107 protein-coding genes, 3 tRNA genes, 2 rRNA genes, 1 pseudogene and 1 riboswitch are annotated in these 101,018 nt (G+C 38.9%); of the genes and pseudogenes, 104 read left to right on the forward strand and 9 right to left on the reverse strand.

Annotation, left to right across the window (positions count from 1 at the left end):
• The 3 genes from CRN97_RS12280 to CRN97_RS12290 form a co-directional block, all read left to right on the forward strand.
• Positions 1 to 103, forward strand: a 23S ribosomal RNA gene (locus CRN97_RS12280); the annotation flags it as partial.
• A gap of 74 nt (positions 104 to 177) precedes the next feature.
• Positions 178 to 250: transfer RNA gene (locus CRN97_RS12285), tRNA-Thr, on the forward strand.
• A 73-nt stretch (positions 251 to 323) separates the two neighbouring features.
• Positions 324 to 1,454 carry an SLC13 family permease gene (locus CRN97_RS12290; RefSeq protein ID WP_179670753.1) on the forward strand — a complete coding sequence of 377 codons (1,131 nt, stop codon included), beginning with the start codon at positions 324 to 326 and terminating at the stop codon, positions 1,452 to 1,454.
• Between the two features lie 36 nt (positions 1,455 to 1,490).
• Here CRN97_RS12290 and CRN97_RS12295 read toward each other — a convergent pair whose 3' ends face one another.
• Positions 1,491 to 1,796: a hypothetical protein gene (locus CRN97_RS12295; protein WP_097077087.1), complete on the reverse strand. Its 306-nt coding sequence runs from the start codon at positions 1,794 to 1,796 to the stop codon at positions 1,491 to 1,493.
• Between the two features lie 10 nt (positions 1,797 to 1,806).
• On the reverse strand, positions 1,807 to 2,184 hold the full coding sequence (locus CRN97_RS12300) for a hypothetical protein (protein ID WP_044938741.1): 378 nt from the start codon (positions 2,182 to 2,184) through the stop codon (positions 1,807 to 1,809).
• A 282-nt stretch (positions 2,185 to 2,466) separates the two neighbouring features.
• Here CRN97_RS12300 and CRN97_RS12305 point away from each other — a divergent pair, with 282 nt between their 5' ends.
• Both CRN97_RS12305 and rbr read left to right on the forward strand, forming a co-directional pair.
• Positions 2,467 to 2,769: a DUF3303 family protein gene (locus CRN97_RS12305; protein WP_049960421.1), complete on the forward strand. Its 303-nt coding sequence runs from the start codon at positions 2,467 to 2,469 to the stop codon at positions 2,767 to 2,769.
• Positions 2,770 to 2,867: 98 nt separating this feature from the next.
• Positions 2,868 to 3,410 (forward strand): rubrerythrin, encoded by a 543-nt coding sequence (rbr, locus tag CRN97_RS12310; protein ID WP_097077088.1) that lies wholly within the window; start codon positions 2,868 to 2,870, stop codon positions 3,408 to 3,410.
• Between the two features lie 40 nt (positions 3,411 to 3,450).
• On the opposite strand, the pseudogene CRN97_RS12315 reads toward rbr, so the two are convergent.
• Together CRN97_RS12315 and CRN97_RS12320 are read right to left on the reverse strand one after the other, a co-directional pair.
• Positions 3,451 to 3,642: pseudogene (locus CRN97_RS12315) on the reverse strand (hypothetical protein); the annotation flags it as partial.
• Positions 3,643 to 3,655: 13 nt separating this feature from the next.
• Positions 3,656 to 5,245 carry a Y-family DNA polymerase gene (locus tag CRN97_RS12320; protein ID WP_097077090.1) on the reverse strand — a complete coding sequence of 530 codons (1,590 nt, stop codon included), beginning with the start codon at positions 5,243 to 5,245 and terminating at the stop codon, positions 3,656 to 3,658.
• A gap of 172 nt (positions 5,246 to 5,417) precedes the next feature.
• Here CRN97_RS12320 and CRN97_RS12325 point away from each other — a divergent pair, with 172 nt between their 5' ends.
• Positions 5,418 to 6,920, forward strand: coding sequence for an NAD(P)H-hydrate dehydratase (locus CRN97_RS12325; protein ID WP_097077091.1), 1,503 nt, complete (start codon positions 5,418 to 5,420; stop codon positions 6,918 to 6,920).
• A 293-nt stretch (positions 6,921 to 7,213) separates the two neighbouring features.
• On the forward strand, positions 7,214 to 8,479 hold the full coding sequence (locus CRN97_RS12330) for a GGDEF domain-containing protein (protein ID WP_179670754.1): 1,266 nt from the start codon (positions 7,214 to 7,216) through the stop codon (positions 8,477 to 8,479).
• On the opposite strand, the gene CRN97_RS12335 is transcribed toward CRN97_RS12330, so the two are convergent.
• Together CRN97_RS12335 and CRN97_RS12340 are read right to left on the reverse strand one after the other, a co-directional pair.
• On the reverse strand, positions 8,465 to 9,427 hold the full coding sequence (locus CRN97_RS12335) for an ion transporter (RefSeq protein ID WP_330400140.1): 963 nt from the start codon (positions 9,425 to 9,427) through the stop codon (positions 8,465 to 8,467). The genes CRN97_RS12330 and CRN97_RS12335 overlap by 15 nt on opposite strands.
• 27 nt (positions 9,428 to 9,454) lie before the next feature.
• Positions 9,455 to 10,249, reverse strand: a complete 795-nt coding sequence (locus CRN97_RS12340) for an N-acetylmuramoyl-L-alanine amidase (RefSeq protein WP_097077094.1) — start codon at positions 10,247 to 10,249, stop codon at positions 9,455 to 9,457.
• A gap of 107 nt (positions 10,250 to 10,356) precedes the next feature.
• A riboswitch (Lysine riboswitch) is annotated at positions 10,357 to 10,547 on the forward strand.
• A gap of 86 nt (positions 10,548 to 10,633) precedes the next feature.
• Between CRN97_RS12340 and dapA the strand changes: the two genes are divergently transcribed.
• From dapA to CRN97_RS12380, 8 genes are all read left to right on the forward strand, one after another.
• Positions 10,634 to 11,518, forward strand: a complete 885-nt coding sequence (dapA, locus tag CRN97_RS12345) for a 4-hydroxy-tetrahydrodipicolinate synthase (RefSeq protein ID WP_074791639.1) — start codon at positions 10,634 to 10,636, stop codon at positions 11,516 to 11,518.
• Positions 11,505 to 13,040 (forward strand): Na+/H+ antiporter NhaC family protein, encoded by a 1,536-nt coding sequence (locus CRN97_RS12350; protein WP_097077095.1) that lies wholly within the window; start codon positions 11,505 to 11,507, stop codon positions 13,038 to 13,040. The genes dapA and CRN97_RS12350 overlap by 14 nt, the downstream gene beginning before the upstream one ends.
• Positions 13,041 to 13,083: 43 nt before the next feature.
• A complete protein-coding gene (locus CRN97_RS12355) occupies positions 13,084 to 13,560 on the forward strand; it encodes a KdsC family phosphatase (protein WP_097077096.1) in 477 nt (158 codons plus the stop codon).
• Positions 13,560 to 14,324, forward strand: coding sequence for a TraX family protein (locus tag CRN97_RS12360; RefSeq protein ID WP_097077097.1), 765 nt, complete (start codon positions 13,560 to 13,562; stop codon positions 14,322 to 14,324). The genes CRN97_RS12355 and CRN97_RS12360 overlap by 1 nt, the downstream gene beginning before the upstream one ends.
• A gap of 114 nt (positions 14,325 to 14,438) precedes the next feature.
• Complete coding sequence (locus CRN97_RS12365; protein WP_097077098.1) at positions 14,439 to 15,794, forward strand: uracil-xanthine permease family protein; 1,356 nt, start codon at positions 14,439 to 14,441, stop codon at positions 15,792 to 15,794.
• A 104-nt stretch (positions 15,795 to 15,898) separates the two neighbouring features.
• Positions 15,899 to 16,537 carry a uracil phosphoribosyltransferase gene (gene upp / locus CRN97_RS12370; protein WP_033153058.1) on the forward strand — a complete coding sequence of 213 codons (639 nt, stop codon included), beginning with the start codon at positions 15,899 to 15,901 and terminating at the stop codon, positions 16,535 to 16,537.
• Positions 16,538 to 16,548: 11 nt separating this feature from the next.
• A complete protein-coding gene (locus CRN97_RS12375) occupies positions 16,549 to 18,825 on the forward strand; it encodes a cyclic nucleotide-binding domain-containing protein (protein WP_097077099.1) in 2,277 nt (758 codons plus the stop codon).
• Between the two features lie 105 nt (positions 18,826 to 18,930).
• On the forward strand, positions 18,931 to 20,433 hold the full coding sequence (locus CRN97_RS12380) for a flotillin family protein (RefSeq protein WP_033153060.1): 1,503 nt from the start codon (positions 18,931 to 18,933) through the stop codon (positions 20,431 to 20,433).
• 48 nt (positions 20,434 to 20,481) lie between these two features.
• On the opposite strand, the gene CRN97_RS12385 is transcribed toward CRN97_RS12380, so the two are convergent.
• Both CRN97_RS12385 and CRN97_RS12390 read right to left on the reverse strand, forming a co-directional pair.
• Positions 20,482 to 21,852, reverse strand: coding sequence for an MATE family efflux transporter (locus tag CRN97_RS12385; protein ID WP_097077100.1), 1,371 nt, complete (start codon positions 21,850 to 21,852; stop codon positions 20,482 to 20,484).
• A 30-nt stretch (positions 21,853 to 21,882) separates the two neighbouring features.
• Positions 21,883 to 22,770, reverse strand: coding sequence for a class I SAM-dependent methyltransferase (locus tag CRN97_RS12390; RefSeq protein ID WP_074791625.1), 888 nt, complete (start codon positions 22,768 to 22,770; stop codon positions 21,883 to 21,885).
• 519 nt (positions 22,771 to 23,289) lie between these two features.
• Between CRN97_RS12390 and rpsJ the strand changes: the two genes are divergently transcribed.
• From rpsJ to CRN97_RS12630, 48 genes are all read left to right on the forward strand, one after another.
• On the forward strand, positions 23,290 to 23,601 hold the full coding sequence (gene rpsJ, locus CRN97_RS12395) for a 30S ribosomal protein S10 (protein WP_015548360.1): 312 nt from the start codon (positions 23,290 to 23,292) through the stop codon (positions 23,599 to 23,601).
• A 162-nt stretch (positions 23,602 to 23,763) separates the two neighbouring features.
• Positions 23,764 to 24,447 (forward strand): 50S ribosomal protein L3, encoded by a 684-nt coding sequence (gene rplC, locus CRN97_RS12400; RefSeq protein WP_033153065.1) that lies wholly within the window; start codon positions 23,764 to 23,766, stop codon positions 24,445 to 24,447.
• Between the two features lie 29 nt (positions 24,448 to 24,476).
• The gene (rplD, locus tag CRN97_RS12405; RefSeq protein ID WP_033153066.1) at positions 24,477 to 25,097 is read left to right on the forward strand and encodes a 50S ribosomal protein L4; all 621 of its coding nucleotides are present in this window, start codon (positions 24,477 to 24,479) and stop codon (positions 25,095 to 25,097) included.
• A complete protein-coding gene (gene rplW, locus CRN97_RS12410) occupies positions 25,097 to 25,396 on the forward strand; it encodes a 50S ribosomal protein L23 (RefSeq protein WP_015548357.1) in 300 nt (99 codons plus the stop codon). The genes rplD and rplW overlap by 1 nt, the downstream gene beginning before the upstream one ends.
• Before the next feature lie 81 nt (positions 25,397 to 25,477).
• Complete coding sequence (rplB, locus tag CRN97_RS12415) at positions 25,478 to 26,320, forward strand: 50S ribosomal protein L2 (RefSeq protein WP_044938688.1); 843 nt, start codon at positions 25,478 to 25,480, stop codon at positions 26,318 to 26,320.
• An 11-nt stretch (positions 26,321 to 26,331) separates the two neighbouring features.
• A complete protein-coding gene (gene rpsS / locus CRN97_RS12420; protein ID WP_028234427.1) occupies positions 26,332 to 26,613 on the forward strand; it encodes a 30S ribosomal protein S19 in 282 nt (93 codons plus the stop codon).
• 22 nt (positions 26,614 to 26,635) lie between these two features.
• Positions 26,636 to 27,025 carry a 50S ribosomal protein L22 gene (gene rplV, locus CRN97_RS12425; protein WP_033153070.1) on the forward strand — a complete coding sequence of 130 codons (390 nt, stop codon included), beginning with the start codon at positions 26,636 to 26,638 and terminating at the stop codon, positions 27,023 to 27,025.
• Between the two features lie 11 nt (positions 27,026 to 27,036).
• A complete protein-coding gene (gene rpsC / locus CRN97_RS12430) occupies positions 27,037 to 27,696 on the forward strand; it encodes a 30S ribosomal protein S3 (protein WP_044938686.1) in 660 nt (219 codons plus the stop codon).
• A gap of 1 nt (position 27,697) precedes the next feature.
• Complete coding sequence (gene rplP / locus CRN97_RS12435) at positions 27,698 to 28,126, forward strand: 50S ribosomal protein L16 (RefSeq protein WP_033153074.1); 429 nt, start codon at positions 27,698 to 27,700, stop codon at positions 28,124 to 28,126.
• Positions 28,126 to 28,332, forward strand: a complete 207-nt coding sequence (gene rpmC / locus CRN97_RS12440; RefSeq protein ID WP_015548351.1) for a 50S ribosomal protein L29 — start codon at positions 28,126 to 28,128, stop codon at positions 28,330 to 28,332. Before rplP ends, rpmC begins: the two co-directional genes overlap by 1 nt.
• A 39-nt stretch (positions 28,333 to 28,371) precedes the next feature.
• Complete coding sequence (gene rpsQ, locus CRN97_RS12445; RefSeq protein WP_028234423.1) at positions 28,372 to 28,626, forward strand: 30S ribosomal protein S17; 255 nt, start codon at positions 28,372 to 28,374, stop codon at positions 28,624 to 28,626.
• Between the two features lie 18 nt (positions 28,627 to 28,644).
• Positions 28,645 to 29,013 (forward strand): 50S ribosomal protein L14, encoded by a 369-nt coding sequence (gene rplN, locus CRN97_RS12450; protein ID WP_015548350.1) that lies wholly within the window; start codon positions 28,645 to 28,647, stop codon positions 29,011 to 29,013.
• Positions 29,014 to 29,026: 13 nt separating this feature from the next.
• Positions 29,027 to 29,338: a 50S ribosomal protein L24 gene (gene rplX, locus CRN97_RS12455; RefSeq protein WP_015548349.1), complete on the forward strand. Its 312-nt coding sequence runs from the start codon at positions 29,027 to 29,029 to the stop codon at positions 29,336 to 29,338.
• A gap of 22 nt (positions 29,339 to 29,360) precedes the next feature.
• On the forward strand, positions 29,361 to 29,906 hold the full coding sequence (gene rplE, locus CRN97_RS12460; protein WP_033153076.1) for a 50S ribosomal protein L5: 546 nt from the start codon (positions 29,361 to 29,363) through the stop codon (positions 29,904 to 29,906).
• Between the two features lie 10 nt (positions 29,907 to 29,916).
• Positions 29,917 to 30,102, forward strand: coding sequence for a type Z 30S ribosomal protein S14 (locus CRN97_RS12465; RefSeq protein WP_028234421.1), 186 nt, complete (start codon positions 29,917 to 29,919; stop codon positions 30,100 to 30,102).
• A gap of 40 nt (positions 30,103 to 30,142) precedes the next feature.
• A complete protein-coding gene (gene rpsH, locus CRN97_RS12470; RefSeq protein WP_028234420.1) occupies positions 30,143 to 30,544 on the forward strand; it encodes a 30S ribosomal protein S8 in 402 nt (133 codons plus the stop codon).
• A gap of 84 nt (positions 30,545 to 30,628) precedes the next feature.
• Positions 30,629 to 31,168 (forward strand): 50S ribosomal protein L6, encoded by a 540-nt coding sequence (rplF, locus tag CRN97_RS12475; RefSeq protein ID WP_033153082.1) that lies wholly within the window; start codon positions 30,629 to 30,631, stop codon positions 31,166 to 31,168.
• Positions 31,169 to 31,186: 18 nt separating this feature from the next.
• On the forward strand, positions 31,187 to 31,555 hold the full coding sequence (gene rplR, locus CRN97_RS12480; protein ID WP_044938681.1) for a 50S ribosomal protein L18: 369 nt from the start codon (positions 31,187 to 31,189) through the stop codon (positions 31,553 to 31,555).
• An 11-nt stretch (positions 31,556 to 31,566) separates the two neighbouring features.
• Positions 31,567 to 32,076: a 30S ribosomal protein S5 gene (rpsE, locus tag CRN97_RS12485; RefSeq protein ID WP_033153084.1), complete on the forward strand. Its 510-nt coding sequence runs from the start codon at positions 31,567 to 31,569 to the stop codon at positions 32,074 to 32,076.
• Between the two features lie 13 nt (positions 32,077 to 32,089).
• Positions 32,090 to 32,275, forward strand: a complete 186-nt coding sequence (rpmD, locus tag CRN97_RS12490; protein ID WP_015548343.1) for a 50S ribosomal protein L30 — start codon at positions 32,090 to 32,092, stop codon at positions 32,273 to 32,275.
• A gap of 17 nt (positions 32,276 to 32,292) precedes the next feature.
• Entirely contained in the window at positions 32,293 to 32,736 is a 444-nt protein-coding gene (rplO, locus tag CRN97_RS12495; RefSeq protein ID WP_033153085.1) for a 50S ribosomal protein L15, read from the forward strand.
• The gene (gene secY / locus CRN97_RS12500; protein WP_033153086.1) at positions 32,736 to 34,052 is read left to right on the forward strand and encodes a preprotein translocase subunit SecY; all 1,317 of its coding nucleotides are present in this window, start codon (positions 32,736 to 32,738) and stop codon (positions 34,050 to 34,052) included. The genes rplO and secY overlap by 1 nt, the downstream gene beginning before the upstream one ends.
• A 101-nt stretch (positions 34,053 to 34,153) precedes the next feature.
• On the forward strand, positions 34,154 to 34,798 hold the full coding sequence (locus CRN97_RS12505; protein ID WP_033153087.1) for an adenylate kinase: 645 nt from the start codon (positions 34,154 to 34,156) through the stop codon (positions 34,796 to 34,798).
• Between the two features lies 1 nt (position 34,799).
• Complete coding sequence (gene map, locus CRN97_RS12510; protein ID WP_097077101.1) at positions 34,800 to 35,600, forward strand: type I methionyl aminopeptidase; 801 nt, start codon at positions 34,800 to 34,802, stop codon at positions 35,598 to 35,600.
• Positions 35,591 to 35,857: a KOW domain-containing RNA-binding protein gene (locus CRN97_RS12515; RefSeq protein WP_044938672.1), complete on the forward strand. Its 267-nt coding sequence runs from the start codon at positions 35,591 to 35,593 to the stop codon at positions 35,855 to 35,857. Before map ends, CRN97_RS12515 begins: the two co-directional genes overlap by 10 nt.
• Positions 35,850 to 36,068, forward strand: a complete 219-nt coding sequence (gene infA / locus CRN97_RS12520; protein WP_015548337.1) for a translation initiation factor IF-1 — start codon at positions 35,850 to 35,852, stop codon at positions 36,066 to 36,068. The genes CRN97_RS12515 and infA overlap by 8 nt, the downstream gene beginning before the upstream one ends.
• Before the next feature lie 126 nt (positions 36,069 to 36,194).
• Positions 36,195 to 36,308: a 50S ribosomal protein L36 gene (gene rpmJ / locus CRN97_RS12525; protein WP_004604068.1), complete on the forward strand. Its 114-nt coding sequence runs from the start codon at positions 36,195 to 36,197 to the stop codon at positions 36,306 to 36,308.
• Positions 36,309 to 36,512: 204 nt separating this feature from the next.
• On the forward strand, positions 36,513 to 36,881 hold the full coding sequence (gene rpsM / locus CRN97_RS12530; RefSeq protein WP_044938667.1) for a 30S ribosomal protein S13: 369 nt from the start codon (positions 36,513 to 36,515) through the stop codon (positions 36,879 to 36,881).
• Positions 36,882 to 36,916: 35 nt separating this feature from the next.
• The gene (rpsK, locus tag CRN97_RS12535) at positions 36,917 to 37,309 is read left to right on the forward strand and encodes a 30S ribosomal protein S11 (RefSeq protein WP_015548335.1); all 393 of its coding nucleotides are present in this window, start codon (positions 36,917 to 36,919) and stop codon (positions 37,307 to 37,309) included.
• A 16-nt stretch (positions 37,310 to 37,325) separates the two neighbouring features.
• Entirely contained in the window at positions 37,326 to 37,919 is a 594-nt protein-coding gene (rpsD, locus tag CRN97_RS12540; RefSeq protein ID WP_033153092.1) for a 30S ribosomal protein S4, read from the forward strand.
• A gap of 174 nt (positions 37,920 to 38,093) precedes the next feature.
• Positions 38,094 to 39,053 carry a DNA-directed RNA polymerase subunit alpha gene (locus tag CRN97_RS12545; protein ID WP_033153098.1) on the forward strand — a complete coding sequence of 320 codons (960 nt, stop codon included), beginning with the start codon at positions 38,094 to 38,096 and terminating at the stop codon, positions 39,051 to 39,053.
• 136 nt (positions 39,054 to 39,189) lie between these two features.
• Positions 39,190 to 39,714, forward strand: a complete 525-nt coding sequence (locus tag CRN97_RS12550; protein WP_033153100.1) for a bL17 family ribosomal protein — start codon at positions 39,190 to 39,192, stop codon at positions 39,712 to 39,714.
• A 186-nt stretch (positions 39,715 to 39,900) separates the two neighbouring features.
• Positions 39,901 to 41,265 (forward strand): MATE family efflux transporter, encoded by a 1,365-nt coding sequence (locus tag CRN97_RS12555; RefSeq protein WP_097077102.1) that lies wholly within the window; start codon positions 39,901 to 39,903, stop codon positions 41,263 to 41,265.
• A gap of 124 nt (positions 41,266 to 41,389) precedes the next feature.
• Positions 41,390 to 42,169, forward strand: a complete 780-nt coding sequence (locus tag CRN97_RS12560; protein WP_097077103.1) for a glucose 1-dehydrogenase — start codon at positions 41,390 to 41,392, stop codon at positions 42,167 to 42,169.
• Between the two features lie 98 nt (positions 42,170 to 42,267).
• A complete protein-coding gene (locus CRN97_RS12565) occupies positions 42,268 to 43,305 on the forward strand; it encodes an ABC transporter substrate-binding protein (protein WP_044938655.1) in 1,038 nt (345 codons plus the stop codon).
• Positions 43,306 to 43,378: 73 nt separating this feature from the next.
• Positions 43,379 to 44,302 (forward strand): ABC transporter permease, encoded by a 924-nt coding sequence (locus CRN97_RS12570; RefSeq protein ID WP_044938652.1) that lies wholly within the window; start codon positions 43,379 to 43,381, stop codon positions 44,300 to 44,302.
• A complete protein-coding gene (locus CRN97_RS12575) occupies positions 44,302 to 45,099 on the forward strand; it encodes an ABC transporter ATP-binding protein (RefSeq protein WP_097077104.1) in 798 nt (265 codons plus the stop codon). Before CRN97_RS12570 ends, CRN97_RS12575 begins: the two co-directional genes overlap by 1 nt.
• Positions 45,100 to 45,232: 133 nt before the next feature.
• Positions 45,233 to 47,236: an ATP-dependent zinc metalloprotease FtsH gene (gene ftsH / locus CRN97_RS12580; protein ID WP_097077105.1), complete on the forward strand. Its 2,004-nt coding sequence runs from the start codon at positions 45,233 to 45,235 to the stop codon at positions 47,234 to 47,236.
• 5 nt (positions 47,237 to 47,241) lie between these two features.
• Positions 47,242 to 49,113 (forward strand): excinuclease ABC subunit UvrC, encoded by a 1,872-nt coding sequence (uvrC, locus tag CRN97_RS12585; protein WP_097077106.1) that lies wholly within the window; start codon positions 47,242 to 47,244, stop codon positions 49,111 to 49,113.
• A 31-nt stretch (positions 49,114 to 49,144) separates the two neighbouring features.
• A complete protein-coding gene (gene hprK, locus CRN97_RS12590) occupies positions 49,145 to 50,074 on the forward strand; it encodes an HPr(Ser) kinase/phosphatase (RefSeq protein WP_044938645.1) in 930 nt (309 codons plus the stop codon).
• 14 nt (positions 50,075 to 50,088) lie between these two features.
• Entirely contained in the window at positions 50,089 to 51,486 is a 1,398-nt protein-coding gene (locus tag CRN97_RS12595; protein ID WP_074791611.1) for an aminopeptidase, read from the forward strand.
• Positions 51,479 to 52,405: a UDP-N-acetylmuramate dehydrogenase gene (gene murB, locus CRN97_RS12600; RefSeq protein ID WP_097077108.1), complete on the forward strand. Its 927-nt coding sequence runs from the start codon at positions 51,479 to 51,481 to the stop codon at positions 52,403 to 52,405. Before CRN97_RS12595 ends, murB begins: the two co-directional genes overlap by 8 nt.
• Positions 52,402 to 53,274: an RNase adapter RapZ gene (rapZ, locus tag CRN97_RS12605; protein ID WP_033153122.1), complete on the forward strand. Its 873-nt coding sequence runs from the start codon at positions 52,402 to 52,404 to the stop codon at positions 53,272 to 53,274. Before murB ends, rapZ begins: the two co-directional genes overlap by 4 nt.
• Positions 53,275 to 54,117, forward strand: coding sequence for a DNA-binding protein WhiA (gene whiA / locus CRN97_RS12610; protein ID WP_044938636.1), 843 nt, complete (start codon positions 53,275 to 53,277; stop codon positions 54,115 to 54,117).
• A gap of 42 nt (positions 54,118 to 54,159) precedes the next feature.
• Entirely contained in the window at positions 54,160 to 54,408 is a 249-nt protein-coding gene (locus tag CRN97_RS12615; RefSeq protein ID WP_044938633.1) for an HPr family phosphocarrier protein, read from the forward strand.
• Between the two features lie 18 nt (positions 54,409 to 54,426).
• The gene (locus CRN97_RS12620) at positions 54,427 to 55,320 is read left to right on the forward strand and encodes a diacylglycerol/lipid kinase family protein (protein WP_097077109.1); all 894 of its coding nucleotides are present in this window, start codon (positions 54,427 to 54,429) and stop codon (positions 55,318 to 55,320) included.
• A 76-nt stretch (positions 55,321 to 55,396) separates the two neighbouring features.
• Positions 55,397 to 56,260 (forward strand): class II fructose-1,6-bisphosphate aldolase, encoded by an 864-nt coding sequence (gene fba / locus CRN97_RS12625; RefSeq protein ID WP_033153129.1) that lies wholly within the window; start codon positions 55,397 to 55,399, stop codon positions 56,258 to 56,260.
• 107 nt (positions 56,261 to 56,367) lie between these two features.
• Positions 56,368 to 58,488 (forward strand): glutamine synthetase III family protein, encoded by a 2,121-nt coding sequence (locus tag CRN97_RS12630; protein ID WP_074791605.1) that lies wholly within the window; start codon positions 56,368 to 56,370, stop codon positions 58,486 to 58,488.
• 59 nt (positions 58,489 to 58,547) lie between these two features.
• Here CRN97_RS12630 and CRN97_RS12635 read toward each other — a convergent pair whose 3' ends face one another.
• The gene (locus CRN97_RS12635; protein ID WP_097077110.1) at positions 58,548 to 61,139 is read right to left on the reverse strand and encodes a transglycosylase domain-containing protein; all 2,592 of its coding nucleotides are present in this window, start codon (positions 61,137 to 61,139) and stop codon (positions 58,548 to 58,550) included.
• A gap of 55 nt (positions 61,140 to 61,194) precedes the next feature.
• Between CRN97_RS12635 and CRN97_RS12640 the strand changes: the two genes are divergently transcribed.
• The 41 genes from CRN97_RS12640 to CRN97_RS12840 all read left to right on the forward strand — a co-directional run.
• On the forward strand, positions 61,195 to 61,848 hold the full coding sequence (locus CRN97_RS12640) for a YigZ family protein (RefSeq protein ID WP_044938622.1): 654 nt from the start codon (positions 61,195 to 61,197) through the stop codon (positions 61,846 to 61,848).
• Between the two features lie 101 nt (positions 61,849 to 61,949).
• Positions 61,950 to 62,021, forward strand: a tRNA-Gln gene (locus CRN97_RS12645).
• A 105-nt stretch (positions 62,022 to 62,126) separates the two neighbouring features.
• Positions 62,127 to 62,825 carry an acyl-[acyl-carrier-protein] thioesterase gene (locus CRN97_RS12650; protein ID WP_049960420.1) on the forward strand — a complete coding sequence of 233 codons (699 nt, stop codon included), beginning with the start codon at positions 62,127 to 62,129 and terminating at the stop codon, positions 62,823 to 62,825.
• Positions 62,825 to 63,649: a CvfB family protein gene (locus tag CRN97_RS12655; RefSeq protein ID WP_033153139.1), complete on the forward strand. Its 825-nt coding sequence runs from the start codon at positions 62,825 to 62,827 to the stop codon at positions 63,647 to 63,649. The genes CRN97_RS12650 and CRN97_RS12655 overlap by 1 nt, the downstream gene beginning before the upstream one ends.
• Before the next feature lie 13 nt (positions 63,650 to 63,662).
• Complete coding sequence (locus CRN97_RS12660; RefSeq protein ID WP_033153141.1) at positions 63,663 to 64,037, forward strand: RidA family protein; 375 nt, start codon at positions 63,663 to 63,665, stop codon at positions 64,035 to 64,037.
• 15 nt (positions 64,038 to 64,052) lie between these two features.
• Complete coding sequence (gene trxB / locus CRN97_RS12665) at positions 64,053 to 64,967, forward strand: thioredoxin-disulfide reductase (RefSeq protein WP_097077111.1); 915 nt, start codon at positions 64,053 to 64,055, stop codon at positions 64,965 to 64,967.
• Between the two features lie 143 nt (positions 64,968 to 65,110).
• Positions 65,111 to 66,331, forward strand: coding sequence for a C40 family peptidase (locus tag CRN97_RS12670; protein ID WP_074791597.1), 1,221 nt, complete (start codon positions 65,111 to 65,113; stop codon positions 66,329 to 66,331).
• A gap of 652 nt (positions 66,332 to 66,983) precedes the next feature.
• A complete protein-coding gene (locus CRN97_RS12675; RefSeq protein ID WP_033153146.1) occupies positions 66,984 to 68,072 on the forward strand; it encodes a PucR family transcriptional regulator in 1,089 nt (362 codons plus the stop codon).
• Between the two features lie 34 nt (positions 68,073 to 68,106).
• Positions 68,107 to 68,787, forward strand: coding sequence for a cell division ATP-binding protein FtsE (gene ftsE / locus CRN97_RS12680; protein WP_033153148.1), 681 nt, complete (start codon positions 68,107 to 68,109; stop codon positions 68,785 to 68,787).
• Positions 68,777 to 69,685 (forward strand): permease-like cell division protein FtsX, encoded by a 909-nt coding sequence (gene ftsX / locus CRN97_RS12685; protein WP_074791595.1) that lies wholly within the window; start codon positions 68,777 to 68,779, stop codon positions 69,683 to 69,685. Before ftsE ends, ftsX begins: the two co-directional genes overlap by 11 nt.
• 77 nt (positions 69,686 to 69,762) lie before the next feature.
• Positions 69,763 to 71,031: a S41 family peptidase gene (locus tag CRN97_RS12690; RefSeq protein WP_097077112.1), complete on the forward strand. Its 1,269-nt coding sequence runs from the start codon at positions 69,763 to 69,765 to the stop codon at positions 71,029 to 71,031.
• A gap of 38 nt (positions 71,032 to 71,069) precedes the next feature.
• Positions 71,070 to 72,207, forward strand: a protein-coding gene (prfB, locus tag CRN97_RS12695) for a peptide chain release factor 2 (protein WP_097077113.1) whose coding sequence is annotated in 2 segments (ribosomal slippage) — positions 71,070 to 71,144 and positions 71,146 to 72,207 — 1,137 coding nt in all. Because the reading frame shifts where the segments join, the coding sequence is not laid out codon by codon here.
• 83 nt (positions 72,208 to 72,290) lie between these two features.
• Positions 72,291 to 72,734, forward strand: coding sequence for an ACT domain-containing protein (locus CRN97_RS12700; protein WP_097077114.1), 444 nt, complete (start codon positions 72,291 to 72,293; stop codon positions 72,732 to 72,734).
• Between the two features lie 4 nt (positions 72,735 to 72,738).
• Entirely contained in the window at positions 72,739 to 73,935 is a 1,197-nt protein-coding gene (locus CRN97_RS12705) for a homoserine dehydrogenase (RefSeq protein ID WP_097077115.1), read from the forward strand.
• 17 nt (positions 73,936 to 73,952) lie between these two features.
• Positions 73,953 to 74,555, forward strand: coding sequence for a bifunctional phosphoserine phosphatase/homoserine phosphotransferase ThrH (gene thrH, locus CRN97_RS12710; RefSeq protein ID WP_044938597.1), 603 nt, complete (start codon positions 73,953 to 73,955; stop codon positions 74,553 to 74,555).
• A 107-nt stretch (positions 74,556 to 74,662) separates the two neighbouring features.
• Positions 74,663 to 76,678: an alpha-glucosidase gene (locus CRN97_RS12715; RefSeq protein ID WP_097077116.1), complete on the forward strand. Its 2,016-nt coding sequence runs from the start codon at positions 74,663 to 74,665 to the stop codon at positions 76,676 to 76,678.
• A 19-nt stretch (positions 76,679 to 76,697) separates the two neighbouring features.
• The gene (locus CRN97_RS12720; RefSeq protein WP_097077117.1) at positions 76,698 to 78,167 is read left to right on the forward strand and encodes an MFS transporter; all 1,470 of its coding nucleotides are present in this window, start codon (positions 76,698 to 76,700) and stop codon (positions 78,165 to 78,167) included.
• Positions 78,168 to 78,195: 28 nt separating this feature from the next.
• Positions 78,196 to 79,605: an SLC13 family permease gene (locus CRN97_RS12725; protein WP_097077118.1), complete on the forward strand. Its 1,410-nt coding sequence runs from the start codon at positions 78,196 to 78,198 to the stop codon at positions 79,603 to 79,605.
• Positions 79,606 to 79,674: 69 nt separating this feature from the next.
• A complete protein-coding gene (locus CRN97_RS12730) occupies positions 79,675 to 80,361 on the forward strand; it encodes a transaldolase family protein (RefSeq protein WP_097077119.1) in 687 nt (228 codons plus the stop codon).
• A 167-nt stretch (positions 80,362 to 80,528) separates the two neighbouring features.
• Positions 80,529 to 81,386 (forward strand): NAD(P)-dependent oxidoreductase, encoded by an 858-nt coding sequence (locus tag CRN97_RS12735; protein WP_097077120.1) that lies wholly within the window; start codon positions 80,529 to 80,531, stop codon positions 81,384 to 81,386.
• Between the two features lie 16 nt (positions 81,387 to 81,402).
• Positions 81,403 to 82,071, forward strand: a complete 669-nt coding sequence (locus CRN97_RS12740; RefSeq protein WP_097077121.1) for a DUF4867 family protein — start codon at positions 81,403 to 81,405, stop codon at positions 82,069 to 82,071.
• Entirely contained in the window at positions 82,071 to 83,411 is a 1,341-nt protein-coding gene (locus CRN97_RS12745) for a fucose isomerase (RefSeq protein ID WP_097077122.1), read from the forward strand. Before CRN97_RS12740 ends, CRN97_RS12745 begins: the two co-directional genes overlap by 1 nt.
• 23 nt (positions 83,412 to 83,434) lie before the next feature.
• Entirely contained in the window at positions 83,435 to 84,622 is a 1,188-nt protein-coding gene (locus tag CRN97_RS12750; protein ID WP_179670755.1) for an ROK family transcriptional regulator, read from the forward strand.
• 210 nt (positions 84,623 to 84,832) lie between these two features.
• Positions 84,833 to 85,411 (forward strand): glycerol-3-phosphate responsive antiterminator, encoded by a 579-nt coding sequence (locus CRN97_RS12755; RefSeq protein ID WP_044938573.1) that lies wholly within the window; start codon positions 84,833 to 84,835, stop codon positions 85,409 to 85,411.
• Between the two features lie 50 nt (positions 85,412 to 85,461).
• Positions 85,462 to 86,961: a glycerol kinase GlpK gene (glpK, locus tag CRN97_RS12760; protein WP_074791578.1), complete on the forward strand. Its 1,500-nt coding sequence runs from the start codon at positions 85,462 to 85,464 to the stop codon at positions 86,959 to 86,961.
• 126 nt (positions 86,962 to 87,087) lie between these two features.
• On the forward strand, positions 87,088 to 88,539 hold the full coding sequence (locus CRN97_RS12765; protein WP_097077124.1) for an NAD(P)/FAD-dependent oxidoreductase: 1,452 nt from the start codon (positions 87,088 to 87,090) through the stop codon (positions 88,537 to 88,539).
• Positions 88,539 to 89,804, forward strand: a complete 1,266-nt coding sequence (locus CRN97_RS12770) for an NAD(P)/FAD-dependent oxidoreductase (protein ID WP_090482690.1) — start codon at positions 88,539 to 88,541, stop codon at positions 89,802 to 89,804. The genes CRN97_RS12765 and CRN97_RS12770 overlap by 1 nt, the downstream gene beginning before the upstream one ends.
• A gap of 13 nt (positions 89,805 to 89,817) precedes the next feature.
• The gene (locus tag CRN97_RS12775) at positions 89,818 to 90,183 is read left to right on the forward strand and encodes a DUF1667 domain-containing protein (RefSeq protein ID WP_097077125.1); all 366 of its coding nucleotides are present in this window, start codon (positions 89,818 to 89,820) and stop codon (positions 90,181 to 90,183) included.
• A 102-nt stretch (positions 90,184 to 90,285) separates the two neighbouring features.
• Positions 90,286 to 91,350, forward strand: coding sequence for an acyltransferase family protein (locus tag CRN97_RS12780; protein WP_097077126.1), 1,065 nt, complete (start codon positions 90,286 to 90,288; stop codon positions 91,348 to 91,350).
• Between the two features lie 18 nt (positions 91,351 to 91,368).
• Positions 91,369 to 93,525 carry a Tex family protein gene (locus CRN97_RS12785; RefSeq protein ID WP_074791568.1) on the forward strand — a complete coding sequence of 719 codons (2,157 nt, stop codon included), beginning with the start codon at positions 91,369 to 91,371 and terminating at the stop codon, positions 93,523 to 93,525.
• A 260-nt stretch (positions 93,526 to 93,785) separates the two neighbouring features.
• Positions 93,786 to 94,292 (forward strand): YcxB family protein, encoded by a 507-nt coding sequence (locus tag CRN97_RS12790; RefSeq protein WP_097077127.1) that lies wholly within the window; start codon positions 93,786 to 93,788, stop codon positions 94,290 to 94,292.
• Positions 94,289 to 94,720: a tRNA (adenosine(37)-N6)-threonylcarbamoyltransferase complex ATPase subunit type 1 TsaE gene (gene tsaE, locus CRN97_RS12795; protein ID WP_033153220.1), complete on the forward strand. Its 432-nt coding sequence runs from the start codon at positions 94,289 to 94,291 to the stop codon at positions 94,718 to 94,720. The genes CRN97_RS12790 and tsaE overlap by 4 nt, the downstream gene beginning before the upstream one ends.
• Before the next feature lies 1 nt (position 94,721).
• A complete protein-coding gene (gene tsaB, locus CRN97_RS12800; protein WP_097077128.1) occupies positions 94,722 to 95,432 on the forward strand; it encodes a tRNA (adenosine(37)-N6)-threonylcarbamoyltransferase complex dimerization subunit type 1 TsaB in 711 nt (236 codons plus the stop codon).
• A complete protein-coding gene (gene rimI / locus CRN97_RS12805; protein ID WP_097077129.1) occupies positions 95,432 to 95,872 on the forward strand; it encodes a ribosomal protein S18-alanine N-acetyltransferase in 441 nt (146 codons plus the stop codon). Before tsaB ends, rimI begins: the two co-directional genes overlap by 1 nt.
• 23 nt (positions 95,873 to 95,895) lie before the next feature.
• Positions 95,896 to 96,807: a ribonuclease Z gene (locus CRN97_RS12810; RefSeq protein ID WP_097077130.1), complete on the forward strand. Its 912-nt coding sequence runs from the start codon at positions 95,896 to 95,898 to the stop codon at positions 96,805 to 96,807.
• A 1-nt stretch (position 96,808) separates the two neighbouring features.
• The gene (locus tag CRN97_RS12815; protein ID WP_044938542.1) at positions 96,809 to 97,393 is read left to right on the forward strand and encodes a DUF6715 family protein; all 585 of its coding nucleotides are present in this window, start codon (positions 96,809 to 96,811) and stop codon (positions 97,391 to 97,393) included.
• Positions 97,383 to 98,408, forward strand: a complete 1,026-nt coding sequence (tsaD, locus tag CRN97_RS12820; RefSeq protein ID WP_044938540.1) for a tRNA (adenosine(37)-N6)-threonylcarbamoyltransferase complex transferase subunit TsaD — start codon at positions 97,383 to 97,385, stop codon at positions 98,406 to 98,408. The genes CRN97_RS12815 and tsaD overlap by 11 nt, the downstream gene beginning before the upstream one ends.
• A gap of 2 nt (positions 98,409 to 98,410) precedes the next feature.
• Positions 98,411 to 99,100: a 2-C-methyl-D-erythritol 4-phosphate cytidylyltransferase gene (gene ispD, locus CRN97_RS12825; RefSeq protein WP_044938538.1), complete on the forward strand. Its 690-nt coding sequence runs from the start codon at positions 98,411 to 98,413 to the stop codon at positions 99,098 to 99,100.
• 137 nt (positions 99,101 to 99,237) lie between these two features.
• Positions 99,238 to 99,323: transfer RNA gene (locus tag CRN97_RS12830), tRNA-Ser, on the forward strand.
• A gap of 88 nt (positions 99,324 to 99,411) precedes the next feature.
• A complete protein-coding gene (locus tag CRN97_RS12835) occupies positions 99,412 to 100,434 on the forward strand; it encodes a threonine aldolase family protein (protein WP_097077131.1) in 1,023 nt (340 codons plus the stop codon).
• Between the two features lie 423 nt (positions 100,435 to 100,857).
• Positions 100,858 to 101,018 (forward strand): 16S ribosomal RNA (locus CRN97_RS12840); the annotation flags it as partial.

The raw sequence follows: 101,018 nt of genomic DNA on the forward strand, positions 1-101,018 counted from the left end.
AAGGAAATAAGATCCCTTATAGACGATAAGGTAGATAGGTTCAAGGTGTAAGTGCGGTAACGCATTCAGCTGATGAATACTAATAGATCGAAGGTTTATTCTAAAAGGAAGATGTGTAGCGAATTTTCGGACACTAAGTTTTACTGTGTGAAGTTTTGAGGTTGTTATTTATAACAAGCCGATGTGGCTCAATTGGCAGAGCAGCTGATTTGTAATCAGCAGGTTATCGGTTCGAGTCCGATCATCGGCTTTGACTTTAAATCGCATGCTTAATAGCTTGCGATTTTTTTTTATAATTTTTTATTATATGTGGGGATTGTATTGTGGAAGCTATAAAACATTTTATTAAAAATGAAATTGTACTGTGTGTAGCATTGGTTTTATCAATTATTTCTTGCTTTTTTGTCCATCCAAGTAGGGATTATTTTAACTATATTGATTATCGTACGCTTAGTATTCTTTTATCTTTGATGATAACAATGGCTGGCTTTCAGAGATTATCAGTATTTAGACAGATAGGTGAAATACTGGTTGGTAAGATGAATTCTATACGAGGTATAGTTTTGATCTTATTGGGATTGTGCTTTTTTTCAAGTATGTTTATTACAAATGATGTAGCACTGCTAACATTTGTACCATTTTCTATAATTACACTTTCAATCTCAAATAGAAAAGATTTGTTTATTATTGTTATCGTACTTGAAACGATTGCGGCAAATCTTGGAAGCATGCTAATTCCTTTGGGAAATCCACAAAATCTCTATTTATATTCATTATCAAATATGAATTTGTTAAGCTTTATTTCTATAATGTTACCTTATAGTATATGTGCATTCATCCTTTTAGTTTTAAGCACATATTTATTTGTGAAAGATGCTCCTGTATCTGGTTCAGGGGATTCAAAAAAGGTATATAACAGAACACCGTATGAAAAGAAATTGATTAGATTATATATATTTGCATTTTTAGCATCATTATTAGTAGTGGCAAGGATAATACCTTATTATGTTTCTTTGATAGTAGTAATTCTATTGGTTGTGATATTTGATAGAAGAGTGCTTAGAAAGCCTGATTATTCTTTACTGTTTACTTTTGTTTTTCTATTTGTATTCATTGGTAACATGAAGAATATATCAATTATTAGTACTTTTTTAGAAGCGTTGATTAAGAACAATGAAGTGATAGTTTCAGTTTTTCTGAGTCAGTTTATAAGCAATGTGCCTGCAGCTATACTTTGTTCAGGATTTACAAATGATATACCAAAACTGATTATAGGCACGAATCTAGGTGGATTAGGGACTCTTATTGCTTCAATGGCAAGCCTTATTTCATTTAAACAATATAGCTATATTGATGGAGCTGATAGCAAAAAATACATTAAAGTATTTTCTATATTTAATATTGTTTTTTTAATTATTATGCTTATAGAGTATACGATTATATATTTGGTATAAGAAAAGCCTCGTGCTCAGCACGAGGCTTTTAATCTTTTAGTTTGATAATGAATGTCTAATTACGCCTTTTGGATCTTTAATTAAGATAAAGACAATCCAAATAACAAGTGCTAATGCAATAACAGAAAAACCGAGGAATGTATCATTGATCATATCTTCCAAGGCTGGAGTAAAGTACTCGGCACGTAGTTCTGCATATTCGAAGATTGCATCTACGAACCACATAATTGATGCACCCCAAAACATAAACATTAACACATGAAGTTGCATATCATTATTTTTGCGATTATACCATAATACTGTACTAATAACCGCAGCGATAACTGTAATCAGTAATGTCATATTATCCCCCTTAATTAGTTGTTTTCATTGTAGAAATAGGTCTTTTTACAATCATATCAGCTGTAACGCACATGCCAATCCAAATAACTGTTACTAGAACTGCCATTGATACACCTACAGTTGCAATTTCATGAAGCATTTCCTGAGTATCTTCTGGATTAGACATTGCTGTTAAAAATGGGAAGAAAGGTTGTACTTCTCCGTGCCATACATGCTCAAATGCAAGTAAAGCAGAACCTCCCCATAAAAGATTTGAAAGCCATTTTAACTTTCTTGTCATAGGTACTGCCATGTTATCTTCATGTTTTTCTGTACCCTGTTTTTCCATTCTTTTCTTAATGATTGTTGTTACGACAGCTTCTCCAGCTGGAACAGTAAAGCAAGCCATAATTCCCCTCCTTAAATGTATTGGTTGATTCAATTTTGTAATGAATCTCAAATAATTATAGCAGCGTAAAACCAAGTATTATAGGGGATTGCACTAATTCGTGTATTCAAAAAAATATAGCTGTTATTCCGATGAGGAATATCTTACATATTAATGATTAAATAAAAATGCTTATAGTCAAATACAATCCGTATTTTATTTTGAATTTTGGAGTAAAAGCGCTATAATAGGCTTCGAGTTTGTTTTTTACTCAAAAGATATAATGTTAGAGAGAGAAAGAGAATGTTAAAACAGGTAGTTATTTGGACATTACAGGATAAATGTTTTGGCCCAAACCTTAGTGCTATTAAAGGCAATATTAAAACGAGATTCGAAGAGTTAAATGGACAGGTTCCAGGACTCAATAGAATTGAGGTACACAGTGAGTGCATGAGTTCATCTAATGGTGATGTTATTATGGTAGCAGAATTTGAAGATGAAGCATCATTAAAGCAAAGAGAGAATAATGAAATGTGGAGTGCAGCAATGAAAGAGACAGTAGTTCCATTTGTTGATGTTACAACACATGTTGAGTATGCATATTAATAATGCACTAAATTGCACTAATTAATTTTACACAATATAAACTTTAGATGTGTTACAATCTTCTTATAGATACTATTAATGTATAAGGAGGATTTGTGATGGCAGAAAACAAATATGCAGGTACTAAGACAGAGAAGAACCTTTGGGAAGCTTTTGCTGGCGAATCAATGGCAAGAAACAAATATACATATTTTGCATCAGTTGCAAAAAAGGCTGGTTATGAGCAGATCGCAGCGTTATTTTTAAAGACTGCTGATAACGAGAAAGAGCATGCAAAACTTTGGTTTAAAGCTCTTGGTGAAATAGGAGATACACCTGCCAATCTTTTACATGCTGCAGAAGGCGAAAATGCTGAATGGACAGATATGTATGACAGAATGGCTAGAGAAGCTGAGGAAGAAGGTTTCCCAGAGCTTGCAGCACAGTTTAGAGGTGTAGGAGCTATTGAAAAGGAACACGAGGAAAGATATCGTAAGCTTTTAAATAATGTGGAAGCTATGGAGGTCTTCAAAAAGAGTGGTGTAACAATGTGGGAATGCCGCAATTGCGGACATATAGTTGTTGGAGTAGAAGCCCCTGAGGTTTGCCCAGTCTGCAAGCATCCAAAGGCATATTTTGAAGTAAGATCTGAAAACTATTAAGATTAATAAAAGCTGGAGCAAATAAGCTCCAGCTTTTTTATTCGTGAGATTTTTGGGCCTCTTCGTTAATCATATCTTCGTAACCGGTAAGAGCTGCAAAGGGTGCAAACTGAGCAGCACGATCATACAAGCTCATATGTGGATGGGTGAGAGATTGGTGGTGAGGCATATCGATTATATCTTTGTATACGATTCGTGGGTCTGGTTCGTTTTTTCTATATTCTTTTGCCATAGTTTTACTCCTTTTATTCACCAGAAGAATGGCCACCAACTTGTTTATTGCGTTTCATGGTCATGGCACCATCTTGGAGATTCATACCTTTTAGTACCGAATTTTTTCCAAATTTATCATGCATTGCCAGGGTGGCTTTTTGAAGCTTACGTTCTTTTTCAGCAGCTTTATCAGCCGCTTCTTTTTCCTTTTCCAATGCATTATAGTTAGTGAAAAGATCCATTTGGTAAGGCACATCATCCGGTATTTTATTAATAGGAATCAGATCACAGGCTACAACATTAATTCTGCGAACTAATAGATCAGAATCGATGATACGGTCGTATAGCTCAACCATTGTCTCCATAATTCTTTGGGTGGAGCTGGTCCAACGGTCTAAGTTGCCTGTCCCATGTGCATGATAAGGGATGGGGCGACCGAAGTGATCAACAGAAACTTTTCCAGTATAGTATTTATTTGTGCCGGCTATTTTAAAAGTAGATCGTCCTATACTTGAACCTTCTTTTTCAAATTCCAAGCTTGTTCTATCGTATCCGATGGTTAATTCAATCTTTTTGGTAACCAAATCCTTTCTTACTAAATCAAGAACCAAAAGCTCTGTCATTTCTTTGACTATGAGCCTAGCCTTGTCTGTAGTGTAAGGTTCCATAAGAACTTGACCACTGGAAAGGCTGTTTGTTTGAGGTCTATAGCTTTTGATAGTGGCAATTTCGGTAGGCTCCCAACCCCATGCGTGGTCGATTAGTAGCTCGGCATTAATACCTAATGCTTTATATAGGACATCCTCGCTGTATACGCTGGTGCGTGCAATATCTCCCATAGTAAATATGCCCAGTTTTGCAAGGCGACGGGCAATACCACCACCTACGCGCCAAAAGTCTGTGATAGGCTGATGACACCAGAGAAGTTCACGATAGGTTCTTTCGTTCAGTTCAGCGATTCTAACACCCTGTTCATCCGCAGGAACGTGTTTGGCAACAATATCCATTGCTATTTTGGCAAGGTACATATTGGTCCCAATGCCAGCCGTTGCTGTGATGCCCGTTTCCTTAAGAACATCACGAATCATACGCATTGCAAGCTCGTGAGCGGTACAAGAATAGGTATTTAAATAGCCTGTAACATCGATGAAGCACTCATCAATGGAATAAACATGAATATCATCATCTGAAACATAACGAAGATAAATAGAAAAAATATAAGTGGATATTTCTTCATATCGTTTCATTCTAGGTGGAGCTGCAATATAAGCAAGCTCTAGCGAAGGATCTTTTTCCAACTCTACTGCATCAGAAGATGAACCTGTAAAGTGGTATTCTCCAGTTTCTGGATCCTTTGGAAGTAATCCTAAAGCAAGGGCACGACTAAAACGATCTGCATTTACCTCTTTTACTCTTTGGATGACTTCAAATAAACGGGCTCGACCTGAAATTCCATAGGCCTTCAGTGAAGGGCTGACAGCTAGACAAATTGTTTTTTCGGTACGGGAGGAATCAGCCACAACCAGATTAGTAGTAAGTGGATCCAAGCCCCTATCAGTAAGCTCACAAGAAGCATAAAAGGACTTTAAATCGATAGCTATAAAAGCTCGATCCTTTTCCATATGACTGACCTCCTTTCGTAATATTGCAACTTATATGTTATAACCGAACACGCATTCGTGTCAATCGAACATAGAAATATTTTGTAAAATACATAGATTTTGAGTAATGTAGTATACTGTTGTTAGATTTTTGAGTTTACAATCCAAATGAACATTCAAATGGGGGACAACAATGACAGAATTATTATCAGCTAAACAGATGCAGGCTTGTGATAAGAGAACCATTGAAAAACATGAAATACCATCTTTGGTTTTAATGGAAAGAGCGGCTCTTAAAGTAGTTGAAACTATAGAAAAAGAATGTGAGAATGCCAATAGTTTTTCAGTAGTTTGTGGTCCTGGAAATAACGGTGGTGATGGTGTTGCTATTGCAAGACTGTTGCGTCTAAAAGGTAAAACAGTAGACTGCATGGTGCTGGGAGACTCTGAAAAGTTTTCTGAGCAGTTAAAGCAGGAGATAAAAATTGCAGAAAGCTATGGGATGACAATTCACAATAAGCTAATTGAAGAATCTATAGAACAAGCTGATTTAACCATAGATGCTATGTTTGGCATAGGTCTGTCACGAGGATTGTCAGGAGAGTATGATTATGCAGCAGCAATGATCAATCAAGGTGCAAATAGAGTTTTAGCTGTGGATATTCCTTCGGGCTACAATGCAGATAGTGGAAAACTTTTAGGAGAAACTGGCGTAAGGGCGGACATAACTGTTACCTTTGCATATATGAAAAAAGGTATGCTGCTTGGTGATTGCAAAGCAGCTGTTGGAAAAATGGTTGTAGCAGATGTTGGAATCTACCTGGAAAGAGGAACAGACCAATATGAAATTTTAATAGATGATGATATTTTCAAATTTGTAAAGTCACGAGCTGTAGATGCTAATAAAGGTAGCTGTGGAAAGCTTCTTGTTATTGCAGGAAGTGAAAGCATATATGGGGCATGTTATCTTTCCGCCAAATCGGCTCTTACTACAGGTACAGGGCTGGTGAAAATTTATACTCACAAGAATAATATTGCAAGTATTCAGCAAAACTTACCTGAGGCAATGTATGCAGGATATGATGAATACAATGAAAAGGATTTGTCAGAGGAAATAAAATGGGCATCTACTGCTTTAATTGGCCCAGGTTTAGGAACATCTGGCATGTCAAAAAGAATTCTTAAGCAGATATTGAGGGAAGCAAATTATCCCCTAATAATTGATGCAGACGGAATAAATCTGTTAGCAGAAGAAGAGATGAAAGAACTATTCAAGGAAACTTCAGCAAGAGTACCTGTTGTTATTACTCCACATTTAAAAGAGATGGAGCGTTTGACGGGCGTTAAAGTGTCTGATATTAACTATAATATGGAGCAGGTAGCTATGGACTTTGCAAAAGAATATGGCTGCATAGTTGTGCTTAAAAATTTTACTTCGATTATCACAGATGGTACACAGGTCTCTTACGTAAATAGCGGTAATGAAGGCTTGGCAACCCCGGGTTCCGGAGATGTGTTGGCAGGAGTAATAGCATCATTAATATCTCAAAAGGTTAATCCACAGATAAGAGTGGCAGTTTGTGCGGCAACTCATCTTCATGGAAAGGCCGGTACTGAGGCATCAAAAAAATATGGGGTTAGAGGCGTGCTGGCTAGACATATAATTGATGAATTCGGGAATATTAAGGGGTTATAGGCAATAGTTTCACAGTTATTTCACAATGTGGGCAAATTATTATTAGATAAATATGCTAATGTTATACTATGTTTAAGTTTGTTGATTTATACAAAAGAACTCAACATAACGAGAATGCTCAAATTAGAACTTACTTTGCGGAATGCATTGAAAACATCAATAAGAGCAATCTTTACATGATGCGCAAGATCTGCATGTATACTTCGATTATATATTCGCTTCTCTTGATCTTGGCTCATTTTGTTGTGCCTAGTTTTAAATTACATGGCGTGCATTTCTTGATAATTCCCCTTATGGTTGTATATTTTTTTATTAATGTACACCTTAGAAAGCCAGGGGTTCATATAAGTACTCATATGACAGGAATAATATGTGGTATCTTCTATTTCTCGCTAGTAACAATAATAATGCTATTTGATGCAGTTGCAGTTCCAGATCGTCCTGCAGTATGGACGCCGTTAGTTATAGCACTGTTTCCAATGGTTTACATTGATAAAATGTACAAATACGGCATAGAAGAACTTATAGCTATAATAATTTATGCCATAATTGCGTTTTTTAATAAGGAGCCAGAGCTATATACCAGAGAATTGTATATGCTAGTGGCAGCATATGTTTTGTCTATGTTGTCAGCACATATTATTCTTGTAATGCGCAGTCGAGAAGGCTTGGCTATGATTGAATTAAGGCAGCTGAGTTCTTTGGATAAATTGACCCATGTTCTTAATAAAGATGCGCTGATGCAAAGAATGGAGTACCAGTACATTCAAAAGAAGCCAGAAGAGGCTTGCGCGATGCTTATGATTGATTTGGATAATTTCAAGGATGTAAATGATAATCTAGGGCATGATGCGGGGGATAGACTTTTGGAACGTGTGGGACAACTTCTCATTGACAATTTCAGAGCTTACGATATCATTGGACGATACGGCGGAGATGAGTTTGTTGTGCTTATGCCAAAGATGAATGATACAACTATTCTTGAAATGAGATGTAGAACGCTCCAAATGTTTATGACTGATATTAATTTGGGGAATGGACAACCATTTACAGCTAGTATAGGAGCGATAATAGACGATGGAAATCATACATGTAAAGAGATTTTTAGAATGGCAGATGATGCTTTATACAAATCGAAACTAACAGGTAAAAGCAAATGCACTGCTTGGAAAATTGATGGCTTAGATTATCCGATAAAGCCAGTATTAATTGCTTTGACTGATAGAGATGATGGCAAATTCTTAGGTTTAACTGGAGAGGATGCGGACAGATATGAAATTGTAAGGACACATAACGAGGATGAGGCTCTTAGATATATCAGCCAATATCACGAAAAGCTTGAACTTGTTGAAGTTGATATGTCATTAGTGGATGAGAGCGGAATAATAATCAAATATTTAAAGAAAAGGGAAAGCTTTATGAAGATACCTATTCTAGCTATGGCAAGCTCCCCAGAGGAGAGCTTCCAAGCAAAAGAATTAGGTGCAGATGAAGTTCTGCTGATAGATGCAACAGAAGAAATCTATCAGCAAACAATAAAAAGACTAATACGTATGTAAGAAATATACATCGGCGGCAAGGATTACTTTGTCGCCGGTTTTTAATTTGAGCTCCTGCAGAGGAATGAGAGCTTCATCATCTCGTATAACCACGGCTGGTAAAAAATGATCAGGAGCGCTTATTTCAGATATTCGCAATCCGTTCCAGCAATGAACATCGTTGATATTAACTGTGATTAAATCGATATGTTCATCCTTTGCAAAGTTTGAAAGAAGCTTGACCCTAGAATAGTGCTCAACGAAGCCTGCACTGATAATACCGGTTGGAATAGCAACCACTCCAACGCCCAAAAAAGCTGTTACAATAGCCATTATTCTGCCTGCAACAGTGATTGGATATATATCACCATACCCTACTGTCAATAAGGTAGATACAGACCACCATATTCCTGAAAATGCATTTCTGAATACATCAGGTTGAGCATCGTGCTCTGCGTAGTAAATACCAATTGAACTTGCTAACATAAGGATTAGTACTATCATTACGGATGATAGTATTTGATTCTTTTTTTCTTGTAATACTGATATGATTACGGCAAAAGAATCATATTGTCCGTTGATTCTAAACAGGTGAAAGATTCGTACGATTCTAAGGATTCTAAATGCGACAAACCCTGATAAATAGAAAAATGGCAAAATGGTAAATAAATCGACGATGCCATCGAATGAGACTAAAAATTTAAGAATGGCCCTAGGCTTTGAAAGGTTAGGATATAGTAAGTCTGCTGTCCATATTCTTAAAGCATATTCCAAGCAGAAAATAAAGATTGTGATATAGGCTATTTTGTCCATAAAACAAAAATAAGGCGATAATTCACTGTAGGTTTCAAGCACCATCACCAGTATATTAATACTGATGATGATAGTGATAAATATATCAAAAAGCCTACTTGGAATATCATCCTTATTTCCGATTTGAATAATATTAAAAATTCGTTGTTTGTTCAAAACAAAAATCTCCCCAATACATTCCTTCTACTTTAAAGTAAGTCCGTAATAGTTTGCGATACCAGTTGCATCTGCAATACCTAGCTGTTGATACTGCTCAGGTGTTGAAAGATGATTAACTCTATCAGAATAGTTTGTGCAGAAAGCATGCTCAACAATGACACATGGGAATCCTGCTGACTTGGACTGATTTATAAGAGCGTAGAAGTCTTTTGCAGAACCATCTGGATACTTACCAGACTCAGAATCTCTTGTAACAATTCCAGTGCCGTTTGGGCAAAGCTTCCAGTTGTTAACATTAAGACCAGTAGCTGTAAGCTGAGTCAGAATTGACTGGCCAAGTGTAGTACCAGCAACACAGATGTCTGGCTTGTAGTTTGCGTTTGGAACGATAACCTTAGAACCATTCTGAGATGCATCTAAATCTGGATCATAGTCATTGTGCAAGCTAACGATTACATCTGCTTTAACTGATTTTGCGTAGTTGACACGAGCTGACAAGCAAGAAGATTTTGAATCAGGGTCAGCACCGTAAGGACATTCGAAACCATAACGAGTCATATATACTGTAACGCCGGAATACTTCTCTAATTCAGCTTTGCAATAGTATGCAATGTAGAGATTGGCAATACCTTCTTCAAAGTTTTCATAATGACATCCTGTATGAGTAGTGTCATGTCCTGGGTCCAGGACTACAACTATATTTTTCTTAGCTGAAGATTTTGATTTTGCCTCAGAATAGAATGAGTTGCTTGTAAAAAGCAAAGATACAAGAGCAAGTCCAAGAACAAGACTTATCCCTTTTTTTAAAAACGATTTCATCTTATTTTTCCTCCATAAATTTGATTCAATTTTAACATAGATTTACGTTTGTTAGCAATTTATAGTTGACATGTAAAACATAGCGATGTAGTATATACACAAATTTAATAAGAGATAGAGGTTGCGAAAGACAAAAGTAATCTTGTTGATGGGGCAGGCCCATGTGATACAGGATGAAAGGGGATTTCGCCGAAGGAGAGTAGCACCTGATGCTGCTTGTCTTGGGCATATGGTTAATAGCCACATGACTGTCATCTAATGCAATGTTTGCAGTAATAGATGGGGAGCTATCATAAGATGTATTTGATTTATGTTGCCGACCATTTATTGGTCGGCTTTTTTATTGCATCAATTGGGATTTATTAGCTAAAAGGAGGATTTGTAATGAGTATTTTTACAGGTGCAGCAGTAGCGATTGTCACACCATTTAATGAGGATTGTTCAGTTAATTATGAAAAGCTCGATAAGTTGATTGAGTATCAAATTGAAAACAATACAGACGCTATTGTTATTTGTGGTACAACAGGTGAAGCTTCAACTCTTTCACATGAGGAACACTTAGATGTGGTTCGTCATTGTATAAAGACGGTTAATCATCGTGTGCCAGTTATTGCAGGTACTGGTTCAAATTCCACAGAGACAGCTATTTATTTGTCCAAGGAAGCAGAGGCTGCCGGTGCTGACGCTGTACTTTTGGTCACTCCTTATTACAATAAGGCAACCCAAAACGGACTCTATGTTCATTTTAAAGATACAGCTGATGCCATTAACATCCCATGTATTCTCTATAATGTACCAAGTCGTACGGGATGTAATATTCTTCCGGAGACAGCTGTGAGACTGGCAAAGGATGTAAAGAATATTGTTGCAATAAAAGAAGCATCAGGAAACATAAGTCAAATTGCAAAGCTTCTTCAGTTAGCTGATGGATGTATTGATGTATATTCTGGCAATGATGATCAAATCGTTCCAATCATGTCACTTGGGGGGATTGGAGTTATTTCAGTTCTTTCAAATGTTGCGCCTCAGCAGACTCATGATTTGTGCCAGGCATGCTTGGATGGAGATTATAAAAAGGCATCAAAAATGCAGTTAGAAGCATTACCTCTTATTGATTCGTTATTCTCTGAGGTTAACCCAATCCCAGTAAAGAAAGCTCTTAATCTTATGGGATTTGAAGTAGGACCTCTTAGAAAACCTCTTACAGAAATGGAAGATGGACATACAAATATTTTAAAGGAGAACATGAAGACATATGGAATTTACTAATACAATATGGTCGCTTTTGCCACCAATTATTGCTATCGCTCTTGCGTTAATCACAAAGGAAGTTTACTCTTCACTATTCATAGGAATTTTCGCAGGCGGATTATTGTATGCTGGATTTAATCTTACAGCAGCAATGGAACATATCTTTGTAGATGGAATGATAGGTCAGCTTTCAGATAGCTGGAATGTCGGTATTCTGATTTTCTTGGTTGTACTTGGAAGCATGGTCATGCTTATGAACAGAGCTGGTGGCTCGGCAGCTTTCGGTAAATGGGCTGTTACCCATGTTAAAACAAAAGCTGGTGCACAGGTCGCTACTATCGTTCTTGGTATGTTGATATTCATTGATGATTATTTCAACTGTTTAACAGTAGGTTCAGTTATGAGACCGGTTACAGATAAGCACGGCATTTCAAGAGAAAAGCTTGCATATTTAATAGATGCAACTGCCGCTCCAGTTTGTATTATTGCTCCTATTTCATCATGGGCAGCAGCTGTAACAGGATTTGTAGATGGTGCTAATGGTCTTTCATTATTTATTAAGGCTATCCCATACAACTTCTACGCATTATTGACACTTGTAATGATGTTTACAATCACATATATGAACTTTGATTATGGCTCAATGAATTTGGCTGAGCTTAATCACATGGCGCAGAACAAAATCAAAGTTAAAAAGGATGGAGCAGCATTAACAGGAGCGGAGGATCAGCCACATCCACCTGTTTCCCAGAAGGGTAAGGTCGTTCACCTTGTGCTTCCAATTGTTTCACTTATTATTTGTTGTGTAATCGGAATGATTTATACAGGCGGCTTTTTCTCAGGTGAGAATTTCATTGATGCATTTTCAAATTCTGATGCATCGGTTGGACTTGTATATGGTTCAGTTGTAGCACTTATAATTACAATTATTTTCTATCTTGCAACAAAGGTTCTTAGCTTTAATGAATGTATGAATGCTATCCCAGAGGGATTTAAGAGCATGGTTCCTGCAATCTTGGTACTTACATTTGCATGGACATTAAAGTCAATGACAGATTCACTTGGTGCAGCAGAGTACGTTGGTGGACTTGTTGCTGTAATCGCAGATAACAGAGCACTTATGAGTCTCTTACCAGCACTTGTATTTGTGGTAGGTATCTTCCTTGCATTTGCAACTGGTACATCATGGGGAACATTCGGTATTCTCATTCCTATCGTTGTAAATGTATTTGGTGGTGATGTAAATAACGAGCTTATGATTATTGCAATTTCAGCTTGTATGGCTGGCGCAGTTTGCGGAGACCATTGTTCTCCTATTTCTGATACTACAATCATGGCATCCGCTGGTGCAGAATGTAATCACATTAGCCATGTAAGTACACAGCTTCCATATGCGATGACAGTTGCTGTGGTATCATTTGTTTCATATATTATTTCAGGCTTTATTAGAAACTGGGCAATATGCTTGATAATAGGCGTCGCTCTTATGATTGGCACATTATTTGTTATTAAAAATATTTTTGTAAAGAAAACTGCATAAGAATATTGTATAATCTCCTTAGATTTTCTAAGGAGATTTTTTAATGAAGAATATAAAGTATTTAGTATTAGATGTTGATGGAACACTTACGGATGGCCATATTTATATGGGGCAGGAAGGGGAAATAATGAAAGCCTTTTCTGCCAAAGATGGATACGGAATCTGTCATATAGCAAAACCAAATGGAATCACACCTGTTATTATTACAGGCCGTGTTAGTAAGATAGTGGAGAATCGCGCAAAGGAGCTTAGCATCACAGAGATACATCAGGGAGTTGCAGACAAGCTGCCAAAGCTTATGGAGATTCTTGAAAAAAACGGCGATACTTTGGAACAATGTGCATATTGTGGTGATGATTTAAATGATTATGATTGCATGAAGCACATCAAAGACGCTGGTGGTATTGTTGGCTGCCCAGCAGATGCGGCAAAGGAAGTTAATGAACTTGCTGATTATGTTGCAAGTAAAGACGGCGGTAGAGGTGCAGTTAGAGAATTTATAGAATGGTTGGTTGAATAATGGAGAAAAAATCTTTTGAAATCACAGGAACAGGTCTTAAACTGATTGCGGTTATTACTATGTTTATAGACCATATTGGAGCAGGGCTGCTCGAAGTATGGCTTACTAATAATGCTGGTGTTATATCACAAGAACTTTATGGCAAAGTATTTCTTGTTGATGCTGTTTTGCGAAGCATCGGTCGTATGGCATTTCCTATATATTGCTATATGCTTGTGGAAGGTTTTATACACACTAGAAATCTTAAAAAATACGCCCTTCGCTTGCTTACTATAGCGGTGATTTCAGAAGTACCATTTGATTATCTATTTAGAAGAAGTTTCTTTGATTTAAACTACAACAATGTTCTTTGGACCTTATTATTAGGTTTAGGCGTTCTTTATGCTTACTCGTTTATTGATGAATTAGATATTAACGTATATGCGATATATGCTTGTAGGATTCTTGTAATGTTTGCGGGTATGGGAATAGCCTACTTTACTCATCTTGATTATAAGATGGCCGGCGTGACCTGCATATCAGTAATGTATTATTTGAATGGGCCAACTAAAAAACAAAGATTATTGTCCTTTGGAATGGGCGTGCTTATGCTGACACTTATGTCTAGTGTTTTAGAGGTATTTGCATTCCTAATGCTTATTCCTGTTTCATGCTATTATGGAAAACGTGGAGCTGATAGTGTGGCTTTACGTAGATTTTTCTACCTCTTTTATCCTGCCCACATAATTCTACTAGGATTGGTAGCATATGTGCTAAAAATATAGTAGTTATAAATAGTAATAAAAACTATTGTCAAACCTATATCAAAATGATAGAATACTGAAAGTTTAAGTTAATTTAAACTTTCAGTTTAGGTTAAACAAAAAAGGAGGATATGTATGAACACTCATGCACCAATTAAAGATGCCACTCAGCTTGGTATTCCGAAGATGTTAGTTTTGGGACTTCAGCATTTATTTGCAATGTTTGGAGCGACTATTTTAGTTCCAATTCTCGTCAACAACTATTTCGAAGGCGAAGGTCTTTCAATTCAAGTTACTTTATTTTTCGCAGGTCTCGGCACCTTATTTTTCCATTTATGTTCTAAATTCAAAGTTCCCGCATTTCTTGGTTCATCATTTGCTTTTTTAGGCGGATTTCACACAGTTGCTAATTTAAATACAGGTATTTTCAAAAACATGACAATGGGCGAAAAGCTTCCATACGCATGTGGCGGTATTGTTGTGGCTGGTTTATTATATTTGGTACTTGCACTTGTAATAAAACTTGTTGGAATTAAAAAGGTTATGAAATACCTTCCACCAGTTGTTACTGGACCAATCATCATTTGCATCGGATTGTCATTAGCGCCTTCAGCTATAAGCAATGCATCTCAGAACTGGTTGCTTGCAATCATTGCACTTGCTGTTGTTATTATTTTCAACATTTGGGGAAAGGGAATCTTTAGAATCCTTCCGATCCTTATGGGTGTAGTAATCTCATATGCTTGCGCACTTATTTTCAACGCACTTGGAATGACAAATGCAGATGGAAGTGCAATCCTTGATTTTGCAGCAGTTCATGAAGCGTCTTGGGTCGGCTTACCAGATTTCTTCATTTGCAAATTCAATATTTCTGCAATTCTTGTAATGGCTCCAATCGCCATTGCTACAATGATGGAGCATATCGGAGATATGTCTGCTATTTCAGCAACAGTAGGAGAGGATTTTGTTACTAATCCAGGTTTACATAGAACACTTGTAGGTGATGGTCTTGCAACAAGTATTTCAGCAATGTTCGGTGGTCCAGCTAATACAACATATGGAGAGAACACTGGCGTACTTGAGCTTTCAAAGGTTCACGATCCTAAGGTAATCAGAATTGCAGCTTGCTATGCAATCGTACTTTCATTCATCCCTAAGATGGCAGATATCATTGGTACAATGCCAAGTGCAATCGTAGGTGGAATAAGCTTCATGCTTTATGGTATGATAAGTGCAATAGGAATAAGAAACGTTGTAGAGAATCATGTTGATTTTACACACTCAAGAAACCTTATCATTGCAGCAGTTATTCTTGTATGCGGTCTTGGTTTTTCAGATGGTCTTACATTCACAGTAGGAAGCACAGACATTACACTTACAAGTCTTGCAATTGCAGCAATCGCAGGTGTAGTTCTCAATGCTATCATTCCTGGTAGAGATTACGAATACGGTGATCCTGAAAGATACAGATTTGATAAAGAAGGTATTTAATTCTATTTAAAAAAGTTACTGTAGCTGATAAAATAGAAATATAGATATCAACCCTTTCATATTATAAGAGGGATAAATAGATAAATTTTTTGGAGGCTAATTTAATGGAGAAATTAGATAACGTAGTAGAGCTTACACATCCTCTACTTCAGCACAAAATTACAATGCTTAGAGATAAGAACACAGGAACAGCAGAGTTCCGTGCTCTTGTAGAAGAAATAGCTATGCTTGAGGCTTTTGAAGCACTCAACGATTTACAGACAGTAGATATCGAGTGCGAGACACCAATCGAAAAGTGCATGGCACCAGTTATTGCTGGTCGTAAGATGGCAATCGTACCAATCCTTCGTGCAGGTCTTGGTATGGTTAACGGTATTCAGAAGCTTGTACCAACAGCAAAGATTGGTCACATTGGTATGTATCGTGATGAGGAAACACATATTCCACACGAGTATTACTGCAAGCTCCCAAGCCCAATCGAGGAGCGTCTTATCGTTGTAACAGATCCTATGCTTGCTACAGGTGGTTCAGCAATCGATGCTATCACACTTATTAAGCAGCATGGTGGAAAGAGAATCAAGTTCATGGCAATTATTGCAGCTCCAGAGGGAGTTAGAGCTCTTCATGAGGCTCATCCAGATGTTCAGATTTACATTGGTCATATTGATCGTGAACTCAATTCTGATGCTTATATTTGCCCTGGTTTAGGAGATGCTGGAGATAGAATCTTCGGAACTAAGTAAAGGAGTCGACTTTGGAACCTATCACTATTGAGGCAGGTAAAAAGTTAATAAATGAGAATGATCCGGTTGATAGCATGTATGTTGTTATAGCCGGAGAGATAGTACAACAATGGAGGGGCCAGATGTTAAGTCTAGGCCCTGGTACTGTTGTTGGGCTTTCTGATGCTCTCAACCATCAGTATGAAGCAGATTATACTGTAAAAGAAACAGCCACCGTCATTAAATGCAATTATAAGACGATGGCTGATTTTGATGTTATCTTTAATGAACAACCAGTATATATTTTTGGTTTTGCAAAAGGTGCATTCAGACAGTGTAGGGATGTATTTAAAATATATGATTCATACAAAAAGAAGGTAGAGGATTTTACAGATTACTGCAGAGGAATAAACGCTGAGTATCGCAAATTATGCCGCGCAGCTTCTATGACACCTGTAGAGATTCCTTTGTTGGAGGAAATGGAGCCTCTTGAGCTCAAAAATGAAATCCTCAAGTGGGAGCATGATTATATTGATAGCTTAAATTCTGTTGACAATAAAGAAATTGAAAATATATATGGTAAGCGCACTGAAATTGTAAATGGTGTTATTGGTATTAGCTGTGGCTATATGGCTAGAGCTATTGAGTGTGCAGAGACAATGGGCTTTTACATTGAAGAGTTTTCACCTATTCTCCTTTCTCAAGATAGAGGAGATATGTTTGAGTTGCTCTTTAATCTTAGAATATACATGGCAGAACGTGGCATGGAGCAGGATGGCATTATTAAGCTAATGAAGATGCTTTATAAGTATCTTTCAACCTGCGGAATCTACGATAAACAGCTTATCAAAGAAAGATGGGCTGAATACGATTCACACGATTTTGCAGCTTCTGCAGCGGCATTTGATGAAGCAAAGGTGCAAAAGCAAGCTGAATTTACTCAGACCTTCGAGCATATTTGTGAATTTGCTGAGGTGGATGAGGACAAGCAGGATGAGTACAGAAAACAGCTTGATGAATATTTAGCTCTTTCTGACCGAGAGGGCAAAGAAGACAATGAACGTCGTGTAAGAAAGAAAGCTGTAGATTTGTTTTATGATATTTATCGTAAAACATTCTTTAGAGCTTTGGAATTCGAAGCCATGGGTGGTGAGTTAGATACCATTATCCTTATGTTTTTGAATTTTGGTTATATAGACTACGAGGCTGTAGGTGAGGAGCTTACATATCAGCTTGCTGATTTGGTAGAACGCTTAGAAACTCTTTGCGAAAGCGAGCATCTTTTTACAATATACAAATGGCTTCGCAAGGTTTATCAGGCAGACAGAGAGCCAAGCAAGAACGAGCTTGACTTAGACTATAGAGGTTTTGTTCTTGAAGAAAGAAAATCTGGAAACATCCCTGAGTCTGAAATGCAGACTTGGATGAACGACCAGGAACAGAAAGTCATTTTTGAAATTGATAATTTCTTCAAGTCTGCTAATAGAACTACATCGGGAAAGATGACGGCATTCTGTCCAGTTCTTACAAAAGAAGACTTTGGAGCAGAGCCTATGAGATTATTATTGACTCAGGCAAAGCTCATGGAAGCTATGAATCGAATCGAAGAAGTGGATTATGGCATTTTCTTGCGCGAGGGTTATTTTACAGATATGGATACAGGCGTTAAGAGTGAGGCTTATTTAAAGCGAGTCGAGCCTGATATTATCCTTCTTCCAAATGTAGGAATGCGTGCTATGATGTGGCAGGAATGCGGCGGAATAAAGGTGGATTCACCGGGACGTTTCGTATTCCCTATGTTTACTCTTGATGATATCGACAAGATGATGATTTATTGCTGCGGAGCGTTCAGATGGGAAATCTGCAGAAAAGAGCAGGGTTCAAGATGGAATGATATTGGCTCTGAGTGTCTGACATCAGACTTTTATGATTACTTTACATTCTATCGAAAGAATAAAGATCTCTCTGCGGAAAACAAAGAAAAGGTTAAGACGCTTCTTAAATCTTCTCGAAACAATATGCGTGAGGCCTTTACAAAGCAGTACACAATCTGGATTAATTTTGAGGCCCAGGGAAGTATTCGTCTTAATAAGGCAGAAAGAAATATCCTTAATAAACACTGTACATTCTCAAAGGCCTATAGAGCAAAGGTTAGCTCTCATCCAATGTTTGAACAAGGCATATCTCGTCATGAGATTAAGCAGTCTCAAGCATTGCATCATTTGAAAACTATCATTGATAAGGTGGAGAAAAATGATGGTGTAGTTCCTGATGAGGTGAAGCAGGGAATGGAATATTTAAAGATGTAATAAATTCCAAAAAAGTATTTACATACTACTTAAGATGTGCTTTAATATAACTGTCCAAAATAATAGTTTTGGGCAGTTATTTTTTTGAAAGAGAGGGAAAATGTTATGGAACTAATACCTATTATCGCACTTATTATTGTAGTTCTGTTAGTAATTGTGGCAGGCTATGTAAAGGCACCACCAGACAGAGCCTACATCATTTCTGGTCTTCGCAAGACTCCTCGTATTCTTGTGGGAAGAGCTGGAATCAAGATTCCATTCTTTGAAAGAGTTGATAAGCTTTATTTGGGACAGATGACAGTTGATATCAAAACTGAACAGTCAGTGCCTACTAACGATTTTATCAATGTAAATGTTGATGCTGTAGCAAAAGTAAGAATTGGCACAGATGCTTCATCAATTCAGCTTGCAGCAAAGAACTTCTTAAATAAGAATCCAGACCAAATCACTATGGATTTACAGGATTCTTTACAAGGTAACATGCGTGAAATCATCGGCACATTGTCATTGAAGACAATCAATACTGATAGAGATAGCTTTTCTGATCAGGTTATGGAAAAAGCATCTAAGGATATGAACAAACTTGGTATCGAAATCCTTTCATGCAACATTCAGAATGTAACTGATGAGAATGGACTTATCAATGATCTTGGTATGGATAACACTGCTAAGATTAAGAAAGATGCCGCTATTGCAAAAGCACAGGCTGATAGAGATGTTGCTATTGCACAGGCTGAGGCTGATAAAGCTGCTAATGATGCAAGAGTTACTGCACAGACAGAAATTGCAGAAAAGAATAATGCCCTTGCTATTAAGCAGGCAGAGTTGAAGCAGCAGGCAGATACAGCTAACGCTGTCGCAGATGCAGCATATTCAATTCAGCAGCAGGAACAGCAGAAGACAATTGAGGCTGCTACAGTAAATGCACAGATTGCTAAGGCTGAGCGCGAAGCAGAATTGAAGCAGAAGGAAGTTGTTGTTAAACAGCAGGAACTTGCTGCTCAGATTGAAAAGCAGGCAGATGCTGAAAAGTATCAGGCTGAGAAAAAAGCGGAAGCTGAGTTAATTCAGAGACAGAAAAAAGCTGAGGCTGCCAAGTATGAGCAGGAGCGCGAAGCTGATGCAAAGAAAGCACAGGCAGAGGCTCAGAAGTATGCTGCAGAGCAGGAAGCAGCTGGTATTAAGGCAAAGTATGATGCAGAAGCAGCTGGTATTGCTGCAAAAGGTAAGGCGGAAGCTGAGGCAATAAAGGCAAAAGGTCTTGCAGAAGCTGAAGCAATGGAAAAGAAAGCTGAAGCATATCGCAAGTACAATGGTGCCGCTATGGCAGAGATGATGATTAAGGTTATGCCAGAAATCGCTGCTGAAATTGCAAAGCCACTTGCTGCAATTGATAAGATTAACATCTACGAAACAGGCGATGGAAGTGAAGGCGGAGCTGCTAAAATATCAGGTAACATGCCTGTAGTTTTAAAGCAGGTCTTTGATACAATGAGCGAGGCTACAGGAGTGGATCTTGCTGAAATCATGAAAGCTAACACATACGATGCTAAGGTTAACAAAAATGTTAATATTACAGGCGCCAATGTTGACGTGAAAACAGAATAATTGAAATAATAAAGAGCCAACCAGCACGTAACTGATTGGCTCTTTTTATTATAGGTTTCGGAATTCTGGACGAGAGAATTCTCTTCGAATAAGTATGAAACAGATTGTAAACGAAAGAACATCTGCAACTGGTCCTGCATATAATACGCCATTAAATCCAAAGAAAAATGGCAATAGAATAATAAGTGGGGTAAGGAATAAAACTTGTCTTGTAAGTGACATGAAAATTCCTTTGTAAGGTTTTCCAATTGCTGTAAAGAAATTGGAAGTAAGTGGCTGTAAGAAAGCAGTACAAATACCAAATAAGAATATTCTGAAATACTTAGTACAAAAATCAAAATACAACTGTGAACCTGAACCAAAAATTGAAACTATTTGGCGAGGGAAAAGCTGGAAACATAACCAACTTATAGTAGTGATGATTGCAGCTAATTTAATGGCCAGATGATAAGCATCTTTTACTCGCTTGTAGTTTTTAGCCCCATAGTTGAAACTGATGATTGGCTGTAAACCTTGAGAAATACCGATTACAAAAGAGAAGCATATGCCGTTAACCTTTGAAATAATTCCGGCGCAGGTAATAGGAATATCTGAACCGTAAATAGATTGAGCGCCATAGTGTCCCATTACATGATTCATTACAATCTGCACAAGCATCATAGCAATTTGATTAATGAATGGAGCTGTACCTAAGGATGCAATTGCTATGATAATTGAAAGCTGTGGAACAAAATGTTCCTTGTGAAGTTTTACTGTTTTGAATCTAGTCAAATAGAATAAAACCATAAATCCAGCGATATATTGCCCGATGATTGTTGCAATAGCTGCACCTGACATTCCCCATCCGAAGACTGCTACGAATAAATAATCAAGTATCGTATTTACGATAGCACCTACGAGGTTGATTGCCATAGTCATATTTGGGCTGCCATCAGCTCGTACAAGATGACTTCCGCCACCTGATAAGATAAAGAATGGAAATCCAAGCGCGCATATTCTTGAATATTCCATTGCGTATGGAAGAATGTTTTCTGTGGCTCCACATGCTAGCAAAATTGGCTCCAGAAAAAGCTCTGTTAAAGTGGTAAGAATCAAACCACCTATTAGCATTACTGTTACTGCGTTGCCAATGTAATGACCGGCCTTTTCTGTTTCGCCACGGCCCATCGCCAGGTTGAAAGTCGAAGCGGCACCTATGCCACATAACAGTGCAATTGATACATTCAAAATTGAAAGAGGAAACTGGATATTTGTTGCGCCATTACCAAGGGGTCCAACAAAGTTTCCAATGAATAATTGATCCACCATGTTGTAGAGAGAACCTACAAGCATGGCTATTATACTAGGAATAGCAAATTTCTTTAGTAGCTTTCCTACTGGCTCTATACCAAGTGGGTTTATTGTGTTTGTTTCAGTCATAAAATTGAGTTCCTTCTATATTATAGTGCGTTATTTTCTAACCCAACGTCCGCTGGCTCCACATGGTAATACTAATCCTGATTCTGTAACTGGAAGACCAATTTCGTCAGCGTTAACCTCCCCTGGATGTTTATCCAATAAAGCTGTGCTTATCATATAGTTTAATACAGCTGGTTGTAAGCCTGTAGTATATGAGTTTACTAAGAAGAAAAGAGCGTCATCTGAAAGGATTTGCTCGCAAAGCTGGATGAATGGGAAAATATCATCTTCGATTTTCCAAATCTCATTCTTTGAACCTCTTCCATATGAAGGAGGATCCATTATTATTCCGTCATATTTGTTGCCACGACGAATTTCTCGTTCTACAAACTTGCGGCAGTCATCTACAAGCCATCTGATTGGTGCTTCAGAAAGACCAGATGAAGCAGCGTTTTCTTTTGCCCACTGAACCATGCCCTTTGAGGCATCAACATGAGTAACCTGAGCTCCAGCAGCTGCTGCGGCAAGAGTTGCACCTCCTGTGTATGCAAAAAGATTAAGAACCTTTACAGGACGTTTCTTTTCAGTTACTTCCTTATTAATAATAGAAGAAAACCAATCCCAGTTAACAGCCTGCTCTGGGAAAAGACCTGTATGCTTGAAAGCGAAAGGCTTTAAGTTGAACTTTAAGTCGTGACCACAGATAGGATAGCTGATAGTCCACTGTTCTGGTAAGTCAAAGAATTCCCATTCGCCACCACCTTTATTTGAACGATGGTAATGTGCATTTAATTTCTTATAATAGGAAGATTTCTTTGGAGTGTTCCAAATAACCTGAGGGTCAGGCCTAAGAAGAACATAGTCGCCCCAACGTTCAAGCTTCTCGCCTGAGGAGCAATCGATTATTTCGTAATCTTTCCAATTTGATGCTGTATTCATATTTCACCAAGTTACTTATGGAAGTAACAATCCTTTCTATATTAAGTATATTGTTTACAATAATAATTACTTCCTATATTATAGGTAGTAATTTCTTATGCCTTGAATATTATACTTGAAGATTGTCAATGTTCAATGTCTAATAGTACAAACACTGTATAAAAAACACAATATTTAGTAGAAAACAGGATTGTACTAAAAAAAATACAATATTTTTCTTCTTTTTATTGCAGACTTCCCATTTCTCGTGTATATTATTACTTGCTGTGACATGATAGCAATGAAGCGTGAGGTTGCAACCCAGCTTGCTGAGGTTGGTTTTCCGTGGAGCGAATGTCAAGTTAGGAAACTGACGACAAGTCACTGTACAACAGAAAACCGTCCGCATCTGCGGAGACGACGTGTGAGAACTTGGTTCGAACTTTGAGTTTTGAAACATGAAACACACGGGTAAGTGTACAGTCGCCACTTGATCGCTTTTTCACAAAAAGAAAAACGAAAAAGGAGGAGACTTTTTTTATGGCAAATCAAGTTATGAGAATCACACTCAAGGCTTATGATCATGAGTTAGTAGATTCATCTGCCAAGAAAATCATCGAGACTGTTAAGAAGAACGGAGCACAGGTTAGTGGTCCAGTACCTCTTCCAACAAAGAAGGAAGTTGTTACAATTCTTAGAGCTGTACATAAGTACAAAGACTCTCGTGAGCAGTTCGAGCAGAGAACTCATAAGAGATTGATTGATGTCATCGACCCAACACAGAAGACTGTTGAGGCTCTTTCAAAGTTAGAGATGCCTGCAGGTGTTGAGATCAGCATCAAGAACAAGTAATTGAGTTCATTTAATTAAGAAAACATCCAAGATGGTTTTATATAGAAGCAATAAGTTCTTATCTTATTCCACTTATATGACACTGTTCTAGGATGAACGGTTCCGCTACCCCATAGTTTTGGGCAAGAAGCGTTCCGCTGTAGAAAATGGAGGTAAGAAAACATGAAGAAAGCTATTTTAGCTACAAAGGTCGGAATGACTCAGGTCTTCAATGAAGGCGGCGAGCTTATTCCTGTAACTGTACTTTCTGCAGGTCCATGTGTTGTTACACAGATTAAGACAGTAGAAAATGATGGTTACGATGCTGTTCAGGTTGGCTTTGTTGACAAGAAAGTAAAGCTTGTTAATAAGGATGCAAACGGACGCAAAGAAATTATTCATCGCAATGGCGTAAACAAGCCAGAGAAGGGTCACTTCGATAAGGCTGGTGTTGAGCCAAAGAGATTTGTTAGAGAGTTCAGATTTGATAATTGTGCAGATTATGCACTTGCTCAGGAAATCAAGGCTGATATCTTTGAAGCTGGTGACAAGGTTGATGCAACAGCTACTTCAAAGGGTAAGGGATTCCAGGGCGCTATCAAGAGATTAGGCCAGCACAGAGGTCCTATGGCTCACGGTTCTAAGTTCCACAGACACCAGGGTTCAAATGGTGCTTGTTCTTCACCTAGCCGTGTATTCAAGGGCAAGGGTATGCCAGGTCAGATGGGCGGAAACAAGGTAACAATCCAGAACCTTGAGATTGTACGTGTTGATGTTGAAAATAATCTGCTTTTAGTAAAGGGTGCTGTTCCAGGACCTAAGAAGTCTCTTGTAACAATTAAAGAGTCAGTTAAAGCAGGAAAGTAATCTTACGATAGGAAAGGAGGAACTTAGCGATGGCTAAAGTATCCGTATATAATATGGAAGGCAAAGAAGTTGGCACCATGGATCTTAACGACAGCATCTTCGCAGTTGAGATTAATGAGCACTTAGTTCACATGGCAGTTGTCCAGCAGCTTGCAAATAACCGTCAGGGAACACAGAAGGCTAAGACTCGTTCTGAGGTTTCTGGTGGTGGTAGAAAACCTTGGAGACAGAAGGGAACAGGTCATGCAAGACAGGGTTCTACAAGATCTCCACAGTGGACAGGTGGTGGCGTAGTATTCGCTCCAACACCAAGAGATTATTCATTTAAGCTCAACAAGAAGGAGAAGAGAGCAGCTCTTAAGTCTGTACTCACTTCTGCAGTTAACGAGAACAAGTTCATCGTTGTTGACGAGCTTAAGTTTGACGCTATTAAGACAAAGGATTTTGCAAAGGTATTAACAAACCTTAACGTTGAGAAGGCACTTGTTGTTCTTGATACAAATGACAAGAACGTAGTTATGTCTGCAAAGAACATTCCTACAGTTAAGACAGCTCTTACAAACACAATCAACGTTTATGACATCCTTAAGTACAACACAGTAGTTGTAACAAAGGCTGCTGTAGATCAGATTCAGGAGGTATATGCATAATGGCAAATGTACAGTATTATGACGTAATCCTTAAACCTGTAATCACAGAAAAGTCAATGAACGCTATGGCTGAGAAGAAGTACACATTCTTAGTTCATCCAGAAGCAAACAAGACAATGATTAAGGAAGCTGTTGAGAAGATGTTCGACGGAGTAAAGGTTGCTTCAGTTAACACAATGAACGCTGATGGCAAGACAAAGAGACGTGGAATGACATTCGGTAAGACAGCAAAGACAAAGAAAGCTATCGTTCAGCTTACAGCTGATAGCAAAGATATCGAGATTTTCTCAGGTCTTTAAGATATAGCTTAAGGCAAGAGTTAATTAATTTTATGCGCAGTCGAGCGCGATAATAAACGAGTAAACGAAAGGAGAAACAAAATGGGAATTAAGACATATAACCCATATACACCTTCTAGAAGAAATATGACTGGTTCAGATTTCGCTGAGATCACAAAGACATCTCCAGAGAAGTCACTTGTTGTTTCATTAAAGAAGCACGCTGGTCGTAACAATCAGGGTAAGATTACCGTTAGACATCACGGTGGCGGTAACAGACAGAAATATAGACTTATTGATTTCAAGAGAAATAAGGATGGAATTCCTGCAAAGGTTATTGGTATCGAGTACGATCCAAACAGAACAGCTAACATCGCTCTTATCTGCTACGCAGACGGCGAGAAGGCTTACATCCTTGCTCCAGCTGGTCTTACAGACGGCATGACAGTTATGAACGGTGCTGACGCTGAAGTTAGAGTTGGTAACTGCTTACCACTCGAGAAGATTCCAGTTGGTACACTTATTCACAATATCGAGCTTTATCCAGGACGTGGCGGACAGCTTGTTCGTTCAGCTGGTAACTCAGCTCAGCTCATGGCTAAAGAAGGTAAGTACGCTACACTTCGTCTTCCTTCAGGCGAAATGAGAATGGTACCTCTTAACTGCCGTGCATCAATCGGTGTAATCGGTAACGGTGATCACAACCTTGTTAAGATCGGTAAAGCTGGTCGTAAGAGACACATGGGTATCAGACCTACAGTTCGTGGTTCTGTTATGAACCCTAATGACCATCCACATGGTGGTGGTGAGGGCCGCGCTCCTATCGGACGTCCAGGTCCATGCACACCTTGGGGCAAGCCAGCTCTTGGTCTCAAGACAAGAAAGAAGCACAAGCAGTCTAACAAGCTCATCGTAAGAAGACGCGATGGTAGAGCAATCAAGTAAGGAGGATACACATGGCACGTTCATTAAAAAAAGGACCATTTGCTGATGCAAGCTTATTAAAGAAGGTTGATGCTATGAACGCAAGCGGCGACAAGTCAGTTATCAAGACATGGTCACGTCGTTCTACAATCTTCCCACAGATGGTTGGACATACAATTGCAGTACATGACGGTAGAAAGCATGTTCCAGTATATGTTACAGAAGACATGGTTGGACACAAGCTTGGTGAATTCGTTGCTACTAGAACCTACAGAGGTCATGGCAAAGACGAAAAGAAGTCAAAGGTACGCTAATTAACAGAAAGGAGTTTTTATCATGGCTAAGGGACATAGATCTCAAATTAAACGTGAGAGAAACGATGTAAAGGATACAAGACCTTCAGCAAAGTTATCTTATGCTAGAATGTCAGTTCAGAAGGCTTGTTTCGTACTTGATGCCATTCGTGGTAAGGATGTTGATACAGCTCTTGCTATCGTAATGTACAATCCAAGATACGCTTCAAGTGTTATAGAGAAATTACTTAAGTCTGCTATTGCAAACGCTGAGAACAATAACGGCTTAGATCGCAAGGACCTTGTAGTAGCTGAGTGCTATGCAAACAAGGGACCTACAATGAAGAGAATTAGACCAAGAGCACAGGGTAGAGCTTACAGAATCGAAAAGAGAATGAGCCACATCACAATCGTGCTTGATCAGAAAAATTAAGGAGGCAAAACATGGGACAGAAAGTTAATCCTCATGGCTTAAGAGTCGGTGTTATTAAGGACTGGGATTCTAAGTGGTACGCTGAGGGCGAGAACTTCTCAGACTACTTAGTTGAAGACTATAATATCAGAAAATTTCTTAAGAAGAAGCTTTACGCTGCAGGCGTTTCTAAGATTGAAATCGAGCGCGCTGCTGGTAGAGTAAAGGTTACTGTTTATACAGCAAAGCCAGGCGTTGTTATCGGTAAGGGCGGCGCTGAAATCGACAAGATTAAGACTGAGCTCCAGAAGCAGACAAGCGATAAGCTTGTTGTTGATATCAAGGAAATCAAGAGACCAGATCGTGATGCACAGCTCGTTGCTGAGAACATCGCTGGCCAGCTTGAGAACCGTGTATCATTCCGTAGAGCAATGAAGTCTTGCATGGGTCGCGCTATGAAGACTGGTATCAAGGGTATCAAGACAAGCTGTTCAGGACGTCTTGGTGGTGCTGATATGGCTCGTTCAGAGTCTTACAATGAAGGTACTATTCCACTTCAGACACTTCGTGCTGATATCGATTATGGATTCGCTGAGGCTGACACTACTTATGGTAAGGTTGGTGTAAAGGTTTGGATCTATAAGGGTGAAGTACTTCCAAAGAGAAAGAATGTGGAAGGAGGAGCTCAATAATATGTTAATGCCAAAGAGAGCGAAGCATAGAAAGCAGTTCCGTGGGAACATGGCTGGAAAAGCTTCAAGAGGAAATAAGATATCTTACGGTGAGTATGGTATCGTTGCAACAGAGCCAGCTTGGATTAAGTCAAACCAGATCGAAGCAGCTCGTATCGCTATGACACGTTACATTAAGCGTGGTGGTAAGGTTTGGATTAAGATTTTCCCAGACAAGCCAGTTACTGCAAAACCTGCTGAAACTCGAATGGGTTCAGGTAAGGGAACACTTGAATATTGGGTAGCTGTTGTTAAGCCGGGCCGTGTATTATTCGAGATCTCAGGAGTATCTGAGGAAGTTGCTAGAGAAGCACTTCGTCTCGCTACACATAAACTTCCTTGCAAGTGCAAGATAGTTTCCCGTGAGGATTTAGAAGGCGGTGAAGCATAATGAAGAATACAAAGTACGTAGAAGATTTAAAGAACACTTCAGTAGCAGAGCTTAATGCTCAGCTCGTAGAAGCTAAGAAAGAACTTTTCAACTTAAGATTCCAGAATGCTACAAATCAGTTAGACAATACAGCAAGAATCCGTGAGGTTCGTCGTAACATCGCTCGTATTCAGACTGTTATCACAGAAGCTGAGAAGAACGCATAATTGATTAGAATCTTAACTATTTGAAAGGAGATCAAAGACGTGGAAAGAAACTTAAGAAAAACACGTACAGGTGTTGTTGTAAGCGACAAGATGGATAAGACAATCGTTGTTGCAATCCGTGACAATGTAAAGCATCCACTTTACAACAAGATCGTTAAGAAGACATATAAGCTTAAGGCTCACGATGAGAACGGCGACGCTCACATCGGAGATACAGTAAAGGTAATGGAGACAAGACCACTTTCTAAAGATAAGAGATGGAGACTTGTTGAAGTTATCGAGAGAGCAAAATAATTAAAGGAGGCTACTATAATGGTACAACAGGAAAGTAGATTAAAGGTAGCCGATAATACAGGAGCAAAGGAAATCCTTGTTATCCGTGTTATGGGTGGATCTACAAGAAGATATGCCAATATCGGCGACGTAATTACTGCTACCGTTAAAGATGCAACACCAGGTGGCGTTGTAAAGAAGGGTGACGTTGTTAAGGCAGTAGTTGTTCGTTCAGTTAAAGGTGCCCGTCGTAAAGATGGTTCTTATATCAAGTTTGATGAAAATGCTGCAGTCATCATTAAAGATGACAAGACTCCAAGAGGAACTCGTATTTTTGGACCTGTAGCTAGAGAGCTTCGTGAGAAGCAGTTCATGAAGATTGTTTCTCTCGCTCCAGAAGTATTGTAGGAGGAAGAGTAGAATGGCAACTATGAAAATTAAAAAAGGCGATACTGTTCGTGTAATCGCAGGTGGCGATGTAAACAACGAAGGTAAGGTTATCGCAGTAGATAAGAAGAATAACACCGTTACAGTTGAGGGTGTTAACATGGTAAAGCGTCATGTTAAGCCTAGCATGGCCAACCAGGCAGGTGGTATCATCGAGCAGGAAGCTCCTATCGATGCTTCAAATGTTATGTTACTTCATAACGGTCAGCCTACACGTGTTGGTTTCAAGATGGACGGAGACAAAAAAGTCCGTTTCGCAAAGAAGACCGGCGAGGTTATTGACTAATTGAAGAAAGGAGAACAGTTCGTTGAGTAGATTAAAAGATCAGTATCTTAATGAAATCGTACCAGCAATGGTTGAGAAGTTTGGATACAAGAATATTATGGAAGTTCCTAAGATCGAAAAGATCGTTGTCAACATGGGTGTTGGCGAAGCAAAGGACAATGCTAAGCTTCTTGAGTCTGCAGTTAAGGATATGGAAATGATTACAGGCCAGAAAGCTGTTACAACAAAGGCAAAGAATTCAGTTGCTAACTTCAAGATTCGTGAAGGTATGGCAATTGGCTGTAAGACTACACTTCGTGGAGAGAAGATGTATGAGTTCGCAGATCGTCTTATCAATCTTGCACTCCCACGTGTTCGTGACTTCAGAGGTGTTAATCCTAATTCATTCGATGGTAGAGGAAACTATGCACTTGGTATCAAGGAGCAGATCATCTTCCCTGAGATTGAGTACGATAAGATTGACAAGACTCGTGGTATGGACATTATCTTCGTAACTACAGCTAAGACAGATGAAGAGGCTAGAGAATTACTTCGTTTATTCAATATGCCTTTCGCTAAGGAAGCATAGGAGGAAAGTTATGGCAAAGAAGTCAATGAAAGTAAAGCAGCAGCGCACAGCAAAGTTCTCTACACAAGAGTACAGTCGTTGCAAAATCTGCGGTCGTCCACATGCATACCTTAGAAAGTATGGTATTTGTAGAGTATGTTTCCGTGAGTTAGCTTACAAGGGACAGATCCCTGGCGTAAAGAAAGCTTCATGGTAAGATAACGAGCACAGATTGATAATTAGGAGGAAATTGCATCATGACAATGAGTGATCCAATAGCAGATATGCTTACAAGAATCCGTAATGCAAATACTGCAAAACATGATACAGTAGATGTTCCTGCATCAAAGATGAAGGTTGCAATTGCAGACATTCTTGTAGATGAAGGATTTATCACAAAGTACGACATCGTTGATAATGGTAACTTCAAGGATATCCGTGTTACATTAAAGTACGGTGCAAACAAGAACGAGAAGATTATTTCTGGTATTAAGAGAATTTCTAAGCCAGGTCTTCGTATTTATGCTGGTAAGGACGATATCCCATACGTTTTAGGTGGACTTGGTATCGCTATCCTTTCAACAAACAAGGGCATCATCACAGATAAGGAAGCTCGTAAGCTTCAGGTTGGTGGCGAAGTTCTTGCATATGTTTGGTAATCATATCCAAACAAGTAACTAATTACCTAAAGTATAACCCGGTTACAGAAGCCGGACATACAGTAAATTTAAGGAGGTACGGGCATGTCACGTATAGGAAGAATGCCAATCGCAGTTCCAGCTGGTGTTACAGTTGAGATTGCAGAAAATAATCATGTGACTGTAAAAGGTCCTAAGGGTACTCTTGAGAGAACACTTCCATCTGAGATGGATATTAAGCTTGAGGGTGCAGAAGTTGTTGTTACTAGACCTAATGATTTAAAGAAGATGAAGTCTTTACATGGTCTTACAAGAACACTTATCAACAACATGGTTGTGGGTGTTACAACAGGCTATGAGAAGACTCTTGAAGTTAACGGTGTAGGTTACAGAGCATCTAAGGCTGGTAAGAAGCTTACTCTTAACCTTGGTTACTCACACCCAGTAGAGATGGAAGATCCAGAGGGTATCGAGTCAACAGTTGACGGAAATAAAATTATCATCAAGGGTATCGACAAGGAAAAGGTTGGTCAGTACGCTGCCAACATCAGAGATAAGAGAAGACCTGAGCCATATAAGGGTAAGGGTATTAAGTACGCTGATGAAGTTATTAGACGTAAAGTCGGTAAGACCGGTAAGAAATAGTAAAGGAGTGAATGTAAAATGGTAAGTAAGAAATCTAAATCAGTAATTCGCCAGACAAAGCATAGAAGACTTCGTAACACTCTAGCCGGTACTGCAGAAAGACCACGTTTAGCAGTGTTCAGAAGCAACAATCACATGTATGTTCAGGTTATTGATGATACATGCGGAAATACACTTGTTTCAGCATCTACTCTTGACGCAGACGTTAAGGCAGATCTTGCAAAGACAAATAACGTAGAAGCAGCTACAAAGCTCGGTACAGTTATTGCTAAGAAGGCACAGGAAAAGGGAATCAAGGAAGTCGTATTCGACAGAGGTGGTTACATTTATGCCGGCAAGGTTGCAGCTTTAGCAGATGCAGCTAGAGAAGCTGGATTAGAATTCTAGGAGGAGAACACATGAAACGTGAAATCATTGACGCTAGCCAGTTAGAGTTAACTGAGCAGGTTGTAGAAATTAAGCGTGTAACAAAGGTTGTTAAGGGTGGACGTAACATGCGTTTCACAGCTCTTGTTGTAGTAGGCGATAAGAACGGACACGTTGGCGCTGGACTTGGCAAGGCAGCTGAAATTCCAGAAGCTATCCGCAAGGGTAAGGAAGATGCTATGAAGAAGCTTATCACAGTTAAGCTTGATGACAACCATAGTATTACACACGACATTCAGGGTAAGCACACAGGCGCTTCTGTACTTCTTAAGAAGGCACCAGAAGGTACTGGTATCATCGCTGGTGGTCCAGCTCGTGCCGTATGTGAGCTTGCAGGTATCGGAAATATCCGTACAAAGTCACTTGGATCATCAAATAAGCAGAACGTTGTTCTTGCTACAATCGAAGGACTTAAGTCTCTTAAGTCACCTGAGGAAGTAGCAAAGGCTCGTGGCAAGAAAGTTGAAGACATTCTTGCTTAAGGAGGAAAGGTAAATGGCAGAGAAGAAGTTAAGAGTAACACTCGTAAAGTCTACAATCGGTGCTGTTCCAAAGAACAAGAAGACTGTAGAAGCACTTGGCCTTAGAAAGGTCAACAAGACTGTTGAGCTTCCTGACAACGACAGCGTTCGAGGAATGCTTAGAATGGTCAATCACTTAGTAAAAGTTGAAGAAATTTAATAGAAGGAGGTGCCATAATGGATTTATCTAACTTACAGCCAGCAGAAGGCTCAAAGCATAGTGATAATTTCAGAAGAGGCCGTGGTCACGGTTCAGGTAATGGCAAGACTGCTGGTAAGGGTCATAAGGGACAGAAGGCTCGTTCAGGCGGAAGCATTAGACTTGGATTCGAAGGTGGACAGATGCCTTTATACAGACGTCTTCCTAAGCGTGGTTTCAAGAATAGAAATACAAAGGAAATCGTTGGTATCAATGTTTCTTATTTAGAGAGATTTGATAATGGTGCTACTGTAACAGTTGATACACTCGTTGAGAGCGGTATCATCAAGAACCCTCGCGATGGCGTTAAGATTCTTGGCGGTGGTGAGCTTACAAAGAAGCTCAACGTTCAGGCAAACGCATTTAGTGCTAGCGCAAAGGAGAAGATTGAAGCCTTGGGCGGAACTGCAGAGGTGATCTAATGTTTCAGACACTACGCGATGCTTTTAAAATTAAAGATTTAAGAAGACGAATTGGTTTTACATTTTTAATGCTTATTGTTGTTAGGCTTGGAAGCTTGCTTCCAGTGCCTGGCATCAATGGCAATGCCTTTAGCAGTCTCTTCGCGGATAGTGATAGTGCATTGAACTTTTTTGATTCAATCACTGGTGGTTCATTCTCATCAATGTCAGTTTTCGCATTGAACATCACTCCATACATTACATCTTCTATCATTATGCAGTTGCTTACAATTGCATTTCCTAAGTTAGAAGAAATGCAGCGTGATGGTGAACAAGGTAGAAAGAAGATGACACAGATTACTCGTTATCTTACAATCGCCTTGGCACTTGGTGAGTCTATCGCAATGGCAGTTGGTTTTGGAAGAAGTGGTTATCTTGTAACATACTCAGTTCCATTCCTCAACTACGTACTTGTTGTTGTAGCACTTACAGCTGGATCTGCAGTACTTATGTGGATTGGTGAGAGAATTACAGAAAAGGGTATTGGTAATGGTATTTCAATAGTTCTTACTATTAATATCATTAGCCGTATTCCTTCTGATTTAACAAAGCTCTATGAGCAGTTTATGGCTGGAAAAACGATTCCAAAGGCAGTGTTAGCTGCAGTTATTATTGCTGCAATAATTATTGCTCTTGTTGTATTCGTTGTTATACTCCAGAGCGCAGAGAGACGTATTCCAGTACAATATTCAAATAAGATTCAGGGAAGAAGACAGGTTGGTGGCAATTCATCAATCATCCCTATGAGAGTTAACACAGCAGGTGTTATCCCTGTCATCTTCGCTCAGTCATTACTTCAGACACCTGTTATGATTGTTCAGTTATTAAACAAACAGCCAAGCGGTGTTTGGGGCAAGATTTTAAGTGGAATGAGTCAGTCTAATTGGTTCAATCCTTCAAATTGGATTTACACAATTGGAGCACTTGTTTATGTATTGCTTATTATCGGTTTTGCATATTTCTATACAGAGATTACTTTCAATCCTTTGGAAATTGCAGAGAACCTTAAGCGTTCAGGTGGATTTATTCCAGGTATACGACCAGGAAAACCTACTTCAGATTATTTAACAGCAATCTTAAAGCATGTTATTTTCATTGGAGCAATTGGTCTTTCAATCGTAGCATTACTTCCTATCGTCTTTAACGGTTTGGTTGGCGCTAGTGTTTCATTTGGTGGTACATCAATCATCATTATTGTTGGTGTTATCGTAGAAACATTAAAGCAGGTTGAATCTCAGATGATGGTTCGTAATTATAAAGGATTTTTAAATGACTAATTGTCATTTTGACACTGAGGGAGATACGTGATTTTCGCGTATCTCTTAAGGTGTTTTTTACAGAATTTTTTACAAAACATCTAAGCAGGAGGGTTTGTTGAATGAAGATTATTATGTTAGGTGCACCTGGTGCAGGCAAAGGAACACAGGCAAAGCAGATTGCTGCTAAGTATTCAATTCCTCACATTTCTACAGGTGATATATTCCGTGCCAACATTAAAAATGGTACTGAACTTGGAAAAAAGGCGAAGGAATACATGGATCAGGGTTTGCTTGTTCCAGATGAACTTACTTGTGATCTTGTAATGGACCGCATTGCACAGGATGATGCTAAGAACGGATTTGTATTAGACGGATTCCCAAGAACTATTCCTCAGGCAGAAGCACTTGATGCTGCACTTACTAAAATTGGACAGTCAATGGATTATGCTATCGACGTAGATGTTCCAGATGAGAATATTATCAATAGAATGTCAGGTCGTAGAGCTTGTTTAAATTGTGGCGCTACATATCATATCGTTTCTATTCCACCTAAGAAGGAGGGCGTATGCGATACATGTGGCAGCCAGTTAGTATTAAGAGATGATGATAAGCCAGAGACAGTAAAGAAGAGACTTGATGTTTATCATGATCAGACACAGCCTCTTATTGAATACTATAAGGGTAAGGACATTTTGAAGTCTGTTGATGGAACTCAGCCTATGGAAAAGGTTTTTGAGGATATCACTGCTATTTTAGGAGCTTAAGATGTCAGAAGTTATAACTATTAAAACTGATGAAGAAATTCAATTGATGCGTGAAGCTGGAAAGATTTTAGCACAGGTTCATGAAACGTTAGCTAAAGAAATTCACGAAGGAATGTCTACATTAGACGTAGATCGATTGGGTGAAGAAGTAATTAGAAGCTATGGCTGTGAGCCAAATTTCAAAGGTCTTTATGGATATCCAGCAAGTGTGTGTGTATCCGTAAATGATGAAGTTGTTCACGGTATTCCTACTGACGACCATATCCTTGTTAATGGAGATATTGTTAGCTTGGATACAGGAGTTCTTTACAAAGGATACCATAGCGACGCTGCTCGTACAGTTGGTGTTGGAGAAATCAGTGAAGAAGCAAGGCTTCTTATTGAAAGAACACGTCAATCTTTCTTCCAAGGTATGAAATTTGCTACAGCTGGTAATCATTTATATGATATATCAGGCGCGATTGGCGATTATGCAGAGAGCTTTGGATACGGAGTAGTTAGAGACTTGGTTGGACATGGTATTGGTACTTCGCTTCATGAAGCACCTGAAATTCCAAACTTCAGACGAAGGTTTAGAAAAGGTCCAAAACTAATCAAAGGCATGACACTTGCTGTAGAGCCAATGATAAACGCTGGTAGCTGTGATGTAGCTTGGATGGATGATGAATGGACAGTAGTTACAATGGATGAGTCATTATCTGCTCATTATGAAAATACAATTGTAATTACAGACGGCGCTCCTGAAATTCTTACACTGACACCTACAGAACTTGCAAATCCGGAGGGAAATAAATGGATTTAATGCTTGCAACATCTAAGGCTGGTCATGATAAGAAACAAATATACTTAGTTCTTAAAGAAGATGATGAGTATTGTTATCTTGTAAATGGAACAACTAAACTTGTTGCCAAGCCTAAAAAGAAAAAGAAAATTCATTTACAGCTAATAAAAAATATTCCGTCTGATGTTTTAGAAGAAGTAAAAGACATTGAAACATTAGATGATGTATCAATAAAAAGAATTCTTAAAGTTTATAATAGGAGGAACAAAGATGTCTAAGGCAGATGTTATTGAAGTTGAGGGAGTGGTAGTTGAAAAACTTCCTAACGCTATGTTTAAGGTAGAGCTTGAAAATGGTCATCAGATTCTTGCTCATATCAGTGGTAAGTTAAGACAGAATTACATTCGTATCTTACCAGGTGATAAGGTTACAATCGAAATGAGTCCATATGATCTTTCTAAGGGAAGAATTATTTGGAGAGATAAGTAAAAATAATTAAAAATTTGTTGACATACATTAAAACGCCCGGTATACTATTAAACGGACGTTTTTAAGATGTTCAAATATAGATTGACCACAACCTTTGAATAAAAGGGCATGGAAAGGAGGAAAATCGTGAAAGTAAGATCTTCTGTAAAGCCTATGTGCGAGAAGTGCAAGGTCATCAAAAGAAAGGGTAGCATTCGTATTATCTGCGAGAACCCAAAGCATAAGCAGCGTCAGGGTTAATTCCTGTTTGTTTATGTAGCATTTTATTATGTGCGGCTGCAGTCTAAAGAGTATCTAATTTAGGCTGTTCATAATAAATAGGCCTATCATACCGAGGCCAATTTGTTCCAGATATGGGTGTACACACATTTCAGGCCGAGTGATCGGAGCTGTATTACTTATATCGCTTATTAATAGTAGAAATTTATGGAGGTGTAAACACACATGGCTCGTATTGCAGGTGTAGATTTACCAAGAGACAAGAGAATTGAAATTGGTTTAACTTACATTTACGGAATCGGTAGAGTAAGCTCAAACAAGATTCTTGAAGCAGCTGGTGTAGATCCTAGCACACGTGTTAAGGATTTAACTGACGAAGAAGTTAAGAAGATTAGCACAGTTATTGACGAAACTATGACTGTAGAAGGTGATCTTAGAAGAGAAGTAGCTCTTGATATTAAGAGACTTCAGGAAATCGGATGCTACAGAGGTATCCGTCATAGAAAGGGTCTTCCTGTTCGTGGACAGAAGACTAAGACAAACGCTCGTACTCGTAAGGGTCCAAAGCGTACAGTAGCAAATAAGAAGAAGTAATTATATTCATAGAAAGAAAGTAGGTTAGTTTAATTATGGCTAAAGTTGCAAAGAAGACAACAAAAAAGCGTGTAAAGAAAAACGTTGAACACGGACAGGTACATGTTCAGGCATCTTTCAATAATACTATCGTTACTATTACAGATGCTCAGGGTAACGCTCTTTCATGGGCAAGTGCTGGTGGTCTAGGATTTAGAGGTTCAAGGAAATCTACTCCTTATGCTGCACAGATGGCAGCAGAGACAGCAGTTAAGGCTGCTTTAGTTCACGGTTTAAAGAGTGTAGATGTATTCGTAAAGGGACCAGGTTCAGGACGTGAAGCTGCAATCAGAGCAATCGATGCAAACGGCGTTCAGGTTCTTACAATCAAGGATGTTACTCCAGTTCCACATAACGGATGTCGTCCACCAAAGCGTAGAAGAGTCTAATTAGGAGGGAAATCTAATGGCAGTTAATAAGACACCAGTTCTTAAAAGATGTAGATCTCTTGATTTAGATCCTACATTTTTAGGATATGATAAAAAGTCACGTAGACAGAAGAATAGAGGAAGAGGCAAGAAGTCTGAGTACGCTCTTCAGCTTCAGGAGAAGCAGAAGGCTAAGTTCATTTATGGCGTACTTGAGAAGCCTTTCCGTAATTATTATGAGAAGGCTGACCGTCAGAAGGGTATGACAGGTGAAAACCTTATGACAATGCTTGAGAGCCGTCTTGATAACGTAGTATTCCGTATGGGATTTGCTCGTACAAGAAAAGAAGCTCGTCAGGTTGTTGATCACAAGATGTTCCTTGTAAACGGCAAGCCAGTAAATGTTCCTTCATATCTTGTAAAGGCAGGCGATGTTATCGAAGTTCGCGAGAAGTCAAAGAGCCTTCAGAGATTTAAGGATATCGCAGAGGTTACAGCTGGTAGAACAACTCCAGAGTGGGTTGATGTTGATGCTGAGAACCTTAAGGGTACAGTTAAAGAGCTTCCTAATAGAGAGCAGATTGATGTACCAGTAGACGAGATGCTTATCGTCGAGTTATATTCAAAATAATAATTATTAGTAAATGTTTACAAAAAGCACTTATACAAGCTTGCTTGTATAAGTGCGATTTGTTACAATTTTACTATGTGGCAATAAGTAATCTGATGGAATATTTATTAAATATTCCTTTTTTAGAGTCTAGTACATTAAGTTTCATAATTTATGAAATAAGGAGGCAATGTAGTGTTAAATTTTGAAAACCCAAATATTGAAATCGTAGAGATTTCTGAGGACAAAAAATACGGCAGATTCGTTGTTGAACCCCTTGAGAGAGGTTATGGTATAACACTTGGTAATTCACTTCGCAGAATTATGCTTTCGTCTCTGCCAGGAGCTGCAGTTAGCCAGATAAAGATTGAAGGCGTTCTTCATGAGTTCAGTGCCATTCCAGGTGTAAAAGAGGATGTTACTGAAATCGTAATGAACATCAAGGAGCTTGCTATTAGAAATAATAGCTCTTCAGATGAGCCAAAGACAGCATATATTGAGTTCGAGGGAGAGGGAGTTGTTACAGCTGCTGATATCCAGGTTGACTCTGATATCGAGATTATCAATCCTGATCTTGTTATTGCACATCTTAATGGTGGTAATGATTGCAAGCTTTACATGGAGCTTACAATTACAAAGAATCGTGGATATATCTCTGCAGATAAGAACAAAACTCCAGATACTCCAATCGGTAAGATTGCAGTTGACTCAATTTACACACCAGTTGAGCGTGTAAATATGACAGTTGAGGACACTCGTGTAGGCCAGGTTACAGATTATGACAAGCTTACACTTGATGTATATACAAATGGTACAATGGGTCCAGATGAAGCCGTTTCTATGGCTGCAAAGGTACTCAGCGAGCATTTAAATCTTTTTGTTAACCTTTCAGATGCTGCTCAGGATCTTAGCGTTATCGCTGACAAGCCTGATGATACAACAGGTAAGACTCTTGAAATGAGCATTGATGAGCTTGAGCTTTCAGTTCGTTCATACAACTGCTTAAAGAGAGCTGGTATCAACACAGTAGCAGAGCTTTGCGACAAGTCACCAGATGACATGATGAAGGTTCGTAACCTTGGTCGCAAGTCAATGGAAGAAGTAGAGCAGAAGCTTAGCGAGCTTGGTCTTTCACTTAGAATGGTAGAGGACTAGTTCGAGAGCATATAGTAACAGGAAATAATACGTGACGGATAAGACCGATGAGCACTGTCGCGCATGCCTTTCCATTAATCAAGTTACGGGGTAAGACCGATGAGCACCTGTAACGCCAGCTATAAGGAGAAAAGAAATGGCAAAGTACAGAAAATTAAGCAGAACATCATCACAGAGAAAAGCTCTTTTAAGAAACCAGGTAACAGAGCTTCTTTATCACGGCAAGATCGTTACAACTGAAGCTAAGGCTAAGGAAGTAAAGAAGATTGCTGAGCACATCATTACTCTTGGTGTTAAGGAAAAGGATAACTTCGAAGAAGTTACAGTTCAGGCTAAGGTAGCACGCAAGGACAAAGATGGTAAGAGAGTAAAGGAAGTTGTTGATGGCAAGAAGGTAACTGTATACGATACAGTTGATAAGAAGATTAAGAAGGATTCTCCTTCAAGACTTCACGCTCGTCGTCAGATGATGCAGGTTCTTTACACACCTACAGCTAAGGGTGCTAAGAAGAGCGAGACACACAAGGTTGATATGGCTAACTTTGTATTTGATGAGATTGCTCCAAAGTATGTTGACCGCAAGGGTGGTTACACACGTATCGTTAAGATCGGACCACGTAAGGGCGATGCAGCTATGGAAGTAGTTCTTGAGCTTGTATAATATATATTTGCTTTTTAAACCAGGACATTAGTCCTGGTTTTTTTATTGAAATAATAGATTCCATATGTATATTGCCTATGGTGAAAAATCTATAATATTATATAAAATGCTAAAATAAATACTATATTAAAAATAAAATGTGGTGTATTCTAAAAGCAAGAAAGAAATTAATGGGAGGTCTTAAGTATGGCAGCTGATAGCACAAAGAAAATGACAGAAGGAAGCCCAATGAAGCTTATATTAGGGTTTTCCATTCCTATGCTTGCGGGACTTTTATTCCAACAAATGTACAACCTTGTTGATACTATTATAGTTGGTCAAACATTAGGAGATAATGCATTAGCTGCAGTAGGTTCAACTGGATCTATTAATTTTTTAATCAATGGTTTTTGTATAGGAGTCTGTTCGGGTTTTGCAATTCCTGTTGCCCAACGATTTGGAGCAGAATCCTATGATTCGATGCGTAAGTTTGTAGGAAACTCAATAATAATATCTGGCATATTTGCTCTTGCTATAACATTAGTAGTAAGTATCTTTTGTTATCAAATATTGGAGATTATGCAAACCCCAAATGATATTATCAAGCTAGCGTATTCCTATATTTCAATTATATTTTTCGGAATACCAGTTACTTTTTTGTATAATCTTACCGCTGGTATAATGCGTTCGCTAGGAGATAGCAAAACGCCAACCTACTTCTTAATTATGGCAGCAGGAATCAATATTGTATTAGATATTGTTTTTATTATAGTTTTGGGAATGAGCGTAGATGGTCCAGCACTTGCAACTGTGATATCTCAGTTTATTGCTGGCATAAGCTGTTTGATATATATGAAAAAGAAATTTCCGATTCTTAAGCTGGCAAAAAATGATTTAAAGCTAGGTCCACATCATACAGCAGTTTTAATATCAATGGGTCTTCCATTTGGCTTGCAATACTCTATAACAGCAATTGGCTCGGTTGTTCTACAGACTGCTGTTAATGGCTTAGGTACTGTCGCTGTAGCTTCTATGACAGCAGGCTCTAAAGTATCTATGTTTGTAGTATGTCCTTTTGATGCACTTGGAGGCACTATGGCCACATTTGCAGGTCAAAATGTTGGCGCAAAAGATATCCAAAGAGTTCGAAAAGGTGTATGGACAGCGCAGATGTTAGGAACGATATATGCAATACTCATCTTTATAGTATTGTTCTTTAGTGGAAGTACAATCTTAAGGTTATTTACATCTACGGACATTGTTATTAAACAGGCTAGAATGTTCTTATTGGCAAATAGTATTACCTATACTTTGCTTGCAGGAGTTAATATATTTAGATTTGCAATCCAGGGAATGGGATTCTCCACATTTGCGGTATTTGCAGGTGTAATGGAGATGATAGCTCGTATATTAGTAGCATTTACTTTGGTACCTATGATAGGCTTTAGCGGAGCTATATGGGCCAGTCCTGTAGCATGGCTTTTTGCAGACCTGTTCTTAGTGCCAGGATTCTATTATTGTTGTAAAAAATTAACTGATAAATATGGAGGAGATAAAGTAATCCACATTTAGTGTTTGATAATTAACAAACGAATTGTCTGAAAAATACAAAATAAATACAAAATTATGCAAAAATACTTTTACATTTTTCCTGAGATTTTGATACAATGGCATAAAATTAAAGGAGGAAGTTTTTATGGAGAAAAAGTATTTTGATTTATCAGGTCAAGTAGCGCTTATTACAGGGTGCTCATCAGGGCTTGGCGTACAGATGGCCAAGGCATTGGCAGCCCAGGGATGTAATATAGTAGCAGTTGCCCGTCGCCAGAATCTTATTGAAGAGGTGGCAAAAGAGATTTCTGACACATTCGGTGTTAAGGCTATTGGAGTTCCTTGTGATATCACGGATACTGAGAAAGTAAATGCTGCAGTAGATACAGTCCTTAAAGAGTTTGGCAGAATTGATATTTTAATTAATAATGCTGGTACAGGATCAGGAGCAACACCAGCAGAGGATGTTGAAGATGCTCAATTTGAAGGAGAAGTAGCCATTGATTTGACAGGTAGTTTTAAGATGGCCAGAGCCATTGCTAAAAAGGCTATGATTCCTGCTGGATATGGCCGTATTATAAATATTGCTTCTATGTATGGCTTAGTTGGAAATAATATTGCTCCAGCAGCTGCATACCACGCTGCAAAGGGCGGTGTTGTAAATCTCACAAGAGCGCTTGCATCAGAGTGGGGAAATAAGGGAATTACAGTGAATGCTATTTGCCCAGGATACTTTGAAACACCACTTACAAAAGAAATATTGGATAGTGAGTTTTTCCAGCAATATGCAAAGACTATGATTCCTCTTAACAGATATGGTAAAGAGGGCGAGCTAGACACAGCAGCAATTTTCCTTGCATCTCCAGCAAGTACATATGTTAATGGTGTAATTCTTCCAGTTGATGGCGGATATACATGTATGTAATCAATATGGGCCTGGTGGGCCCATATTTTTGTTCTTGTTGACTTTAGTGATTAAAAGTGCTAAAGTACTTCAAAGAAGAATAATCAGGAGGGGAAAACATGAAGAAGAAAATACTTGCATCAGTTTTGGCGTCAGTAATGGTTCTTAGCATGGTTGGTTGCGGTACAGATGCAGCCGCTCAAAAGGAAGCAGAAACAGCCACAACAACCGAAACAACAGAAGAAACTACTACAGATGCTAATCAGACATACAATGTAGGAGTAATTCAGTTAGTGCAGCATCCAGCCCTTGATACAGCAACAGAGGGATTTTCAGATGCTTTAAAAGAGAAGCTTGGGGATCAGGTAGAAATCAACGTACAGAATGCTTCTGGTGATACAGCTACATGTGCCACAATTGCAAATTCGTTTGTATCAGATAATGTTGATTTGATTATGGCTAATGCAACACCTGCAATGCAGGCTAGTTCAACAGCAACAAATTCTATTCCAATCGTAGCTACATCTATTACAGATTATGGTACAGCACTTGGAATTAAAGATTGGGAAGGTACAACAGGAATCAACGTAACAGGTACATCTGATTTGGCTCCACTTGATGGACAGGCAGAAATGTTAAATGAGCTTTTCCCAGATGCAAAAGAAGTAGGAATCATCTACTGCTCTGGCGAGGATAATTCATTATATCAGGCAAATCAGATTACAACATATCTTGAGGACTATGGATACAATGTTACAGCATACACATTCTCTGACTCAGCAGACGTTGCAACAGTAGTTCAGACAGCATGCGGAGAAAGCGATGTATTATATGTTCCTACAGATAATGTAGCAGCAAGTTGCGCTGAAACAATCAACAATGTAGCACTTACAGCAGGCGTGCCAATCATCGCTGGTGAGGAAGGAATCTGTAAGGGATGCGGTATCGCAACACTTTCTATTTCATACTATGATATCGGATATGCAGCAGGTCTTATGGCTTACGAAATCCTTGTTAATGGACAGGACCCTGCTACATATGAGATTCAGTATGCAACAGAGTTTACAAAGGAATATAATCCAGTAATTGCAGAAGCGCTCGGAATTGAGCTTCCAGATGATTATGTTGCAATCGAGATGGAAGAAGAGGCTGAATAATAAGATTTAGCAACAAAATAAAATTATTTTGGGGCAAGGTCAGAAATTTTGACCTTGCTCTTTGGAGTTTAAAATGGGAATTGAAACATTAATTGCAGGAATGCCTGGTACAGTTGCACAGGGAATAATATACGGAATAATGGCACTAGGCATCTACATTACATTCAAATTATTAAATTTTGCAGATTTATCGGTAGATGGATCATTTGCAACAGGAGGAGCTGTTGCAGCTATGGTGATTATATCAGGCCATTCTTGGGTGTTGGCTTTGGTACTTGCATTAATCGCAGGAGCATTGGCTGGATTGATCACAGGCGTATTACATACAGTTCTTGGAATTCCTGATATATTGGCAGGTATTCTTACTCAGCTCGCATTATATTCAATAAATTTGAGAATTGCTAAAAATCAGCCAAACACTCCTATTTCAGTAGATAAGTACAATTTGGCTGTTTCACTTAGATATAAAACAGATGCGTTAATCACTGTTCTTGTGATTGCTGTGATTATAATAGCAATTATGTATTGGTTCTTTGGAACAGAAATGGGTTCTGCACTTCGTGCTACAGGAACAAACCCAGCCATGGCAAAAGCCCAGGGAATTAACGTAAATGTTATGAAAGCATTAGGACTTGTAGTATCAAATGCACTAGTTGCTTTTGCAGGCGCATTATTTGCTCAGTTCAATGGTAATGCTGATGTAAATATGGGTAGAGGCGCGATTGTAATAGGATTGGCATCCATCATTATTGGAGATGTGTTATGTAATGCATTTTTCAAGAAAAAGAGTACATTCTGGCTTGCACTTGGTTTTGTAATTGTAGGTGGTATTCTTTATTACATTTTCATAGCATTTGTATTGTGGCTCAAGATGCCAGCAAATGACATGAAATTGTTCACAGCGATAATAGTAGCAATATTCCTTGCTGTGCCATATTTAAAGAATAAAATGAATAGCTCCTTCTTTAAGGCGGCAAAAAGAGGAGGTAAACGATAATGCTTAATGCTAATAAAATTAGAAAAACTTTTAATGCTGGGACAATTAATGAAAAAGTAGCATTATCAGGTGCATCTCTTTATTTAGAGGAGGGCGAATTCTGCACAGTAATTGGTGGAAATGGTGCAGGAAAATCCACATTTCTTAATGCGATTGCAGGTGTATGGCCAGTAGATGCAGGTTCTATCTCAATAGATGGTGTTGATGTTACCGGCCTTCCAGAGCACAAGCGTGCCCGTTACTTGGGAAGAGTGTTCCAGGACCCTATGACAGGTACTGCAGCAAACATGCAGATTGATGAAAACATGGCTTTGGCAGCACGCAGAGGAAAAGCAAGAGGTTTAGGCTGGGGCGTTACGAAAGCTGAAAGAGAAAGATATCACGAAATGCTAAAGCAGTTGGATTTGGGCTTGGAAGATAGACTTACAGCTAAAGTGGGATTGCTTTCAGGAGGACAACGCCAGGCACTTACGCTTCTTATGGCAACTATTCAGAAGCCAAAGGTTTTACTGCTAGATGAGCACACAGCAGCCCTCGATCCAAAGACTGCAGCAAAGGTTCTTGAAATAACTGATATGCTAATTAAAGAGAATAATCTTACAGCCATGATGGTTACCCATAATATGAGAGATGCCATCCATTATGGTAATCGACTTATCATGATGAATGAGGGCAGAGTTATTCTCAACATTTCGGGAGAAGAAAAAAAGAATCTTACAATTGAGGACCTTTTACATAAATTTGAAGAGGTATCTGGTACAGAGTTCACTAACGATACAGAAATATTATCAAAGTAAATTATACAAAACCGTCAGCAATGTTTGCAGACGGTTTTGTTTTTTATATCTATTAAAATTTTATTAAAATCATTACTTTTCCACTATTTTATGATAAATTAATATAAGAATTTTCTACAAAACGGAGGCAGTTGTGAACGAGAATAATAACAACCAAAACGGTGGAGATAAAAAGAATAATCGTCAGCCTTTCTACACTTTAGGAATACTAGTGCTTGTGGCACTTTTCTTTACAAGTATGATGTATAGAGGGGCTAGTTCAAATTCAAATCAGGAGATTACTTATACAGAGTTTTTACAGCTTGTTGAAGACGATAAAGTTGCAGAAGTAAACTTCGACAATGATGTTATCAATATTACTCTTGTTGAGGGCGAAACATATGGCATGTCATCTGATGAAGCCAACACACTTCAGCAGATATATGAAAGTACAGGCCAGAAAACATCTGTAAAGCTTTATACAGCATATCTTCGTGATGATGATTTGCTTGATAAGTTGGATGAGCACGGTGTGGAATACGAAGGTACAATTGCTGACTCGACAGCGGCAATTATTTATAATGTCCTTTCATTTGTTCTTCCAATTGTTTTATTATGGGTTCTTCTCGGTTTCTTTATGAAACGTATGGGTGGTGGCCCAATGGGCGTTGGCAAATCAAATGCCAAGCTCTACAACATGGAAAAGGCTACAGGAGTTACATTTAAGGATGTAGCAGGTCAGGACGAGGCCAAGGAGTCTGTACAGGAAATGGTAGACTTCCTTCATAACCCTCGTAAATACACAGAAATCGGCGCGAAGCTTCCAAAGGGTGCTCTTTTAGTAGGCCCTCCAGGAACAGGTAAAACTCTTCTTGCAAAAGCAGTTGCAGGTGAAGCTGGTGTTCCATTCTTCTCACTTGCAGGTTCTGATTTCGTAGAGATGTTTGTTGGTGTTGGTGCTTCACGTGTACGTGACCTTTTCAAGGAAGCACAGAAAGTAGCACCATGTATCGTTTTCATCGATGAGATTGATGCCATTGGTAAGAGCCGTGATGCACATTATGGCGGCGGTAACGATGAGCGTGAGCAGACATTAAATCAGCTTCTCTCCGAGATGGATGGTTTCGATTCAAATAAGGGATTACTTATTCTTGCAGCTACAAATAGACCAGAGGTACTTGATAAAGCATTACTTCGTCCAGGTCGTTTTGATAGACGAATCATTGTTGATAAGCCTGATCAAAAGGGACGTCTTGAAATCCTCAAAGTTCATGCAAAGGATGTAAAGATGGATGAAACAGTTGATTTGGACGCTATCGCACTTGCATCTGTAGGTCTTGTAGGTTCTGATTTGGCTAACATTATCAACGAAGCAGCGATTTTAGCAGTCAAGGATAAGCGTAAGTTTGTAAATCAAAAAGATTTATTTGAAGCATTTGAACTTGTAGCAGTCGGCGGCAAGGAAAAGAAGGATAGAGCAATGAGTGAGAAGGAACGTAAAATCGTTTCATATCACGAAGTTGGACATGCTCTTGTTTCTGCATTGCAAAAGGATGCTGAGCCAGTTCAGAAGATTACAATTGTTCCTAGAACAATGGGAGCATTGGGATACACACTTCAGACACCAGAAGAAGAAAAGTTCCTTGAAACTAAGGATGAGTTAATCGCAAAGATCGTTACATATATGGGTGGTCGAGCAGCAGAAGATATTAAGTTTGGCTCATATACATCAGGTGCAGCAAATGATATCGAGCAAGCTACAAAGATTGCCAGAGCAATGGTTACTCGATTTGGTATGTCTGAAAAGTTTGGAATGATGGGACTTGCAACAGTAGAGAGCCAGTATCTTGATGGAAGAGCATCATTAATCTGTGGCGAAAACACAGCAGCAGAAATTGATAAGGAAGTTCTTCAGATGATTACTGATGCTTATGCAAAAGCAAAGCAGCTTCTTGCAGACAACATGGAATGCCTTGATAAGATTTCTGACTATCTATTTGAGCATGAGACAATCACAGGTAAGGAGTTCATGTCAATCTTTAGAGAAATAAAGGGAATTCCAGATCCAGAAGAAAAGAAAGAGCCAGAAAGACATAGTCTTTTTGACGATGATAATGATCCACAGAATGTGGTAAAAGATAGCATTTTTGATGAGTAATTTATATGGTAACTGAAAAAGACCTTAGTAAACTCCCAGATCAACCGGGAGTTTATCTAATGCACGGGAAAAATGATGAAATTATATATGTAGGTAAAGCGTTGTCTCTTCGTCACAGAGTGAGACAATACTTTCAACCAAGCCATGATGAGGGCCTCAAGAAAAAGCAGATGGTGGCAAATATTGATTATTTCGAGTTTATAGTCACTGACTCTGAATTAGAGGCTCTTATTTTAGAATGTAATTTAATAAAGGAATATCGACCAAAGTATAACACTATGCTTCGTGACGATAAGACCTATCCATATATTGAGGTTACTTTACAGGAAGCATATCCAAGGGTGCTGTTTTCTAGAAGGATGAAAAAGAATGGTAGTAAGTTTTTTGGCCCATTCACATCTGCAGGAGCTGTTCACGACACTATTGAGCTAGTTCAAAAACTATATAAGATACGAACCTGTTCCCAGAAGCTTCCAGAAAATTTTGGTAAGAACAGACCATGCTTGAACTATCATATTGGTCAGTGCTTAGGCCCTTGCCAGGGAAATGTTCCTGTAGAGGAGTATCGTAAAAACGTAGAAAAAGTAATCGAGTTTTTAAACGGAGATTACGCCGATACAATTAAAGATCTTCAAAGAAAAATGCTTGCAGCATCTGAGGATATGGACTACGAGAAGGCTGCCCTTTACAGAGATTTGATTGAGTCAGTAAAGGCCTGTGCAGGAAGGCAGAAAGCTACCCAGCTTGATGGCGAGGACAGAGATATCATTGCTATGGCAAAAGGCAAAGAAGATGCAGTTGTTCAGGTGTTCTTTATTCGCGGTGGCAAAATGATTGGTAGAGAGCATTTCTTTATTAATGTTCGCGTGGATGATACGGATGAAGATTTGCTTGAATACTTCCTTAAGGATTACTACACAGGTACACCTTTTATCCCTAGAGAAATATTTGTTCAGTTTGAAATGACTGAATCGGAATTAATTGAAACATGGCTTACAAATAAAAAAGGTTCCAGAGTGTATATAAGAACTCCTAAGCGTGGAGCCAAGGAAAAGCTTGTTGAACTTGCGGCTAAAAATGCCCAGATGGTTTTGGATCAGGATAGAGAAAAAATCAAGAAAGAAGAGGGTCGCACAATTGGAGCTATGAAGGAAATAGCTGATATATTAGGTCTTCCAGGAGCGAGCAGAATGGAGGCATACGATATTTCAAATATTTCAGGATTCCAATCAGTTGGCTCAATGGTAGTATTTGAAAAGGGTAAGCCAAAGCGCTCGGATTATCGTAAATTCAAAATCAAAACCGTTGAAGGTCCAAATGATTACGCATCTATGCATGAGGTGCTGACTCGTCGTTTTTCTCATGGTCTAGAAGAGCTTGAAGAAAATGGTGGTGTAATAGAAGACAGCTTTACCAAATTCCCTGATGTTATAATGATGGATGGTGGTAAAGGACAGGTGCACATTGCAGAGCAGGTTATGGCCGAATTAGGGCTTCACATTCCTATTGCAGGTATGGTAAAGGATAATCATCATAGAACCAGAGGCCTATACTATAAGGATGAAGAAATACCTATAGATACACATTCTGAGGGCTTCCAGTTAATTACAAGACTTCAAGATGAAGCACATCGATTTGCAATAGAATATCATCGTAGCCTCAGAAGCAAAGGACAGGTTAAAAGTTTTCTTGATGATATTGAGGGCATTGGACCAAAGAGACGCAAGGCCCTTATGAAAAAATATATTTCTGCAGAAAAAATGGCAAATGCCACGGTGGAAGATTTGATGGATACAGAATCTATGAGTAAAGAAGCAGCCGAGAATGTATACAATTACTTTCACCCTATTAATTCCGCGGAAAATGAGCTAAAATAGTCTATGAATTTTCAGTAGATGGGAGGTTTTTATGGCAAATAATAAATTTGTATCAGTAGCAACAATTCAGGAAAGATTTAATCTTACCAATTTCACACCAGAGCTTAATCTTGAAGAGGCTCAGGTAACAGTTGCAGATGTCAATAGACCAGCGCTTCAGCTACACGGATTTTATGAGCATTTTGATTCAAGCCGAATTCAGGTTATTGGAAATGTAGAAGCAGCGTACTTAAATAAAAAGACAGATGAAGAAAAAGCAGAAAGCTTTGCACAGTTATTAACATATGATATTCCATGTGTAATTTTCTGTAGAGGTGAAAAGCCGGGAGAAATATTACTCAAGGAAGCTGTTAAGGCAAATGTTCCTGTATTAGGAACTGATCGTGCTACATCAGAGTTTATGTCAGCTTTGATATATTCTTTAAATAAAGACTTTGCACCATACACAACTATTCACGGAGTATTAGTTGATGTTTATGGTGAAGGTTTGCTTATTACTGGTGAATCTGGAATAGGTAAATCAGAGGCAGCATTGGAGCTTATCCGTCGTGGTCACAGACTTGTATCAGACGATGTAGTAGAGATTCGTCGTCCAAACAACGAAAGATTATATGGACGAGCACCATCAATCACACAGTATCTCATTGAGCTTAGAGGTATTGGAATTATCGATGTCAAATCTCTTTATGGTGTTGAGGCTGTAAAGGATGAGCAGCGTATTGATTTAGTTATTAAGCTTGAGGATTGGTCAAAAGAAAAAGAGTATGACCGTCTTGGTATGACAGATGAATATATGAACATTCTAGGAATTGATGTAACATGTCACTCACTTCCAATCAGACCAGGTAGAAATCTCGCTATTATTTGTGAGGCAGCTGCAGTAAACCATCGTCAGAAGAAGATGGGCTATAATGCTGCTGAAGAGCTTTACAGGCGAGTTCAGAATAATATTAATGGATAGGAGATGCAAATCTTATGGAACGTAAGAATGCTTGGAGTAAATATACTTCAGAAAAAGATAAGAAAAAGGTTATGGCCTTTGGTGAAGACTATAGAAAGTTCTTATCAACATGCAAAACAGAAAGAGAATGCGTTGCATTCTTTGTAGAAAAGGCTGAAAAAGCAGGATTTAAGAATCTTGATGAAGCTATTGCAAGTGGTAAGAAGCTTAAAGCAGGAGAAAAGGTTTACGCTGTAAATAAGGGTAAGGAGCTTGCTTTATTTATTGTAGGTACAGAGGATTTAGAGTCTGGCATGAACATTCTTGGTGCTCATATCGACAGCCCAAGAATGGATTTAAAGCAGAATCCATTATACGAGGATTCAGATATCGCATTACTTGACACTCACTATTATGGTGGTATCAAGAAATACCAGTGGGTAACTATTCCACTTGCACTTCACGGTGTACTTGTTAAAAAGACAGGTGAAGTAATGCCTGTTAACGTAGGTGAAGATGAGAATGATCCAGTATTTGGTATTTCAGATTTACTTATTCATCTTGCAGCAGACCAGATGGATAAGAAGGGTGCAAAGGTAGTAGAAGGTGAAGACCTCAATGTTATCGTAGGAAGCATCCCAGGCTTTGACAAAAAGGGCGAGAAGGAAAAGGAATCTGTAAAGAAGAATATTCTTAAGCTTCTCAAAGACAAGTACGATATTGAGGAAGAAGATTTCATTTCAGCAGAAATCGAAGTTGTTCCAGCCGGTCCAGCTAGAGACTTTGGTTTTGATCGTTCAATGATCTTAGGATACGGTCACGATGATAGAGTATGTGCTTACTCATCATTTATGGCACTTATTGATTGCAAGGAAAAATTAAAGAAGACAGCATGCTGCCTCCTTGTAGATAAAGAAGAAATTGGTTCTGTAGGCGCAACAGGTATGGAATCTAGATTCTTTGAGAATATTTTCGCAGAGCTTTACAATCTTACAGGAGATTATTCAGAGCTTAAGCTTCGCAGAGCTCTTACAAACTGCAAGGTTCTTTCATCAGATGTATCTGCAGCATTTGATCCAAACTATGCATCAGCATTTGAAAAGAACAACTCAGCATATCTCGGACGTGGTCTTGTATTTAACAAATATACAGGCGCTAGAGGTAAGAGTGGTTCAAACGATGCATCCGCTGAGTATGTTGCAGAGGTTCGTGACATCATGGACAAGGACAATGTATTCTGGCAGACAGCTGAGCTTGGTAAGGTAGACCAGGGTGGCGGTGGAACAATCGCCTACATCATGGGCAATTACAACATGCAGGTAATTGACTCAGGTGTTGCTGTTCTTTCTATGCACGCTCCATGTGAGATTATTTCAAAGGTTGATTTATACGAAGCATTATTAGGATACGAGGCGTTTATTAAATATGCTTAATGAGAAATACCAGAAATTAGCAGAAGAATTAAAAGCACAATTTCCAAAATCTTTAATCCTTTTAGAGGAAGCAATGAAAAGTCATACGACTTTTAGAATAGGAGGTCCGGCCGATATTTATATCGAGCCGGATTATGCCTCTATTATTCCTTTAATTCAATTTCTTAAAGAGCAGGAGATTCCATTTATTGTTATAGGAAATGGAAGCAATTTGCTAGTGTCTGATGAGGGAATCGAAGGTGTTGTTATTTCCCTGGGTAAACAATCAAATGATATAACAATCAATGGTGACACAGTGGTTGTAGAAGCAGGCGCTTTGCTTTCAACTGTAGCTAACAAAGCTGCAAAAGCAGGGCTTACTGGAATGGAATTCGCATCAGGAATACCAGGTTCAATAGGTGGAGCAGTATTTATGAATGCAGGTGCCTATGGCGGGGAAATGAAGGACATAATCGAATCAGTCCTTATTCTTACTCCATCAATGGAGCAGAAAGCTGTTACACCAGAGGAATTATCAATGTCGTATCGTCATTCATCTTTAATGGAAGATGGAGGATATGTTCTTTCTGCTGTTCTTAAGCTTAGTCAAGGAAATCCAGAAGAAATACAGGCTAGAATTGACGAAATCAGACAGCAGCGTACTGAAAAGCAACCACTTAATTTCCCAAGTGCAGGTTCTACTTTTAAGCGACCAGAGGGATATTTTGCTGGAAAGCTTATTGATGACACAGGATTGCGCGGATATACTGTAGGTGGTGCCCAGGTTTCAGAAAAACACTGTGGCTTTGTAGTAAATAAGGGCGATGCAACAGCAGCTGATGTTTTACAATTAATGTCAGATGTTAATGATAAAGTATTTAATAAATTTGGAGTTCATTTAGTTCCAGAGGTTCGAATTATAGGGAGGAACGTAAATTGAAGCTATTAATTCTAACAGGAATGTCAGGTGCAGGTAAAAACACAGCATTTAAAATGCTGGAGGATATGGGCTACTATTGCATGGACAATCTTCCAATCCAATTGTTAAAGAGCGTTGTTGAATTGGCTGAGAATGGCGCCTTTGATCAAAAGATTGTTGTTGGAATAGATGTACGTAATGGTAGAGCTATGAAGCTTTTGCCGGACATTTTGCAGGAATTAGACAACGACAACAAACATTTTTCTATTCTGTTCTTGGATGCAGAGGATGATGTGTTAATTAAACGATACAAAGAGACCAGACGTAATCATCCACTTTCTGGTAGAGAAAGAATTGCAGCAGGCATTCAGCAGGAAAGAGAATCTATTGGATTTTTGCGTGATGAGGCAGACTATGTTATCGATACAACTCATCTTTTAACAAGAGAGTTAAAGGAAGAGCTTGAAAAGATATTTGTTGATGATGCAGATTACAAGAGCCTTTTCGTGACTATCATTTCATTTGGCTTTAAGTACGGAATTCCAGAAGATGCGGATTTGGTTTTTGATGTACGATTCTTACCAAATCCATACTATGATACGGACCTTAGGCCGTTCACAGGAAACGACCAGCCAATCAAGGATTTCGTTTTAAAATATGAGGAGTCTCAGATTTTCTTGGAGAAAACAACTGACTTAATCAAGTTCCTGATTCCTAACTATATAAAAGAAGGAAAGAATCAGCTAGTTATTGCAGTTGGATGTACAGGCGGTAAACACAGAAGTGTATGTTTGGCAGATGAGATTTTTGAGGCACTAAATCATGATGAGTCTTATGGACTTAAAATTGAGCATCGTGATATAGGCAAGGATGCTTTGAGAGGAAAATAATTGTCATTTTCAAAAGATGTAAAAGAGGAACTCTTTTCTGTTATTCCTAAAAGTAGGCATTGTATGGTGGCAGAGATGTCTGGCATTTTTCTTATGGAAGGAATAAATGCATTTCAGAACTATTCAGATGAACCATTAAACAGAAAAGTCTTTACTTTATTAAATAAAACACTTAATATAGGAAAAGATGTCACAGCACTGTCTACTGATGTCTTATTGGAGACTAAAAAAATGCTTAAGCTATCCGATGATAGCGAGATAGCAAACGATTTAGTTATCCAACAGCCATGCTGTAAGCGTTCATTTATACGAGGAGCGTTTTTGGCGGCAGGCTCCATTTCAGATCCCAATAAGGGATATCATTTTGAGATTGTATGCAACACAGAAGCTATGGCTTCTCAGCTAACAAAGGTTATGAACACATTCGATGTGGAAGCAAAATATGTTAGCAGAAATGGTAAATATGTTGTATACCTTAAAGAAGGCGCACAAATCGTTGAAATATTACGTGTTATGGAAGCTGCTCACTCAGTAATGGAGTTGGAAAACATCAGGGTAGTTAAAGAGGTGCGAGGCACAATCAATCGAAAAGTCAATTGCGAGACAGCAAACATCGGCAAAACAGTTAATGCAGCTGTTCGACAAATCGAAGCAATTCATCTTTTGGATGAAAAGCTGGGGCTTGATACATTGCCACCACAGCTACAGGAAATTGCTCAGGTAAGACTTGATAATCCAGACACACCGCTAGGAGCCTTGGGACAGTACTTAGATCCACCTATAGGCAAGTCAGGAGTTAATCATCGATTGAAAAAGCTGGTTCAAATGGCAGAACAGTTATAAAAGGCCAGCGTTAGGTTTTATTTAGTTTTTCAGGAGGACGTCATGCAAAAAGAAGTTACTATTCAGATGACAAATTCAATGGAAGCTACACCAATAGCACACCTTGTGCAGTTAGCTAACCAGTTTGGAAGTTCAATCTATTTCGAGATGGATGAAAAGAAGGTTAATGCTAAAAGTATTATGGGTATGATGAGTTTGGTATTGGCTTCAGGATCAAAGGTAGTTATTGATGCTACAGGAGATGATGAAGAAAAGGCTGTCACAGAACTTGCTGATTTCCTTACAAAATAAATTATTATCGAGGGATATATGTCAAAAAGATTATTATTTATTATCAATCCACGCTCTGGTAAAGGGCAGATAAAAGAACATCTGGCTGACATTCTGGATATAATGATTAAGGCTGGCTATCAGGTTAGTGTACATATTACACAGTCTGGTGGCGATGCAACAAGACAGACAATTGAACAGTCCAAGGATTTCGATAGAATCGTTTGCTCTGGTGGAGATGGAACACTTGATGAAGTGGTTACTGGTATGATGCAGTTGGCTCCATCAGAAAGAAAGCCTATTGGATATATTCCAGCTGGCTCTACAAATGATTTTGGAAATTCACTTGGTATAGATAAGAACATGTTAAATGCAGCGCAGATTAGTGTTTCTGATAAACTATTTCCATGTGATATAGGTAGATTCAATTCAGATTCATTTGTATATGTGGCTGCATTTGGTATTTTTACAGAAGTATCTTATGCCACATCACAAGATTTAAAGAATCTTCTAGGACATGCTGCATATATAATCGAAGGAGCTAAACAGCTTCGCGATATACCTTCATTCCGCATGCAGGTGGAGTATGATGGCAATGTTATTTATGATGAGTTTATTTATGGCATGATTACTAATTCAAAGTCTGTCGGCGGTTTTCAGGGTATCATAAGAGGTAATATTGGTTTGAACGATGGTGTGTTTGAAGCTACATTAATCAAAATGCCACGTAACCCAATGGAGCTCAATGAAATCCTAGGCTTTATGACTGGTATTATTCCAGATTCAGAGATGGTATACAGTTTCCAAACCAGCGAAATAAAGTTTACATGTAGTGAAGATGTCCCATGGACATTAGATGGAGAATTCGGTGGCAATCATAAGGTCGTTAGCGTTATAGACGAGAACAGCGCCCTTGAAATAGCTATTGAATAGAATTTTACGTTATGTTAAAATTTGCGGTAGATGGGGTTCTTTAGAACCCAAAAACGATTATATGGAGGATATAATTATGTTAGTTTCTGCAAAAGAAATGCTTGATAAAGCAAAAGCAGGCCACTATGCAGTTGGTCAGTTCAACATTAATAACCTTGAGTGGACAAAAGCCATTCTTCTTACAGCTCAGGAGCTTAACTCACCTGTAATCCTTGGTGTATCTGAGGGTGCTGGTAAGTACATGACAGGCTTCGGTACAGTAGCTGCTATGGTTAAGGCTATGGACGAGGAGCTCGGAATTACAGTTCCTGTAGCACTTCACCTTGATCACGGTACATACGAAGGATGCTACAAGTGCATCAAAGCTGGTTTCACATCAATCATGTTTGATGGTTCACACTATCCATTCGAGGAGAACCTTGCAAAGTCTACAGAGCTTGTTAATGTTGCTCACGGACTTGGCCTTTCTATCGAGTGCGAAGTTGGTTCAATCGGTGGTGAAGAAGATGGTGTTGTAGGTATGGGCGAGTGTGCTGATCCTAACGAGTGCAAGACAATCGCTGACCTTGGTGTAGATATGCTTGCAGCAGGTATCGGTAACATCCACGGTAAGTACCCAGAGAACTGGCAGGGACTTTCTTTCGAGACACTTGATGCTATTCAGCAGAAGACAGGTGCAATGCCACTCGTACTTCACGGTGGTACAGGTATCCCAGCTGATATGATCAAGAAGGCTATCGAGCTTGGCGTTTCAAAGATCAACGTTAACACAGAGTGCCAGCTTTCATTTGCTGACGCTACACGTAAATATATTGAGGCTGGTAAGGACCTTGAGGGTAAGGGCTTCGATCCACGTAAGCTTTTAGCTCCTGGTACAGATGCTATCAAGGCAACAGTTAAAGAAAAGATGGAACTTTTCGGTTCAGTTGGAAAGGCTTAATCGGTTTGCCCGATTTAGCTTTCTTATGAGCTTTATGGAAGACAATCGGTGGGGATCCTTGCTGATTGTCTTTCTTTATATATGTTATGGGAAAGGATACTTTATAAATGGAAGAATATTTTAATGTGGCAGACATCTTTGGAGAAAATGTATTTAACGATACAGTTATGCAGGAACGACTTCCAAAGAAGACTTATCAGAAGCTTAAGCAGACTATTCTTGCGGGAGAAGAGCTTGATTTAGAGACTGCTGATGTTATTGCACACGAAATGAAGGAGTGGGCTATTGAGAAGGGTGCAACCCACTACACACATTGGTTCCAGCCACTTACAGGTATTACAGCAGAAAAACATGATTCATTTATTTCTGCTCCATTGCCAAGTGGTAAGGTGCTTATGAGCTTTTCTGGTAAAGAGCTTATAAAAGGTGAGCCAGATGCATCATCGTTCCCTTCAGGAGGACTTAGAGCCACATTTGAGGCAAGAGGATATACTGCTTGGGATCCAACATCTCCAGCATTTGTTAGACAGGATGCAGCAGGTGCAACACTTTGCATTCCTACAGCTTTCTGTTCATACACAGGAGAAGCTTTGGATCAAAAAACACCTTTGCTTCGTTCTATGGAAGTTTTATCAGAGCAGGCAATCAGACTACTTAGATTATTTGGTAACACAAATTCTAAGCGTGTAATTCCTTCAGTTGGTGCTGAACAGGAATACTTCCTTATCGACCGTGAAATGTATCTTGCCCGTAAAGATTTAATGTATACAGGTCGTACACTCTTTGGTGCAATGCCACCTAAGGGACAGGAAATGGACGACCATTATTTTGGCTCAATTCCAGAGAGAATTGAAGCTTATATGCGTGATGTTAATATTGAGCTTTGGAAGCTTGGCGTTTCATCTAAAACACAGCATAATGAGGTTGCTCCAGCTCAGCACGAGCTTGCACCAATCTATGCACAGTGCAACGTTGCAGTTGATCACAACCAGATTATCATGGAGACTCTTAGAAAGGTTGCAAACCGCCATGGTTTACAGTGCCTCCTCCATGAAAAACCATTCGCAGGCGTAAATGGTTCAGGTAAGCATGATAACTGGTCACTTGTTACCGATGATGGAATCAATCTTTTTGAGCCAGGTAAATCACCACATGAGAACATCCAGTTCTTGCTTGTGCTTTGCCTCGTTCTTAAGGCTGTTGATTTACATGCAGATCTTCTTCGTGAATCTGCATCAGACGTTGGTAATGATCACAGATTAGGTGGAAATGAAGCACCTCCTGTAATCATCTCTGTATACCTTGGAGAGCAGTTAGAGGACGTTTTAAGACAGCTTATCTCTACTGGTACTGCTACTAAGTCAAAGAAGGGTGAAAAGCTTGCTACAGGCGTTAAAACACTTCCAGACTTTAGAAAAGATGCTACAGATAGAAACCGTACATCACCATTTGCATTTACCGGAAATAAGTTCGAATTCAGAATGGTTGGCTCACAGGATTCAGTTGGCGAGCCAAACGTAGTTCTCAATACAATCATGGCAGAGGCACTTTGCGAGGCTTGTGATGAGCTTGAGAAAGCAAAGGATTTTGATAGTGCAGTTCATGACATGATCAAGAAGCTTGCTACAGAGCATCAGCGCATCGTATTCAACGGAAATGGATACGGAGATGAGTGGATTGAAGAAGCAAAGAAGAGAGGCTTGCCAAGCATCAATTCTTTGGTAGAAGCAATTCCTGCTCTTACAACAGATGCGACAGTTTCAATGTTTGAAAAGTTTGGTGTATTCTCAAAGGTAGAGCTTGAATCACGTGCAGAAATCGAATATGAGCAGTATATCAAGTCAATCAATATTGAAGCTAAGACCATGATAGATATGGCTTCTAAGCAGATTATTCCAGCTGTAATAGGCTATGCTACAGAGCTTGGACTTTCTATCGGTACAATTCAGGATGCTTGTCCTGAGGCTGATGTAAGCACACAGAAGGAGCTTCTCATTAAGGTATCTAACCACCTACGTGAAGCAAAAGAAGCCCTTGTAAAGCTTAAAGAGACAAACAATAAAGCATATACTATGAAGGCTTCTAGCTGCGAAAAAGCCAACTTCTACCACGATGAAGTTATAAAGGCTATGGAAGAGCTTCGTGCTCCTGTAGACGCCTTAGAAATGATTGTAGACAAGGAATGCTGGCCAATGCCAAGCTACGGAGACATGATTTTCGAAGTATAAAATAATGATAATAAAAAAAGGCTCCGCTCTTAATTGAGCGGGGCCTTTTGAGTTTTGTTTTATTCGCCACCAATTATTTGAATAGTTCCTTCACTGCCTCCTGAAGAATCACTTGTCGTGGATGAAGAACCACCAATTACGCCAGTGTTTGGCATTTGGTAACCACCATGGTATGGACAATATGTTCCGAAGGTTGCTGCGTCTACGCCGTATGCTTCATCAGCACTTCCGGCAGCTGCGCCTACAATAAATACTCCTGAGTAGGCAGGACATTCGGAATTTGCAAACATGTGTGATTGTGTACAAACAGTACCGAGGTAATGCTTATCGCAGTATTCAGTAGGTTCAGTACCTTCTTCGAAGTACTCGGTGTAAACCATAGAACCTCGAGGGTCGCAGTCGCAAACACCACCAATGGCAAGCTTGCCTGACTTTTTACAAACCTGTGCGGTAACAATACCATCTGGCATTGTAAAATCTTTAGCAGATAAATTCTCGTGAATTCGGCTCATTACGGCCTTCCAAATAACCTTTGAGTAGGTTGTGTAGCTTTGAGGTGTATTGTCGTCAAATCCGCCCCAAATAACGCCTGTATAGTATGGAGTGAAGCCTGCAAAGACTGTATCACGATTTTTTGTTGTAGTACCGGATTTGCCGGCCACAGCAATACCATTTACATCAAAGTTGGCAGCTGTACCAGTGCCGGAAGTCATAACGTCTTCCATAGCGCTTGTAAGTAACCAAGCAGTTGTTTCTTTTAATACTCTAGTTGAAGTGTTATCTCTATTATCAAGAATTATATTTCCCTGATGATCAACTACAGTAGTGTAGAAGATTGGTGAATTGTATTCGCCACCATTTGCGATTGTAGCATATGCTGATGTTAGGTCTACATTAGTAACACCATTTGTGATACCACCAAGAGCGAGAGCCTGGTTGTTATCACCATCAGTCAATGTTGTAATTCCTAAATCTTTTGCATATTGGAAGCCAAGGCTTGTTCCGATATCGCCCATTACTTCAACAGTAACAACGTTGATAGAGTTTGTAATGGCAGTTCTGATATTGGTCCAGCCAAGGTATGTGTTGTTGTAGTTTTTAAGTGAAGTGCCATCTGCATATGTAGTTGGCATATCATTTTCAACAGAAGCAAGTGTCATTCCGCCTGCATCAAGTGCAGCAGCATAACAAGCAATAACCTTGAATGTTGAACCTGGCTGACGAGTAATACCTGTAGCTCTGTTAAGAGTCTTGGCTGCTGTCTTATCGCCACGTCCACCAACCATTGCAACAACCTGACCAGTGTATTGGTCCATAATTGTCATTGCGGCCTGAGGCTGAAGTGTGTATGTTACAGATTCTCCAGCGATTTCATCTCCATCTTCCATAATTGCTGCCTTGTATTCTTCGATTGCAGCAGCTGCTTCCTCTTCTGAGTCAAACTCAAGAGTGTAGCTAGAGTTACTTGACTGGTAATAAGAAAGCATTGTGGTATCAGAATAATTAGCTGTTGAGCCATCTGATTTTGTAATGGTCAATCTATATGAGAATGAATATTTTTCAATTCCCTTATAGTTGTCAGTATTGTTTATTTCTTCCTCTACGATATTTTGAATTGAAGTATCTTGTGTAGAGTAAATTGAAAGACCGCCTGAATATAATAGTGAATATGCTTCAGTTTCTGTGTAACCAAGTCTTGTTTGTAAATCTTCAATAACTTCATCTGTCAATGCATCAACAAAATAAGAAGTTGATGATGTAGAAATCTCGGTGTTGAGTACCTGAATCCTATCGTAAACATCATCTGCGAGAGCTGTTTCATATTCGCTTTCTGTGATGTAACCCTGATCCAGCATATTTTTAAGCACCTTTTTACGGCGTGTTGCGTTTTCCTCTGGATGAGAAATAGGATTGTATTTTGTTGGATTCTGTGTGATTCCAGCGATAACTGCGCATTCTGAAAGGGTCAAATCCGAAACAGATTTATTAAAGTATCTCTCAGCTGCTGCTTCAACTCCAAGTGTGTTCTGACCTAAGTTGATACTGTTAAGGTAGTTCTCTAAAATAACATCTTTACTAACTATTTTTTCAAGCTGAACGGCTAAGTATTGTTCTTGAATTTTTCGATTAATACTATCAAGCTTAGTTCGCTCTGATGTCCATGTGGTGAAGTAGTTATTTTTAAGTAACTGCTGGGTGATTGTACTGGCACCCTGAGAAAAATGGAAACCGTCCAGGATACCTTGCATTGCTGCTCTTATAATACCCTGTGGATCAATACCATTATGCTCATAGAATCGAGCATCCTCGATTGCAACGAAAGCATGTTGTAAATCGATAGGAATATTATCTAAAGTAACATAGGTTCTATTGGCACCTGTTGATGCTAAGGTTTCGATTTCATTTCCGTCTGAATCATAAACTGTACTCATGTAGCCAGTTGGTGAGATATCGATTGTGGATACATCTGGAAGCTGGTCAATGAGATTCTTTGCATAGAGGTAAGCAAAAATACCACCAGCTATGACTACAGAGACGATGCATATCAGCGAAATACGAATAATGGCCAATCCGGCACTGTGACGTTTTCGCTTCTTACGTCCTGAAAGCTGAGCGGACTGCTTAGCTGCATTTTCTTTTCCGTAATTCATAATAACCTCCAATTTAGACTTCATTATACCAAAATTATCATTTATAATAAACCACATGGATAATAAGACTTTTAGAATTGTATATGAAGGCGGAACAGGGGAGATAGAAGAAAAGAAATCGAGATTTATTGCTCATATTTGCCCCGTTACAACTGAAAAAGAGGCTGTAGATTTTATTTCTGAAAAAAAGAAAGAATTTTGGGATGCAAGACACAATTGCTCAGCCTTTGTTATTGGAAACAACAACGAAGTCACGAGGTGCAACGATGATGGTGAACCTGCGCAGACTGCAGGTCGTCCTATGTTGGATGTCCTTCTTAGAGAAAACATTCATAACTGTGCAGTAGTGGTGACTCGTTATTTTGGTGGAGTTCTTTTGGGAACAGGTGGCCTTGTGCGAGCATACCAGTCGGCTGTTCAGGAGGGACTGAAGAATTGCAAGATTCTTGAACCTAAAGACGGATATCCATGTGAAATAAAAACAGACTACAATGGTTATGGAAAAATAGAATATGTTCTCAGAGAAAATAATCTTCCAATTTTAAATACAGATTTTGGAGCGGAAGTAATAATTTCTTCTGTAGTCGAATGTAATTTTAAAGAAAATCTAGAAAAAATTATCGCAGACAAAACTGCGGGAAATGCCGAAATTACGTGGGATTCTCAGGTTAAATTCGATATTTTAGATGGCCAGATTTTAAAATTTTAAAAAAAGTTGAAAAAAGTGCTTGCTATTTTAAAATCTATGCTCTATAATAGCATTCGTTGACGCGGTAAAGCAGTTGAAACAAAGCGCTCAGCGAATAATATTGGCCCATCGCCAAATGGTAAGGCAACGGACTCTGACTCCGTCATTTCAAGGTTCGAATCCTTGTGGGCCAGCTAAGACCTAAGCATTAGCTTAGGTCTTTTTTTTACCTGAAATTTATGGAACAAATCAAACTGTTAATATATAATATTTGCTAACGGTGGTTTTGGAGGTAAGTGATGTATTCGTATCAGGACAGAATTAAATACAGTGAAGTTGATGCTAATCTTGATCTCACATATTTTGGCTTAGTTAATTACATGCAAAACTGTAGCTGTTTTCATTCTGATGATGTTGGCGTTGGTGTATATTACTTAGCTCCCAAAAGACTAGGCTGGTTTGTGACAAGCTATGAAATACATATTAAAAGATTGCCAAGGTATTCAGAGAAAGTAAAGGTATGCACATGGCCATATCAGGTTAGAGGCATGATGGCACATCGTCTTTACTCAATCGAAACCGAGGATGGAGAGGTTTTGGTTTATGCAGATTCCCTCTGGGTACTCATGGATTTGGATAAGCTCAAACCATCCAGATTTACAGAAGAAATTGCAAAAGCTTATCCGGAGGATGCAAGCCTTCCTCAGTTTGATTTAAATCACAACAAGTTAAGGCTCAGTGCAGACATAGAAAAAGTTGGAGAGTTTACAGTTACAGACAGATATTTGGACACAAACAACCACATGAATAACTCTCACTACATAGATGTCACTCGTTATTACTTACCAGAGCAGTCATTCAACACAATCAATATCAACTACAAAAAAGCAGCATTGTTAGATGACAAGCTAGATGTGTATATAGGAAAAATAGAACAGGGATATCAGGTAGTCCTCAAAAAAGAAGATGAAGTTTATACAATAGTGGAGTACAAATAATGAAATTAGGCGAAATACAAGTTTTAAAAATAGAAAAGAAAGTTGAGTTTGGTGTTTATCTTTCAGATGGAACAGAAAGAGTTCTTTTGCCAAAGAAGCAGGTTCCGGAGAATGCCAAAATCGGAGACGAGATAAAGGTATTTGTATACAAGGATTCTAAGGATAGATTAATATGTACAACAAATACTCCAAAGCTTACTTTTGGCCAGATGGGTGTTCTTTCAGTTAGCCAGGTCAATAAAGTAGGTGCGTTCCTTGATTGGGGATTAGAAAAAGATTTATTCCTTCCTTTCAAGGAAATGACAAAGCAGCCATCTGAAGGTGACGAGATTTTAGTTAGAGTGTACATCGATAAAAGTCAGCGCCTCTGTGCCAGCATGAAGGGCTTATACGAGATGCTTTCTACAAAGCCACCATATCAGGTTGGTGACGAAGTAGAAGCTAGAATATACGAATTTGGCCATGACTTTGGTACATTTGTTGCTATCGAGGACAAATATTCTGCAATGATTCCAAAGCATGAGGATACAAGCAAGTACCGAGTTGGTGATGTTCTTATGGTTCGCATCACAGGCATCAAAGAAGACGGTAAATGCGATGTTACAATCAGAGATAAAGCATACATCCAAATGGAAGATGATGCAGAAGCGTTACTTGATTTAATAGATAGCTATGCTGGTGTATTGCCATTCTCAGAAAAGGCATCACCAGAAGTTATAAAAAGGGAAACAGGTCTTTCAAAAGCAGCTTTTAAACGTGCTATTGGAAGACTCTACAAGGAAAGAAAGATTTCCTTAGTAGATGGAAAGATACGCAAACTATAAGGAGGACATACTTATGAAAAATGTAATCTCAACAACAGCTGCGCCAGCGGCAATTGGCCCATATTCACAGGCCATCGAGGTAAATGGAATGGTTTATACATCAGGTATCATTCCAGTTGATCCAGAAACAGGTGTTATTCCTGAAGGTGCTGCAGCACAGGCTGACAGAGTATTCAAGAGCATGAGCGCATTATTAGAAGCAGCCGGTACATCCATGGGAAATGTTGTTAAAACTACAGTCTTTATTAAAAACATGGATGATTTCGCAGCAATTAATGAAGTATATGCAAAGTACTTCCCAGAGCCATTTCCAGCTCGTTCATGTATTGAAGTTGCTCGTATTCCAAAGGATGTTCTCTTGGAAGCAGAGGCAATTGCAATCAAATAAATTCGGAGAAGTGTTATGGTTTATGATGTTATTGTTATAGGAGCGGGTCCTGCGGGCCTTGCTGCTGGAATATATGGTAAGAGAGCTGGCTATAATATTCTTGTATTAGACACAAGTTCTATCAGCGGAGGTCAGATACTCAACACATATGAGGTAGATAATTATCCTGGCATTCCAGGAGTATCAGGAACTGAGCTTGCAGAGGCAATGAAAAAGCATTGTGAAAAGCTTGGAGTTGAGTTCGCTAGAGGTCGTGTTACTTCCATAGTAGATAATGGTCAAACAAAAGAGCTTGTTACTAAGAAAGAAAATTTCCAAACAAAGACAGTTATTATTGCTACCGGAGCAACAAACAGAAAGCTTGGATGTCCTGGTGAGGATGAATTTTCAGGCATGGGCGTTTCTTACTGCGCTACATGTGATGGTGCATTCTTCAAAGATAAGGTAGTGGCTGTAGTTGGCGGAGGAGATGTTGCCCTCGAGGATGCAGCTTATTTAGCTAGAACCTGCAAAAAAGTTTATCTTATTCATAGAAGAGATGAGTTTAGAGGAGCTGTAGTTTTACAAAACCAAATCAAGTCTCTTGATAATGTAGAGTTGGTATTGGATTCCACAGTTGAATCTATAATTGGAAATGATTCAGTTGAAAAACTTCTTATAAAAAATAAGAAAACAAATGAAGAAAGAGAACTAGAAGTAGATGGTGTATTTATTGCGGTAGGTACAGTGCCAAACACCAAAACTATTTCGGGTCTTCCTTCATTAGATGAAAGAGGCTATATTGTTGCAGACGAAACATGCGAGACTAATATTCCAGGAGTATTTGCAGCAGGAGATGTTAGAACAAAGCAATTACGCCAGGTAATTACTGCAACCGCTGATGGGGCGAATGCAATAACATCTATAACCAATTATTTAAATTTAAAATAGTTTACTAAAATGTTACAAACTCAACATATTTTCAGATTATAAGAAAATGCAGGGTTAAATCGGACTTGACACATTTACTGTTAGATTATATAATGACAACAGTTGTAATAAGTTTGTAACAAATTCGGAGGTTTTTTTACAGAATGAATTCAAAAATGACAAAAGCTGTTAGTTATACACTTGCTGCTTGTGTTGTTGTTTCAAGCCTTTCATTTAGCGCTAGTGCTGCTACAGCTACATCAGGTGTCAGCGCATTATCTAGTGCAACAGGCGTTTTAGAAACAACAGACTACACTGCTTTCGCAGGTGCACAGCTTTCAGTTAATGATATGATTGCAAATGCAAATATACTTGCTGCAGAATCACAGTTAGCAGACAACGAAGCTAGTACAGTTGCTGCATCTGAGGAAAATCCATATGCAGATATTGCAATTGCTCAGGTAGACAATTACGTATATATTCGTGAGTCGGCATCAGCTGATAGCGATTATGTCGGAAAGTTATATAACAACTCAGCTGCTACAGTTTCTGAAACTGTTGAGGCAGAGGATGGTACATGGTTACTTATCACATCTGGCGATGTTACAGGTTATGTAAAGAGCGAATATGTAGTTCAGGGAAATCAGGAGCTTGCAAAGGAAGTTTCAAGACGTTTAGCTACAGTTAAGACAACTACTCTTTATGTTCGTGAGGAAGCTACTACAGAATCTGACATCATCGATTTGATTCCAGTAGGTGATGATCTTACAGTTATTGATGAGTCAATGGCTGATACAGGTTGGGTAAAGGTTACATGTAACGCTGGTGAAGGTTATGTAAGCACAGACTACGTTGATCTTTCTACAGACTTTACAGTTGCAGAGTCTAAGAACGCTGAAATCGCACGATTAGCAAAGGAAGAAGAAGAAAAGAAGGCAGCTCAGGAAGCAGCAAAGAAAGCTACTCAGGCAGCAGCTGCAGTTGAGAAAGCAAACTCATCATCATCTTCTTCATCTAGCAAGTCATACTCAGCTCCTTCAGGTTCTGATGGAAGCTCAGTTGTTGCTTATGGTTCACAGTTTGTTGGTAACCCATATGTATACGGTGGATCTTCTCTTACAAACGGAACAGACTGTTCAGGATTTGTAATGAGCGTATACTCAGCATTTGGCGTAAGCTTACCTCATTCATCAAGTGCTCTTCGTAGCGCTGGTTATGGAGTATCTTATGATGAGATGCAGCCAGGTGATATCGTTTGCTACTCAGGTCATGTTGGTATTTATGCTGGTAATGGTCAGTTACTTCACGCATCTACATACAGAACTGGTATCACATATTCAAATGTAAACTACAAACAGATTCTTGCAATCAGAAGAATCTTCTAATTAAATAATTTTAAGGCACCGCATTTTAGCGGTGCCTTTTTTATGATAAAATGCGAAATGTTATATTGTGAATCCGTTAGGATAGAATAGTTAAAATAATAATATTTATAATAATTCAACATTAATTGTCAGAAAACTAATTTTGCAAACCTGGAAGCGTTTAGTGAAAATTTGCACAAAAACAGAAATTGTTAAACTAGAATATAATTTCAGACAATGTGGAAATGAAATATTTTTTCAACAAAAAATCACACAATCATCACGTAAATTCGGACTTGTAAACCATTTATCCACTTTATCCACAGAAATTGTGAACGAATCATAAAAGTTATCCACAATTTTCGAGAACACTTGTTTTGTCTTAAATCAACAAAACTTGTAAAATTGCTTAATATGCTTGACTTTAAAAGAGAAGAAAAATATCTGAATATGCTGGCTATTATCTGACAATAATATGATTTGATTTTCTGTTCACAAAAGCTCCACATAATTGGAAATTTATGGCTAGTTGTGAATTTGCATAAATAAATATAAGTTTGCTATTTCATTTTTTGGTTATTTATATTAGAATGAGCATAGGTTATGTGAATTTGTATGCAAAAAAAGGTTTTGGCATTGTTAATATTGCATAGTTAATCAGGAGGTACGACCTATGATTTCTAATCAAATCATGCAAAATACAATTGAAGGATTACATCAGCTTACAAAAGTAGATTTAGCAGTGACTGATTCAGACGGTGTTGTATGCGCATCTACTTTTAATGATACAGCTCAGTTTGCAGACGCTATAGCTGTGTTTGCAGCATCTGAGGCAGATAGCCAGGTGGCATTGGGGTATCACTTCTTTAAGGTATTTGATGATCAGCAGTTGGAATTTGTTATTTTAGCCAAAGGGGATGACGAAGAAGCATCTACTGTTGGAAAGATTGCCGCTTTCCATGTACAGGAATTAATGATTGCTTATAAGGAGCGTTTCGATAAGGATAACTTTATTAAGAATTTGCTTCTCGACAACTTGCTTCTTGTTGATATCTATAATCGCTCTAAGAAGCTTCATGTGGATATTAATGCACGAAGAGTTGTTATGATTGTTGAAGTAGGTCCAGACAAAGACGGCGACGAGCTTGATAGAGTTCGCTCAGTGTTTGGCGGCAAGACAAAGGATTTTGTAACAGCAGTTGATGAGCACAATATTATTGTTGTTAAGGAACTTGGGGAGAATGATACATTCGAGGATGTAGATAAAATAGCTGCAGTTATAATCGATGCATTCCACGACAAGGACAATAAAAACATTCGTGTTTCTTATGGTACAGTTGTTGGTGAAATCAAAGAGGTTTCTCGTTCGTACAAAGAAGCTTCTATGGCTATGGATGTTGGCAAGATTTTCTTTAATGAGAAGAAGATTATTGCATACTCAGCCCTTGGAATAGGACGTCTTATTTACCAGTTACCTATTCCACTTTGCAAGATGTTTATATCAGAAATCTTCGACAACAAATCTCCTGATGATTTTGACGAAGAGACTCTTACAACTATTGATAAATTCTTCGAGAATAGCTTAAATGTATCTGAGACATCTAGACAGTTATATATTCACAGAAACACTCTTGTATATCGTCTTGATAAGCTTGAAAAGAGCACAGGATTAGATTTAAGAGTTTTTGAAGATGCAATCACTTTCAAAATTGCCTTAATGGTTGTAAAATACATGAAGTATATGGAAGATGAAAAATTCTAAGTACACTTAGTTTTATAGAAATGAGGTATTGATATTGATACGATTAGATCATGTTAGTAAATCGTATGAAGTTGGAAAACCAGCTTTGGAAGATGTTACAATACACATTGATCCAGGCGAGTTTGTATTCGTAGTGGGTGATAGTGGTTCAGGTAAATCCACCCTGATTCGATTGTTATTAAAGGAATTAGAGCCTACAAAAGGAAAAATCTATATTAATGGACAGGACCTTAAAAAGGTTACACATAAAAAGATTCCAATGTACCGTAGAAATGTTGGAGTTGTATTCCAAAACTTCAGACTTTTGCCTGATAGAAATGTCTACGAAAATGTTGCCTTTGCAATGAAAGTTGTAGAGTCATCAAACAGAGAAATAAAAAAGAAAGTACCAACTATGCTTTCATTAGTTGGACTTGCAGCTAAATATAAATCTCGTCCAAGTCAGCTTTCTGGTGGAGAGCAGCAGCGTGTTGCAATAGCAAGAGCCCTTGTAAACGAGCCAAAGATTATCCTTGCAGATGAGCCTACAGGAAATCTTGATAGCGATAACACATGGGAAATCATGCGACTTTTGGATGAAATCAATCAAAGGGGAACAACTGTAGTAGTAGTTACCCACAATATGGAAATAGTTAGAGCAATGAATAAACGAGTTATCACCATCAAAAAAGGCGTGGTAGTTAGCGATGTTGGAGGTGATGACTATGAAGATTAGTACACATATTTACAACATCGGCCAAGGTTTGAAAAACGTTTGGCGAAATAAAATGTTTTCTCTGGCGTCAATAGCAACAATGACTGCCTGTATTTTTTTGTTTGGTATATTTTATTCCTTAGGAACAAACTTCCAGGCAATGGTTAAATCAGCAGAGGAAGGTGTTGCAGTTACAGTTTTCTTTGATGAAGGAATCTCACAGACACGCATAGACGAAATAGGAGAAGAGATTTCAAAACGCCCAGAAGTATCAAGCTATGATTTCATATCAGCTGATCAGGCCTGGGAAGAATACAAAGAAGAATATTTTGGAGGAAATGAAGATTTGGCAGCAGGATTTGCAGATGATAATCCTCTTGCAAATTCAGCAAACTACGAAATCTATCTTAGCGATGTTTCAATGCAGTCCACATTGGTATCATTCCTTGAAGGACTTGATGGAGTACGTCAGGTAAATAAATCAGAAGTGGCTGCTAAAACACTTACAGATATTAATAAAGCTATTACAATCGTTTCAATGGCTATCGTAATTATTCTTCTTGCAGTATCAGTATTCTTGATTAGTAATACAGTAATGGTTGGTATTTCTGTTCGAAGAGAAGAAATCGCAATCATGAAATTAATTGGTGCAAAGGATGCATTCGTTAGACAGCCATTCGTGGTAGAAGGTGTGTTTATTGGATTGATTGGTTCTGCTATACCACTTGTACTTTTGTACTTTATATATGGCAAGGTAATTGAGTATGCTACATCAGAGTTTAATTTCCTTAGCAGCATGGTATCATTTATTCCAATTGAGACTATATTTAATACATTGGTTCCAATTTCATTAGTACTTGGAATTGGTATCGGTTGGTTTGGCTCACGAGTAACCTTGCATAAGCATCTTAGAGTCTAGTATAATATTTCAAGTTACGAGGAGTGCCTTGGCAGTAGCTAAGGCACTCTTATCAATATAAAGGAAAGGCATTTTATATGAATACAGAATACGAATCTAACTATTCACCAGAGTGGCAAGAAAAGCCAAAGACTAGTAAATGGCCCGTAGTAATTGGCACAACAGTTGGCTTAATTGTAGGATTTTTACTTGCTACATTAGTAGCAGTTGTTGTTTTATTTGGTCGTAAGACCTCTGTGTCAGATAGCTCACAGGGAGTGATTGATACATTGACAGAGGATTCTGCCACATCAGAAAGCAAGCTACAGACAATCCTCTACATAATTAAGAACTACTATTATCAGGATGTAGATGATCAGACATTAATCGATGGTGTTTATGCTGGTATCGTAGAAAGTCTTGATGATCCATATTCTGCATACTATACAGCAGAAGAATACGATGACTTAATGGACACACTTACAGGTAACTATGCCGGTATTGGTGCACTTCTCCAGAAGAATGCCGAAACAGGAGAAGTAGCAATCACAAAGGTATATGCAGACACACCTGCAGAAAAAGCTGGTTTAAAAGAAGGCGATATCATTGTATCAGCTGATGGAAACATTGCAACCGAAGAAGATTTGGATGTTTTTGTACAACATATCCGCGGTGAAAAGGGTACAGATGTAGAATTAGTCATTAACCGTGAAGGTGAAGAAATTACTGTTACATGCACTCGTGCATCTATTTCAACACCTACAGTAGAGCACCAAATGCTGGATAATAATGTTGGATACATTCAGGTATCTCAGTTTACTGATGGAACATATAATGATTTTGTGGCAGCATACGAAGACCTTGAAGCTCAGGGAATGACATCAGTTATTTTTGATATGAGAAACAATGGTGGTGGATTGTTAGATTCAGTAGTTGATATTCTAGATTATCTTCTTCCAGAGGGCACAGTAGTATATACAATGGATAAAGCTGGAAACAGAGAAGATTACACATCAGATGCTGCAAATTATAAATCTATTCCAATGACTGTTTTAGTAAATGGAAATACAGCTTCAGCAGCTGAAATATTTACTGGCGCAATTCGTGATTTTGATTATGGAACAATTATTGGAACACAGACATTTGGTAAAGGTATTGTTCAATCAACAATTCCTTTGACAGATGGTTCAGCTGTAAAGCTTACTACTCAGACATACTACACACCTAGTGGAGAGTGCATCCACGGAACAGGTATCACACCAGATGAAGTTCTCGAATATGAATTTTTAGGTGGTGAAGAAGATGCATATAGTGTAGACTTAGATAACCAAATACAAAAAGCATTAGAGGTATTAGCTTCTAATTAGTATTTAAACTATTGACATTATTGAAAAGAGGTGATTTCGTGATAGAACTTGATCAGTTCAAGCAGCGCTTAACAGCGCAGAAAAATTCTATGACGGAAGTGAGGGATTCACTTTGACGTCGCAGCAAAAAAGGCTCGTATAGAAGAGCTTGAGCGCGAAATGGAAGCACCGGATTTTTGGACAGATGCAGCGGTATCTACAGCCAAAATGAAGGAATTAAAGTCCATGAAGGATGATGTTTCAGTCATAGATAAACTTGAGGACTTATATAAAGAAATAGAAGACTATATTGAACTTGGCAACGAGGAAGAGGACCAGGAAATAGTTGATACAGTAGGTGTATTGATAGAGGAGTTCGAAGAATCATTAGAGAAACTTCGAATGAAAACACTACTATCTGGAGAATATGATGCTGATAGTGCTATTGTTACTCTTCATTCAGGTGCCGGCGGTGTGGAAGCATGCGATTGGGTACAGATGTTATACCGCATGTACACTCGCTGGGCTTCAGATGCAGGCTTTGAAGTTGATGAATTAGATTACCTGGAAGGCGATGAAGCGGGTATCAAATCCGTTACATTCCAGGTTAATGGCGAAAATGCATACGGATATCTTAAATCAGAAAAGGGTATCCACAGACTTGTTCGTATTTCACCATTCAATGCACAGGGAAAGCGTCAGACATCCTTTGCTTCCTGTGATGTTATGCCAGATATAGAAGAAGATGTTGATGTTGAGATTAAGGATGACGATATCCGAGTTGATACATATCGTTCTTCAGGTGCCGGCGGACAGCATATCAACAAAACAAGTTCTGCCATTCGTATCACACACTTCCCAACAGGAATTGTTGTTACATGTCAGAATGAACGAAGTCAGCATCAAAACCGCGATAAGGCAATGCAGATGTTAAAAACAAAGCTTCTTTTGTTAAAACAGGAAGAAAATGCTGCAAAGGCCAGCGGAATTCGTGGTGAGGTTTCTGAAATAGGCTGGGGAAACCAAATCAGATCTTATGTATTACAGCCTTATACAATGGTAAAAGATTTGCGTACCGGTGAGGAATCAGGAAACACTGCTGCAGTGCTGGATGGCAAGCTTACACCATTTATGAATGCTTATTTAAAATGGCTTTCACTGGGATGCCCAGATAGAGGAGCCACAGATATGAATTAGGACTTGAAATAGGTAGCTTTTAATGTTATTATCTTCTGAACGAGTACAAATGTTTTTGTACGAAAGACACTTTTGGAGGATATATGGCAGAGAAAACTACCTATTTTGTATTAAAAGAAAAAGCTGTACCTGAGGTATTACTTAAGGTTGTGGCGGCTAAGAAGCTTCTTGAAACAAAGAAATGCGATTCTGTACAAGAGGCAACGGAGTCTGTAGGAATAAGCCGAAGTTCCTTCTATAAGTATAAGGATGACATATTTCCATTCCATGAGGACACCAAGGGTAAAACGGTAAATATGGTCATTCAACTAGAGGATGAGCCTGGTATTTTGTCTAGTGTATTGGATGTGATGGCTCATTTCCATGTAAATATTCTTACGATTCATCAAAGTATCCCTGTAGGGGGATTTGCAACTCTCACCATCTCGGTAGATGTTCTTGAAGATTCAGGGGATTTTTCGGATCTAGTTAGCGCAATTGAAAACATTAACAGTGTCCATTACGTAAAAATATTAGCAAGGGAGTGACAACATGAAAGTAGCAATTATGGGATACGGAACAATAGGTTCTGGTGTAGCAAAAGTTCTTGATACTAATAGTGACATCATTAAAGAAAGACTTGGTGAGCCACTAGAACTTAAGTATATTCTTGACCTTAGAGATTTCCCTGGTGACCCACATGAAGAATGCTTCGTAAAGGATTACAAAGAAATAGCTAAAGACAAAGAAGTAAAAGTAGTTGTTGAAACTATGGGTGGTGTTGAGCCAGCATTTACTTTTGTTAAGGCTATGCTTGAGGCAGGAAAATCAGTTACTACATCTAACAAGGCACTTGTAGCAGACAAGGGTGCTGAGTTGATGAAAATAGCCAAGAACAACAACGTAAACTTTGTGTTTGAAGCAGCAGTTGGTGGTGGAATACCAATTATACGTACACTTACAGCTTGCCTCACAGGTGATGTTATCGAAGAGATGTCAGCTATTTGTAATGGCACAACAAACTACATGCTTACAAACATGGAACAGTTTGGTAGCGATTATGATGAAATATTAGCTGAAGCTCAGTCACTTGGTTACGCAGAGAAGGATCCAACAGCAGATGTTGAAGGTCATGATAGCTGCAGAAAAATTGCTATTCTCACTTCTCTTGTTTCAGGTAAAAATGTTGATTTCAATGAGATACCAACAGAAGGAATCAGCAAAATAACAGCAACAGATTTCAAGTATGCTAAGTCAATGGGCTACAGCATAAAGTTGGTTGCACGTAGCACAAAGGTTGGGGATACTTACACATGCCGCGTAGCACCATTTTTAGTAAAGCCTAGTCAGATGATTTACCATGTGGCAGGTGTTATGAATGCAGTTTCAGTACGCGGTAATATGCTTGGCGAATCAATGTACTACGGCGCAGGAGCAGGTGCTCTTCCAACAGCTTCAGCGGTAGTTGGAGATATGGTTTTCCTTGCAAGAAACGTAGATAAACATGTTAGAATCGGATGGTCTGCTGAAAAGCTTGAGCTTGCAGATGCTAACGAGCAGAAATTTAGATACTTCGTTAGAACTTCAGCTCTCCAGTCAAATATTGAGAATGAATTCGAAAATGTAGAATATGCTAATCTTGATTTAGATGACGAAACAGGATTCATTACTCAGGAAATGACAGAGCATGAGTTTAACGAGAGAAAAGCAGCATTAGGTGGAATATTATCAGCAATTAGATTCTATTAATATATTGGGAGAATATTATGTTTGTTACATGTTTGGATTTAGAGGGTGTTTTAGTTCCAGAGATTTGGATTGCATTTGCGAAAGCTACAGGAATTCCTGAGCTCGAAAAGACTACAAGAGATGAGCCTGATTACGATAAGCTTATGAATTATCGAATTGGTATCTTGAAAGAGCATGGTCTTGGATTAAAAGAGATACAGGAAACTATTGCAGGTATTGATCCTCTTCCTGGAGCAAAGGAATTTTTAGATAAACTTAGAGCCTTTGGCCAGGTAATCATTATCAGCGATACCTTTTCACAGTTTGCAGGACCGCTTATGGAAAAGCTTGGCATGCCAACCATTTTCTGTAATGAATTGGTGGTTGCAGATAACGGAGAAATCACTGGCTATAAGATGCGCTGTGAAAAGAGCAAGCTTACCACAGTTCGTGCATTACAGTCTTGTGGATTTGAGACAATAGCAAGTGGTGATAGCTTCAATGATTTAGCTATGATTGAAGCATCAAAGGCAGGATTCCTCTTCAGAACAACAGATGCAATAAAAAAGGATTACCCACAGTATCCTGCATTTGAAGAATATGATGATCTATATGAAGCAATTGTAGAAGCCCAAAAATAGGGCTTCTATTTTTGTGTATTTTTTTAGCTATAAATAAGGGGAAAAAGGTTGATAAAAAAGACTCATTAAACTAAAATAGGTTTAATTTAATTAAGAGAGTTAATCAAATGCGCAAAGGGGGAATTACTATAGTAGATTACAAGAATCTTACAGTGGAAGTTGGATTTGGCGAAAACAACTTCACCATGGATAGAGGCAGTTTTAAATATAAGCAGAAGATTCACTGGAAAGAAAAATGCAAGATTGTCTCAGAGCAGAAAACTGAAAATGGCGTTGAAGTAATTCTTTCGACACCAAATAAAAATCAAACATTCAAATTAGTTTTGTCAGAGGATGGCGGTAAAAAGGAATTAAGCATGGTTCATCTAGAAGGCAATCATGGGGAAGTGAACAGGTTTTGGCTTACATTCCCTACCAACAGTGAGGAGCATATTTATGGTTGTGGTGAAACATATTCAGAGTTTGATTTAAAAGGACAAAATGTAAGGATTTGGGTTGCCGAGCATCAGAATGCAAATCGTATTTCGAAAAAGCTTATCAAGGAAAAGATAAGAGGAAAACGTCCTAATAAAAAACTAAGATTTGATAAATACGAATCATATTATGTTCAGCCTACATTTATTTCATCAGACAAGTATTACGTTCATGTTGATATGAATGCTTATGGTGAATTTGATTTCACAAAGCCAGGCTCTATCACTATATATACTCAAGAGCTTCCTCATATTTATAGTGAAAAAGCTGAAAGTTTTGAGGAACTATCAGAGAAGCTTACGGCTTTGCTTGGCAGACAGCGCAAATTGCCAGACTGGATATATGACGGTGGCATAATCGCTATGCAAGACTGGGTGAAGAACGGAGACAAAGTTGTAGAAGGCTTTGATGGTTGTGGAAATATTGATCGTAAGCTTAAGGAATTAGATGAGGCTGGCGCAAAAGTCGTGGGAGTTTGGTGCCAGGATTGGTGCGGATGTAGATGCACAGGATTTGGTTATCAGGTTATGTGGAACTGGAAATATAGCAGAGAACAATATCCAAATCTTCCAGAAAAAATAAAAGAATGGAAAGCAAAGGGCATCCGTTTCTTGGGATACATCAACCCGTTCATAGCGCTTGAAAAAGATATATATCAGGAAGCCAAAGCAAAGGGGTACTGCGTTAAAAATAAAGATGGTGAAGATTATTTAGTTACTATTACCACTTTTCCGGCAGCGATGGTTGATTTCACAAATCCGGCGGCTTATGAATGGTACAAAAATCTAATAAAGGAAAACATGATAGGAATCGGCATGGGCGGATGGATGGCAGATTTTGGAGAATATCTTCCAGATGATGCTGTGTTATTCAACGGAGATGCAAAATTTCTCCATAACAGCTGGCCAGCAATATGGGCAAAGCTTAATCGTGAAGCGATAGAAGAGTGTGGGGCTCAGGATGAAGTATTCTTTTTCACTAGAGCAGGATACACAGGAACGGTTAAGGATTCAGCAATGATGTGGACGGGAGATCAGCATGTGGATTGGTCAATCGATGATGGTATGCCATCAGTAATACCAGCAACATTATCTCTAGCCATGTCAGGATTTGGCCTATCTCATTCAGATGTTGGTGGTTACACCACTATCATGCACATGCGCCGCTCCAAGGAATTGCTTATGCGATGGGAGGAAATGAATGTTTTCTCTCCACTGTATAGATTTCATGAAGGCAATCAGCCAGGAAATAATGTTCAGTTTAATGAGGATAAAGAGCTGTTGGCTCATTTGGCTAAGTGTACAAAATGGCATTCAGCGTTGGCTGACTATTTAAAGGGGTTAGTAAGTCAGACTACTGAAAAAGGTACACCAGTGATGAGACCGATTTTTTATCACTATGATGAGCCTTGGGCATATAGTGAAACAACAGAATATCTTTTGGGAAGAGATATTCTTGTTGCACCTGTTCTTAAAGCGGGGGCTAAAGGCAGGAACGTAACTTTACCGGATGATACATGGGTTCACTTATTCACAGGGGAAGAATATAAAAAAGGAACCGTATATGTGGATGCTGAAATAGGACAGCCACCGGTATTTGTTAGAAAAGAATCATCGGATTTGGATTTTTTGAGGGGGATAATTAAATAAGGTTTAGGAGGTTTTTACTATGGGAAAAAACAGGGAGAATAGTTTCCTAGCAAAATGCTCTTATGGTTTTGCTGACATCTATGGTGGCGGTGCATTTGTAGTTATTAGTACATTTTTTACAGTATTTCTAACAAAAGCACTTGGCATGTCACCTGCGCTAGCAGGAACAATTCCGTTGATTGGAAAAGTATGGGACGCTATCACTGATCCTATTATGGGAAACATTGTTGATAGAACCAGCTCCAGATTTGGTGCCAAAAGATTCTATATCTTGTTGGGAAGCATTATTTCCGCAATTACGTTTTTGTTATTGTGGACAAGTGTCGGCGGCCAAAGCACTGGTGGCCAGTACGCATTTTATGTATTGATGTATATGCTTTTCTCAACTGGTTTTACTATTGTTATGGTTCCATATAATGGCCTTTTACCAGATATGGTTGATGACTATGTAAAACGTGGAAGCTTTTCAGGTATAAGAACAGTCTTTTCTAGTTTGGGCGCCATAATTGCCGGTTTGGTTCCTACAATAATCATTAAGGATAACACCAATGCTTCTCAGTATTTTTTAGTTGCCTTGATTTTTTCAATCATATTCTTTGTGGTTATCTTGCTTACATTTTTAGGAACATGGGAAAGAGAGAAAGAACCTGTAAATGTGCCGCTAAAGAAGAGCCTTGTTCAGTCTTTTACAGTATATAAAAGCTTTTCATTTAAACTGTTTATCTGCATATTCTTAGCAGGTCAAGGAGCAGCGGACTTCGTCACAGGACTTGCTGTATATTACGTTGATGATGTTTTGAACGCATACTCGGGTGGTCGTTTTACTATCATGATGGGAGTGCTTTTGCTTGCACAGTTTTCTGGTACTATAATTTTTTCAATTGTAATGCCACGTACATCAAAGAAATTCCCAATTTTGGTAGGATTTCCAGTCAGAATATTGGCAACGATAGCATTGCTCTTCTTCTCATATGAGGGGGCACCATTTACAATCATTTTGGTTCTATCATTCATCATTGGTCTTGGTATGGCAGCATCATCGGTTAGCATTTATGCAATTCTATCTGATATGGCAGATGTAGATGAATTAATCACATCTATCAGCAGACCAGGAATCGTTTCTGGAATGGCTACATTCATCAGAAAAATAGCAACTGGTCTTAGCTCAACAATCATTGGTTTGTTGCTTATGATGATAGGATACGACGAGACATTAGCTTCGGAAAAGCTTCGCCAAGCTGCATCAACACAGGCAGGCATTACCCAGCTATACGTGTGGGCACCTATTATTCTTATGGTTCTTACTATCATATTTGCAATCATATTCCCAATGAACAAAAGGGAGTTTGATATTGTGAAAAAAGAAATCGCAAGAAGAAAAGGTGAAGATAGCAGCAAGGCTACAGATGAAGAAATAAAAGTCTGCGAGAAGGTGACAGGCTTTAAATATAATGAGCTTTGGAAGAAGGAAAATGCTGTAAAACTGTAATACAGATACAGCAGATTTGGGGGAAATAATGAATACAAGAAAAAGGCTGTTTTCACTTTGCGTGGGACCAATTCTATTTCTATTGGTTTCATTAGGCTTAGGGAAAAGTGGCTTTATGAATTACACGGCAGCTAAAGGTTTGGGAACAGCACTTTGGATGATATATTGGTGGGTTTCACGACCTGTGGATATCACAGTTACAGCTTTGCTGCCTGGGGTTATAAATGCAATATTCAATATTGTACCAATGGAAGATGTTATTAGTCAGTATGCGTCAAGCAGTATCATTCTGATATTTGGCTCCTGCCTTTTAACGGCACCTTGGTCTCAGATTGGTTTGGATAAAAGAATATCGTTAAAGGCACTGACATTAATAGGTCCATCTATGAAATCACAGATTACAGTGTGGCTACTTGCAGCTGTAGTGCTTTCTAATATGATGCCAAATGTTGTTGTAGTAGCAATATTTACACCAATAGCGGTGTCTATGCTTGCAGCAGCTGGATACAAGGATATAAAAAATTGCGAAGTGGCTACTCCGATTTTATGTGCGATAGCATGGGGCTCTCAGGTAGGTGGCGCAGGCACGCCATTGGGCGGCGCCATGAACATCACGGCTATTTCTTTTATAGAAGAATACACTGGTCAAGAGTTTATGTATGTAGATTGGCTAATAAATATGCTTCCATACACAGTCATTGCAACGTCGGTTGTGTTAGTGGCAATGCTGTTGCAACCACTTAAGACAGATTCTCTTTCAGGAACGAAGGAGTATTTTGAAGAGTGCTACGCCCAATTGGGGCCAATGAAAAAGGATGAGAAAGTAAGTCTAATTCTCTTTATAGCGGCAATGCTTGGTTCATTTATCAGACCGTTATATGCAGATATTCTTCCAGGACTTGTGCCAGCATACCTATTTTTAATACTTGGATTTTTAAACTTTGTAATAGTATCAGCGGAAAAGAAGGAGATGCTTCTCACTTGGGATAGAGCGCAGCAAGAAGTTATGTGGGGCATGCTTCTTCTATTTGCAGGAGGTCTTGCTTTAGGGCAGATTCTTACAGGTTCTGGAGCAAACGATACAATTGCAAATCTAATTGCGTCCTTGCATCTTGCAGGAGGATTCGAAACTATCGCTATATTTGCAATCTTTGCATGTGTGGTTTCTGAGATGACAAACAGTACGGTATCCGCTGCTGTTACATTACCAATAGTTATAGGAGTAATTAGCAAGCTGGGACTCAACCCATTGCCTTATGTTTTTGCAACAGCAATGGCTATGAATTATGAGTCACTTCTTCCAGTATCAGTGAGGGCAATATCAGTATCTTACGGACTAGATCCAGCAAAGCTTATGAGAAAAGGATTGCCGGTTACAGTGCTGAGAATGATGACTGCGATAATAGTTGGATTTATTTCTGTGATAATCCTTGATTAATAGAGAGAAAGAGTTATTATAATAATTAATTAAAAGCGTTAATTAAATACAATTTGGGAGGTAATTAAAATGAAATTTTTCTTAGACAGTGCGAAACTCGATGAAATAAAGTATGCGTACAACACATTTGGCATTGATGGAGTAACAACAAATCCACGCCATATTATGTTAAGTGGTAAACCATTTATGACAGCAATCACAGATATTGCTAATTGGATTAAAGAAGAGGGATTAGAAGGGGGTGATAAATTCCCGGTATCAGTAGAAATTAATCCACATCTTACAGATACAGAAGAGATGCTCAAGATGGCTCGCGAAGTTGCAGGGATTAGTCCAAACTTTGTAATCAAAATTCCAGCAATAGAAGCTGGTATTGCAGCAGCTCGCATTCTTGAAAAAGAGGGAATTCGCACAAATGTAACTCTTGTATTTTCACCAGCACAGGCAATACTTCCTGCAAAGAATGGTTCACTTTTTGTTTCACCATTCATCGGATGGAAGGAAGCAAACGGTGAAGATTGCAAGCAGTATATCAAAGACATCGTAGATATTTACAAGAACTATGGTTACTACGGTAAAACAGAAATCATTTGTGCAGCTATCCGTACACCAAAGCAGATTGCAGATTGCGCAGTTGCAGGAGCTGACATCGTAACCACAGGCCTTGCAGTATATCAGGATTGCATGAAGCATGCATATACAACCCAGGGCCTTGGTACATTCTGCGATGCTTGGGATTCTACAGCAGGTAACTAATTAAAACGTATTAATACAAACAAGTCCTTCTAAAAAAAAGTATATTCTGCTGTAGCTATCAAGCTATGACATTTCTTTAGCGAGGCATGTCGCCGAGCGGAGAAATCGTCATGCTTGAGAGCGTAACAGCAGTCGTAGTCTAGGTGGAAGGACGGAATGGAGAGGATATGAAGATTGGTTTTATAGGACTCGGTATTATGGGCGAGTCGATGTGTGAGAATATTGTAAAGAAGCATGACGATGAGGTTTATGCATTTGATTTTGTAAAAGAAAAAGTTGACTTGCTTGCGTCAAAGGGGGCAAAGCCATGCGTTAATTCCAATGAACTTGCAAAAGCATGCGACGTTATTATTTCTATGGTTCCAAAGAGTGAACACTCACGTGCAGTATACGAAGGAATCTTAGAGGACCTTGATAGCAGCAAGTTCTGCATAGATATGAGTACAATTGATCCTAGCGTTTCAGTAGAGATTTCTGAAATGGTAAAAAAGACAGGAGCACACTTTATTGACGCTCCAGTTGTAAAGAGTAAACCTGCAGCTATTGCTGGCACACTTGGAATCTATGTAGGTGGTAGTGAAGAAGATTATGAAAAAGCTCTTCCAATACTTAAATACATGGGCGAAAACGTAATCAGAATGGGTGATAACGGTAAAGGCCTAGTAATGAAGATTTGCCACAATGCCCTTGTTTCTCAGATTCAGAACGGTGTAAACGAGACTATCACTCTTGCAAAGGCAAACGGGATTTCAATTCCTACTTTTGCTCAGGCTATTTCATATGGTGGCGGTCAAAACTTCTACTTGGATGGACAGGCATCTAAGCTTGATGCAGAGGATTATACAACAGCATTCTCCATTGAAAACATGGCAAAAGATGTAAACATTTGCTGTAATCTTGCAAAAGAGTGCAAGGTAAATATGCCAGGCGAAGAGAATGCACGTCGAGTATATCAAACAGCTCTTGAAAAGGGTATGGGTAAGGAAGATTTCCGAGCAACAATTAAGGTTGTAAGAGAACAGTAAATAAATTGGGGGAATTATGTTATCACATCTAAATGAAGTGAATGATGTAAAAATCCTTTCTGTATTTGATGATGAGTTCAAAACCTATGGAAATGTTGTAACAGGTTATGATTTCAATGAACTAATTGCGTATATGGAAAAGGATACAGATATTCCGGAGAATGGAAATATATATGTTGCATCAGTACCTGAAATGGAAAGAGCTAATATCGTAAATGCGGTAAGAGATGAAATCTTTGGGGGGATGACAATTCAGGTAGGTTATTGCAATGGAAGAAACACCACATATAATGGCTTTGAATATCACAAAGGAAGCGAGATAAATGTGGCTGTTACAGATTTTATGTTAGTACTTGGTCATACATGGCTGATTGCTAAAGATGGTACTTACAAAGTAGAAGATGCAAAAGTCTTTTTCGTACCAAAAGGCACAGCAATAGAAATGTTTCAAACTACACTGCATCTATCACCTTGCAGAGTTTACGATGAAGGCTTCAAGGGAATAGTTATTTTACCCCAGGGGACAAATACACCTCTAGAATCAAAACCTGCAAATCGTGAGGGAGAAAACAAACTGCTTCTTCAGAAGAATAAATGGGTAATCGCTCATCCAGAGCGTGAACCGCTTATTAAACAGGGAGCATTTCCAGGACTAATAGGAGAAAACAAGGAGTTAAAGTACTGATGAAATTTCAAGCTATTTACGTACCAATTGGTGTCGGCACATATGAAATGATGACAGCACATGAGCAGTTTAATAATTCAATTGAACTGCTAAAGACAATTGATGAGGATATCGTTGTTCCAGATGATATTCTTCTAACAGTTGATGCTGTTGCTGAGTTTATCAAAGACAAAAATCCAAATCTTGTAATATTGCAGAATATAACTTTTGCCAATGCAGCATATGCAAGTGAAATACTTAGACGCTTTGATTGTCCAATTCTTCTTTGGACTCTCCGTGAGCCTGTGATTGATGGAACACGTTTGAGAAGCAATTCGCTTACGGGAGCATACTCTGCAGCAAATGCTATTTGTGCATTTAGGGGTGAAGGAAAGTTTGAGCATGTATTTGGCGCACCTTCAGAGGAAAAGGTTAAGAAAGCCTTGGCAGCAACAATTGCTGCAGCAAAAGTAAAAGTGGAGCTTACAAATCTAAAGATGTCAGCTATAGGACATACTCCTCAGGGGTTTGGATTTGGTAGAGCTCTTGATGCTGAGCTTATGAGCAGGTTCGGGGTTACTCTTGAGGCAATTGAGGCAAGAGAACTTATTAACAAAGCAATGAAATACACAGACGAAGAATGCAAGGAATATCTTGAAGATGCTAAACGTCAGGTAGTTGGTCTTTCAAATATGCCTGAGCAGAATATCAAAGACTTTGCACGTCTTTATAAAGCATACAAAACATACGTAGAAGATAATCACATTGGTGCAATATCCAGCAGATGCTGGCCAGATTTCTTTACAGAATTTGGTACGCCGGTATGTATGGTGCTGTCTTTGCTCAATGCAATCAACATCCCTGCGAGCTGTGAGGCTGATGTATATGGCGCTCTTTCAATGTTTATTGGAACTGCATTTACTGGAGAATCCACATTCTTTGGAGATCCAGTATCCATGGATGAAGAGGAAAGCTCAATAACATTCTGGCATTGTGGAATGGCAGCTTGTAATTTGGCAAGATGCGATACAGGTGCAACTGTAGGCGTTCATCCAAATAGAAAAATTGGTCCTGTTATGGACTTTGGATGTAAGTCTTCTGATGAAGCAACAATTTTCAGAGTAGGTCGTACGGCCGAGGGTAAGTTCCGCTTCTTTATTGCAGACGGAGAAGTTATGGATAAGCCAAAGCAATTTAATGGTGCGTCTATTGTAGTAAAGACAAATGAGTCTGCTGAAAAGATAGTAAAGGAAACTATTAAGCATGGCTGGGAGCCACACTATGTTGTAATCTATAAAAACATAGCGGATGAGTTGGAAAAACTGGGAAATATGCTCGATATAGAAGTTGTGCGCTTCTGAGCAAATGGTGTAAAATAATGGGCATGAAATATCAGGGAATCAATTTAGGAAACGTAAAAATTAGTAACCGATCTTCAATTCTCCGATTACTCAATAACAATGGAGCAATGTCAAGAAAAGACATATCTGAGGCGGTTGGTTTAACAGCCGCCTCTGTTACTTTGATAACCACTGAGCTTTTGGAAGAAGGCGTTATTGTTGAACTGGGAGAAGCAGAAGAGGAAAAGCGTGCAGGCCGCAAGAAAATTCTTGTGGATATTAACCATGCATATAAAAATGTTCTGTGCATAGCCATAGAATCAGACGAAACTTTTATTTCTGTCACAAACCTGGGTGGAACGGTTAAATGCCATTATTCTTTATTCACAGATAAAGATATGGAGCCTGAGGATTTTCTTCAAAAAATCACATCAAAATGCAAACGAATTCTCAAGAAAAATGACATCGAGATGGGGACTATATTAGGAGCGTCAGTCACTGTTCCTGGTAAAGTGGATCGAGCTAGGGGAATCTCTCTTAATACTTACAATATTTGGACTAGAGAGGTTCGAATTGCTGATATCATTTCTGGTGAGCTTGGTTTAAAAGTTATTGTTGAAAACAACCTTAAGGCTTATGCACAAAGTGAAATCTATTTTGGTAGAGGTAAATCAGAAAGTGAAATGCTGCTACTGAAGTGGGGGCCAGGTGTTGGAGCAGCCATAGTATCAGGACAACATATTTATAGAGGTGCTAATGATATGGCGGCAGAAATAGGACATATGACATCTGGTGAAAACAGGATGTGCAACTGTGGAAGAAAAGGCTGCTTGGAGGCATATGTATCTACAAATGCCATAGTTGATGATGTATTAGCATCAATTGACAAAATGCCTAGCCTTAAAAAATGGGTTGAAGCAGGCAATATAGTTGGTAGTAAGAATATCCAGGAGTGGATTAGTATAGATGATGCCTCATTAAAAGCAATAATAAAAGAAAAGGTGAATCGTCTTGCACATAATGTTAGAAACGCCATAAGTCTTATCGATCCAAACAGAGTGGTTCTCATTGGTTATATGTTCGATATACCGGGCATTTATGAAAGCTTCATCGAAGCCTACAAGCAGTTTGATGATAGAATAACCGATGATTTCTTCGTAAAATCAGAATTATCAGAAGGAATCAATCATACAGAAGGATTAGCTTTAGTTTTGGAAGAATTATTTTTCTAATTACAAATTTGTCAATTATTTACACTTAGGCTTGGGAATTCAGCAAAAATATATTGATATTTCCCAAATCTAAGTGTATTATTAACTTACAAGATAATATGTGCCCGTGAGAGAAGAGAATGTGGCTGTGATAAGGATTTTCTCCTTGTCTATTTAGGCATATTCTTTTTTTATGTCTAAATAAAGACAGTACGATTAGGAGAATAAACTATGAACAGAGAGTTTATCGAAAAGCTAGAGAACAATCCAGTTATTGCAGCAGTCAAAGACGATAAAGGCCTTGAAAAAGCCTTAAAGACAGAGTGCGAAATAATCTTCATTCTGTATGGGGATATTTGCAACATCTCTGACATCGTTGAGAAAATTAAGTCAGCCGGCAAGGTGGCTATGGTGCACATGGATTTAATAGCAGGCCTTGGAAGTGGTAAGGATGTTGCAGTGGACTACATCAAAAATACCGTCAAAGCAGATGGAATAATTACCACTAAAGGAAGCTTGATAGAGCGAGCAAATCAGCTTGGAATGTACACAGTGCTTAGGTATTTTGTGATAGATAGTATGGCTCTTGTTAATATCGAAAAGCAGGACCGCCACGGAATAGCTCAGCCAGATGTAATCGAGATTCTCCCTGGAATAGTTCAGCCAAAGATTATCAAAAAGATAAACAGTATTAGCAAGGTTCCAGTTATTGCTGGAGGACTTATTTCAGATAGAGAAGATGTTATGAATGCGCTTAATAATGGGGTGCTTGCAGTATCTTCTACAAATGAAGCAGTCTGGGAGCTATAGCGCAGTACCAGGTATTTCTACCAAATGATAGAAGGAGTAGTGGAGTAATAATGGGTAAATATGTAATGGCATTAGATGCCGGAACAACAAGCAACAGATGTATTCTGTTTAATGAAAAAGGAGAGATGTGTGCAGCGGTCAATAAAGAATTCACACAGTTCTTTCCACAGCCTGGTTGGGTAGAGCATGATGCAAATGAAATCTGGCAGACACAGCTTTCAGTAGCTCGTGAAGCAGTCAGAAGCATCGGTGCAACAGCAGATGATATTGCTGCAATCGGTATTACAAATCAAAGAGAAACAGTTATTGTTTGGGATAGAGCTACAGGCCAGCCAATATATCATGCAATAGTTTGGCAGTGCCGTAGAACATCGGATTTTGCAGAGCAAATGAAAGGCAAAATTCCAGGAATCGTTGAAAAGTTCCAGTCAAAAACAGGATTAAAGTTTGATCCATATTTCTCAGGAACTAAATTAAGATGGATTCTTGATAATGTAGATGGAGCACGTGAAAGAGCTGAAAGAGGAGAGCTTTGCTTTGGAACAGTAGATTCCTGGTTGATATACAAGCTTACCAAAGGCAAGGTTCATGTTACGGATTATTCGAATGCATCCAGAACACTTTTGTTCAACATCAACACTCTTGAGTGGGATGAGGAGCTTTGCCAGATACTTGATATTCCAATGAGCATGCTTCCAGAGGTAAAGCCTTCAAGCTGCATTTACGGAGAGACTGATCCAGAATTCTTTGGTGGTCCAATCCGAATTGCCGGTGCTGCAGGCGACCAGCAGGCTGCATTGTTTGGACAGACATGCTTCAATGAGGGAGATGCCAAAAACACATACGGCACAGGTTGCTTTATGTTAATGAACACAGGTGATAAGCCAATCTTCTCAAAGAATGATTTGCTTACTACAATTGCCTGGGGTCTTGACGGCAAAATCACTTATGCTCTTGAGGGTTCAGTATATGTTGCAGGCGCTGCTATTCAGTGGCTTCGTGATGAGCTTAAGGTTGTAGATTCATCACCTGATTCAGAATACTTTGCAACAAGAGTAAATGATACTAACGGATGTTATGTAGTTCCAGCCTTCACAGGTCTTGGCGCTCCATATTGGGATCCATATGCAAGAGGTGCAATCACAGGCCTTACACGTGGTGTTAACAAATACCATATCATCAGAGCTACACTTGAATCACTTGCATATCAAACATACGATGTTTTACACGCTATGGAGCTTGATTCAGGAAAGCACCTCAACTCATTAAAGGTTGACGGTGGTGCATCAAACAACAACTTCCTGATGCAGTTCCAGTCTGATATAATAAATACAAACGTAGTTCGTCCTTGCTGTGTTGAAACAACAGCTATGGGTGCTGCTTACTTAGCTGGTCTTGCTGTTGGCTATTGGGACAGCAAAGAAGATGTCATCAAGAACTGGGGCATCTGTCGCGAGTTCAAGCCAGAGATGACAGACGAAAAGCGTAAGGAAGCTCTTAAGGGATGGGCAAAGGCAGTTGCAGCTACAAGAGGTTGGGCTAAAGACTGATTAATTAAATAATATGATACCGTGAGATTGGAGTTGGTATAGAAACGCATTTACGATGCGTCTCTTTGCCAACTCTTTTTTATATGACAAATCTAAGTGAAGGATTAGAAAGAAGGAGTAGATAATATGTATGATGTAGTAATCATAGGAGCTGGCGTTTCAGGAAGCTCTATTGCAAGAGAGTTATCAAGATACAATGCAAATGTATGTGTCTTGGACAAATGCAGTGATGTTTGTGAGGGGACAACAAAAGCAAATTCAGCTATTGTTCATGCTGGATTTGATGCAGCAGAGGGATCATTGATGGCCAAGTTAAATGTTCGAGGCAATGAGATGATGGACGAAATCTGCAAGGATTTGGATGTTCCATTTAAGAGAAATGGTTCTATGGTAGTTTGCATTCACAAGGAGGCATTACCAGGACTTCAAGACCTTTACGATAGAGGTGTAAAAAATGGTGTAAAGGGTCTTAGAATTTTAAGCAGAGAAGAAGCACTTGAAATGGAACCAAATCTTTCAGACAACGTTGAAGGCGCTTTATATGCTCCAACAGGTGGAATCGTTTGCCCATTTAAGCTCAATATTGCTATGGCAGAAAATGCAAATGTTAATGGCGTAGAATTCAGATTTAACACTGAAGTTGAAGATATCAAAAAAGGTGAAGATGGCATGTGGCATCTTCGTACAAACAATGGCGAGTACATTGCAAAGTATGTTGTAAATGCAGCTGGCGTATATGCTGATAAGTTCCACAACATGGTTAGTGCAAATAAAATACATATCACACCAAGAAGAGGTGATTACTGCTTGCTTGATAAAGAAGCAGGAACTCATGTAACACATACAATTTTCCCTCAGCCAACAGCGCTTGGTAAGGGCGTTCTTGTTACACCAACAGTACATGGCAATTTGTTAGTTGGACCAACAGCAATTGATATTGAAAATAAAGAAGGAGTAAATACAACAGGAGAAGGAATCGGAGACCTTATTGCAAAGGCCAACGACCATGTAAAGAATCTTCCAATGAGAAAAGTTATTACTTCCTTCGCAGGCCTTAGAGCTCATGAAGACGGCCATGAATTTATCATTGGAGAAGTAGAAGATGCTAAGGGATTTGTTGATTGTGCAGGAATTGAGTCTCCTGGTCTTTCAGCTAGTCCAGCAATTGGAGAGATGGTAGCAAATCTTCTTAAAGAGGCAATGAATCTTACTGAGAAAGAAAATTGGATTGGAACTCGCAAGGATATTTTAAATCCTGAGAATCTTTCACTTGAAGAAAGAAATGAATTAATAAAGAAAAATCCAGCATACGGAAATATCATTTGCCGTTGCGAATCTATTTCAGAGGGCGAGATTTTAGATGCAATTCACAGACCTCTTGGTGCTCGCACACTCGATGGTGTAAAGCGTAGAACAAGAGCAGGAATGGGAAGATGCCAGGCAGGCTTCTGCTCACCAAAGGTTATGGAAATTATCCATAGAGAGTTAGGTCTTCCTTATGAGGAGATTACAAAGAGTGGTGGACAATCAAAGATTGTTACACATCGTACAAAGAACCAGAAGGGAGGCAATCAGTAATGCTTAATTATGATATTGTTATCGTTGGCGGAGGCCCAGCAGGACTTGCAGCAGCAGTAGCTGCTAGAAACGCAGGTGTAGATAAAATTCTTATTCTTGAAAGAGATAAGGAATTAGGAGGTATTTTAAATCAGTGTATCCACAATGGTTTTGGACTCCACACATTTAAAGAGGAGCTTACAGGCCCAGAGTATGCATATAGATTCATCGAAAAGGTACTTGATGCAAAAATCGAATATAAGCTGAACACTATGGTAATGGATATCTCTGAAGATAGAGTAGTTACAGCTATGAGCAGAGAGGATGGAATGTATCAGATTAAAGCTGGTGCAGTTATTCTTGCAATGGGATGCCGTGAGCGTCCTAGAGGAGCTTTAAATATTCCTGGTTACAGACCAGCTGGAATATTCTCTGCAGGTACAGCTCAGCGTCTTGTAAATATTGAAGGCTATATGCCAGGACGTGAGGTAGTTATTTTGGGCTCTGGTGATATCGGACTTATCATGGCTCGCCGTATGACACTTGAAGGTGCAAAGGTTAAAGTGGTTGCAGAGCTTATGCCTTACTCAGGCGGATTAAAGAGAAATATCGTTCAGTGTCTTGATGACTTTGGTATTCCTCTTAAGCTTAGCCATACAGTAGTAGATATTGAAGGCAAAGAACATCTTGAAGCGGTTACAATTGCACAGGTAGATAATCATGGAAAGCCAATTCCTGGTACAGAAGAAAGATATACATGTGATACCCTTCTTCTTTCATGCGGTCTTATTCCAGAGAATGAACTTTCAAGAAATGCTGGAGTGGAGATGAGTCCAATTACAAGTGGACCTATCGTAAATGAGTCACTTGAGACTAACATACCAGGTGTATTTGCTTGCGGTAATGTGCTTCACGTTCATGATCTTGTTGATTATGTTTCGGAAGAAGCTGATAGAGCAGGACAGAATGCAGCTAAATTTATCAAGGGTGAGCTTGCTGATAACGGTGGAGAAGAAATTGAAATCGTGGCTACAGAAGGTGCTCGCTATACTGTTCCTTCAACAATCGACCTTGGAAGAATGGATGATAAGCTTACTGTAAGATTCAGAGTGGGCGCGGTATATAAGGATTCATATGTAAGCGTATATTTTGATGATGAGCGAGTGATGCATAATAAAAAACGTATTATGGCTCCTGGAGAGATGGAACAGGTTATCTTGCTTAAATCTAAGCTAGAAGAAAAGCCAGGTTTAAAGAAAATTACAGTTAAGATAGAAGCAGAGTAAGGAGGGGCAGAAAATGGAAAAGAGAGAGTTAACATGTATTGGCTGCCCAATGGGATGCCAGATTACAGTAGAATTGAATGAAGGTCAGGTTGTCTCAGTGACAGGCAACACTTGCGGCATCGGTGATAAATATGCAAGAAATGAAGTGACACATCCTGAGAGAACAGTTACATCTACAGCTGTTATTCTTGGTGGGGATAAGCCAAGAGTTTCAGTTAAAACAGCTAGTAATATTCCAAAGGATAAAATCGACGATGTAATGAAGGAAATTGATGCAGCCGTTATGAAGGCGCCCGTTCACATTGGCGATGTAGTAGTTAAAAATGTATGTGGCACAGGCGTGGATGTTGTGGCAACTAGAAATGTTGAGGCAGTATAATCCGGCTCATGCTTATAAAGAGAAAGCAAGTGGTTTATCCACTTGCTTTTTTATATCCACATTGCATATACTAAACTAGATAATTTAAGTTAGGAGTGTTTTATGAAAAAGCGAATCATAGGACTTGATATTCTTAGAGTCATTGGAGTAATTTTTATATTCTGCTATCACTTTACTGTGGACTATATCTATAGAGGAAATGGTACTGATTCTTTAATGCCTGGCATTAACTATTTCTTTAATGTAATGGCCAGACCAGCCAGTCTTTTCTTGTTTATAATTTCGGGCTATGCCCTTATGTACAACAAGGAGGATACCATTTCTCTTAAACAGTATTATCTTAAACGCTTTAAGGGATTATACATTCCTTTTTATGTAGCATACACACTGATGACATGCCTGTATTTCTTTGTGAATAATGGAATCACAGCTTCATTTGTACAGCCATGGAAATTCATTTATACAATATTAGGTATTGATGGAATGATGTTCCAGGTTGAGGCCAACTTCTACCTTATTGGTGAGTGGTTTATGTCTTGTATAGTTATATGTTATGCTGTGTATCCACTGCTAGCTTGGCTTCTCAAAAAAGCAAAATTCATCACCCTTGCAGTTCTTTTGATTATTAGCAATGTAATGCTTTTTGTTTATAATCCATTCCAAATAAATGTATTGATGAACCCTCTTTTTGTTTTGGTTTATTTCTACATTGGAATGCTTATGCATGAAACAATAGGAAACAAGCAAATCCCTACATGGACTAAGTGGGTTTGCCTTGTCATAACGGTTCTCATTTGGGGACATTATTTAGTTCAGGGATTTGCGCCTGAGTCTGCGTTATTCATGCTTTCAGCTGAAGCAGGAGAAATCGCATTTGCGATATGGTCAATTGCCATGATCATTGGTCTTCGCGATGTCACTCTCAAAGAAGATGGTAGAATGTATGCAGCAGTTGCTTATATTTCAAAAATTAGCTGGTGTGTTATTTTGGTACATCATGCATTGATTGGACTGTTCTTCTCAACAAGAGATGTTCAAGGATATACAAGCAAGGATTTGTTTGTTGCCTTTATTATGATGCTTCTTTTAAGTTGGGGCGGAGCAGAGCTTGTAATAAAACTTTCAGCAAAGGTAAACGCTTTTCTATTTCCAAAGAAGGCAAAATAATAAAACAGGAGTTACAACATGGATATTACTAAACAGATAGCATCAGAGCTTCAGGTTAGACCAGCTCAGGTAGATGCAGCAATTAAATTATTGGACGAAGGAAATACAGTCCCTTTTATTTCTCGATATCGTAAGGAAGCTACAGGAGGTCTTAATGACGAACAGCTTCGTACACTTTCAGAAAGATTAACGTATTTACGTAATTTGGAAGAAAAGAAAGCCACTTGTTTAGCATCGATTGAAGAGCAGGGACTTCTTACAGAAGAGTTAAAGAAAGCTATTCTTGAAGCAACAACACAGGTTGCTGTTGATGATTTGTATAGACCATACAGACCAAAGCGCCGTACAAGAGCTACTATCGCAAAAGAAAAAGGATTAGAGCCACTTGCTAATATCATCATTCTTCAGATGACAAACAAATCTCTTGAGGAAGAAGCTAAGGCTTTCCTCAATGAGGAAAAGGGTGTTGAGACTGTAGAAGATGCAATAGCTGGAGCTTGTGACATTATTGCAGAAAGCATTTCAGATGATGCGGATTATCGTACATGGATTAGAGAGAAGACTTTCAAAAACGGTCGAATTATCTCTAAGGCGAAGGATGCTGAAGCAGAATCGGTATACGAAAACTATTATGATTATGATGAAGCAATTGCAAAGCTTCCAGGTCACCGTATTCTTGCTTTAAACCGTGGTGAAAAAGAAAAGATTCTCAAGGTCTCTATCGAGGCTCCTGTAGAAGATATAATTAATTACCTTTCAAAGAAGGTAATCAGCAAAGATAACGTAAATACAAATGAAGCTTTGAAAGCAACTATAGAAGATGCATACACAAGACTTATTGCACCTTCTATTGAAAATGAAATCAGAAATAACCTTACAGAAGTTGCAGAAGATGGAGCTATCAAGGTATTCGGCAAGAACCTTACACAGCTTCTTATGCAGCCTCCAATTGCAGGTCGCAATGTTCTTGGTTGGGACCCTGCGTTTAGAACTGGTTGTAAAATTGCTGTAGTCGATGCAACAGGAAAGGTTTTGGATACAACAGTTGTATATCCAACAGCCCCTCAGAACAAAGTAGAAGAGACAAAGAAAGTAATAAAAGCACTTATCAAAAAATACAATGTTTCACTTATTTCTCTTGGAAATGGTACTGCTAGCCGCGAATCGGAGCAAATAATAGTAGATATGCTTAAAGAGATTCCAGAAAAGGTTGAGTACATCATTGTAAATGAAGCTGGTGCATCAGTTTATTCTGCAAGTAAGCTTGCAACAGAGGAGTTCCCTAACTTTGATGTTGGACAGCGTTCTGCAACATCTATGGCTCGTCGTCTTCAGGATCCATTGGCAGAGCTTGTAAAAATCGACCCTAAATCAGTAGGTGTAGGTCAGTATCAGCATGATATGAACCAGAAGAAGCTTGATGAGACACTTGCAGGCGTTGTAGAGACTTGCGTTAACGCAGTTGGTGTAGATTTAAATACTGCGTCAGCATCATTGCTGGAGTATGTATCAGGTATCAACAAAACACTTGCAAAGAACATTGTTGTATATCGTGAAGAAAATGGTAGATTCAATTCCAGAGCAGAGCTTAAAAAGGTTCCAAAGCTTGGACCAAAAGCATTTGAGCAGTGCGCAGGTTTCATGCGTATTATTGGAGGAAAGAATCCTCTTGATGCTACAGCAGTTCATCCAGAAAGCTATGATGCAGCAAAGGCTCTTCTTGAAAAGCTTGGTTTCGATACAAAGGATATTGCAGCAGGCACTCTTAAAGATATTCACAAGAGCATTAATAATATCAAAGAGTTATCCACAGAACTTGGCATTGGAGAGATGACTTTGGAGGATATCATCAAGGAGCTTGAAAAGCCAGGACGTGATCCTCGAGAAGATATGCCAAAACCAATCCTCAAGAGTGATGTCCTGGAGATGAAAGACCTAAAGCCAGGAATGCAGCTTAAGGGTACAGTTCGAAACGTAATTGATTTTGGTGCATTTATTGATATAGGAGTTCATCAGGATGGCCTTGTTCATATTTCCCAGATGACAGACAGATATATCAAGCATCCTTTGGAGGTTGTATCTGTAGGCGATATTGTTGATGTTGAAGTCCTTTCAGTGGATGAAAAGAAGGGCAGAATCAGTCTTACAATGAAGCTTGGAAAGAAAGATAAGTAACATATTATTTTGCAATGGGTAATCATATACATAAATGATTATGTTAAATTGTAGTAATTGTACAAAATGTATCAATAGAAGCTATATTATATTGACAATTATAACTAATACTCCTATACTCTACTTTAGTTAGAGAAAGTAACAGTCAGTTTGCTTTTTAGGAGAAATGGGTTAGAGCGAGTCGTTAGGGGTTTCGGCTTGCTCTATTTTTTTGCGCAAAAGTATGGTAAAATATCAAAAAATAGGGAGATTTTGGGATTATGGGACAGGAAATTACATTTAGCGTAAAAATCAAAGAAGAGGATTTATATCGCTACAATATCCATCACGCATACACCAGCACACAGGGGATTTTTTCAATTGTTCTTTTTGTGCTTTTAGTTGCTGTCTGGATACTGCGTTTCTCAGTTTTATCACTAATATACAGAGTGGCATATCCGCTTGTGGCAATAGTTTTTTTACTATACATTCCTATGACTCTCAAAATGAGAGCTAAGGCCCAGATGGCTCAGGAAGTATTTATGCATCCTCTTACATACCGTTTTACTGACACAGGCATAGTTGTCAGCTCGCCAGTAGCAGATGAGGATTCGGAGCTTCCATGGGAATATATTTACAAGATAGCCACTTGGAAGGATTATCTCCTTATTTATAGCAACAGGATCAATGCTTATATCATCCCAAAGGAAGATATAGCAAACCAATATGAAGATGCTGTTGCATACATCAAAACTCACGTAGAGGATTATAAGATTCAAATAAAATGATTGAAGTAATAGAAACAAATTCACCAGAAGAAACAGAAAAGCTTGGACGTAAGCTTGCTAGCGAAGCTAGTCCTGGTCAGGTATTCACCTTAATCGGTGATTTGGGCGTTGGTAAGACGGTCTTCACCCAGGGCTTTGCAGATGGTCTTGAAATAGACGAAGCAATCTGTAGTCCTACATTCACTATTGTTCAGGTCTACGATACAGGACGCTTGCCGTTTTATCATTTTGACGTATATCGTATAGGCGATATCGAAGAAATGGATGAAATCGGATACGAGGATTACATCTATGGAGATGGCGTCTCTCTTATTGAGTGGGCTAATCTTATCACCGACATTTTACCTGAGCATTACACCCAGGTCACAATAGAGAAAAATTTAGAAAAAGGATTCGACTATCGCAAAATTACGATAGAGCAAATATAGTATGAAGATATTAGGAATTGACGGTTCTGGGCTGGTTGCTTCAGTTGCCGTTGTTGAGGATGATAATTTAATTGGTGAGTACACTACGGGGTACAAAAAGACTCATTCTCAGACTCTTCTTCCAATGCTTGATGAGCTTGGCAAGATGATTGAGTTAGATTTAAACACTATCGATGCCATTGCAGTGGCAGCAGGACCAGGATCTTTTACCGGTCTTCGAATTGCATCAGCAACTGCAAAGGGATTAGGCTTGGCTTTGGGATGCCCAATAGTTTCCGTGCCTACAGTTGATGCTTTGGCTTTCAATCTTTGGGGTCAGTCAGGAGTTATTTGTCCAATCATGGATGCTAGAAGAGGCCAGGTATACACAGGCATTTACTCTTTTGATCAGGATGGACAGTTCACTACACTTCACAGTCAGTGTGCAGTAGATTTCCATGTAATAGCAGAAAAGATAAACGAATTACAGATGCCGGTTACATTTATAGGAGATGGAGTTCCTGTATTCAAGGAGGAAATACCAAATCTCATAAAGGTTCCATTCAGATTTGCACCTGCTCATCTGAACAGACAGCATGCAGCATCAGTTGCAACTTTAGGCCAGATATACTATCAAAATGGTGAATGCGAGCCAGCGGCCGATCACAGACCTGATTATCTCAGATTGTCACAGGCAGAGAGAGAACGCATGGAAAAGGAAGGGAAAGCTTAATGGCCTTTGAATATAGACATGCAACATCAGCAGATTTGCAGGCTATTTTTCAAATAGAAGAGGCGGTTATGCCTACACCATGGTCTATGAAATCTTTTCAGGAGGCGTTTGATTCCGATTATTCATTGATTATGGTTGTCACAGAGAATGATGTAATCTGTGGCTTTTCTGTTTTATACATAACAGCGCCAGAGGCTGAACTCCCGGACATAGTAATAGATACAAAGTATCAGGGAAAAGGCCTTGGAAAAGGATTGTTGGAATACACCATATCTGAGGCTGGCAAAAGAAATGTTGAAACAATATTCTTAGAGGTTCGTGTTTCAAATACACCTGCACGAAATCTTTACCAACGCTTTGATTTTGAAGAAATTGGAAAGCGCAAATACTTTTATTCAAACCCGATAGAAGATGCTATTTGTATGTCAAAGAGCTTGTAATAAGGGTTATAGAGGATTTATAAATGTTAGATGTTTGTTTGTTGGGGACGGCTGGCATGATGCCGCTTCCTAATAGATGGTTAACTTCTTGCCTTATGAGATTCAATGGCGAGGGGTTACTTATAGATTGCGGTGAGGGAACACAGGTAGCTCTCAGGGAGGCAGGCTTTTCACCAAATCCTATTTCAATTATCTGTCTTACTCACTATCATGCAGATCATGTCAGTGGTTTGCCTGGATTTTTGTTATCCATGGGCAATTCTGATAGGACTGAGCCTATTACAATTGTTGGTCCAAAGGGGCTTGAAAGGGTGGTTAATTCACTTAGGGTTATCGCACCTGAGCTTCCATTTGAAATACTTTTTCATGAAATTACAGAGCCTGATGAACGTTTCGAGATAATGGGTTATCACATTCACGCGTTCAAAGTTAATCATAATGTGCTATGCTATGGATATACGATAGATATACCTAGAAAAGGCAGATTTGACGTAGAAGGCGCAAAAGCATTAGGCTTGCCGGTTCAGCTGTGGAACCCATTGCAAAAGGGGCAAACAGTAGAATTCGAAGGGAAAACATTCACCCCTGAAATGGTTATGGGCGAGGCTAGAAAGGGCTTGAGGGTCACATATTGTACTGACACAAGGCCTACACAATCACTAGTAGAAGCAGCCGAGGGCTCGGACTTGCTTATTTGTGAGGGAATGTACGCAGAGGAAGAAAAGCTTGCAAAAGCTCGTCAGAATAAACACATGACATTTTATGAAGCGGCAAAGGTTGCAAAGGATGCTCATGTATCTGAGCTTTGGCTTACACATTTTTCCCCATCCATGACCGGACATAAAAGATATATGAAAGCTGTCTGTGATATATTTCCACAGGCGCAATTGGGAGAAGACGGCAAGTTTATAGAACTTGATTTTTCGGAGGAGTAGGATGAAAAAGGTACTGCGAATAGGAATAGCGGTAATCTGTATGGTTTCTCTTGTAGTGGGATACTATGCTTATTTGTCACGCCGCAATGATTCTGTTTCCGCAGATGATAGTGTTGAGCTGTCAGAGGTACAGGCAATTATTTCAAAGGATTTTGATAAGAATTACCCTGCTACACCTCGTGCAGTGGTTAAATGGTACAATAGAATAATTACAGCCTACTATGCAGAAGACTTTACTCAGGATGAGCTTGAGCAGATGGCTGATCAGGCTAGAAAGCTTATGGATGACGAACTATTACAATATAATCCTAAAGACACTTATGTTGCATCGTTAAATCTTGAAATAGAGGATTATCATAATCGTCAAAGAGTTATCGTATCGAGCTCTGTTAGTGAGTCGGGTGAAGTTCAGTATAAAAAGATAAATGGTTATGAGTGTGCTTTTGTTTCAGCGTACTATTTTGTACGTGAAGGAAGTTCATATACTCGTACATACGAGGATTTCTGCCTGAGAAAAGATTCAAATGGTAATTGGAAGATTCTTACATGGAGGCTGTCCACAGAGGACGAAATAAATGGATACTAAAGAAATAAAAATTCTTGCAATAGAAAGCTCTTGCGATGAAACAGCGGCTGCGGTTGTTGTAAACGGAAGAGACGTTAGAAGTAATATCATATCTACTCAGATACCACTTCATACACTTTATGGAGGGGTAGTTCCTGAGATTGCATCCCGCAAACACATAGAAAGAATTAATCAGGTAATTGAGCAGGCATTAGAAGAAGCTGATATGGGCTTGGAAGATATGGACGCAATAGCTGTCACATATGGTCCAGGCTTAGTTGGTGCGTTACTTGTTGGCGTTGCAGAGGCGAAAGCAATAGCGTTTGCTACAGGCAAGCCTTTAATTGGTGTTCATCATATCGAGGGCCACATTAGCGCCAACTATATCGAAAATAAGGAGCTTAAGCCACCATTTTTATGCTTAGTAGTGTCTGGTGGCCATACTCATCTTGTTCGAGTAGAGGATTATGGTAAATACGAAATCCTTGGACGTACCAGGGATGATGCAGCTGGAGAGGCTTTTGATAAGGTGGCTCGTGCTATTGGTTTAGGCTACCCAGGTGGTCCAAAAATCGAAAAGGCTGCCCATGAAGGAAATCCTCATGCAATTACATTTACACGTCCAAAGGTATCTGATGGAGTGTATGATTTTTCATTTAGTGGACTTAAGTCGCAGGTACTTAACTACATAAATGGTGCCCAAATGAAGGGCGAGGAAGTAAACGATAAGGATATTGCAGCATCCTTCCAACAGACAGTTATAGATACTTTATGCGAGCATGCAGCTATGGCTATTGATGAATTTGGCATGGATAAGTTCGCTATAGCTGGAGGTGTAGCATCTAATCAAACACTTAGAGCAGCTATGGAAGAAATGTGCAAAAGTAAGGGTGTAGAATTCTATCATCCATCACCAATCCTTTGTACAGATAATGCGGCAATGATTGGCGCTGCTGGATACTATGAGTATTTAGCGGGTAGAAGGGATAGCTGGGATTTGAATGCTATTCCAAATCTTAAACTGGGAGAAAGATAACAATGAATAAATTTACAGCGATTGTACTTGCAGCAGGTAGTGGTAAAAGAATGGAACAGGAAGTTCCTAAGCAGTATATGAATATAGGTGGGGCTCCACTTATGTCTCATTGTCTTCGTACATTCCAGGAAAGCAAGGTTACTCAAATTGTACTTGTAGTGGCACCAGGAGACGTTGAAAAGTGCCGTAAAGAAATAATCGAAAGATATCATATAGATAAGTGCATTGCTATTGTTGAAGGTGGAGAGGAACGATACGACTCAGTATACGCGGGTCTCCAGGCAATTAACGATGGTTATGTTTTGATACATGATTGTGCAAGAGCTTTTGTTACAGAGGATATAATCCACCGCTGTATGTCGGCTGTTGCTCTATATGAATCATGCGTTGTAGGTATGCCTACAAAAGATACAATCAAGATTACAGACACACATAGAAAAGTATTAGACACACCAGATAGAAGCACTGTATGGACTGTTCAGACACCACAGTGTTTTGAATACAATCTTATCAGAGGTGCATACGATAAAATTATGCCTAATGCAGACACATCAATCACAGACGATGCCATGATAGTAGAGATGGCAACTGACCATGATGTGCACATGATTCAGGGCTCATATATGAACATAAAAGTGACTACTCCAGAGGACGCAACCTTCGGAGAAGCGATACTTAGAAACCGCCATTAAAAACATACAGAAAAGTACGATAAAATGCGGTGTTGTCACAATTTTCTGAATTCAAGGATTTTCAAAAAAACTTACGATTTTTTGTTGACATCCATCTTATAGGATGATATTATACATAACGTGCTCGAGAGATGCATGCAGAGGTATCGAAGTGGTCATAACGAGGCGGTCTTGAAAACCGTTTGTCCGCAAGGGCGCGTGGGTTCGAATCCCACCCTCTGCGCTGGATAAGGCAATCACGAAAGTGGTTGCCTTTTTTATTGTATTCATTTATATATTAGTGTTAGCTAGATGTATAAAGGAGGAATGTTATGCTTTACTTTCAATGTGATTATGCCCAGGGGTGCCATCCTAATATTTTAAAAGCTCTTGAGGAAACAAATATGCTTTCTACTTCGGGTTATGGAGAAGATCCATATTGTGATTCTGCGAAAGCAAAAATAAGAGAGTACATTAATTGTCCTGATGCTGATATTTATTTCTTGGTTGGAGGCACACAAACGAATCAAACAGTTATTGATTCTATGCTACAGAACTTCGATGGAGTAGTAGCGGCTGCGACAGGGCATGTTGCTGTTCATGAGGCGGGGGCAATCGAATATAGCGGACACAAGGTAATAACTTTACCAGGGCATGCAGGAAAGATTCACGCAGATGAATTAAAGCAAATGCTGGCAGACCATTATGCAGATGGAAGCTGTGAGCATATGGTTAATCCAGGTATGGTTTATATATCTTATCCTACTGAATATGGAACACTGTATTCTAAGGAGGAGATAGAGGCAATTTATTCTATATGTAATGAATATGAAATACCTCTTTTCATAGATGGAGCACGTTTAGCCTACGGACTCGCAGCAGCTGATGATATAACTATGGCGGATATGGCTAAGCTTTGCGATGTATTTTACATTGGAGGTACTAAAGTTGGAGCTCTCTTTGGTGAGGCGGTAGTATTTACAAAGAACAATACTCCTAAACATATGATTACTCAGATTAAACAGCATGGAGCCCTTCTTGCAAAAGGAAGATTACTGGGCATTCAGTTTGCTGAATTGTTTACTGATGATTTGTATATGTCTTTGGGCAGAAATGGTGTTAAGTGGGCTGATTCTATCAGAGAAGATTTGAAGGCTAAGGGATATACACTATATATGGAAAATCCTACTAACCAGATTTTTGTTGTTATGGATAATGCCAAGCTAGAACAACTTAAAGAAAATGTGGTTTATGACTTCTGGGAAAAGTATGATGAAGAGCATACAGTTATTAGAATTGCAACTAGTTGGGGCACTACAAAAGAGGATGTTGAAGCTTTGAAAAAAATCTTGTAAAAGTTTGCAAAAAGTTGTTGACACCAAAAGGGCTGTTTGATATTATAAACAAGCTGTCGCGTGAGCGAAAAGCTTCGCTGAAACAGCGATAAAAAATAGTAAAAAGTGCTTGACAAAAATCAATGCAGATGATACTATTTACAAGCTGATTCGAAAGAGTCACAGCCCTTGATTTTTCAAAGAAAATCAAGAAAAATAAATAAAAAAGTTGTTGACAAAAAGACAGCATCGTGATAATATAAACGAGTTGCTGCTGAGGGCAACAACAAAGTGAAGATTGATAACTGAACAGTGAAACAAACCTTGAATTAATACAGTTTTGTATAAAACATGTATCCTTGAAATTCATTTAGTTTCTAAGACGAAACAAAAACCTTTATTAGTAAACAAGTCAGTTTTATACTGATTCGGAATTAAACTTTTTAACATGAGAGTTTGATCCTGGCTCAGGATGAACGCTGGCGGCGTGCTTAACACATGCAAGTCGAACGAAGCAACTTATTACGATCCCTTCGGGGTGACGATTTGTTGACTGAGTGGCGGACGGGTGAGTAACGCGTGGGTAACCTACCTTGTACAGGGGG

This window comes from Pseudobutyrivibrio ruminis DSM 9787 (genome assembly GCF_900218035.1).
In the GTDB taxonomy this organism is placed as follows: domain Bacteria; phylum Bacillota; class Clostridia; order Lachnospirales; family Lachnospiraceae; genus Pseudobutyrivibrio; species Pseudobutyrivibrio ruminis.

Coding starts and splice junctions, on each gene's coding strand:
- CRN97_RS12295 (WP_097077087.1), bottom strand. CDS start 1,796: ATGACATTACTGATTACAGTTATCGCTGCGGTTATTAGTACAGTATTA.
- CRN97_RS12300 (WP_044938741.1), bottom strand. CDS start 2,184: ATGGCTTGCTTTACTGTTCCAGCTGGAGAAGCTGTCGTAACAACAATC.
- CRN97_RS12305 (WP_049960421.1), top strand. CDS start 2,467: ATGTTAAAACAGGTAGTTATTTGGACATTACAGGATAAATGTTTTGGC.
- rbr (WP_097077088.1), top strand. CDS start 2,868: ATGGCAGAAAACAAATATGCAGGTACTAAGACAGAGAAGAACCTTTGG.
- CRN97_RS12320 (WP_097077090.1), bottom strand. CDS start 5,245: ATGGAAAAGGATCGAGCTTTTATAGCTATCGATTTAAAGTCCTTTTAT.
- CRN97_RS12325 (WP_097077091.1), top strand. CDS start 5,418: ATGACAGAATTATTATCAGCTAAACAGATGCAGGCTTGTGATAAGAGA.
- CRN97_RS12330 (WP_179670754.1), top strand. CDS start 7,214: ATGGTTGTATATTTTTTTATTAATGTACACCTTAGAAAGCCAGGGGTT.
- CRN97_RS12340 (WP_097077094.1), bottom strand. CDS start 10,249: ATGAAATCGTTTTTAAAAAAAGGGATAAGTCTTGTTCTTGGACTTGCT.
- dapA (WP_074791639.1), top strand. CDS start 10,634: ATGAGTATTTTTACAGGTGCAGCAGTAGCGATTGTCACACCATTTAAT.
- CRN97_RS12350 (WP_097077095.1), top strand. CDS start 11,505: ATGGAATTTACTAATACAATATGGTCGCTTTTGCCACCAATTATTGCT.
- CRN97_RS12355 (WP_097077096.1), top strand. CDS start 13,084: ATGAAGAATATAAAGTATTTAGTATTAGATGTTGATGGAACACTTACG.
- CRN97_RS12360 (WP_097077097.1), top strand. CDS start 13,560: ATGGAGAAAAAATCTTTTGAAATCACAGGAACAGGTCTTAAACTGATT.
- CRN97_RS12365 (WP_097077098.1), top strand. CDS start 14,439: ATGAACACTCATGCACCAATTAAAGATGCCACTCAGCTTGGTATTCCG.
- upp (WP_033153058.1), top strand. CDS start 15,899: ATGGAGAAATTAGATAACGTAGTAGAGCTTACACATCCTCTACTTCAG.
- CRN97_RS12380 (WP_033153060.1), top strand. CDS start 18,931: ATGGAACTAATACCTATTATCGCACTTATTATTGTAGTTCTGTTAGTA.
- CRN97_RS12385 (WP_097077100.1), bottom strand. CDS start 21,852: ATGACTGAAACAAACACAATAAACCCACTTGGTATAGAGCCAGTAGGA.
- CRN97_RS12390 (WP_074791625.1), bottom strand. CDS start 22,770: ATGAATACAGCATCAAATTGGAAAGATTACGAAATAATCGATTGCTCC.
- rpsJ (WP_015548360.1), top strand. CDS start 23,290: ATGGCAAATCAAGTTATGAGAATCACACTCAAGGCTTATGATCATGAG.
- rplC (WP_033153065.1), top strand. CDS start 23,764: ATGAAGAAAGCTATTTTAGCTACAAAGGTCGGAATGACTCAGGTCTTC.
- rplD (WP_033153066.1), top strand. CDS start 24,477: ATGGCTAAAGTATCCGTATATAATATGGAAGGCAAAGAAGTTGGCACC.
- rplW (WP_015548357.1), top strand. CDS start 25,097: ATGGCAAATGTACAGTATTATGACGTAATCCTTAAACCTGTAATCACA.
- rplB (WP_044938688.1), top strand. CDS start 25,478: ATGGGAATTAAGACATATAACCCATATACACCTTCTAGAAGAAATATG.
- rpsS (WP_028234427.1), top strand. CDS start 26,332: ATGGCACGTTCATTAAAAAAAGGACCATTTGCTGATGCAAGCTTATTA.
- rplV (WP_033153070.1), top strand. CDS start 26,636: ATGGCTAAGGGACATAGATCTCAAATTAAACGTGAGAGAAACGATGTA.
- rpsC (WP_044938686.1), top strand. CDS start 27,037: ATGGGACAGAAAGTTAATCCTCATGGCTTAAGAGTCGGTGTTATTAAG.
- rplP (WP_033153074.1), top strand. CDS start 27,698: ATGTTAATGCCAAAGAGAGCGAAGCATAGAAAGCAGTTCCGTGGGAAC.
- rpmC (WP_015548351.1), top strand. CDS start 28,126: ATGAAGAATACAAAGTACGTAGAAGATTTAAAGAACACTTCAGTAGCA.
- rplN (WP_015548350.1), top strand. CDS start 28,645: ATGGTACAACAGGAAAGTAGATTAAAGGTAGCCGATAATACAGGAGCA.
- rplX (WP_015548349.1), top strand. CDS start 29,027: ATGGCAACTATGAAAATTAAAAAAGGCGATACTGTTCGTGTAATCGCA.
- CRN97_RS12465 (WP_028234421.1), top strand. CDS start 29,917: ATGGCAAAGAAGTCAATGAAAGTAAAGCAGCAGCGCACAGCAAAGTTC.
- rpsH (WP_028234420.1), top strand. CDS start 30,143: ATGACAATGAGTGATCCAATAGCAGATATGCTTACAAGAATCCGTAAT.
- rplF (WP_033153082.1), top strand. CDS start 30,629: ATGTCACGTATAGGAAGAATGCCAATCGCAGTTCCAGCTGGTGTTACA.
- rplR (WP_044938681.1), top strand. CDS start 31,187: ATGGTAAGTAAGAAATCTAAATCAGTAATTCGCCAGACAAAGCATAGA.
- rpsE (WP_033153084.1), top strand. CDS start 31,567: ATGAAACGTGAAATCATTGACGCTAGCCAGTTAGAGTTAACTGAGCAG.
- rpmD (WP_015548343.1), top strand. CDS start 32,090: ATGGCAGAGAAGAAGTTAAGAGTAACACTCGTAAAGTCTACAATCGGT.
- rplO (WP_033153085.1), top strand. CDS start 32,293: ATGGATTTATCTAACTTACAGCCAGCAGAAGGCTCAAAGCATAGTGAT.
- secY (WP_033153086.1), top strand. CDS start 32,736: ATGTTTCAGACACTACGCGATGCTTTTAAAATTAAAGATTTAAGAAGA.
- CRN97_RS12505 (WP_033153087.1), top strand. CDS start 34,154: ATGAAGATTATTATGTTAGGTGCACCTGGTGCAGGCAAAGGAACACAG.
- map (WP_097077101.1), top strand. CDS start 34,800: ATGTCAGAAGTTATAACTATTAAAACTGATGAAGAAATTCAATTGATG.
- CRN97_RS12515 (WP_044938672.1), top strand. CDS start 35,591: ATGGATTTAATGCTTGCAACATCTAAGGCTGGTCATGATAAGAAACAA.
- infA (WP_015548337.1), top strand. CDS start 35,850: ATGTCTAAGGCAGATGTTATTGAAGTTGAGGGAGTGGTAGTTGAAAAA.
- rpsM (WP_044938667.1), top strand. CDS start 36,513: ATGGCTCGTATTGCAGGTGTAGATTTACCAAGAGACAAGAGAATTGAA.
- rpsK (WP_015548335.1), top strand. CDS start 36,917: ATGGCTAAAGTTGCAAAGAAGACAACAAAAAAGCGTGTAAAGAAAAAC.
- rpsD (WP_033153092.1), top strand. CDS start 37,326: ATGGCAGTTAATAAGACACCAGTTCTTAAAAGATGTAGATCTCTTGAT.
- CRN97_RS12550 (WP_033153100.1), top strand. CDS start 39,190: ATGGCAAAGTACAGAAAATTAAGCAGAACATCATCACAGAGAAAAGCT.
- CRN97_RS12555 (WP_097077102.1), top strand. CDS start 39,901: ATGGCAGCTGATAGCACAAAGAAAATGACAGAAGGAAGCCCAATGAAG.
- CRN97_RS12560 (WP_097077103.1), top strand. CDS start 41,390: ATGGAGAAAAAGTATTTTGATTTATCAGGTCAAGTAGCGCTTATTACA.
- CRN97_RS12565 (WP_044938655.1), top strand. CDS start 42,268: ATGAAGAAGAAAATACTTGCATCAGTTTTGGCGTCAGTAATGGTTCTT.
- CRN97_RS12570 (WP_044938652.1), top strand. CDS start 43,379: ATGGGAATTGAAACATTAATTGCAGGAATGCCTGGTACAGTTGCACAG.
- CRN97_RS12575 (WP_097077104.1), top strand. CDS start 44,302: ATGCTTAATGCTAATAAAATTAGAAAAACTTTTAATGCTGGGACAATT.
- uvrC (WP_097077106.1), top strand. CDS start 47,242: ATGGTAACTGAAAAAGACCTTAGTAAACTCCCAGATCAACCGGGAGTT.
- hprK (WP_044938645.1), top strand. CDS start 49,145: ATGGCAAATAATAAATTTGTATCAGTAGCAACAATTCAGGAAAGATTT.
- CRN97_RS12595 (WP_074791611.1), top strand. CDS start 50,089: ATGGAACGTAAGAATGCTTGGAGTAAATATACTTCAGAAAAAGATAAG.
- murB (WP_097077108.1), top strand. CDS start 51,479: ATGCTTAATGAGAAATACCAGAAATTAGCAGAAGAATTAAAAGCACAA.
- CRN97_RS12615 (WP_044938633.1), top strand. CDS start 54,160: ATGCAAAAAGAAGTTACTATTCAGATGACAAATTCAATGGAAGCTACA.
- CRN97_RS12620 (WP_097077109.1), top strand. CDS start 54,427: ATGTCAAAAAGATTATTATTTATTATCAATCCACGCTCTGGTAAAGGG.
- fba (WP_033153129.1), top strand. CDS start 55,397: ATGTTAGTTTCTGCAAAAGAAATGCTTGATAAAGCAAAAGCAGGCCAC.
- CRN97_RS12630 (WP_074791605.1), top strand. CDS start 56,368: ATGGAAGAATATTTTAATGTGGCAGACATCTTTGGAGAAAATGTATTT.
- CRN97_RS12635 (WP_097077110.1), bottom strand. CDS start 61,139: ATGAATTACGGAAAAGAAAATGCAGCTAAGCAGTCCGCTCAGCTTTCA.
- CRN97_RS12640 (WP_044938622.1), top strand. CDS start 61,195: ATGGATAATAAGACTTTTAGAATTGTATATGAAGGCGGAACAGGGGAG.
- CRN97_RS12650 (WP_049960420.1), top strand. CDS start 62,127: ATGTATTCGTATCAGGACAGAATTAAATACAGTGAAGTTGATGCTAAT.
- CRN97_RS12655 (WP_033153139.1), top strand. CDS start 62,825: ATGAAATTAGGCGAAATACAAGTTTTAAAAATAGAAAAGAAAGTTGAG.
- CRN97_RS12660 (WP_033153141.1), top strand. CDS start 63,663: ATGAAAAATGTAATCTCAACAACAGCTGCGCCAGCGGCAATTGGCCCA.
- trxB (WP_097077111.1), top strand. CDS start 64,053: ATGGTTTATGATGTTATTGTTATAGGAGCGGGTCCTGCGGGCCTTGCT.
- CRN97_RS12670 (WP_074791597.1), top strand. CDS start 65,111: ATGAATTCAAAAATGACAAAAGCTGTTAGTTATACACTTGCTGCTTGT.
- CRN97_RS12675 (WP_033153146.1), top strand. CDS start 66,984: ATGATTTCTAATCAAATCATGCAAAATACAATTGAAGGATTACATCAG.
- ftsX (WP_074791595.1), top strand. CDS start 68,777: ATGAAGATTAGTACACATATTTACAACATCGGCCAAGGTTTGAAAAAC.
- CRN97_RS12690 (WP_097077112.1), top strand. CDS start 69,763: ATGAATACAGAATACGAATCTAACTATTCACCAGAGTGGCAAGAAAAG.
- CRN97_RS12700 (WP_097077114.1), top strand. CDS start 72,291: ATGGCAGAGAAAACTACCTATTTTGTATTAAAAGAAAAAGCTGTACCT.
- CRN97_RS12705 (WP_097077115.1), top strand. CDS start 72,739: ATGAAAGTAGCAATTATGGGATACGGAACAATAGGTTCTGGTGTAGCA.
- thrH (WP_044938597.1), top strand. CDS start 73,953: ATGTTTGTTACATGTTTGGATTTAGAGGGTGTTTTAGTTCCAGAGATT.
- CRN97_RS12715 (WP_097077116.1), top strand. CDS start 74,663: ATGCGCAAAGGGGGAATTACTATAGTAGATTACAAGAATCTTACAGTG.
- CRN97_RS12720 (WP_097077117.1), top strand. CDS start 76,698: ATGGGAAAAAACAGGGAGAATAGTTTCCTAGCAAAATGCTCTTATGGT.
- CRN97_RS12725 (WP_097077118.1), top strand. CDS start 78,196: ATGAATACAAGAAAAAGGCTGTTTTCACTTTGCGTGGGACCAATTCTA.
- CRN97_RS12730 (WP_097077119.1), top strand. CDS start 79,675: ATGAAATTTTTCTTAGACAGTGCGAAACTCGATGAAATAAAGTATGCG.
- CRN97_RS12735 (WP_097077120.1), top strand. CDS start 80,529: ATGAAGATTGGTTTTATAGGACTCGGTATTATGGGCGAGTCGATGTGT.
- CRN97_RS12740 (WP_097077121.1), top strand. CDS start 81,403: ATGTTATCACATCTAAATGAAGTGAATGATGTAAAAATCCTTTCTGTA.
- CRN97_RS12745 (WP_097077122.1), top strand. CDS start 82,071: ATGAAATTTCAAGCTATTTACGTACCAATTGGTGTCGGCACATATGAA.
- CRN97_RS12750 (WP_179670755.1), top strand. CDS start 83,435: ATGAAATATCAGGGAATCAATTTAGGAAACGTAAAAATTAGTAACCGA.
- CRN97_RS12755 (WP_044938573.1), top strand. CDS start 84,833: ATGAACAGAGAGTTTATCGAAAAGCTAGAGAACAATCCAGTTATTGCA.
- glpK (WP_074791578.1), top strand. CDS start 85,462: ATGGGTAAATATGTAATGGCATTAGATGCCGGAACAACAAGCAACAGA.
- CRN97_RS12765 (WP_097077124.1), top strand. CDS start 87,088: ATGTATGATGTAGTAATCATAGGAGCTGGCGTTTCAGGAAGCTCTATT.
- CRN97_RS12770 (WP_090482690.1), top strand. CDS start 88,539: ATGCTTAATTATGATATTGTTATCGTTGGCGGAGGCCCAGCAGGACTT.
- CRN97_RS12775 (WP_097077125.1), top strand. CDS start 89,818: ATGGAAAAGAGAGAGTTAACATGTATTGGCTGCCCAATGGGATGCCAG.
- CRN97_RS12780 (WP_097077126.1), top strand. CDS start 90,286: ATGAAAAAGCGAATCATAGGACTTGATATTCTTAGAGTCATTGGAGTA.
- CRN97_RS12785 (WP_074791568.1), top strand. CDS start 91,369: ATGGATATTACTAAACAGATAGCATCAGAGCTTCAGGTTAGACCAGCT.
- CRN97_RS12790 (WP_097077127.1), top strand. CDS start 93,786: ATGGGACAGGAAATTACATTTAGCGTAAAAATCAAAGAAGAGGATTTA.
- tsaE (WP_033153220.1), top strand. CDS start 94,289: ATGATTGAAGTAATAGAAACAAATTCACCAGAAGAAACAGAAAAGCTT.
- tsaB (WP_097077128.1), top strand. CDS start 94,722: ATGAAGATATTAGGAATTGACGGTTCTGGGCTGGTTGCTTCAGTTGCC.
- rimI (WP_097077129.1), top strand. CDS start 95,432: ATGGCCTTTGAATATAGACATGCAACATCAGCAGATTTGCAGGCTATT.
- CRN97_RS12810 (WP_097077130.1), top strand. CDS start 95,896: ATGTTAGATGTTTGTTTGTTGGGGACGGCTGGCATGATGCCGCTTCCT.
- CRN97_RS12815 (WP_044938542.1), top strand. CDS start 96,809: ATGAAAAAGGTACTGCGAATAGGAATAGCGGTAATCTGTATGGTTTCT.
- tsaD (WP_044938540.1), top strand. CDS start 97,383: ATGGATACTAAAGAAATAAAAATTCTTGCAATAGAAAGCTCTTGCGAT.
- ispD (WP_044938538.1), top strand. CDS start 98,411: ATGAATAAATTTACAGCGATTGTACTTGCAGCAGGTAGTGGTAAAAGA.
- CRN97_RS12835 (WP_097077131.1), top strand. CDS start 99,412: ATGCTTTACTTTCAATGTGATTATGCCCAGGGGTGCCATCCTAATATT.